The organism is Flavobacterium antarcticum DSM 19726 (assembly GCF_000419685.1).
Classification (GTDB): domain Bacteria; phylum Bacteroidota; class Bacteroidia; order Flavobacteriales; family Flavobacteriaceae; genus Flavobacterium; species Flavobacterium antarcticum.
The window spans coordinates 173,015-288,357 of record NZ_ATTM01000006.1; the positions used below are offsets into that span (position 1 = coordinate 173,015).

115 protein-coding genes and 1 tRNA gene (2 of these 116 running past the window's edge) are annotated in these 115,343 nt (G+C 34.5%); 63 read left to right on the plus strand and 53 right to left on the minus strand.

Features of this window, described 5'->3' with window-relative positions; translation table 11 throughout:
- The 5 genes from YWA_RS0111685 to YWA_RS15420 form a co-directional block, all read left to right on the plus strand.
- On the plus strand, positions 1-658 hold the 3' portion of the coding sequence (locus tag YWA_RS0111685) for an MDR family MFS transporter (RefSeq protein WP_022828696.1). The gene continues 572 nt to the left of window position 1, outside the view; 658 of the gene's 1,230 nt are visible here — the last part of the coding sequence; its start codon lies off the left edge, out of view; it ends in the stop codon at positions 656-658.
- A 71-nt stretch (positions 659-729) separates the two neighbouring features.
- Complete coding sequence (locus YWA_RS0111690; RefSeq protein WP_022828697.1) at positions 730-1,086, plus strand: BlaI/MecI/CopY family transcriptional regulator; 357 nt, start codon at positions 730-732, stop codon at positions 1,084-1,086.
- Between the two features lie 4 nt (positions 1,087-1,090).
- Complete coding sequence (locus YWA_RS15055; protein ID WP_022828698.1) at positions 1,091-2,710, plus strand: M56 family metallopeptidase; 1,620 nt, start codon at positions 1,091-1,093, stop codon at positions 2,708-2,710.
- Between the two features lie 125 nt (positions 2,711-2,835).
- Positions 2,836-3,738 carry a retropepsin-like aspartic protease gene (locus YWA_RS0111700; RefSeq protein ID WP_022828699.1) on the plus strand — a complete coding sequence of 301 codons (903 nt, stop codon included), beginning with the start codon at positions 2,836-2,838 and terminating at the stop codon, positions 3,736-3,738.
- A 245-nt stretch (positions 3,739-3,983) separates the two neighbouring features.
- Positions 3,984-6,839, plus strand: coding sequence for a PAS domain S-box protein (locus YWA_RS15420; protein ID WP_157505343.1), 2,856 nt, complete (start codon positions 3,984-3,986; stop codon positions 6,837-6,839).
- Here YWA_RS15420 and YWA_RS0111710 read toward each other — a convergent pair.
- Both YWA_RS0111710 and YWA_RS0111715 read right to left on the minus strand, forming a co-directional pair.
- Positions 6,836-7,291 carry a DUF1801 domain-containing protein gene (locus YWA_RS0111710; RefSeq protein WP_022828701.1) on the minus strand — a complete coding sequence of 152 codons (456 nt, stop codon included), beginning with the start codon at positions 7,289-7,291 and terminating at the stop codon, positions 6,836-6,838. The genes YWA_RS15420 and YWA_RS0111710 overlap by 4 nt on opposite strands.
- A 10-nt stretch (positions 7,292-7,301) precedes the next feature.
- Positions 7,302-7,739 (minus strand): DUF6526 family protein, encoded by a 438-nt coding sequence (locus YWA_RS0111715; RefSeq protein WP_022828702.1) that lies wholly within the window; start codon positions 7,737-7,739, stop codon positions 7,302-7,304.
- Between the two features lie 225 nt (positions 7,740-7,964).
- Here YWA_RS0111715 and YWA_RS0111720 point away from each other — a divergent pair, with 225 nt between their 5' ends.
- From YWA_RS0111720 to YWA_RS0111730, 3 genes are all read left to right on the plus strand, one after another.
- Positions 7,965-8,732 (plus strand): dienelactone hydrolase family protein, encoded by a 768-nt coding sequence (locus YWA_RS0111720; RefSeq protein WP_026718773.1) that lies wholly within the window; start codon positions 7,965-7,967, stop codon positions 8,730-8,732.
- 61 nt (positions 8,733-8,793) lie between these two features.
- Positions 8,794-9,855, plus strand: a complete 1,062-nt coding sequence (locus tag YWA_RS0111725; RefSeq protein ID WP_022828704.1) for a DUF3667 domain-containing protein — start codon at positions 8,794-8,796, stop codon at positions 9,853-9,855.
- A 1-nt stretch (position 9,856) separates the two neighbouring features.
- Entirely contained in the window at positions 9,857-10,891 is a 1,035-nt protein-coding gene (locus YWA_RS0111730) for a M28 family metallopeptidase (protein WP_022828705.1), read from the plus strand.
- Between the two features lie 133 nt (positions 10,892-11,024).
- Here YWA_RS0111730 and YWA_RS0111735 read toward each other — a convergent pair.
- From YWA_RS0111735 to YWA_RS0111750, 4 genes are all read right to left on the minus strand, one after another.
- Positions 11,025-11,100, minus strand: a tRNA-His gene (locus YWA_RS0111735).
- Between the two features lie 62 nt (positions 11,101-11,162).
- Positions 11,163-11,879, minus strand: coding sequence for a bacillithiol biosynthesis deacetylase BshB1 (gene bshB1 / locus YWA_RS0111740; protein ID WP_022828706.1), 717 nt, complete (start codon positions 11,877-11,879; stop codon positions 11,163-11,165).
- A gap of 144 nt (positions 11,880-12,023) precedes the next feature.
- Entirely contained in the window at positions 12,024-13,085 is a 1,062-nt protein-coding gene (locus YWA_RS0111745) for an isochorismate synthase (RefSeq protein WP_022828707.1), read from the minus strand.
- On the minus strand, positions 13,078-13,512 hold the full coding sequence (locus tag YWA_RS0111750) for a PaaI family thioesterase (RefSeq protein WP_026718774.1): 435 nt from the start codon (positions 13,510-13,512) through the stop codon (positions 13,078-13,080). Before YWA_RS0111750 ends, YWA_RS0111745 begins: the two co-directional genes overlap by 8 nt.
- 153 nt (positions 13,513-13,665) lie before the next feature.
- Here YWA_RS0111750 and YWA_RS0111755 point away from each other — a divergent pair, with 153 nt between their 5' ends.
- The 3 genes from YWA_RS0111755 (at position 13,666) to YWA_RS15425 (ending at position 19,947) form a co-directional block, all read left to right on the plus strand.
- Positions 13,666-15,237 carry a hypothetical protein gene (locus YWA_RS0111755; protein ID WP_022828709.1) on the plus strand — a complete coding sequence of 524 codons (1,572 nt, stop codon included), beginning with the start codon at positions 13,666-13,668 and terminating at the stop codon, positions 15,235-15,237.
- Between the two features lie 186 nt (positions 15,238-15,423).
- Positions 15,424-19,083 carry a phosphoribosylformylglycinamidine synthase gene (gene purL, locus YWA_RS0111760; RefSeq protein ID WP_022828710.1) on the plus strand — a complete coding sequence of 1,220 codons (3,660 nt, stop codon included), beginning with the start codon at positions 15,424-15,426 and terminating at the stop codon, positions 19,081-19,083.
- An 87-nt stretch (positions 19,084-19,170) separates the two neighbouring features.
- Positions 19,171-19,947 (plus strand): DUF3667 domain-containing protein, encoded by a 777-nt coding sequence (locus tag YWA_RS15425; protein ID WP_022828711.1) that lies wholly within the window; start codon positions 19,171-19,173, stop codon positions 19,945-19,947.
- Between the two features lie 2 nt (positions 19,948-19,949).
- Here the strand turns inward: YWA_RS15425 and YWA_RS0111770 are convergent, their stop codons facing one another.
- The 4 genes from YWA_RS0111770 to YWA_RS0111785 form a co-directional block, all read right to left on the minus strand.
- Positions 19,950-20,606: an alpha/beta hydrolase gene (locus YWA_RS0111770; protein ID WP_022828712.1), complete on the minus strand. Its 657-nt coding sequence runs from the start codon at positions 20,604-20,606 to the stop codon at positions 19,950-19,952.
- Positions 20,607-20,608: 2 nt separating this feature from the next.
- The gene (locus YWA_RS0111775) at positions 20,609-21,058 is read right to left on the minus strand and encodes a hypothetical protein (protein ID WP_022828713.1); all 450 of its coding nucleotides are present in this window, start codon (positions 21,056-21,058) and stop codon (positions 20,609-20,611) included.
- A gap of 66 nt (positions 21,059-21,124) precedes the next feature.
- Positions 21,125-22,921, minus strand: coding sequence for a TonB-dependent receptor (locus YWA_RS0111780; protein WP_022828714.1), 1,797 nt, complete (start codon positions 22,919-22,921; stop codon positions 21,125-21,127).
- Positions 22,922-22,955: 34 nt separating this feature from the next.
- On the minus strand, positions 22,956-25,973 hold the full coding sequence (locus tag YWA_RS0111785; RefSeq protein WP_022828715.1) for a tetratricopeptide repeat protein: 3,018 nt from the start codon (positions 25,971-25,973) through the stop codon (positions 22,956-22,958).
- Positions 25,974-26,177: 204 nt separating this feature from the next.
- Here YWA_RS0111785 and YWA_RS0111790 point away from each other — a divergent pair, with 204 nt between their 5' ends.
- The 3 genes from YWA_RS0111790 to YWA_RS0111800 are packed head-to-tail and all read left to right on the plus strand — an operon-like array spanning position 26,178 to position 28,917.
- Positions 26,178-26,861, plus strand: coding sequence for a cell division ATP-binding protein FtsE (locus YWA_RS0111790; protein ID WP_022828716.1), 684 nt, complete (start codon positions 26,178-26,180; stop codon positions 26,859-26,861).
- 2 nt (positions 26,862-26,863) lie between these two features.
- Positions 26,864-27,766: a glycosyltransferase family 2 protein gene (locus YWA_RS0111795; RefSeq protein WP_022828717.1), complete on the plus strand. Its 903-nt coding sequence runs from the start codon at positions 26,864-26,866 to the stop codon at positions 27,764-27,766.
- Positions 27,763-28,917: a glycosyltransferase family 4 protein gene (locus YWA_RS0111800; protein WP_022828718.1), complete on the plus strand. Its 1,155-nt coding sequence runs from the start codon at positions 27,763-27,765 to the stop codon at positions 28,915-28,917. Before YWA_RS0111795 ends, YWA_RS0111800 begins: the two co-directional genes overlap by 4 nt.
- Here YWA_RS0111800 and YWA_RS0111805 read toward each other — a convergent pair.
- Positions 28,914-29,309 (minus strand): sugar 3,4-ketoisomerase, encoded by a 396-nt coding sequence (locus tag YWA_RS0111805; protein WP_026718776.1) that lies wholly within the window; start codon positions 29,307-29,309, stop codon positions 28,914-28,916. The genes YWA_RS0111800 and YWA_RS0111805 overlap by 4 nt on opposite strands.
- The gene (locus YWA_RS0111810) at positions 29,306-30,388 is read right to left on the minus strand and encodes a glycosyltransferase (RefSeq protein ID WP_022828720.1); all 1,083 of its coding nucleotides are present in this window, start codon (positions 30,386-30,388) and stop codon (positions 29,306-29,308) included. Before YWA_RS0111810 ends, YWA_RS0111805 begins: the two co-directional genes overlap by 4 nt.
- Before the next feature lie 49 nt (positions 30,389-30,437).
- Here YWA_RS0111810 and YWA_RS0111815 point away from each other — a divergent pair, with 49 nt between their 5' ends.
- Positions 30,438-31,337 (plus strand): glycosyltransferase family 2 protein, encoded by a 900-nt coding sequence (locus YWA_RS0111815; protein WP_022828721.1) that lies wholly within the window; start codon positions 30,438-30,440, stop codon positions 31,335-31,337.
- On the opposite strand, the gene YWA_RS0111820 is transcribed toward YWA_RS0111815, so the two are convergent.
- The 4 genes from YWA_RS0111820 to YWA_RS0111835 are packed head-to-tail and all read right to left on the minus strand — an operon-like array spanning position 31,334 to position 35,971.
- Positions 31,334-32,824 (minus strand): oligosaccharide flippase family protein, encoded by a 1,491-nt coding sequence (locus YWA_RS0111820; RefSeq protein ID WP_084683065.1) that lies wholly within the window; start codon positions 32,822-32,824, stop codon positions 31,334-31,336. The genes YWA_RS0111815 and YWA_RS0111820 overlap by 4 nt on opposite strands.
- A gap of 11 nt (positions 32,825-32,835) precedes the next feature.
- Complete coding sequence (locus tag YWA_RS0111825) at positions 32,836-33,840, minus strand: glycosyltransferase family 2 protein (protein WP_022828723.1); 1,005 nt, start codon at positions 33,838-33,840, stop codon at positions 32,836-32,838.
- Positions 33,828-34,997, minus strand: coding sequence for a DegT/DnrJ/EryC1/StrS family aminotransferase (locus YWA_RS0111830; protein WP_022828724.1), 1,170 nt, complete (start codon positions 34,995-34,997; stop codon positions 33,828-33,830). The genes YWA_RS0111825 and YWA_RS0111830 overlap by 13 nt, the downstream gene beginning before the upstream one ends.
- Positions 34,994-35,971, minus strand: coding sequence for a GNAT family N-acetyltransferase (locus tag YWA_RS0111835; RefSeq protein ID WP_022828725.1), 978 nt, complete (start codon positions 35,969-35,971; stop codon positions 34,994-34,996). Before YWA_RS0111835 ends, YWA_RS0111830 begins: the two co-directional genes overlap by 4 nt.
- Before the next feature lie 137 nt (positions 35,972-36,108).
- On the opposite strand from YWA_RS0111835, the gene YWA_RS0111840 reads away from it, so the two are divergent.
- The gene (locus YWA_RS0111840) at positions 36,109-37,908 is read left to right on the plus strand and encodes a T9SS type B sorting domain-containing protein (protein WP_022828726.1); all 1,800 of its coding nucleotides are present in this window, start codon (positions 36,109-36,111) and stop codon (positions 37,906-37,908) included.
- Here the strand turns inward: YWA_RS0111840 and YWA_RS0111845 are convergent.
- Together YWA_RS0111845 and YWA_RS0111850 are read right to left on the minus strand one after the other, a co-directional pair.
- Positions 37,905-38,507: a trimeric intracellular cation channel family protein gene (locus YWA_RS0111845; protein WP_026718778.1), complete on the minus strand. Its 603-nt coding sequence runs from the start codon at positions 38,505-38,507 to the stop codon at positions 37,905-37,907. The genes YWA_RS0111840 and YWA_RS0111845 overlap by 4 nt on opposite strands.
- 30 nt (positions 38,508-38,537) lie before the next feature.
- Positions 38,538-39,278 (minus strand): RDD family protein, encoded by a 741-nt coding sequence (locus YWA_RS0111850; RefSeq protein WP_022828728.1) that lies wholly within the window; start codon positions 39,276-39,278, stop codon positions 38,538-38,540.
- Positions 39,279-39,298: 20 nt separating this feature from the next.
- Between YWA_RS0111850 and YWA_RS0111855 the strand changes: the two genes are divergently transcribed.
- The 8 genes from YWA_RS0111855 (at position 39,299) to hemN (ending at position 47,969) form a co-directional block, all read left to right on the plus strand.
- On the plus strand, positions 39,299-40,276 hold the full coding sequence (locus tag YWA_RS0111855) for a stage II sporulation protein M (protein ID WP_022828729.1): 978 nt from the start codon (positions 39,299-39,301) through the stop codon (positions 40,274-40,276).
- 6 nt (positions 40,277-40,282) lie between these two features.
- Positions 40,283-41,038: a DUF4129 domain-containing protein gene (locus tag YWA_RS15070; protein ID WP_211214223.1), complete on the plus strand. Its 756-nt coding sequence runs from the start codon at positions 40,283-40,285 to the stop codon at positions 41,036-41,038.
- The gene (locus YWA_RS0111865; RefSeq protein WP_022828731.1) at positions 41,038-42,237 is read left to right on the plus strand and encodes a hypothetical protein; all 1,200 of its coding nucleotides are present in this window, start codon (positions 41,038-41,040) and stop codon (positions 42,235-42,237) included. The genes YWA_RS15070 and YWA_RS0111865 overlap by 1 nt, the downstream gene beginning before the upstream one ends.
- A gap of 1 nt (position 42,238) precedes the next feature.
- Complete coding sequence (locus tag YWA_RS0111870; RefSeq protein ID WP_022828732.1) at positions 42,239-43,246, plus strand: AAA family ATPase; 1,008 nt, start codon at positions 42,239-42,241, stop codon at positions 43,244-43,246.
- 26 nt (positions 43,247-43,272) lie between these two features.
- Positions 43,273-44,604 carry a DUF58 domain-containing protein gene (locus YWA_RS0111875; RefSeq protein WP_026718779.1) on the plus strand — a complete coding sequence of 444 codons (1,332 nt, stop codon included), beginning with the start codon at positions 43,273-43,275 and terminating at the stop codon, positions 44,602-44,604.
- 127 nt (positions 44,605-44,731) lie between these two features.
- The gene (locus YWA_RS0111885; protein WP_022828735.1) at positions 44,732-45,520 is read left to right on the plus strand and encodes a TrmH family RNA methyltransferase; all 789 of its coding nucleotides are present in this window, start codon (positions 44,732-44,734) and stop codon (positions 45,518-45,520) included.
- 92 nt (positions 45,521-45,612) lie between these two features.
- The gene (locus tag YWA_RS0111890; RefSeq protein ID WP_022828736.1) at positions 45,613-46,470 is read left to right on the plus strand and encodes an alpha/beta hydrolase; all 858 of its coding nucleotides are present in this window, start codon (positions 45,613-45,615) and stop codon (positions 46,468-46,470) included.
- A gap of 134 nt (positions 46,471-46,604) precedes the next feature.
- Positions 46,605-47,969, plus strand: coding sequence for an oxygen-independent coproporphyrinogen III oxidase (gene hemN, locus YWA_RS0111895; RefSeq protein ID WP_022828737.1), 1,365 nt, complete (start codon positions 46,605-46,607; stop codon positions 47,967-47,969).
- A 52-nt stretch (positions 47,970-48,021) separates the two neighbouring features.
- Here hemN and YWA_RS0111900 read toward each other — a convergent pair whose 3' ends face one another.
- From YWA_RS0111900 to YWA_RS0111945, 11 genes are all read right to left on the minus strand, one after another.
- Complete coding sequence (locus YWA_RS0111900; RefSeq protein WP_022828738.1) at positions 48,022-49,014, minus strand: PDDEXK nuclease domain-containing protein; 993 nt, start codon at positions 49,012-49,014, stop codon at positions 48,022-48,024.
- 160 nt (positions 49,015-49,174) lie between these two features.
- Positions 49,175-50,479 carry a DUF819 family protein gene (locus tag YWA_RS0111905; RefSeq protein WP_022828739.1) on the minus strand — a complete coding sequence of 435 codons (1,305 nt, stop codon included), beginning with the start codon at positions 50,477-50,479 and terminating at the stop codon, positions 49,175-49,177.
- 139 nt (positions 50,480-50,618) lie between these two features.
- On the minus strand, positions 50,619-51,380 hold the full coding sequence (locus YWA_RS0111910) for a hypothetical protein (RefSeq protein WP_022828740.1): 762 nt from the start codon (positions 51,378-51,380) through the stop codon (positions 50,619-50,621).
- A 180-nt stretch (positions 51,381-51,560) separates the two neighbouring features.
- Entirely contained in the window at positions 51,561-52,262 is a 702-nt protein-coding gene (locus YWA_RS0111915; protein WP_026718781.1) for a sulfite exporter TauE/SafE family protein, read from the minus strand.
- A gap of 10 nt (positions 52,263-52,272) precedes the next feature.
- Positions 52,273-52,728 carry a FixH family protein gene (locus YWA_RS0111920; protein WP_022828742.1) on the minus strand — a complete coding sequence of 152 codons (456 nt, stop codon included), beginning with the start codon at positions 52,726-52,728 and terminating at the stop codon, positions 52,273-52,275.
- A gap of 5 nt (positions 52,729-52,733) precedes the next feature.
- Positions 52,734-54,155 (minus strand): cytochrome c oxidase accessory protein CcoG, encoded by a 1,422-nt coding sequence (gene ccoG, locus YWA_RS0111925; RefSeq protein ID WP_022828743.1) that lies wholly within the window; start codon positions 54,153-54,155, stop codon positions 52,734-52,736.
- Positions 54,156-54,172: 17 nt separating this feature from the next.
- On the minus strand, positions 54,173-55,090 hold the full coding sequence (locus YWA_RS0111930; RefSeq protein WP_022828744.1) for a cbb3-type cytochrome c oxidase N-terminal domain-containing protein: 918 nt from the start codon (positions 55,088-55,090) through the stop codon (positions 54,173-54,175).
- A 22-nt stretch (positions 55,091-55,112) separates the two neighbouring features.
- Positions 55,113-55,280 (minus strand): CcoQ/FixQ family Cbb3-type cytochrome c oxidase assembly chaperone, encoded by a 168-nt coding sequence (locus tag YWA_RS15575; RefSeq protein WP_084683068.1) that lies wholly within the window; start codon positions 55,278-55,280, stop codon positions 55,113-55,115.
- Between the two features lie 4 nt (positions 55,281-55,284).
- Entirely contained in the window at positions 55,285-57,474 is a 2,190-nt protein-coding gene (ccoN, locus tag YWA_RS0111935) for a cytochrome-c oxidase, cbb3-type subunit I (protein ID WP_022828745.1), read from the minus strand.
- A gap of 1 nt (position 57,475) precedes the next feature.
- Positions 57,476-57,664, minus strand: a complete 189-nt coding sequence (gene ccoS / locus YWA_RS0111940; RefSeq protein WP_022828746.1) for a cbb3-type cytochrome oxidase assembly protein CcoS — start codon at positions 57,662-57,664, stop codon at positions 57,476-57,478.
- Between the two features lie 73 nt (positions 57,665-57,737).
- Entirely contained in the window at positions 57,738-60,122 is a 2,385-nt protein-coding gene (locus YWA_RS0111945; protein WP_022828747.1) for a heavy metal translocating P-type ATPase metal-binding domain-containing protein, read from the minus strand.
- A 104-nt stretch (positions 60,123-60,226) separates the two neighbouring features.
- Here YWA_RS0111945 and YWA_RS0111950 point away from each other — a divergent pair, with 104 nt between their 5' ends.
- Entirely contained in the window at positions 60,227-60,907 is a 681-nt protein-coding gene (locus YWA_RS0111950) for a Crp/Fnr family transcriptional regulator (RefSeq protein ID WP_022828748.1), read from the plus strand.
- A gap of 1 nt (position 60,908) precedes the next feature.
- On the opposite strand, the gene mazG is transcribed toward YWA_RS0111950, so the two are convergent.
- The 3 genes from mazG to def form a co-directional block, all read right to left on the minus strand.
- On the minus strand, positions 60,909-61,682 hold the full coding sequence (gene mazG / locus YWA_RS0111955; protein WP_022828749.1) for a nucleoside triphosphate pyrophosphohydrolase: 774 nt from the start codon (positions 61,680-61,682) through the stop codon (positions 60,909-60,911).
- A gap of 78 nt (positions 61,683-61,760) precedes the next feature.
- Entirely contained in the window at positions 61,761-62,204 is a 444-nt protein-coding gene (locus YWA_RS0111960) for a DUF5606 family protein (protein WP_022828750.1), read from the minus strand.
- 48 nt (positions 62,205-62,252) lie between these two features.
- The gene (def, locus tag YWA_RS0111965; protein ID WP_022828751.1) at positions 62,253-62,843 is read right to left on the minus strand and encodes a peptide deformylase; all 591 of its coding nucleotides are present in this window, start codon (positions 62,841-62,843) and stop codon (positions 62,253-62,255) included.
- Positions 62,844-63,018: 175 nt separating this feature from the next.
- Here def and YWA_RS0111970 point away from each other — a divergent pair, with 175 nt between their 5' ends.
- Positions 63,019-65,232 (plus strand): FUSC family protein, encoded by a 2,214-nt coding sequence (locus YWA_RS0111970; RefSeq protein ID WP_022828752.1) that lies wholly within the window; start codon positions 63,019-63,021, stop codon positions 65,230-65,232.
- Between the two features lie 30 nt (positions 65,233-65,262).
- Here YWA_RS0111970 and YWA_RS0111975 read toward each other — a convergent pair whose 3' ends face one another.
- The 4 genes from YWA_RS0111975 to YWA_RS0111990 all read right to left on the minus strand — a co-directional run bounded on the left by YWA_RS0111975 (position 65,263) and on the right by YWA_RS0111990 (position 67,530).
- Entirely contained in the window at positions 65,263-65,562 is a 300-nt protein-coding gene (locus YWA_RS0111975; RefSeq protein ID WP_022828753.1) for a helix-turn-helix domain-containing protein, read from the minus strand.
- A gap of 5 nt (positions 65,563-65,567) precedes the next feature.
- On the minus strand, positions 65,568-65,903 hold the full coding sequence (locus YWA_RS0111980) for a type II toxin-antitoxin system RelE/ParE family toxin (protein WP_022828754.1): 336 nt from the start codon (positions 65,901-65,903) through the stop codon (positions 65,568-65,570).
- 68 nt (positions 65,904-65,971) lie between these two features.
- A complete protein-coding gene (ruvX, locus tag YWA_RS0111985; protein ID WP_022828755.1) occupies positions 65,972-66,385 on the minus strand; it encodes a Holliday junction resolvase RuvX in 414 nt (137 codons plus the stop codon).
- A 17-nt stretch (positions 66,386-66,402) separates the two neighbouring features.
- Positions 66,403-67,530 carry a cysteine desulfurase family protein gene (locus YWA_RS0111990; RefSeq protein ID WP_022828756.1) on the minus strand — a complete coding sequence of 376 codons (1,128 nt, stop codon included), beginning with the start codon at positions 67,528-67,530 and terminating at the stop codon, positions 66,403-66,405.
- A gap of 99 nt (positions 67,531-67,629) precedes the next feature.
- Between YWA_RS0111990 and YWA_RS0111995 the strand changes: the two genes are divergently transcribed.
- The gene (locus tag YWA_RS0111995; RefSeq protein ID WP_022828757.1) at positions 67,630-68,622 is read left to right on the plus strand and encodes a hypothetical protein; all 993 of its coding nucleotides are present in this window, start codon (positions 67,630-67,632) and stop codon (positions 68,620-68,622) included.
- A gap of 93 nt (positions 68,623-68,715) precedes the next feature.
- Here YWA_RS0111995 and YWA_RS0112000 read toward each other — a convergent pair whose 3' ends face one another.
- Positions 68,716-69,261, minus strand: coding sequence for a Smr/MutS family protein (locus tag YWA_RS0112000; protein WP_022828758.1), 546 nt, complete (start codon positions 69,259-69,261; stop codon positions 68,716-68,718).
- Complete coding sequence (locus tag YWA_RS0112005) at positions 69,251-69,439, minus strand: hypothetical protein (protein ID WP_026718782.1); 189 nt, start codon at positions 69,437-69,439, stop codon at positions 69,251-69,253. Before YWA_RS0112005 ends, YWA_RS0112000 begins: the two co-directional genes overlap by 11 nt.
- A gap of 153 nt (positions 69,440-69,592) precedes the next feature.
- Here YWA_RS0112005 and YWA_RS0112010 point away from each other — a divergent pair, with 153 nt between their 5' ends.
- Both YWA_RS0112010 and YWA_RS0112015 read left to right on the plus strand, forming a co-directional pair.
- Positions 69,593-69,877: a DUF2752 domain-containing protein gene (locus tag YWA_RS0112010; RefSeq protein WP_022828760.1), complete on the plus strand. Its 285-nt coding sequence runs from the start codon at positions 69,593-69,595 to the stop codon at positions 69,875-69,877.
- A gap of 17 nt (positions 69,878-69,894) precedes the next feature.
- Positions 69,895-70,224, plus strand: coding sequence for a CCC motif membrane protein (locus tag YWA_RS0112015; protein WP_022828761.1), 330 nt, complete (start codon positions 69,895-69,897; stop codon positions 70,222-70,224).
- An 82-nt stretch (positions 70,225-70,306) separates the two neighbouring features.
- Here YWA_RS0112015 and rocD read toward each other — a convergent pair whose 3' ends face one another.
- Complete coding sequence (gene rocD, locus YWA_RS0112020) at positions 70,307-71,587, minus strand: ornithine--oxo-acid transaminase (protein WP_022828762.1); 1,281 nt, start codon at positions 71,585-71,587, stop codon at positions 70,307-70,309.
- A gap of 173 nt (positions 71,588-71,760) precedes the next feature.
- Positions 71,761-72,171 carry an OsmC family peroxiredoxin gene (locus YWA_RS0112025; RefSeq protein ID WP_022828763.1) on the minus strand — a complete coding sequence of 137 codons (411 nt, stop codon included), beginning with the start codon at positions 72,169-72,171 and terminating at the stop codon, positions 71,761-71,763.
- Positions 72,172-72,424: 253 nt separating this feature from the next.
- Here YWA_RS0112025 and YWA_RS0112030 point away from each other — a divergent pair, with 253 nt between their 5' ends.
- From YWA_RS0112030 to YWA_RS0112045, 3 genes are all read left to right on the plus strand, one after another.
- Positions 72,425-72,871, plus strand: a complete 447-nt coding sequence (locus YWA_RS0112030; protein WP_022828764.1) for a hypothetical protein — start codon at positions 72,425-72,427, stop codon at positions 72,869-72,871.
- 566 nt (positions 72,872-73,437) lie between these two features.
- Entirely contained in the window at positions 73,438-74,826 is a 1,389-nt protein-coding gene (locus tag YWA_RS15430; protein WP_022828766.1) for an ATP-binding protein, read from the plus strand.
- Positions 74,827-75,464: 638 nt separating this feature from the next.
- Positions 75,465-75,803, plus strand: a complete 339-nt coding sequence (locus YWA_RS0112045; protein ID WP_022828767.1) for a cupin domain-containing protein — start codon at positions 75,465-75,467, stop codon at positions 75,801-75,803.
- Between the two features lie 126 nt (positions 75,804-75,929).
- Here the strand turns inward: YWA_RS0112045 and YWA_RS0112050 are convergent, their stop codons facing one another.
- The 4 genes from YWA_RS0112050 to YWA_RS0112065 all read right to left on the minus strand — a co-directional run bounded on the left by YWA_RS0112050 (position 75,930) and on the right by YWA_RS0112065 (position 77,809).
- A complete protein-coding gene (locus YWA_RS0112050; protein WP_022828768.1) occupies positions 75,930-76,319 on the minus strand; it encodes a GreA/GreB family elongation factor in 390 nt (129 codons plus the stop codon).
- A gap of 441 nt (positions 76,320-76,760) precedes the next feature.
- Positions 76,761-77,099: a sensor histidine kinase gene (locus YWA_RS0112055; RefSeq protein WP_022828769.1), complete on the minus strand. Its 339-nt coding sequence runs from the start codon at positions 77,097-77,099 to the stop codon at positions 76,761-76,763.
- A 15-nt stretch (positions 77,100-77,114) separates the two neighbouring features.
- Positions 77,115-77,414 (minus strand): hypothetical protein, encoded by a 300-nt coding sequence (locus YWA_RS0112060; RefSeq protein WP_022828770.1) that lies wholly within the window; start codon positions 77,412-77,414, stop codon positions 77,115-77,117.
- Positions 77,411-77,809: a hypothetical protein gene (locus YWA_RS0112065; RefSeq protein ID WP_022828771.1), complete on the minus strand. Its 399-nt coding sequence runs from the start codon at positions 77,807-77,809 to the stop codon at positions 77,411-77,413. The genes YWA_RS0112060 and YWA_RS0112065 overlap by 4 nt, the downstream gene beginning before the upstream one ends.
- A gap of 143 nt (positions 77,810-77,952) precedes the next feature.
- Between YWA_RS0112065 and rlmD the strand changes: the two genes are divergently transcribed.
- The 3 genes from rlmD (at position 77,953) to YWA_RS0112080 (ending at position 80,672) form a co-directional block, all read left to right on the plus strand.
- Positions 77,953-79,368: a 23S rRNA (uracil(1939)-C(5))-methyltransferase RlmD gene (gene rlmD, locus YWA_RS0112070; RefSeq protein WP_022828772.1), complete on the plus strand. Its 1,416-nt coding sequence runs from the start codon at positions 77,953-77,955 to the stop codon at positions 79,366-79,368.
- Between the two features lie 70 nt (positions 79,369-79,438).
- Positions 79,439-79,981 (plus strand): DUF6452 family protein, encoded by a 543-nt coding sequence (locus YWA_RS0112075; protein ID WP_026718783.1) that lies wholly within the window; start codon positions 79,439-79,441, stop codon positions 79,979-79,981.
- A complete protein-coding gene (locus YWA_RS0112080; RefSeq protein WP_084683085.1) occupies positions 79,953-80,672 on the plus strand; it encodes a DUF6048 family protein in 720 nt (239 codons plus the stop codon). The genes YWA_RS0112075 and YWA_RS0112080 overlap by 29 nt, the downstream gene beginning before the upstream one ends.
- A 117-nt stretch (positions 80,673-80,789) precedes the next feature.
- On the opposite strand, the gene YWA_RS0112085 is transcribed toward YWA_RS0112080, so the two are convergent.
- Positions 80,790-81,023, minus strand: coding sequence for a hypothetical protein (locus YWA_RS0112085; RefSeq protein WP_022828775.1), 234 nt, complete (start codon positions 81,021-81,023; stop codon positions 80,790-80,792).
- A 14-nt stretch (positions 81,024-81,037) separates the two neighbouring features.
- A complete protein-coding gene (locus YWA_RS0112090; RefSeq protein ID WP_040472206.1) occupies positions 81,038-82,189 on the minus strand; it encodes a THUMP domain-containing class I SAM-dependent RNA methyltransferase in 1,152 nt (383 codons plus the stop codon).
- A gap of 103 nt (positions 82,190-82,292) precedes the next feature.
- Between YWA_RS0112090 and YWA_RS0112095 the strand changes: the two genes are divergently transcribed.
- From YWA_RS0112095 to YWA_RS0112125, 7 genes are all read left to right on the plus strand, one after another.
- Positions 82,293-83,057, plus strand: coding sequence for an SAM-dependent methyltransferase (locus YWA_RS0112095; protein WP_022828777.1), 765 nt, complete (start codon positions 82,293-82,295; stop codon positions 83,055-83,057).
- 104 nt (positions 83,058-83,161) lie between these two features.
- Positions 83,162-83,869, plus strand: coding sequence for a ZIP family metal transporter (locus tag YWA_RS0112100; RefSeq protein ID WP_022828778.1), 708 nt, complete (start codon positions 83,162-83,164; stop codon positions 83,867-83,869).
- A gap of 53 nt (positions 83,870-83,922) precedes the next feature.
- Positions 83,923-84,738 carry an N-acetylmuramic acid 6-phosphate etherase gene (gene murQ, locus YWA_RS0112105; protein WP_022828779.1) on the plus strand — a complete coding sequence of 272 codons (816 nt, stop codon included), beginning with the start codon at positions 83,923-83,925 and terminating at the stop codon, positions 84,736-84,738.
- A gap of 3 nt (positions 84,739-84,741) precedes the next feature.
- Positions 84,742-84,966, plus strand: a complete 225-nt coding sequence (locus tag YWA_RS0112110) for a DUF6095 family protein (RefSeq protein WP_022828780.1) — start codon at positions 84,742-84,744, stop codon at positions 84,964-84,966.
- Positions 84,963-85,535, plus strand: coding sequence for a pentapeptide repeat-containing protein (locus YWA_RS0112115; protein ID WP_022828781.1), 573 nt, complete (start codon positions 84,963-84,965; stop codon positions 85,533-85,535). Before YWA_RS0112110 ends, YWA_RS0112115 begins: the two co-directional genes overlap by 4 nt.
- Before the next feature lie 7 nt (positions 85,536-85,542).
- A complete protein-coding gene (locus YWA_RS0112120; RefSeq protein ID WP_022828782.1) occupies positions 85,543-85,920 on the plus strand; it encodes a hypothetical protein in 378 nt (125 codons plus the stop codon).
- Between the two features lie 366 nt (positions 85,921-86,286).
- Positions 86,287-87,066, plus strand: a complete 780-nt coding sequence (locus tag YWA_RS0112125; RefSeq protein WP_022828783.1) for a TerC family protein — start codon at positions 86,287-86,289, stop codon at positions 87,064-87,066.
- Between the two features lie 335 nt (positions 87,067-87,401).
- On the opposite strand, the gene YWA_RS0112130 is transcribed toward YWA_RS0112125, so the two are convergent.
- Together YWA_RS0112130 and YWA_RS0112135 are read right to left on the minus strand one after the other, a co-directional pair.
- Positions 87,402-88,310, minus strand: a complete 909-nt coding sequence (locus YWA_RS0112130) for a hypothetical protein (protein WP_022828784.1) — start codon at positions 88,308-88,310, stop codon at positions 87,402-87,404.
- 157 nt (positions 88,311-88,467) lie between these two features.
- Positions 88,468-89,691: a porin gene (locus tag YWA_RS0112135; protein ID WP_022828785.1), complete on the minus strand. Its 1,224-nt coding sequence runs from the start codon at positions 89,689-89,691 to the stop codon at positions 88,468-88,470.
- 89 nt (positions 89,692-89,780) lie between these two features.
- Between YWA_RS0112135 and prmA the strand changes: the two genes are divergently transcribed.
- Positions 89,781-90,614 carry a 50S ribosomal protein L11 methyltransferase gene (prmA, locus tag YWA_RS0112140; RefSeq protein WP_022828786.1) on the plus strand — a complete coding sequence of 278 codons (834 nt, stop codon included), beginning with the start codon at positions 89,781-89,783 and terminating at the stop codon, positions 90,612-90,614.
- 23 nt (positions 90,615-90,637) lie between these two features.
- Positions 90,638-90,913 (plus strand): ATP-dependent Clp protease adaptor ClpS, encoded by a 276-nt coding sequence (locus YWA_RS0112145; RefSeq protein ID WP_022828787.1) that lies wholly within the window; start codon positions 90,638-90,640, stop codon positions 90,911-90,913.
- A gap of 58 nt (positions 90,914-90,971) precedes the next feature.
- On the opposite strand, the gene YWA_RS0112150 is transcribed toward YWA_RS0112145, so the two are convergent.
- From YWA_RS0112150 to YWA_RS0112160, 3 genes are all read right to left on the minus strand, one after another.
- Positions 90,972-91,421, minus strand: coding sequence for a lipocalin-like domain-containing protein (locus YWA_RS0112150; protein WP_022828788.1), 450 nt, complete (start codon positions 91,419-91,421; stop codon positions 90,972-90,974).
- 163 nt (positions 91,422-91,584) lie between these two features.
- Positions 91,585-91,998 carry a DUF6691 family protein gene (locus tag YWA_RS0112155; protein WP_022828789.1) on the minus strand — a complete coding sequence of 138 codons (414 nt, stop codon included), beginning with the start codon at positions 91,996-91,998 and terminating at the stop codon, positions 91,585-91,587.
- Between the two features lie 80 nt (positions 91,999-92,078).
- Positions 92,079-92,636, minus strand: coding sequence for a YeeE/YedE family protein (locus YWA_RS0112160; RefSeq protein WP_026718785.1), 558 nt, complete (start codon positions 92,634-92,636; stop codon positions 92,079-92,081).
- 107 nt (positions 92,637-92,743) lie between these two features.
- Between YWA_RS0112160 and YWA_RS0112165 the strand changes: the two genes are divergently transcribed.
- Together YWA_RS0112165 and YWA_RS0112170 are read left to right on the plus strand one after the other, a co-directional pair.
- The gene (locus YWA_RS0112165) at positions 92,744-93,226 is read left to right on the plus strand and encodes a DUF4199 domain-containing protein (protein ID WP_022828791.1); all 483 of its coding nucleotides are present in this window, start codon (positions 92,744-92,746) and stop codon (positions 93,224-93,226) included.
- Between the two features lie 4 nt (positions 93,227-93,230).
- Positions 93,231-93,686, plus strand: coding sequence for a hypothetical protein (locus YWA_RS0112170; protein ID WP_022828792.1), 456 nt, complete (start codon positions 93,231-93,233; stop codon positions 93,684-93,686).
- A 167-nt stretch (positions 93,687-93,853) separates the two neighbouring features.
- On the opposite strand, the gene YWA_RS0112175 is transcribed toward YWA_RS0112170, so the two are convergent.
- Positions 93,854-94,477: a T9SS type A sorting domain-containing protein gene (locus YWA_RS0112175; protein ID WP_084683070.1), complete on the minus strand. Its 624-nt coding sequence runs from the start codon at positions 94,475-94,477 to the stop codon at positions 93,854-93,856.
- Between the two features lie 204 nt (positions 94,478-94,681).
- Here YWA_RS0112175 and kdsA point away from each other — a divergent pair, with 204 nt between their 5' ends.
- The 7 genes from kdsA to YWA_RS0112210 all read left to right on the plus strand — a co-directional run bounded on the left by kdsA (position 94,682) and on the right by YWA_RS0112210 (position 101,525).
- Positions 94,682-95,500 carry a 3-deoxy-8-phosphooctulonate synthase gene (gene kdsA, locus YWA_RS0112180; RefSeq protein WP_022828794.1) on the plus strand — a complete coding sequence of 273 codons (819 nt, stop codon included), beginning with the start codon at positions 94,682-94,684 and terminating at the stop codon, positions 95,498-95,500.
- 18 nt (positions 95,501-95,518) lie between these two features.
- The gene (locus YWA_RS0112185; RefSeq protein WP_051126946.1) at positions 95,519-96,364 is read left to right on the plus strand and encodes a hypothetical protein; all 846 of its coding nucleotides are present in this window, start codon (positions 95,519-95,521) and stop codon (positions 96,362-96,364) included.
- 192 nt (positions 96,365-96,556) lie between these two features.
- Positions 96,557-97,180 (plus strand): hypothetical protein, encoded by a 624-nt coding sequence (locus YWA_RS0112190; protein WP_022828796.1) that lies wholly within the window; start codon positions 96,557-96,559, stop codon positions 97,178-97,180.
- Entirely contained in the window at positions 97,180-97,476 is a 297-nt protein-coding gene (locus YWA_RS0112195) for a winged helix-turn-helix domain-containing protein (protein WP_022828797.1), read from the plus strand. Before YWA_RS0112190 ends, YWA_RS0112195 begins: the two co-directional genes overlap by 1 nt.
- Positions 97,477-97,529: 53 nt before the next feature.
- On the plus strand, positions 97,530-97,847 hold the full coding sequence (locus YWA_RS0112200; RefSeq protein WP_022828798.1) for a hypothetical protein: 318 nt from the start codon (positions 97,530-97,532) through the stop codon (positions 97,845-97,847).
- Between the two features lie 14 nt (positions 97,848-97,861).
- Entirely contained in the window at positions 97,862-99,199 is a 1,338-nt protein-coding gene (creD, locus tag YWA_RS0112205; RefSeq protein ID WP_022828799.1) for a cell envelope integrity protein CreD, read from the plus strand.
- A 109-nt stretch (positions 99,200-99,308) separates the two neighbouring features.
- On the plus strand, positions 99,309-101,525 hold the full coding sequence (locus YWA_RS0112210; RefSeq protein WP_022828800.1) for a RelA/SpoT family protein: 2,217 nt from the start codon (positions 99,309-99,311) through the stop codon (positions 101,523-101,525).
- 40 nt (positions 101,526-101,565) lie between these two features.
- On the opposite strand, the gene YWA_RS0112215 is transcribed toward YWA_RS0112210, so the two are convergent.
- On the minus strand, positions 101,566-102,903 hold the full coding sequence (locus tag YWA_RS0112215) for a TIGR00341 family protein (protein WP_026718787.1): 1,338 nt from the start codon (positions 102,901-102,903) through the stop codon (positions 101,566-101,568).
- Between the two features lie 228 nt (positions 102,904-103,131).
- Here YWA_RS0112215 and YWA_RS0112220 point away from each other — a divergent pair, with 228 nt between their 5' ends.
- The 10 genes from YWA_RS0112220 to YWA_RS0112270 form a co-directional block, all read left to right on the plus strand.
- Positions 103,132-103,947, plus strand: a complete 816-nt coding sequence (locus tag YWA_RS0112220) for a 2,3,4,5-tetrahydropyridine-2,6-dicarboxylate N-succinyltransferase (RefSeq protein WP_022828802.1) — start codon at positions 103,132-103,134, stop codon at positions 103,945-103,947.
- Positions 103,948-103,961: 14 nt separating this feature from the next.
- Positions 103,962-105,830 (plus strand): LTA synthase family protein, encoded by a 1,869-nt coding sequence (locus YWA_RS0112225; protein WP_022828803.1) that lies wholly within the window; start codon positions 103,962-103,964, stop codon positions 105,828-105,830.
- The gene (locus tag YWA_RS0112230; protein ID WP_022828804.1) at positions 105,827-106,906 is read left to right on the plus strand and encodes a glycosyltransferase family 9 protein; all 1,080 of its coding nucleotides are present in this window, start codon (positions 105,827-105,829) and stop codon (positions 106,904-106,906) included. The genes YWA_RS0112225 and YWA_RS0112230 overlap by 4 nt, the downstream gene beginning before the upstream one ends.
- A gap of 131 nt (positions 106,907-107,037) precedes the next feature.
- Positions 107,038-108,108 carry a CDP-glycerol glycerophosphotransferase family protein gene (locus YWA_RS0112235; RefSeq protein WP_022828805.1) on the plus strand — a complete coding sequence of 357 codons (1,071 nt, stop codon included), beginning with the start codon at positions 107,038-107,040 and terminating at the stop codon, positions 108,106-108,108.
- Positions 108,109-108,407: 299 nt separating this feature from the next.
- The gene (locus YWA_RS0112240) at positions 108,408-109,193 is read left to right on the plus strand and encodes a glycosyltransferase family 2 protein (RefSeq protein WP_022828806.1); all 786 of its coding nucleotides are present in this window, start codon (positions 108,408-108,410) and stop codon (positions 109,191-109,193) included.
- Positions 109,194-109,475: 282 nt separating this feature from the next.
- Positions 109,476-110,429, plus strand: a complete 954-nt coding sequence (locus tag YWA_RS0112245; protein WP_022828807.1) for a hypothetical protein — start codon at positions 109,476-109,478, stop codon at positions 110,427-110,429.
- Between the two features lie 9 nt (positions 110,430-110,438).
- A complete protein-coding gene (locus tag YWA_RS0112250; RefSeq protein WP_022828808.1) occupies positions 110,439-111,584 on the plus strand; it encodes an acyltransferase family protein in 1,146 nt (381 codons plus the stop codon).
- Positions 111,585-111,596: 12 nt separating this feature from the next.
- A complete protein-coding gene (locus tag YWA_RS0112255) occupies positions 111,597-113,447 on the plus strand; it encodes a DUF3413 domain-containing protein (RefSeq protein WP_022828809.1) in 1,851 nt (616 codons plus the stop codon).
- A 3-nt stretch (positions 113,448-113,450) separates the two neighbouring features.
- Complete coding sequence (locus YWA_RS0112260; protein WP_022828810.1) at positions 113,451-114,017, plus strand: L-threonylcarbamoyladenylate synthase; 567 nt, start codon at positions 113,451-113,453, stop codon at positions 114,015-114,017.
- A gap of 458 nt (positions 114,018-114,475) precedes the next feature.
- On the plus strand, positions 114,476-115,343 hold the 5' portion of the coding sequence (locus YWA_RS0112270; RefSeq protein ID WP_022828811.1) for a CCA tRNA nucleotidyltransferase. 548 nt of this gene lie beyond the right edge of the window; the window shows 868 of its 1,416 coding nt (coding positions 1-868); the start codon lies at positions 114,476-114,478; its stop codon lies off the right edge, out of view.

Sequence of the window (115,343 nt, forward strand, 5' to 3'; positions counted from 1 at the left end):
ATTGGTGAAAGAAAAGAAAAAACCTGCTTTCGAACAAATTGATTTTGATGAAGCTGTTGTTGTAAAATCAGTTTACAAAGACACCATTTTCTGGATATTCCTATTTGTAAGTTTTGTTTCTGCTTTGTTGTTTTTCCAAATTTTCACAACACTTCCACTTTATCATACGGAGAAATACGGCTTGACTGAATTTCAAACTGGACTTTTAATGACCATGAATGGTTTGCTTATTTTCTTTTTGGAAATGCCAATAGTAAGTACGTTTGAAAGTAAAAACACCTCTAAATTAAAACTGATATTAGTGGGCTGTCTCTTAATGTCATTCAGCTTTTTTGTACTACTGTTTGATACTTTTGCAGGAATTTTAGTCATCAGCATGATATTGATGACTTTTGGCGAAATGTTGATTTTTCCATTTTCCAACTCATTTGCACTTTCAAGAGCGCCAAAAGGGCAAGAAGGCCGATACATGGCATTATTTACGATGAGTTTTAGTTTGGCACATATTGGAAGTTCTAAATCAGGATTAGAACTTATTGAATATTTTGGGTACCGAACCAACTGGGTTGTAATGGGTATTTTGGGACTTCTTGCTACATTGGCTTGCTATTATTTGATACAGCTTTATCAAAAAGAAAAATTAAAACTACATAAATAGTTTAATAACTATAAAAATAGTTTGTAAACTAGAAATATAGTTGTAAGTTTGAATTATCAAATTTTACAACTATGCAAAAGTTAACCAATAAGGAAGAAGAAATCATGCACATTTTATGGACGCTCGAAAAAGCGTTTGTAAAAGAAATTGCTGCAGAAATTACTACAGATAAACCACATTACAATACACTTTCGACGATTGTTCGGAATCTAGAAGAGAAAGGTTATGTATCGCATCATGCCTTTGGAAATACCCATCAGTATTTCCCAATCATTACAAAAGAAGCGTACCGCAAGCCTTTTATGAATACGGCTATTGAGAGTTATTTTAATAATTCCTACAAGAACATGGTTTCTTTTTTTGCCAAAGAAGAGAAAATTACTGCTGAAGAACTCCGCGAAATTATTGACATGATAGAAAAAAAATAATGCTATGGAAAATTTAGTCATCTATTTAATAAAGTCAAGCACACTACTACTCTTCTTTTTTACCACCTATTATTTTCTGTTGAAAAAAGAAACGTTTTTTACGGCGAATCGGTGGTTTTTAATCGTGGGAATCTTTTGTTCGGCACTTTTACCGTTACTTACTTTTCAGAAAATCGTTTGGGTAGAACCGGTAGTTTCAACTGTTCAGCTAATTAATACTGGAACGACATCGAATACAATAACGAATGTAGCGACTCTTGAAGAAAATGCATTTTCATGGGAATTAGTTTTAATCGTGCTTTACGGTTTAGGCGTACTTATTTTTCTTTCAAAATTAATAATCGAGTTTTATTCGCTGAAAAAAGTAATCAGTACAAATAACAAAAGACAATCCGATGGCTTTGAATTTATTGAAGTCAATCATCTGATTACTCCATTTTCATTCTTCAAAAAAATCGTTTACAATCCAAATTTATTTCAAGCCGAAGAATTAGAAAACATCATTGAACACGAAAAGATTCACGCAAAGCAATTGCATAGTGTAGACGTACTAATTGCCAGAATGAATTGTATTTTATTTTGGTGGAATCCATTAGTTTGGCTCTATAAAAAAGCTATGGTTCAGAATTTAGAATTCATAGCCGACCAAAATGCTTTGGCGAAAGCCGTAGATAAAAAATCCTATTTATTGACCTTACTAAAAATAACTACAGCCGAAAATCCTGTAGCCATTACCAATCATTTTTATCAATCATTAATCAAAAAACGAATCGTTATGTTACACAAAAATCAATCAAAAAAGCACCATTCTTGGAAATACTTATTAGTAATTCCTGCATTAGTTTTCTTCATGTTAACGTATCAAATAGAAGTTGTGGCGCAAGAGAAAAAGTCTACTGAAACTATCATTGAGAAAACAACCACAAAGGCTCAAATGACTGTAAGCTCGTCTTCTACAGACGAAGTGATTTATAAAGAAGCTGATTATTTCAAGAAAGAATTTGGAATTCTAATGAAATTTAAAAAGATTTCCCGTAATAAAAAAGGAGAAATAACAAGCCTTTCAGTTACTCTATCCGACAAAAAGGGAAATACGAAAGTGTATGACGTTTCAGAATCAGAAGCAATTAAACCTTTTACCATCTTCGTAAATACAGATGAGAATGGGCAACAGACCTTCGGCTTTGGCGGTACAAAAGAAAATCAGCATTTGAAACAACACTTTGAAGCTGTGGAAAAAAATCAAAAAAATACGGAAAAAGAATCTCAAACATTTAATGAATATCCTGAACTTCCAACGCTTCCAACTCATCCGGTTCCTCCAAATTACCCAACGCCGCCATCGATGCTAAAATTTCCAACTCCACCTGTAGCGCCAACAGTTCCTAACACTGGAAACAATAAAAAAGTGTGGAATAAATTTAACAACGAGATGAAAATCTTTAAAAAAGAAATGGATTCTGAAGCTATTCGGTTATTTGATGAGGAAACAAAGCAGTATATTTTAGAGATTTCAGCATTAAAACCAGAATCTAAAGAATTTTTAGAAAAAATGAAAGAATTCAATGTAGCGATGACAAAATTTAATAAACTCGTAAAAGCAGTACCTGAAAACTCAAATTAACAAAAGAGAATTGACCATTTTACGTAAAAGTCAAAAAAAATATTTATTTGTAAAAATGTCTGATTCGAGAACGTCTTTACACAATTCATAGTTGAATTATCCTTTCAAAATAAAATTACAAAACAATGAAAAACACATATCTATTGCTACTGACTCTTTTTTCAATAAGTCAGTATGCCCAAACCGTCATTTCTATACCTTTCACAGTAGAAAAAAACACGATTTACATCTATGCAAAAATAAATGAGTCCGATAGTTTAAAATTTATTTTTGATACTGGTGCTGATGGAAGTGTAATTAATCAGCTTTCACTTCACAAAGTAAAACTTCACATCGACGGCAAGAGTACAAATATTGGTTCAAACGGTTCCAATGAAGTGGACCACAGTTCTACGAATGAATTGAAGCTTGGAAATCTTACGCAGAAAGAATTATTTTTAACCATCATTCCTTATGAAACCGATTCATTTGACGGCGTTCTTGGAACTGATATTATGCAAAATCACATTATTGAGATTGATTACCACAAACAAATGCTACATTTTTATCCACAAAACGATAAATCCATCAATTACAAAGGTTTTACAAAAATGAAAATGCATTCTGCTAGTTTTTATCCCACTTATGTAAAAAGTGCGTTAGTCATCGACGGTAAAAAATACGCAGGACTTTTTGGGCTTGATACGGGTGCTGATGATGCATTGATAATTACCATACCATTTGCAAAAAAAAATAAATTTGTAAGTAAAATGATAAAGATTGGTGCTGCTAGTTATCAAGGTTCTGATGGTGCTGTAGTAGAATTGCCAATAGTGCTTTGTCCTGAAATTCAATTTGCAAACAAATCATTTTACCGAATTGATACCGCTCTTTCAACTGCGACTGAAGGAATTGACGCGACTGATAAATTGGCTGGTTTTTATGGAAATGCGTTCTTGAAAAAGTTCAATATCATTCTTGATTATAAAAATCAGTTCATTTATTTCAAAGTAAACAAAAACTTATACACGGGATTTTACGAGAAGTAGAAGTCTGTTTTTAATTTCAAGAAAACCATAAGAAATACATGAAATTCATTTTTAGCGAAATACAAATAATACTCAAGCTATTTAAAACCGGATTTATTCCGGTTTTTTTTTATTATCTTTCCTAAATTAAGATAATATTAACAGCCAAAAAACTACAATAACACCATGAGATTATTGTTGTATCTTTATTACTTTTGCAAACCCACTTCGCGATAATAAAAATTACAATTTAATATATTTTCGCTTTGAATAATACCCAATTATCTCGTTCAAGAGTGCTCTCAAAATCAATAACAAGCCCAACGGTTACTGCCGTTTCTTTGGCTATTGTGTTAATTGGCTTATCCGCGTTTTTTATTAATTTGAGGTATGAGTATGCAAAACAACGACACGAATTAGAAATGTCGAATTTGCTAAATTCAGTTCATAAAAATTTAGAGCAAACCCTCAAAGCTTCGTACAACAGTAATCTGGCATTGGGAATGACCATAAACGACAATGGAATTCCAGAAAACTTTGAAAGTGTGGCCGCTGATATCATTCAATTAAATCCCATAATTGACATCATTGAGCTCGTACCAAATGGCGTAATCAAATATGTCTATCCCACGAAGAACAACGAAAAAGCGATTGATTATGATATTCTAAAAAATCCCGCGATTGCATCTGAAGCCAAACGAGCTATTGAAAGAAAGGCAGTATACTTTGCTGGTCCTTTTGAATTAAAGCAAGGCGGATTAGCGGTTGCTGGAAGATATCCCATTTACATCAAGGGAAAATTTTGGGGTTTTTCTGCGGTACTGATTCACTTTGATAATTTGATTGCCACAACCGGTATTTACGATTCGACAAACCCCAATTACTACTTTCAATTTTCTAAAGTTAACCAAGAAACCAATGAAGAGCAATTTTTCTTAAGTCAGTCAAGCGATTTAACGGATAAAGTGTATCAAAAAGTATTTATTCCCGATGGCGACTGGAATTTATATGTTGTTGAAAAGCAAAGTAGTAAATATTATATTTCTGAATTATTTCCCTACCTCATACTTTGTTTATTGATTTGCTTACTCTTTCCGTTTTTTATATTTCTTATTTTAAAGAAACCGCGGGATTTGGCAGTTTTAAATTCAATTCAAGCAGAACGAATTCAGCAATCTGATGCAAAATTTCAGGTGATTTTTAACAAGACTTCCATTGCAATTGCACAAATAAATCACAGTGATCAGCGGTTTGTAGAAGTTAATCCACAGTTATGTTCATTGCTTTCCGCCTCAACTTCCAAACTAATCGGAAGGTCTTTTTATGAATTTGTTCATCCGGACGACTTAACGAAATTCAGTACGTATTTAAACACTACAAATTCAATTGTTGTCAAAAATATTTCCATTAGTGTACGATTGAAAACTAGTATGGGCAACTACATTTGGGCACAAATTGTTCCTTCTCATTTGCAAGACGAAGTTGGAGGTAGTAAGACCATTCTACTTGCTATCGAAAATATTTCAGAACGAAAAGAAGCACAAGAGCAGCTAATTCAAAGCGAATTGCAATTTAAAAGTTTATTTCAGGAGTCGCCAATTCCCTTGTGGGAAGAAGATGGGTCTGTTGTAAAAGAGTACTTTTTGAAATTAGATTTAATGCATAAAGACCGAAATTATGTGAAGCAATTTCTCGAAACAAATTCGGAAATTTTGTTTGAAATAATTTCAAAAATCAAAGTGCTTAGTGTGAATGAAGAGTGTTTGAACCTCTATCAGGCTAAAGATAAAAATGAGCTCATTGAGATTTACAATAGTACTATGAAAATATCTCCAACAAAAGCCATTATAGAAATGCTTGTTGATATTAGTCAAGGACTTAAAAAAGGAAATGCACAAGGAATTGTTATTTTTCCAACTGGTAGAGAAATAACGATCGCAATAACCTGGAACATTGTCGCAGGTTATGAAGAAAGTTTTAGTCGTTTTATCATTTCTACGGAGGACATTACTAATGCCATAAAAACACAAAAAATAATCGTTGAATCTGAAAAAAAATTACAATCGATAATCAACTCAATTGAAGGAATTGTTTGGGAATATGACGATGCAACAAAGCGATATCAATTTGTCAGTGCACAAGCAGAACATCTTTTAGGTTATAAGGCAGAGGAATGGTTGACTGTTAATCATTTTTGGGAAAGCCACATTCACCCCGATGATTTTAAATGGGTGACAGAATATTGCGAAGAAAAAAGCAAACAAGAAAATTCATTCAGTGTTGAATACCGAATGGTTGCGAAAAATGGCACAATCGTTTGGTTTAGAGATATTATAAATGTTTATTTTGAGGAAGGTGGTAAAATTGTTTTAAGAGGTATTATGATCGACATCTCCTTGATCAAAGAAAACGAAAGCGACTTAAAGCAATCGTTAGGAATGGTGACAGAACAGAATAAGCGTCTAATGAACTTTTCATATATCGTGTCACATAATTTACGTTCGCACACAAGTAACATTCAATCCTTAGCGACCTTAATTAAAGAATCAGACGACGACGAAGAACGGCAAAAATTAATTCAACTTGTTGGGACTGTTTCTAACGACTTGAATGAAACCATCATTAATCTAAATGAGGTCATAAACATTCGCAAAAATGTGAACCTCAATATTGAAAGCTTAGTATTAGTTGACTTCGTCTTGAAAACGTTAGACGTTATTAGCGAAGAAATTAGACAAAAAAACATTAAAATAATTGGAGTCATTTCACCAAAAGTAACGGTTCTCTACAACAGAGCCTATTTGCAAAGTATCTTAATCAACATTATTTCTAATGCGGTCCGATACAGCAATAATCGAAATGAAAACCGGTACATAAAATTTAAATTCTACGAAGAAAATGAATTTTCTGTTCTAGAAATTGAGGACAACGGAATTGGAATTAACATGAACCGCCACCGAGATAAAGTTTTTGGCTTATATAAAACGTTCAGCAACAATAAAGATGCAAAAGGAATTGGGCTATTTATAACTAAAAATCAAGTGGAAGCTATGGGTGGCAAAATTGAAATGAGTAGCGAATTACACAAAGGAACCGCTGTTAGAATCTATTTTAAAAATTAATTCTTATACGCTTTTTCGTACGTCGAAATCCATTCTGAAGCGGACATTTTCGAACACAATTCTCCTATTAATAAATAAGGTATTTGATCAAGTTTCTTAAATCGAATGCAACTTTTACCCATATCCAACTTTGCTTTACAATGTTTTGGATATTCATTTTGAAACCATTCTTGAAGAGAAGGATTTGCATAAATTCCCATGTGGTATAAATTGATGGAATTTTTCTGTGCAGCAATACTCATAAATGGCAACGGAAGCTTGGGATTACAATGGTAACCCGAAGGATAAATAGAATGCGGCACCACAAATCCGACCATTCCATAAGACATTTCTTCACTGAAACCGGAAGGCAAACTTTTTAAAATTACACTTCGCAATTGCATAAAATGTTCTTTTTTTTCTGTTGAAATTGCCTCGATATAATTTTGAATTTCTTTTTCTTTTGCTAACATACTCTGATAGTTAAACGCGGCTGTGATCAGGAAACCAATTTACAATACTTTTTTTAATGGCAGTTCCATTTAGTTTTTCAGCAACAGCTTTTTGAACTAATAATGGCAATTCTTCATCAGGTGCAAATCGAAGTGCAAAAATCTGACCGTCATTTAACAAGTTCTCCATAGGTTCAAAACGAGTTCCCGTGATCACGAAATAACGGTATCTCAATTCTAAACGCACAATTCTATTTTGCAAAACCAAGGCATAATGTTGGCGAAGCATAAAAGCTAACCAACCGATTACAAAAACGATTATACTCATAAAAATCCACAACGATCGATTCAGTTCGTCCATTACGGCACTGCGAATTGCAAACGCCAAAAGGAACATAATCACCGGATAAAAAACAAAATGATGTGGTGGATAAAAGCGAATGTGATTTTTATAATTTTGAATAGCCATACTTATTTGATTTTGAATTGAAATTTCTACTGTAAAAATAGCTTTATTTTTTTGCTTTGAATTCCATGCTGCAAAAAATAATAGAAATTCTAAAAACAGTGGCAGAAAATAAATATTCGCTACGCTTAAAAATTTACAAATTGTTAAACGTTTTTATTTATTACTTTTAAAGTCTTACTAAGCAATTTCTCAAAATCTTAAATTGGACCTTTAAATTAAAACAGTATGAAAGTAACAATCATCTTAGTCCTTACACTTTTCACAATGCAATTTACCCAAGCTCAATTAAATCCAGTCTCTTACTCAGATGGAAATCAAAAATTAAATGGTTTTGGAATTCAACCAAAAGTATCTTCAACAAACAAACCAGGAATTTTAATTCTACCCGCTTGGAAAGGAATTGATTCCCATTCAAAAGACGTGGCTCAACAATTATCCGACTTAAATTACACGGCTTTCATTGCCGATATTTATGGTGAAGGCAATTATCCTACGAACACGCAAGAAGCAGGAAAACAAGCAGGGTACTATAAAACCAACTTTTTAGAGTACCAAAAAAGAATCAGTTTGGCACTGGCCCAATTAATAAAATTAGGCGCGAATCCCGATAACATAGTAGTTATAGGTTATTGTTTCGGCGGAACTGGCGTTTTAGAAGCAGCACGTTCTAACATGAATTTTAAAGGAGTCGTTTCTTTCCACGGCGGTTTAGAAAAAGACGTGACGCGATTTATAACTCCCATAAATACTAAAGTTTTAGTCCTTCACGGTGCCGATGATCCATATGTTTCTCAGCAATCAATTATTGATTTTCAAAATGAAATGCGTAATGCAAAAGCAGATTGGCAAATGATTTATTACGCAAATGCAGTGCACGCTTTTACCGAAATTGGCGCTGGAACCGATAATTCAAAAGGTGCGGCTTACAATGAAAAAGCAGACAAGCGTTCTTGGGAACACATGAAATTATTTTTAAATGCTGTTTTGAACTAATGTGTTAATTGATTAATAATTTTTGTAGTTTTAAGCACTTTATATTAATGATTAACATTTCATGGGAAAAAGCCACATCAGAAAAGATAAAACGTGTTTAAATTGCCATCATGTTGTTGAAAAACGATTTTGTGGAAATTGTGGCCAAGAAAATATTGAAACGCGAAAAACATTTCACCACTTATTTGTGCACTTTTTTGAGGATTTGACCCATTATGAAAATGCATTTTGGAAAACGATTCGCAACCTATTATTTAAACCATCTTCACTCTCCACGGAATATTTATCCGGAAAGAGGATGTCTTACTTGGCTCCCGTTCGACTGTATATTTTTATAAGTTTTATAACTTTTCTTTTAATAGCGATTCTTCCGTCAAAACCTGAAATAGTCAAAGCAAATGTTTCCGATAAAGTAATCGACACAATTGTAATTTCAGATCAAACACTGAAAGATCAAGAACAACTCAAAAAATTATTACAAAAAAGTGGTTTAAGTAAAACCGAAAAAAAAGTAATTGAAGCTAAAATTTTTAAAAATTTTGGCACCACAAAATCCACTTTAACGATTGGATTTAAATCGGTGGAAGAGTTTGATTCTATTCATAAGTACGGGAACGAAAAGGATAAAGTGCCTGTTATTTTTCGCAAATATTTACGAAAATCCATAGAGAACAGTGAGAAATTCACACTTGAAGAAATGAAAGAAAAATTAAGCGAGTCCATCTTGCATAATTTTCCAAAAGTTCTACTTATTTACATGCCTATTTTCGCATTTTTTCTGTGGCTGCTGCACAATAAGAAAAAGTGGTATTATTTTGATCACGGTATTTTTACTTTGCATTATTTTTCCTTTCTGCTATTAATTTCACTGCTTCTATTCTTACTAAGAACAATTTTTGATGTTTTTGGCTCAAATGAGGTACTGTCATTTATTCATTCGGCAATTACCGTTCTTGCGGTAGGTTGGATGATTTACTATTTTTTTCCCGCACACCATCGGTTTTATGGTAACTCTCGATTCGTGTCATTTGTTAAAAGCATCGTGCTGCTTTTCATAAATTTAATAATAATGACCGTTTTATTTCTATCCTTATTTATATACAGCTATATAACTTTACATTAAAATGAAGAAAATTATATTTTTAATTGGTACTACACTACTGTTTGCTTGTGGCCAACCAAAATCACAGCCCACACAAGTTAAAACGAGTACAACCGTCGACTTGACAAAATACCTCAATACCATTACTTCAGCAGAATTAGAAAAACACCTTTATATTGTCGCTGCAGATTCGATGCAAGGCCGCGATACAGGAAGCGAAGGTCAGAAAAAAGCAGGTCGCTATTTAATTGCCGAATATGAAAAAATGGAGATTTCTTTTCCAAAAGGAGCTTCTTCTTTTTACCAAAAAGTCCCTGCTGCATTTATGAAACGAAGTTACAGCCCAACACCTAGTGACTCTGAAAACATTTGGACCTTTATTGAAGGAAGTGAAAAGCCGGAAGAAATTTTGGTCATTTCAGCCCATTATGACCACGTGGGAACAAAAAACGGCGAAATCTATAATGGTGCGGACGACGACGGTTCAGGAACGGTTGCTTTACTGGAAATCGCTCAAGCATTTAAGAAAGCAAAAGACGATGGCTTTGGGCCAAAACGTTCCATCTTGTTTTTACACGTTACCGCTGAAGAAAAGGGTTTGCACGGTTCGCGGTATTATTCTGAGAATCCTTTGTTTCCCTTAAAAAATACGATTGCTAATATAAATATTGACATGATCGGACGCCGTGATTTGTTGCATAAAGAAACAAACAACTATGTTTATGTAATTGGCTCAGATCGATTATCCAGTGATTTACACAAAATTAACGAAGAGGCTAACGCCAAGTTTACTAAATTAGACCTTGATTATAAATACAACGACAAGAACGATCCAGAGCGAATTTACTACCGTTCCGATCATTACAATTTTGCGAAAAATGGAATTCCTTCCATTTTCTATTTCAACGGAACGCACGATGATTACCACTTACCAGGCGATACGCCAGATAAAATTGAGTACGATGCTTTAGCAAAAAGAGCACAACTTGCTTTTGCGACCGCGTGGGAATTAGCCAATAGAGTAGAACGACCTGTGGTCGATAAAGATGGAAAATAAATGCAATTGCATTCAAAGTGAAAACCAGTAAGCGATTACTGGTTTTTTTTATGGTTTAATTCAAAACCTATATTAATTTAAATAAAGAGCAGGCATAAAAAAAGCCTTAGATTTCTCTAAGGCTTCAAAAAATGGGTGAAAGACGGGGCTCGAACCCGCGACCCTCGGTACCACAAACCGATGCTCTAACCAACTGAGCTACAATCACCATGTTTATTCGAGTGCAAATATACTGCAAAACTTCATTCTTGCAAATCTTTTTTTCAAAAAATTAGATCAAATCTGTTAAACTGTTGACCGCCAAATATCTTTCAACCGTAAATCCTTCGCCAAAATCAGTTCCAATCAATCTTCCGAGGTCTTGAGCCCGATAATTGACGCTTTCCAAGAAGTTTTTAGTAGCAATCGGTGTCACCGGTTCATTAGTATCGGGATTAAAAAACTGCGAATCATAAGCCATAATCGCCTCCACTTTCTTGTTCTCAAAACCAGTAATATCGACTACAAAATCAGGTTTTAAATCCTTCCATTGAATGTAATGGTAAACCACTTTTGGTCGCCAAGCTTCTTGTGCTTGATCGTTGTGTTTGGTTTCAATTCTGCGTAAGCCTGATAAAAAGCAAGCATCAGAAACCAAGCTGCTTCCTTTTCCGTGGTCAATATGCCGGTCGTCAATAGCGTTACACAGAACGATTTCGGGTTGGTATTTCCGAATCATTTCAATAATTTGCAATTGATGTGCTTCATCATTCTTGAAAAAACCATCGCGCATTCTTAAATTTTCCCGAACGGAAACGCCGAGGATCTTAGCCGCTTTTTCTGCTTCTTTATCTCGAATTTCAGCAGAACCACGTGTTCCTAATTCACCACGCGTTAAATCGACAATTCCTACTTTCTTTCCCAATTGTATTTCTTTGGCAATCGTTCCGCCACAACCTAATTCTACATCGTCTGGATGTGCACCAAAGGCTAAAATATCTAATTTCATAATATGTGTTTTATATAATGTCTAAAAGAGTAAAAAAACAATAAACAATCAAAAAAAGGTTTAGTTTTAAATTTATATCTATCGAATTTAAGTCGTATAACCACTCAATATTTTTATCTCTATGTCTCTATGTCTTTACGTCTTTCAATCTAAAATCCTCTTCATCGTCATTGCTTTATTCGCGGTTTCGAAATATTCTTTTTCCGGATTGCTCTCTTTCGTGATTCCGCAACCTATGTATAAATGGATTTTACTTTGCTGTATTTCCATGCAACGCAAATTCACAAATAAATTCGAATCTTTATTTTCATTCTTCAATAAATTGCCATTTAATTCACCTAAAAAACCAGCGTAAAACTTCCGTTCGTATCCTTCATTTTTCAAAATAAAATCCTTCGCTACTTCTTTTGGAAGTCCGCAAACTGCTGGTGTTGGATGCAAGACTTTTAAAACTTTTTTCAAATCAAAATCCGATTTAAAAATGCCATTTATAGTTGTTTTTAAATGAACCACGTTTCCTGCTTGAAACGTAAAAGGCTGTGTTTGACGCAAAGATTGAGCTTCTGCTGCAAGTTTACCCAAAATAAAATCAGTCACAAATTGCTGTTCCTGCTTTTCCTTTTGTTGCCAAACCGCTTCCGAATTCGCATCGTATTTTTGTGTACCAGCTAAAGCAACCGTTTCAAATTTTGAATTTTCAACTTTCAACAATTGTTCTGGAGTCGCACCGAACCACATTCCGACTTCAGGATGAAACCAGCAATACCGAAACGCGTTTGGATACGTTGAAAGCATATTTTGATACACTTCTAAAAATGAAAAATTCTTTTGTTTTAAAGTTTCCTGCCGGGAAAGAACTACTTTTTCTAACACTTGTTCTTCAATTGCTTTGATTCCTTTTTGAACTAAGTTTTCAAAAGCTTCTTTTCCATCTTCTGAAATTTTTAATTCTTCTGTGTGAAATAAATTATCGCTTACTTCATACTTCTGATTCAAAATCTCGGATTCATTGTAAGGAAATATAATCGCTTGACTTCCCTTAAAATCGGCAAAGACAAATCCTTTTTCAGATAAATCGGTACTTTCGTACAAATTAATATTCTGCTGAAATATACCAATTACTTGAGTAGAATTTGGCTTTGCATAAAGTACAAAAGGCAAATTTTCTTTAAAATGACCGGCCGCTTTTTGAAAAATATTAAGCATTTCGCTCGCGTTTTGGCAAAATCATGTTGGTCAATTTACAGATTGAAATCAAATTATCGTTCTCATCTGTGATTCTAATTTCCCACAAGTGAATGCTTCTGCCTTCGTGAATTATTTTAGCGGTTGCATAAACAATTCCATTTCGTTTGCTTTTTACATGATTCGCAGAAATTTCAATTCCACGAACTTCTTGCTTTTCAGGATTTATAAAAATCATTGAAGCCGCACTTCCAACGCTTTCTGCTAGCGCCACTGTCGCACCACCATGCAACAATCCCATCGGTTGATGCACTCTTGAATTCACAGGCATTTTAGCTTTTAGAAAATCAGGTCCTGCGTCAATATATTCAATTTCTAACGTTTCCATCAACGTGTTTTTGGAGAAATCCCGACACAATTTTAAAATTTGTTCTTTATCAAAACTCATAGTTAAATCTATTTTCCACAAAAATAAGGTTTTTGCTTCCGCCAAAATTTAAAAAAAACCTAAAATCAACAATAATTGAGTACTTTCTGCGATATAATTGAATTCCGATTTTAATACCACAAATTTTATTATTTTTACCAAAATTCCACTTTTATGCGCTATCTAGTTTTATTGGGTTTCTTAGGATTATTATTGGGAATGAGTTCTTGTAGAACCGATTTCGATTTCGCAGAAAGTACGGGTGAACTACGTTTTTCAAGAGATACGGTTTACCTCGACACCGTTTTTACAAATATTGGCTCGAGCACCTATATGCTGAAAGTCTACAATAAAAGTGTTTCTAATATCAGCATTCCATCCATTGGTTTTGCAAAAGGAGCTGCTTCAAAATACCGCATGACAGTTGATGGAATGGCTGAAAATGCTACTAAATCTTTCAGTAACGTTGAACTTTTAGCAAAAGACAGTTTGTTTATTTTCATAGAAACAACTGTGAATGTCGCTGATGCCAATCCAACCGATTTCCTTTATACCGACCAAATTCTTTTTGGAGCGGGAAGCAACCAACAAACAGTGGAATTAGTAACCTTAATTCAAGATGCGTATTTTATTTTCCCTAACAAAGTGGATGGTGTGAAAGAAGTGGTAGATTTTGGTTTCGACGTTGAAGGAAATACTACACAAGTTATTGGTCGGAATTTACAAGAAAACCATCCAGACAATGGCAATGAATATATTTGGAACAGCACAAAGCCTTACGTAGTTTATGGTTACGCAGCAGTTCCTGAGGGGAAAATTTTAACCGTCAATCCCGGTGCTCGAATTCATTTTCACAAAGATTCTGGAATTATTGTGCAGGAAGGCGGTACATTAAATATTGCGGGAGAAACTTCATTGACAGAAGCACTCGAAAAAGAAGTGGTTTTTGAAGGCGACCGCTTAGAACCTAATTTTGCTGAAACGCCGGGACAATGGGGATTCATCTATTTGCGTCAAGGAAGTAAAAACCACTCGATTAATCATTTGACTTTGAAAAATGCGACAATCGGAATTTATGCTGAAAATAATTTTGGAACACCACTTTCGATTGAAAATACGCAAATTTACAATTCTTCAGTCGTAGGAATTTTAGGCAGATTTGCTAGAATTGATGGTTTCAACGTGGTGATTAACTCAAGAACACGTGGCGTCGGAGCTTTAGCTTGTACGTTTGGTGGTACTTATAATTTCACCCATTGTACGTTTAATAATCAAAGTTCAAGTTCCACTCAATATGCAGTTATTATTGACAATTACTATTTGGATTCCAATAACGTACCGGTTGCTTTCGACCTGACAGCTGCTAATTTCACCAACTGTATTATTTATGGTTCGAATAGTCGACAATTTGTATTGAGTAAAAACGACAGCAAAACCTTTAATTATAAGTTTACCAATTGTCTCTTAAAATTCAACAATTCAGATCCGATATTCAACGGCAATGAACTCTATAATTTTGAAAATTCGGCGTTGTATTCAAATTGCATCATTGCAAAGAATAGCTTCGATTTTAAAGCTGATTTCTTAAATGCTGCTGAAAATAAATTACAAATTGGAGCGGATTCTGCTGCAAAAGGAACGGCTGATTTTACTTTTTCAAACGGAACAAACGATATTTTAGGATTACTACGAAGCAATCCATCTGATATGGGAGCTTATAATTTTATTGTTTTTCCAACAGAATAAAAATCGGAATCAATATACTTTAATTATTTGATTAAAAGTTAATTACAAGCATTATGCAATTTAAAATTTAAGATCTAACATAAGGGATTTACATCTCAAATTATTTAGATAACTTTACATTTATCTCTTTGCAAATTCTGCTTTTTTAAACTATTTTTGCAAAACACAACACAATAACTACATACAATGATTCATTTCTTCGGAAACCAGACGAATACGGTTTTTGCAGTGCAAACGCAAAACGACTTATCGACAGAAGACATCAACAAATTAAACTGGCTTTTTGGCGACGCAAATAAAATAGAAAAATCCGTACTTGCGGATTTTTTTGTTGGACCTCGTGCCGCTATGATTACGCCTTGGAGTACGAATGCTGTTGAGATTACTCAAAATATGGCTATTTCAGGAATTATTCGAATTGAAGAATTTGAAAAAGTAGCTCCTGATTTTTCAGAATTTGACCCGATGCTTTCGCAAAAATACAACGACCTAAATCAAGATATCTTCAATATTCACATTCAGCCGGAAGCTATTATTGACATTGAAGATATCGAAGGATATAATCAATCGGAAGGTTTGGCTTTAAGTCCAGAAGAGGTAAATTATTTAGCTGATCTATCGGTTAAATTAGAACGAAAACTAACTGATTCTGAAATTTTTGCTTTCTCACAAGCCAATTCAGAACACTGCCGTCACAAAATATTCAATGGAACTTTCGTGATTGACGGAGAAGAGAAAAAAACTTCTTTGTTTAAAATGATTAAGCAAACTTCTGCTGAAAATCCAAACGAAATTGTTTCAGCGTATAAAGATAATGTGGCTTTTGTAAAAGGGCCAACTTTGGTTCAGTTTGCTCCAAAAAGCGCTGACAAACCTGATTTTTACGCAGAAAAAGAATTTGAATCGGTTCTTTCTTTGAAAGCAGAAACGCATAATTTCCCAACAACTGTTGAACCTTTTAATGGTGCAGCAACTGGTTCTGGAGGAGAAATTCGCGACCGTTTAGCAGGTGGACAAGGTTCGTTGCCATTGGCTGGAACTGCAGTTTACATGACTTCATATTCTCGATTGGAAGACGATAGAGATTGGGAACAAGCGATGCCAGAACGTCCTTGGTTGTATCAAACGCCAATGGATATTTTGATAAAAGCATCAAATGGAGCTTCTGATTTTGGAAATAAATTCGGACAACCATTAATTACGGGTTCGGTTTTAACTTTCGAACACAATGAAAACGACCGCAAGATTGGTTACGATAAAGTAATCATGCAAGCGGGTGGAATTGGTTATGGAAAATTAGACCAAGCAATTAAGAAAAAACCAACTGCCGGAGACAAAATTGTCATTCTTGGTGGTGAAAATTATAGAATCGGAATGGGTGGAGCTGCGGTTTCATCAGCTGATACAGGTGCTTTTGGAACTGGAATTGAATTAAATGCAATCCAACGTTCAAACCCTGAAATGCAAAAACGCGCTGCAAATGCCATTCGTGGTTTAGTGGAAAGCGACCACAACCCTATCGTTTCCATTCACGATCACGGTGCAGGTGGACATTTAAATTGTCTTTCTGAATTAGTGGAAGAAACGGGTGGATTGATTGATTTAGACAAATTACCTGTTGGAGACCCAACGCTTTCTGCAAAAGAAATCATTGGTAACGAGTCGCAAGAGAGAATGGGATTAGTGATTGGCGAGAAAGATATGGGAATTCTGCAAAGAATTGCTGATCGTGAACGTTCGCCGATGTATGAAGTTGGAGAAGTTACAAATGACAATCGTTTTACATTCGAATCTAAATCTACTGGTGCAAAACCAATGGATTATGCGTTAGAAGATTTCTTTGGCAGTTCACCAAAAACAATCATGAATGATACTACAATTCCATCGAATTATTCGGACTTGAATTACGTTACTGCTGAAATTCCAAACTACTTAAACGAATTATTACAGCTAGAAGCAGTTGGTTCTAAAGACTGGTTGACGAATAAAGTGGACCGTTGTGTTGGAGGAAAAGTGGCGAAACAACAATGTGTTGGACCATTGCAATTGCCTTTGAACAACGTTGGTGTTATGGCATTAGATTTCAAAGGAAAAGAAGGATTGGCAACTTCAATTGGCCACTCGCCTATCGCTGCATTGATTGATGCTGCTGCAGGTTCGAGAACGGCAATTGGTGAATCATTATCTAATTTAGTTTGGGCTCCGTTGAAAGAAGGAATGAAATCGGTTTCGCTTTCTGCCAACTGGATGTGGGCTTGTAAAAATGTCGGTGAAGACGCAAGATTGTACGAAGCGGTTGAAAGTTGTGCTAATTTTGCTATCGAATTGGGAATCAATATTCCAACGGGAAAAGATTCGCTTTCGATGAAACAAAAATATCCAGGTGACGAAGTAATCGCGCCAGGAACGGTAATTATTTCGGCTGCTGGAAACTGTAGTAATATTACGAAAGTGGTCGAACCTGTTCTTCAACGAAATGGCGGAAACATTTACTACTTGAATTTATCTCAAGATACGTTCAAATTAGGTGGAAGTTCTTTTGCTCAAATTCTGAACAAAATTGGAACGGAAGTTCCTACCATTAAAGACGCTTCTTTCTTCAAAAATGCGTTCAATACTTTGCAAGATTTGATCAAGGAACGAAAAATTAAAGCGGGTCACGACATCGGAAGTGGTGGATTAATTACGACTTTATTAGAAATGAGTTTTGCTGATGTGAATTTGGGAGCAACTTATGACTTAAGTATTTTAGGCGAAAATGATTCAGTAAAAACACTTTTCAACGAAAATATCGCAGTTGTTTTTCAAGCAGATGCTTCAGTTGAAGAAGCGTTTAAAAATAACGGAATTGAAATTTTTAAAATTGGAAATGTAGTTGAAGGAAATACGATTTCAATTGAAAATTACAATGATAACTTCAATTTTAATGTTTCTGAATTAAGAGATACTTGGTTTAAAACTTCCTATTTATTAGACCAAAAACAGTCTAAAAACGGAATGGCGAAAGCGCGTTTTGAGAATTATAAAAATCAAGTTTTATCATATAATTTCCCAGCTCATTTTGATGGAAAATTACCGCAGTTGCCAACAACAGCTCGTCCAAAAGCTGCGATTATTCGTGAAAAAGGAAGTAATTCTGAACGAGAAATGGCGAATGCAATGTTCTTGGCTGGCTTTGATGTGAAAGACGTTCACATGACGGATTTGATTTCTGGTCGTGAGAATTTAGAAGATATTCAATTTATTGGAGCGGTTGGTGGATTTTCAAATTCTGATGTTTTAGGTTCAGCGAAAGGTTGGGCTGGAGCATTTTTATACAACGAAAAAGCGAATACCGTTTTGAAAAACTTCTTTAAAAGAGAAGATACACTTTCTGTTGGAATTTGCAACGGTTGTCAATTGTTCATGGAATTAGAACTGATAAATCCAGAACATCAAACACACGGAAAAATGACTTATAACACTTCGCAAAAACACGAAAGTGGATTTACATCTGTGAAAATTCAGAAGAATAATTCGGTGATGTTGTCTTCATTAGAGGGAACAACTTTAGGTGTTTGGATTTCACATGGCGAAGGAAAATTCAAATTACCAAATGCAGAAAGTGATTATAACATTGTGGCAAAATATACTTACGAAGGTTATCCTGCAAATCCAAATGGTTCGGATTATAACACGGCCATGATGACGGATGCAACTGGTCGTCACTTGGTAACAATGCCGCATATTGAGCGTTCTACTTTTCCTTGGAACTGGGCAAACTACCCAGAACGCGGACAGAAAGACGAAGTTTCGCCTTGGCTAGAAGCTTTTGTGAATGCAAGAAAATGGATTGAAAAGAAATAACTAATATTTATTTTTTAAATAATTAAGAAAAGGCTTTCAGTAAATGAAAGCCTTTTTCTATTTTAGCCAAACCAAATCCAGTAATTTATGAAAAGCCTTGAGTGTTTAAATTGTAATCAAATTACTGAAGGCAACTTTTGCTCTAACTGTGGTCAGAAAACGGATACGCACAGAATTACTGCAAAACATTTCTTGATGCATGATTTGCTTCACGGCGTTTGGCATATTGAAAAAGGAATATTATTTACTATTAAGCAAGCATTATTACGTCCTGGAACTGCAGCTTTAGAATATATTAGTGGTAAGAGAATCAAGTATTATAATGTATTTTACTTGATACTACTAATGATTGGTTTTACAATTTTAGCAAAATCTACATACGATAAAATGGCTGTAAAATATTTTGGAACCATTATTCTACCAAGGGAAGAGCATTCAGGTAAAACTCTTGACCAATTTATATCTGACTATGACAAACTATTAATTTTCGCATTTGTTCCTCTATTTGCTTTAAATAGTTTTATACTCTTTAGACGTAAAAAGTTAAACTTCAGTGAACATTCAATCATAGCAGGAATGATGTTTTTAGGAGTAATAACAATTACTCTAATTGGCGAAATACTCTATCTAACTGAATTTATAAAAAATCTAGATATCTTGTCGCGTTTTGTAGATTTCGGCATACCAATAATTGTTTTTATTTACGTAATCATAAATTACTTTCAGACTTTTAAGCAAGAACAATCTATTTTCTCTATGCTTTTTAAAATGATTTCATTTTTGACATTGCTATTAATCGAGATATTAATTATTACTATTCTCATAACAGGCTACGTTTCAAATTGGACTTTTAATATAAGTTGATTTTATTGTTTTACATTGAATAAAATTTCCATTCGCACGATTTCACTCAATTCTTCGGCTTTGTTTAAAGTCATAAAATGACCGCCATTTTCAATTTTTACATCAACTTTCGCAAATGCAATCGGTAAAATTCGGTCGGAAGTTCCGTGAATATGAATGACATTTATAGGTTGTGTTTTGTTGTCCCAAGTTACGATAGCATTAATCGCCCATTTTAAAAACACAGCATCAGTGTCTTTCAGAATTTCCTTCAATAATTTTTTATCGCTATTACTTTCAATTCCAAAAAACCAATAACTAAAAGCGGTTGGAGTTTTCAGCAACTTTGTGGGCAACAATTTATGAAGATTAAGTTTTCCAGACATTCTATAATACCAAGGAATTTCCAACCTTTTTTTGGCAGAAGCGATAAGTATTACTTTTTCGGTTTTAATTAATTTAGCCACTTCCACCGCCATAATTCCTCCAAATGAAAGTCCGATTAGAATTGGGTTTTCATGTTTAATCTGACTGCAGATCCGACCTGCATAATCTGAAATACTTTCGTTTTTATTTGGTAAAATCCACTCTATAAAAATAGCGTTGCAATAATTGAAATCCATGTTTTGAAAAACTCTTTTATCAGCTCCTAAACCGCTAAAAACATAAACGTTCTTCATTACTAAACAATTTCATTAATCAAATAAGCGACATTATTTATCTTAAAAGAATGCCCAACTTCATGTCCAATTAATTCTTGAGCTAACGGCGATTGTGGTGAAATTCCATATACAGTTTGTCCTTGAATGGTAATCTTTGGCAAAGCTACACTGATCAAAAAATAATTCGCATTGGCTTGAACTAAACTTCCTGAAACAACTTTGTTACTCGTTTTCGTGAAATCAATTTTAGAAAATTGTTGGCTGTCGTTCAAGTATTCTTTCAGTTTGTAATTGAGCTTTTCTTGTTCAATATGCATCATCGATAAAGCGGTTTCGTGTTTATCTCCTGCAGAACCTTTAGCGTCGTTCTTCGAATCTTCCGACAAAGCCGAAATCATGTCTTGAAAAGCGTCAATTTTATCTTGAATACGCTGTTCATATTGTGTAACTATTTGTTCTTTAAATGTCATCCTTAGTAGTATTAAAAAACCCACAAAACAATTCGCTTTGTGGGTCAGTGAAAAGTTTATATTGGTCTAGAAATCGAATTTATAACTCGCTCCTAAAAGTACTTGGAATTGTTGAACTGGATAATTCAACCATTTTTCATACGCTTGATTTGCAATATTATTTGCTTTCACAAAAGCAGTCAAACGTTCGTTGTACTTATAACCTACGTTTAAGTTGGCGTCAAAATAAGCTTCTAAAGTTCTTTTTCCAGCACCTATCTCCGTGAATGATTGATCTACTTGAAAATCCATTCGTTCTCCTACGAAATATACATTTGCACCTGCAAACCATTTTTTAGTGATGTTAACGTTTAAGTTAGAGCCCACTTTTATCTGAGGTAAATTCCAAGCTTCTTGCTGCAAATCTACATTGTAAGAACTGAACGACGCATTTATTCCAAAAGCTACGTTTTTAGAAAAATCGGCTTTTAATTCCCCAAAGAAGTTCATCGTTTTCATATTATCATACACCACAGAAAATGAGTTTCCATATCCATAAAATTCATTTGCAGCATCCTGAGAATATTCGTTAGATAAGAATAACGCTTTATTTTTCTCGTTTAAATACGATCCACGAACGTTATAACTTACCGCATTGGTCAATTTCCCTTTCAATCCCACATAGATATCATACTGGCTATCTGTTGGCGTAATCATTTGCGTAGGCGATAAAAATGGGTTGACATTTGTAAAATCACGGTAGCTATTTTGTTGCAATCCACCTTCTGCACCTGCATAAGCAATCATCAAATCACCAACCACTTTATAAGATGCAGTAACTTTAGGATAGAAGAACAATTTACCTTCCGTTCCACCATCCACGCCATCGTATTTATTTGCTAAAACCGATAAATAAGTTACTTCAGCTCCGACGTTTACAGACAAATCGTCTTTCAACAATTGAAAATTAGGATTAGCACTCAAAATTACATTTGAATTTTCTCCTGGAAAAGTGGTTGCAGGATTTAAAGGTTGATCCGAATAGGCTTGGTCAAATTTTGCATTCAAATAATCTACAGTGAAGTTTAATTTGAAGAAATAATCAGCAACTCCTAAGTTAATCGAGGGTTTGAATAACACATGATTTTCTTCAGAACCTGTTGCGTCCCAAAAGCGGTTGTATTTTATAGTCGCTTTATCGAAGAAACTATCTGTCGCTCCAATGCTTCCACCAATGTAAAAATTGTGATAGGTTTGTTGCGGATCGATTGAATTAATTAAAGCATTCTGGTCTACTTCTGATAAATTATCTCCGAAATATTTAGGCAAACCGTACCAATTGTACACTTGGTTTTGATACCCCAAATCAAGATTCCAATTGTACGAATCGTGTTTACTTCCGTACGTCAAATCCAATCCCGTATCATAGAATTTATCGTCTAATTTAACGCCTTTTATATTTCCTTGAGACGATTGATGACGTAACATTCCCGCTACAAAATCAGTATCATTGACGTCTTCGGTAATGAACAATTCCGCATTTGCAGAAGCATAACTCCCAAATCCTAAAGTCGCATAATTTTTATACAAACGTTCTTGAGCCGTTTTGTCAACCGCTGCCGCACGACCTTTAGCAGGTGCGAATGTGGAAGCTACTGGAAAAGAAAAAATATTGTAATTAATCACTTCTTTTTTTGCCGTTTCCTCGTCGTCAAGCGTTGGCGTTTCCTTTACCTTAAAAGCATCCGAAACCGTTGGCGTGTAGGACTTCACTACATTCACCACTTCAGTTCCTATATTTTCGTCTTTTTTCTGTGCAAAAGTGGTTTGTAAACCTGCAAAAAGAAGTACGATTGAAATTTTATAATTGATTTTGTGAATCATCTTTTTTGTTTTGAAAATTTAAAATAAAGCCGATTTAGTTTTGAATCGATGAGTTGGTTTTAGCTTCCTCTGCTTTCAATAAAGCCAAGTTTTCTTGTGCTTCTGCAATTACATCTGGATATTCAGAGAAGTTTTTCACAACTGCTTCTAAAATTACGTTCGCTTGGTAACTGTCTTTTAAAGCGTAGAAATTTTTCGCCATTAAAACCAATCCTTTGGCTCCAAAGTATTTGTAACCGGAATAATCTTTGGCTAATTTCTGAACCGTTTTATTCGACTCTTCATATTTACCGTCTTTATTTTTAAAATAAGCATCGTAGTACAAAGCTTCTGCGGCAACTTCTCCTTTGGCAATCGTCAATAATTTGGCGTAAGCCGAACGAATTTTTGCTTCATCTTTCGTCTTCACTGCTGAACGTGCTACTATAATTTGAGCGTCACTTCTTATTTTATCATCTGTTTTTGGGTTTGCCAGAACTTTATCTGCCGAAGCCACTGCATTCGCATAATCTTCCTTATCGTAATACGCCTTCATCAAGTTCGCTTGCGCAAAAGTGACGTTTTGTGGAAAATCAGCTTCTGCTTCTAAACGTCTCAAAACAGGAATCGCTTTATCGTAATTCTTAGCTTTCAAATAAATAGAAGAAAGTCTTGCCAATGCTTGTTCTGTATATTCACTACGTGGTTTTGCAATCACAAATTCATAATTCGGAATTGCGTTATTTTCTAAATTATCTGCAAAATACAATTGACCTAAATAGAAATTCGCTTTTAACGAGTGAATGCCGTTTGGAAATTTCGCTACATAAGTATTAAATCCTGAAATTGCTTGTTTCGTATTGTTTTGCAAATACTGTTTTTCAGCCGATTCATAGGTGTCGTTGTCCAATTCAGCATCTGAAATTTCGATGTAATCCAACGTTTTAACCCAATTTGCATATTCGTCCACCTTTCCGCTGTCCACATAAATCAATCGCGCTGTTGAAACCGCTTGCAATGCTTCTTGTGTGTTTGGAAATTCACCCGCAACTTTCTTAAATTTAACCAATGCTTGTTGCGATTGGTCGCCGTTGTAATAAATTAATCCTTGACGCAAAATCGATTTTCCGGTGTAAGAACCGTTTTTATATTCTGCAATTAATTTGTCGTACGTCTTTAAAGCGTCTGCTGTTTTATTTTCCGCGGTGTATGTATTTGCTAGTTCATATAAAGCATCATCACGGTATTTTGATTTGGTAAATTTGGTAATAAAGTTGTTTAAATCCTCAATTTTCTTCTCATTTCGCTGCACAAATCCGTAACTAATCGCTTTTTGAAAAGCCGCATAATCCGAATCAATACCATTCATTTCGATGGATTTATTGTACGCTTCCATCGCTGGCCAATATTTTCCAGTAACGAAATTACTATCTCCCGAACGTAAAAGTGCATCGTTCAATCGCACCTTGTCGGCTTTGTTGCTTTTAATATAAGCATCAAAACTAGCAACCGCTTGTTCGTAATTTTTCAATTTGAAATAGGTGTAACCAATATTGTAATCGATGTTTTTAAATTCCGGCGTATTTTTCGCTTCTGCATTCCCTTCAAATTGCTTGAAACTGATTAAAGCTTCGCTAAAATTATCCAATACATATTCTGTTTCCGCTTTCCAAAAAGTAGCACGAGCCACAAATTTAGCATCGCGTGGTTCTGCAATTGATTTTTTAAACATTGCTAACGCATCACTGTAATTTCCGTCCGTGTACAATTCAATTCCACGATAGAATGTTACTTTTTGATACGCTTGTTTGTTTTCAAAACTTTTATTTTTCTCTAATAAAACCAATGCTTCCTTATAGTTCTTTGACGTAATGTATGAGTTAATCAATAACGTTTCCACTACAGGATTGTTAGCGTTCGTTGGATATTTCTGAATAAAAGAAGCCAAAACACTTGGAATACTTTGGTATGGATTTCCAATTTCATAACTCAATTTAGCGTAATTCAAATAAGCATCTTCTTGGATTTTTAAGTCAAATTCCATTTCAGAAGCACTTTTAAACGCATTTAATGCTTGTTGCTTCTTATCTGTTTTCAAATAACTTTCTCCTAAATGGTAATACGCATTTTGAGCTACAGCATCTTTCCCGTCAATAATTTTATTGAATTGCGCAATTGCATTTTCGTACTCTTTTTGTTGGTAATAGGCATAACCCAACATGTAATAATCGGTGTTATTCCACTTGCCTTTTTTACCACGGTAGTCTTTCAAATAAGGAATTGCTTGGTCGTATTGCTTTAAGTTGAAATAACTTTCCCCAATAATTTTACTCAATTCTGATTTTTCAGCAGCATTCGATTTGGCCATTGCTTTTTTACCCAAATCAATCGCATCTTGAAACTTCCCACCTTTGAAACTCATGTCGGCTTTAAAATAAGACATTTTATCATCGTATTTTTGTTCTCCGGCTACTTGTTCAAATTGCTTCGTAGCTTCTACATAATCGTCCGCTTCATAAGCCATGAAACCAAGATAATACTTCGCTTGTGAACCGTATTCTTTCGAATTTGAAACTTTATTAAAGTAAGTGGTCGCTTCTTTTTTATTCTTAGAATTATAAAAAACGTATCCTTTCTGGAAATTGAATTTATCACGTTCGTCATTCGTTAACGTGCTTTCATCAACTTTGTCAAACCACTCCATCGCTTGCTGATATTGACCTTGCTCGAAATAAAATTGAGCAACTTCTGTATACGCTTGATTTGTTTTTGAACTTGTAGGATAGTTTTGAATGAACTTTTCCATCAATTCATCGGCTCCATTTTGGTTCAGTCGAATGGCACAAATAGCAACATAATAAGCACAATCCGCCTGAATATCCATTTGGCTGTTTTGCTGCTGCACATCGATAAAAAGAAGTTGAGCTGACAAGTATTGTTTGTCTTTGTAAAGTTCGACCGCTCGATTAAAATCTTTCAAGTGGTGCGTATAAATTTCTGATTGTTGAGCAGAAACGGTGGTGGTAACTCCCGCACTTAATAACGGGAACAATAGCCAAGAATATTTATGCATTAGGTTTGGTTTTTAAAAGTCAAATATATCAAATTCCTTTGGGTATAACGCACTAAAATCAGGATTTAGTATATTCGTTTTAACACTTTTTTCCTAAAATAACAAAACTTTAGGGAAATGCTATTTTATCGCAATTGAAAGTACATTTTATTTTGAATACCACTTGAAAGGTACTACTTTTACGACTCTAAAATTATTTTTACCATGTCGCAAAACATACTTTTTTTAAGAAATGTAAACATCTATCAAGAAAAAAACATGATCCTTTCCAATGTGAATTTGGAAGTGAATCACGGTGAATTTATTTACATCATTGGTAAAACCGGTTCTGGGAAAAGTAGTTTAATGAAAACACTTTATGCCGATTTACCTTTGCAAGAAGGTCAAGCAAGTATTGTGGATTATGATTTAGCGACCTTAAAAGAAAGTGACATTCCTTATTTGCGAAGAAAAATTGGAATCGTATTTCAAGATTTCAAACTACTTCCCGACCGTAGCATCAATGAAAACATGCTTTTTGTTTTGAAAGCAACGGGCTGGAAAGATAAAGTGGAAATGCAACATAAAATCGATGAAGTTTTAGAAAAAGTAGACATGAAAGCGTCTTCTTACAAAATGCCACACCAACTTTCAGGTGGGGAACAACAACGCGTTGCCATTGCAAGAGCTTTGTTAAACGACCCGGAATTAATTTTGGCAGATGAGCCTACTGGAAATTTAGATCCACAAACGAGTGTAGAAGTGATGTCGGTTTTGCGAAAAATCAACGAAAATGGAAAAACCGTAATTATGGCGACGCACGATTACGCTTTAATTATGAAGTTTCCAGGAAAAACACTAAAATGTGAAGGCGGAACTATTTTTGAAGTAGTGCAACGAGCCGTATAATAATGATTTCCTTATTAATTCCAACGTATAATTACAATGTTCATCCGCTCGTTTTAGAGTTGAATCAACAATGCAAACAATGTGGAATTGATTTTCAAATTATAGTTTTAGATGACGCCGGAACTCTATTCTTCGACGAAAACCAAGCAATTAACAGCATTGAAAACTGTACTTTTACATCAAACGATCACAATATCGGTCGAAGTAAAATGCGAAATCTTTTGGCAAAAAAAGCAACGTATAATTGGTTGCTTTTCTTAGATGCTGATACAATACCACTGCATTCTAATTTCATTTCAAACTACGTTGCATTTACTTCAAAAGTAGATCAAATTATTTATGGAGGAATAAAGTACAGTGTTGAATTTCCCACAAAAAACAGTACTTTACGGTGGTTTTACGGAAAAAAAAGAGAAGCAATTGAAGCGGAACAAAGAAATTTAAATCCTTACATTTCGTTTCTTACTTTGAATTTTATGATTCCAAAAGCTTTTTTTAAAGTTGTACAATTCAACGAAGACATTCCTAATCTCCGGCATGAAGACACGTTGTTTTCATTTGAGTTATCAAAGAAAAAGATTCCGATTTTGCATATTGACAATCCGATCATTCATTTGGGTTTAGATACGAACGAAGCATTTTTAAACAAAACAAGATTATCTGTTATTGCTTTAAAAAATTTGGTTGACACAAATCTGATCGACGCTAATTACGTTCGGTTAGCTACGGTTGCAAAAACAATACACAAATTAAAATTAAATTTATTTTCTGCTTGGTTCTTTACTACTTTCAAGTCTAAAATGGAACAACAACTCTGTTCAAAAAACCCTAGCATGTTCCTATTTGACATTTACCGTCTTTTCTACTATTCTACTCTATTTGAGAAAAAAAATCAAGAGAAATGAAAGTATTAATTGTCAACAATTATCTACAAAGTTCGATTGGTGGAGTAGAAAATTACCTGCAATCACTGGTTTCCTATTCGGAAGGAAATTCTCCAGAAATTACTTTTAGATGGTTTGGCGTTGAAAACAAAAAGACTAAAATTTATCAAAAATTTTATAATGCGGCAACAACCAAAGCGATCATTGCAGAAATTGATACTTTTAAGCCTGATTTGATTCATTGTTTCAGCATTGGAGCCACTGTAACTCCTCATTTCATGCGGTATGCAAAGGAACAATCAATTCCCATAATTTACTCTTTTCACGATTATTATTACATTTGTCCGAAAGGATTCATGCTCAACAACCAAGAAAATGAGCTATACAAAAAACACCGTATTCTAGATTGTGTGTTGCATCATCGACCTAAAATAAACGTTTTTTATGATGGTTTACTGAATTTAAAACAAAGCTACCACAAATCAATAATCAAAAAACATATTGATTACTATCTAGCACCTTCAGAACAACTTACTGAGATTATTGCTTGTGAGTTTAATAAACCCGGCGAACTACTTGCAAATCCTGTTGTTTTCTCGAATCCAAATTTGAATACCCAAAATTCCGATTACCTACTTTTTGTAGGTCGATTAATAGAGGAAAAAGGTGTTTTAACACTTTTGAAAGCGTTCCAACAAGTCCTAAAAAACCATCCCAACGAACAATTAAAAATAGTAGGTTCAGGCAATTTTCAAGATGAATTAGAACAGTATGTTTCAATTCATAAAATCAAAAATGTTGCTTTTTTAGGATCCAAAAATCGCGACGAATTAATGCTTTTGTACGCTTCCGCCAAATTTACTATCGTTCCCAGCGAAATTTTAGAATCCTATGGAAACGTTGTTTTAGAAAGTTTTGCCTTTGATAAAACGGTAATCAGCAGCAATCTTATCGGTTTTCAAAAGGAGATTACGGAAACCAATAGCGGATTAATTTTCCCGTACGGAAACGTTCAAAAATTAGCAGAAGCGATTGAAAAACTCCTTACTAATACTGAGTTGAGAAAAGAATTAGAACAAAATGGAATGCGATATGTCAAAAATTTATCGATTGAAAACCATTTGCAGCACTTACAAATGATCTACAATAAAGTTTTGAAAAGGGAACTTTAAGCTTTTATTTCTTTTAAAAATTCGTCAAAATCCCGCACATAATCACTTTCATCAAAAACTGCTGAGGCAATAACTAAGCAAACACTTCCTGAAGAGAAATTATTGAGTTCGCGCCAAATTCCGGCATTAATGAGTAAACCTTCAAATGGTTTATTTAGTGTAACCGTTTTTTGCTCGAAACCGTCGTTCAAAACAACATCAAAGCTACCACTTAAAGCAATTAAGAATTCTTTTTGTTCAATATGCGAATGTCCGCCACGTTCAGCACCACTTGGCACATCATATAAATAGTACACCCTTTTAAATTCAAATGGTAGAACATCGTTTTCGATGACCGATAAATTTCCTCGATTGTCTTCAATTTTCGGAATTGAAATTAGTGCTATATTCATTTTACAAGTTTGTTTAAATGCAGTAAATCTAACCATTTTTCCTGAATCGCATCCGCTGAAAATTGATCCACAGATGATTTTGCGTTCATTTTACAAAAAGCAAGTAGCTGAACGTCATTTGCCAGTCGATTAATTGCTTCTTCTAAAGCGGTGAAATTTTGATTTTCAACCAATAACCCGTTGTATTCATTAACAATCATTTCACTCGGACCCGTTTCACAATCAAAAGAAACCACGGGAATTCCTGTGTGTAACGTTTCTAAAATCACCATCGGAAAACCTTCATATTGACTTGTCAAAACTAAAAATTCGGCGTTTTTTGTGTAACAAGTCGGATCTGCTTTAAAACCTAAAAGATGAATGAAATCTTTTCTGTCCAGATTTTCAATCAGTTGTTCCAAATTAGCTTGTTCTTCACCTTCTCCTAAAATTACTAAATGAATTTCTTGATCCGGTAAATCTGATGAACTGTACGTTTCAATCAATTTATCGAGCTGTTTCATCTTTACCATTCTACCAATAGCGATGATGTATTTAAAAGGAAGTACATTTTCTAAACAAGGCAAATCTATTTTCTTTGCAATACAATTCGAGATCACAACTCCTTGGTCAAACTGATATTCGGTATTGATCTTCTCATTCATCTTGCTTGAAACCGCAACTATTTTATAAATCTTATTGAACATTTGCTGTGCGACCCAACTATTATTGGTAAAATGAATCGGCAAAACGCTTGTATGAACGGTATAAATGGTTTTAAATCCTGAGTAAATATAATGCAGAAAGACCAATTCCATCAACGGATTGTTACGGTTTCGAAAATCGATGATGTAATCAAATTGATGTGTTTCAAGGTATTTTCTTAACTTGAAATATTTCTGATATTTAGAATATTTACCCAAATTCAGCAAAGTTCCAAAATAGGGATATTCAACGTCGTCTTCTAAAACAATGATGTGAACGTCGCATTCGGCATTGTGCAATAATTGTGATGCGGTACTCAAAGCGCGTTCCATTCCACCTTTTGCTAGAAGGTAACCAATAAGTGCTATTTTAGTGTTTTTGTTTTGGTTTGCCAATGCTGAATTGTTATTTTCGTAACAAATATAAAACTCTTATCTCAACTTTATGCACAACACGCCGTTAGTTACCGTAATTTGTTTGTGCTACAACCATGCTGCATTTGTAGTTGCCTCTTTAGAATCAGCTCTCAAGCAATCGCACCCCAATGTAGAATTGATTATTGCCGACGATTGTTCCACAGACAATTCGGTAGAAGTGATTGAGCGTTGGTTGAAAAATCATCCGGAAATTCCGTTTATATCAAATTTAGAAAATGTAGGCAATACAAAAACATTTAATAAATGTTTGAAATTAGCCAAAGGCGCTTACATTATTGACCTTGCCGCGGACGATGTTTTGAAAGTTGATTGCATTGTCAAACAGCTAAAAGGCTTTGCAGAAAGCACATATGAAAACGTAGGAATTGTGTACGGAAATGCCCAGTGGATTGATGAAAATGGCATTCACATACAAAATTATTTCCCTACAGATTCAAGCGGAAAAGGATTGGTTTCTCAACCGACAGGCGATATTTACCTCAGTCTATTAAATGGAAAAACGAAACTTTGTTCTATTTCTGCTTTAACTAAAAAAACGGTTTTTGACACACTCAATGGCTACGACGAACACCTGGCGTATGAAGATTACGACTTGTGGATTCGTGCAGCTCGAAGTTTCCATGTTGATTATGTGGATGACATTTTGGTCCAGAAAAGAATGTTGGATACTTCAATGTTTGCTTTATCCACAAAGCGAAACGACGTTAAAACAAGACGCTTTAATTATTCCACTTATTTAATTTTACAGAAAGTTTTTGTGCTCAATAAAAGCAAAGCCGAATTTAAAGCCATGTTACTAAAAATAAAATTAGAAATGCAAGTCGCAATTCATACTAGAGATTTTGGCTTACTTTTAAAATACATACGCTTAGATCTAAAAGTGAGAAAGAAGATAATGCTGTATTAATTTCTGCTGAATTTATTTTTAATTTTCATTAAAAAACCCGCAAGATCTACTCTTTTATTCAGTTCTACATACGAGAAGTAAACAGAAAGTAGTAGTAAAATTGCAAGAATCCAATACCCGTTCGGATAATCAATTACGGCAACTGTAAGTGCTGCTAAACTTCCCAAGATTAAAGATTTAATGATAATAGCAATCGTATTTTCTCGAAAATTAAATTGAAAATTATTCTTAACAACGTTAAAAACGTAAACACCGTAAACCGCATAATTCAACAACATTGCAATTCCAATTCCGATCAAACCAACATATTGGTAGAGTAAAATTGTAAAGCCAATATTCATTGCATCACTAAAAATTTCTTGTTTAAAATAAAGTTTCTTTTCTCCTTTGGCCAAAATGATAAACGAAAGAGGCCAAATAATCGCCTTTATAATTATGGCTAATAAGGCAAATTTTAGAATCAAAACTACGTCAATAAAATCCTTTGAATACAAAACCCGAATCACGATTGGCGCTAAAAAATAGAAGCCTAAAATTAAAGGTGTAATCAGCAACAAGCCAATTTCAATCTGATCGTTCACCATTTCTTTAACTTGTGAATTATCCTTTTGAACCGCAGTTAACCTAGGATAAAAATCCGTTGACATGGCGTTAAAAATCATTCCAACATACGTAATTAACAACGTAGAAGCCACAACATACAAACCCAAAACAGATGTGGATTCAGTTTGAAAATTAAAATATAACTTGAGTAAATACGACATAATGTGTCCAAAAATCACATTGATCGAAAGCAGAAAACCCAACTGAATCATTTCTTTTCCGCGAGAAAAAGTTTCTTTAATGCTAACTTGAACCGGCAGTATTTCAATCTTTCTTGCAAAAAACCAATTCACTACATAATTCAAAACAGAAGTTATAACCAAAACAGGGATTATACCGTCCATTCTGAAAAAATAATAAATCGGAATCGTAGTCAAAGTCACTAAAACTGCATAAACAACGGTTGAAACTGCAATCGCTTTCATGGATCGAGTTCCTTGTAAAAGCACCATTTTATTAACGGCTAATCCTGAAAAAATAAAATTGATCGATAAAACTAAAAACCAATTGACATATTCTGTTGACCCAAAGGTCCAAATACTTAAGGGTTTTGCTAATATAAAAGTCACTAAAACCCCCAATAAACCAGTCGCAATTGACCATCTCTTGAGTACAACAACTGTTTTAGAAAACAAGGCTCGATCCTGTTCAGCATCGGCTAAAGCGACCATTCTGACACCACTTATATTGATTCCAAATCCGGTTATGGAGGAGATGATGGCAAGAGTGTTTTGCAAAAGTCCAACAGTTCCAATTCCCGCTGTTCCCAAAAATAAAGCGACAAATTTAGAACCCACTAAACCCACAAGAATTTTTAATGCATGCGAAAAGCCGAAAACACCCGTAGCTTTTAAAATCGTTTTATGTGAATCAGTGGTTTTTATTAGTACGTGTTTTAAATATTACATCCTATTTCTTGAAACTGCCTTTTAAAACAATTTACCCATTTTTCCCAATCTTCCACTCGCGCTTTTGGATCATTCGCTTTCGCTAAAATTGTTGCAATTTCAGAACTATTTAAGTCGTTTGAAAAGTCTTTCATACTATTAAGTTGATCTCCCAACCACGCTTCATTTAGAATTTTATTAAAGGTAAAAATGTCAAAATCTCCAGTGTCGTACTTTTTATTTGTTGCCGAAGAGGAAAATCCCGTTGCCGCAACTTCTTCCTCAGCTCTTGCGAATGCAATGTTTGGGTTTTTATGCCAAAATTGAACGGCATTTTTCAATTGTACATTTTCATCCACTTCGTTATAGTGATTCTGCCATAAACTTAAAAAGTATTCTTTATGAAAAATTGCTCCCGCAACTCCATAAATCGAATAGTATTGCAAGGCTTTTTCTTCAGAATATAAATTTAAAAACGCCATCAAATTTGGAATAGTATACCTTTTCATGCCGAAAATAATTCGATGCAATACTGGATTTTTAGTAAAAACTATTGGGTCATAAATAGTTATATTCTTTAAGGTTTCAATGGTTTTCGCGTGAATTAATTTTGGGTTTTTCAACCAAAACAACTTGACAAGAGCGACATTTTTCTCTTTCAACACAACTTTCGTTTCTTCTAAATTAACGTCTTTCGTAAACCAAATATCATCTTCCAATAACACAAAATAATCAGAAGCATTTTTGGCAGCTTCAATCCACATCTTAATTGGAATTTTCTTGTTATCTAGTGATAAATTTTGTTCAATATTTAACGATTTCTCATCATATGCATCCGAAGTGACAATTTTAATTTCAGGAAATTTGTCTTGCAGTTTTTTTAAATATTTTGAAGGTGTTCCGTCGTCTAGAACCGTTATGGAAATCTCAGAATCCACAACATTTTTATAAATGCTTTGGATGCAACGATCCAAGTAATACGGCCGATTGAATGATTTTATTAAAATGTCCATTCGTTCATCATTTTAACTACAAAATCAACTTCGGCATCAGTCAGAACTGGACTTATTGGCAAACTCAGGATTTCTTTATGAATTTTCTCAGTAATAGGAAAAGACAGATTATTAAAATCCTTCAGTGCCTTCTGTTTATGAGGCGGAATTGGATAATGAATTTGCGTCTGTATTCCATTTTCAGTTAAATAATGCTGTAAATCCATTCTGTTTTCAGTCTGAATTACAAATAAATGAAATACGTGATTACTAGAATGATCATAAAAAGGCAAAGCAATTTTATCGTTTTTTATTTCCGCTAAATAACGTTTGGCAATCGCAACTCGTCGTTGATTATCTCGATCCAGATTGGGCAATTTTACATTCAAAAAAGACGCTTGAACTTCATCTAAGCGTGAGTTAATTCCTATAAAATCATTATGGTATTTTACTTCTGAACCGTAATTCCGCAATGAAAAAAGCACTTTAGCCAATTCCGAATCGTTCGTTGTAATTGCTCCACCATCGCCAAGCGCTCCTAAATTTTTGGAAGGATAAAAACTAAAACCCGCTGCATTTCCTAAATTTCCCGCTTTAAAGATCGGTTCAGATTTAGGTAATTTTGTGTCACTATTGGAAAATTTAGAGTGATTACTAACTACTGAATGCTGACTAAGAGCCCCATGAGCTTGAGCTGCATCTTCAACTACCAATAAATTATTTGCATTTGCAAAATCATTTATCTTTTCCATATCAGCCAATTGACCATACAAATGCACCGCTAAAATTGCTTTGGTTTTCAACGTTAAATTTTCGTGTAATAAATCAGTATTTAAATTGAACGTTTTAGAATCGGGTTCGATCAAAACAGGCACTAAATCAGCATGTAAAATCGCTAAAATACTTGCAATATACGTATTGGCAGGAACGAGGACTTCATCGCCTTTTTTAAGCTTTCCCAATTCAATATATCCTTTAAAAATCAGCGTCAATGCATCAAGCCCATTCCCTACTCCAATGCAGAATTTCGTGCCACAATACTGCGCGAAATTTTCCTCAAATTGTGTTACCTCAGTTCCTAAAATATACCAACCTTTATCAAGAATCGTTTTTAATTTTTCTTGAAATTGGGTTTCGTAAGCCGCGTTAATCTTATGTAAATCTAAAAAGTGAATCATATCAAAACGTTTTCTAAAAGATGGGAATTAGCCGTTGGAACTTCATAAAAATCTTGTACTACGGTATTCGCACCAAAACTTTCTTTCCAATACGACAAGCCTTTATTTAAGTTTTTACCTTGATTTTCATTTGAAATTCCGAAATCAAAATATCTTTTATCTTTAAAAACGGAAGTCAATAAATAATGGTATAAAAAATCGACACTTCCTAAACTTCCTTTATCTGCATCTCCCGCAATATATTGAGCATGTGCTACATTTTTAGTTTCAAAAATCGTCGTGCCTGCGACAATTTTATTTTCATGGTACACATTGAATTGTCTGATGTCATTTGGGAACTTACACTGCAATTTTTGTATTTCTTCCAAAGAGTGAACCGGTTTTGCGTCGTGATTTTCGGCGAGATTGGGAATTAAAATCTGATTCCAAAACAGTTCAAAATCGTGCTCTTCCCTAACAACTAGGTTTAACTTTCGCGCTTTCAAAACACCTTGCATTCGTCCTTTCGCAATTGTAAAATTTTGTTGTAAATCAATAACCGCATTTGTATCGCGGCGAATCAATTTGGCTTCTGCCAAAAATAAAGCGTAATTCACTTCTTCAGATGCAAAATTGCTGTAAAAACTTGGCACTAATTTAAGCTGCAGTGTTGCAATATTTTTATTTTTTAATAAAATTAGAATCCTTCTGAAAATTTCTAAAACAGAATCTAATTTCACTTTTTCATCATAAACCAAACCTCCATAAGTCAAGCCCTGATGCGAAAAAACGGTTTCAGCAACAACATTAGCCGGCAAGACAGCGATCCATTTTTGATCTTGTTCTACTACCAACGAGAAATCAGAAAATCGGTCGTTGTGGTATTCCATAAAATCACGATTGAATAGAAAAGTGGCGTTCTTTGCTTTTTCAATAAAAGCATTCCACTTCTCAAAATCACTCTCTCGGTACAACCGTACATTATAGTTTTTCACGATACTCTTTTATAATGGGGAAAATTACTCATTTTTTTAAGAATAAGAGCGAAAGCCGATTCAAATTTCAGTGAAATTGACACTTTTGGGTTGGCAAATTAATAGTATCTTTAGATTTTTAAAAGAATGTTTATTTCGTGAAAACTACTCAAGCGCTGCTTTATTCTATTTTATTTTGGCTCGCAAGTCTTACTTGTTTGGGTCAAAATGTGGCGTTATTTCAACAGTTTAACGGCAGGTATGATTTTACAGTAGTTGGAAACACATTAAATCCACAAGAGAATAATCCGTATTCGTTCTGTACTATTTTTAATACTTCTTCCGAAAGTTTAAATTTACTACCTACCGATCAAGTTGAAAAAGCATTTATCTATTGGGCTGGATCTGGAACAGGCGATTTCGAAATTAAACTAAATGGTGAAATTGTAAATTCAGAACGAGATTTCCCGGTTTTTCAAAACGAACTCGACTATTTTTCGGCGTATGCAGATGTCACTTCAATTGTTCAAGCCAATGGAAACGGACTTTACACGGTTTCTGAATTGGACTTACAAACTTCTATTACCGGTTCGCAATATTGTGTCAATCGAACAAATTTTGGTGGTTGGGCAATTTTAATAATTTTCAAAAACGAAAATTTACCTTTAAATCAATTAAATATTTACGACGGCTTGCAAGCAGTTTCGATCAACCAAAATACGTTAACACTGACCTTGAATGATTTAAATGTATTGGACAATTTAGGTGCGAAGTTGGGTTTTATTGCATGGGAAGGTGACGCCACTTTGGCTAACCAAGAAACTTTTAAATTCAACGGATTTGATTTAACGAACGATTTAAATCCTTTAAATAATGCGTTTAATAGTACGAATAGTTTTACGGGTTCCAATCAATTATACAACATGGATTTAGATGTATACGACATTGAAAGTTTTATTCAGGTTGGAAATCCTACCGCCACAATTGAACTCAAATCAATCCAAGATTTTGTAATGATTAGTACCGTTATTTCAAAATTAAATAACCAACTCCCTGATGCCACAATCGCTTTTGAAAGTCCTGAAATTGAATGCAATTCGGGAAATATTTCCGTTAATTATACCGTTTTTAATGTTAACAGTACAGATGTTTTACCAGCGGGAATTCCTGTGAGCGTTTTTGCAAATGACATTTACATCACGTCGTTTTTCACTCAAAATGTACTCGCCATTGGAGAAAGCGAAAGTGGTTCAATTGGAATTCAAATTCCAAATACCATTCCTGCCGATTTTGAGCTAAAATTCATTGTAGATCAAAATGAAAATGGCATTGGCATTCAAAAAGAATTGAACGAAAACAACAATAGTTTTTCAGCATTAATTTCACTTTACTTTTTTGAAACACCTGTTTTAAACAATGTAAAATCTTGTAATTTAGGCTTTACAAAAGCGCTATTTGATTTTTCAGGCTATGAAAATTTAGCTAAAATAAATCCTGAAGATGAAGTACTATTTTACGAAAGTGAAACCGATGCTGCATTGGAACAGAATCCGATAACAAATTTTTCTCAGTACGAAATAAATGAAAAAATGAAAGAAATTTTCGTGCGAGTGAACAACGAACGCTGTTACCAAATTTATTCATTTTTTCTCGTAACAAAAAATTGTCCACCAACAATCTATAATTTAGTTACCGCAAATAACGATGGCGCAAACGACACTTTTTACATTGAAGGTTTACGTGAAATTTTCGTGAATTTTAAGCTTGAAATTTACAACCGGTGGGGAAATTTAATTTGGGAAGGCGACAATCAAACAGAAGATTGGAATGGATTTGCTACAAAAGGTCCGCGAATTATGGGTGATAAAGTCACACCAGGAACGTATTATTATATTTTAAATTTGAACGATTCGGATTACTCAAAACCACTGACGGGATTCATACACTTAACAAATTAATTACGTTGTAAAGTGGGTAAACACCACTGGTACCGTACTGCTAATAATCGAAAAGCAATCATGAATGCCGAAGTTATAATGTATAAAATATCTTGTTCTAAATTAATTTGTTTGAGCACGAAAAACACAATTCCACCAGCAATACAAACCGTTGCATAAATTTCTTTTCTAAAAATCACAGGTATTTCCGTACATAAAATGTCGCGAATCACGCCTCCAAAGCAAGCCGTCATTGTTCCCAAAGCAATACAAATAACAGGATGTAAACCCCAAATCATACCACGTTCAAGACCAATTAATGTAAAAACACTTAATCCAACCGTGTCAAATAATGAAAGTGAAGTTCGCAAACGATCTAGTTTTTTACGAAAAATAACAGCCAAAGCAAATCCAAAAACAATTAAATAAACATAACGTAAATCAAGCATCCAACTCACCGGCGTTCGTCCAATCATAATGTCACGCAAGGTTCCACCTCCAACGGCAGTTACGAACGCGATGATAAAAACGCCAAAAGGATCTAGTTTTTTATTAATAGCTGTTAAGGCACCTGACATTGCAAAAGCCGTGGTTCCGATGAAATCTAGAAGAGTAAAAATGGTCATGTTTTGTTTGGTTTTGAAAAAAAATTACATGCTTTGTGTGTAGAAATTGTAGTCTTTCATTATCGTATTGATGAAATCGACATGATTGCCACTTTGGTTTTTTATTCCCGTCACCGATTCGATTTTTTCGGTTAGTTTTGCGAGTAATTCCAAATCAGCACTTGCTTTCGCTTTAATAAAATTTTCCTTAATAATCCGAACGTCGTTGTCTGAAAGTTTGATTACTAATGGATAAATCGGTTTATAATCGTTGTTGATTTCTTCGAGAATTGTGCTTGAAATGTTGACATTATTTCGCAACGTAATCACAGAAGTTCCGGCCGCCATATCGCCTAATCGTTGGGCTTTTTTATTCATGATTATTGAAATAAACCCAACCACACCACTACTAATGACAATATCAATCATTCTGAACAACCACCGAATTAAGTAATCGCCAAAACTCGCTTGATACCCTTCAATTTTCACCACTTTAATGCGAACTAATTTTTTTCCTAAACTCTGACCTTCAAAAAAAGTTTCAAAAATCAAACTGTAAAACATCACCGGTAAAAAAATTATAGATTGAACTGCGGCTTGAGACCAATTGTCCATTCCAGACAAAACTTTCATGAAACCAATAAAATTCAAAAACAGATATATGCTAATAATATAGGCAATCATAATCAATAAATCAACCCCAAAAGCAAGGATTCGGTGACCTATTGAAGCCGCCGTAAAATTAATAGTTACATTTTGTGTCGTATTGATTGATAATTCTGACATATTTTATATTTTAGCCTACGATGAGAGAAGTTGCCTTCATAAAACAAAACAAAGAAAAATGGCTTGATTTTGAAGCCGTTATTTTCGGTAAAGCTAAAAAAAATCCTGATGAAATTGCAGGATTGTATATACATTTAATCAATGATTTGTCGTATGCCCAAACTTATTACCCTAAAAGTAAGACCGTTGTCTACTTAAATTATTTAGCTTCACAAATTTACCAACGCATTTACAAAACCAAAAGACACGAGAAAAATCGGTTGCTTTACTTTTTCTCTGAAGAAGTGCCGTTGTTGGTTTATCAATATAGAAGGTACGTTCTCTATGCTTTTCTACTCTTTTTTATGTTTGTGGGTATCGGAGTTTTGTCGGCAATGTACGACGACGACTTGTCGAGATTGATTTTAGGCGACGCTTATGTCAATAAAACCTTGGAAAATATTAAAGATGGTGATGCCGTTGCTATTTATAAATCAGGTTCGAATTGGGGTGGATTTTTCGCAATTACGATCAACAATCTGCGAGTGGGTGCGATGTGTTTTATCATGGGAATATTTGGTGGAATAGGCACCTTTTATGTGATGTTTAAAAACTGCTTGATGTTGGGCTCTTTTCAATATTTCTTTTACGAACAAGGCGTTTTTTGGGAAAGTGTTCGCGGTATTTGGATTCACGGTTCAATGGAAATTTTTGCAATCGTTATTGAATCAGCTGCAGGATTTATTTTAGGAGCTTCCATTTTATTTCCACAGACATTTTCGCGCATCAATTCACTAAAAATCGGATTTCGAAATAGCTTTAAAATTTTTTTGAGCACGGTTCCATTTACCATTGCAGCAGGAATTTTAGAAGGATTTGTAACCCGATATTCACTTGAAATGCCCAATTGGTTAAACGTAGTTATTATCCTAAGTACGTTATTTGCAATTTCATTTTACTACTTGATCTTTCCTTTTATTGTTGCCAAAAAACTCAAATCAATCCCTCAAATTGCTTAATCTGTGTTGAAAAAATCAGTATTCATTTTATTACTTCTTTTCATTATTCCAGTGTGGAGTCAGAATGCGATGGATTCCACGGAAGTGAATAAAAGTGATGTAGTTCAATCCGTAATTATCATCGATACAACTGTCATTGAATCTATTCACTTTAAAGAAAATCTGAAAGAAAAATACAATGACAAAGCGTTCGTTTATGAAGAAAAGGCGCCTATAAAATCCGTTTGGGATCGTTTTGTAGAGTGGTTTACCCAATGGATGAGTCGCAACTTTGACATGCAAGACGGTGAAAATGCGAAAAATATTGTCAGTTACATCATCAACACGATTGCCATAATTTTAATTCTATTAGTCGTTTTTCTAATCGCAAAAGCACTTTTAAACAAAGAAGGAACTTGGATTTTCGGTTCAAAATCTGATGCTAATTTGATTCGCTACGACGAAATTGAGAAAAATTTGCACCTTGTAGATTTTGAAAAATTAATTAAACAAAGCATTCAATCGGGCGAACATCGATTGAGTATTCGCTACTATTATTTGTTTTTATTGAAAAAAATGTCGGAGAAGGAACTTATCGAATGGGATGTTGAAAAAACGAATTCCGATTATATTTATGAAATAAAATTACCACAATTAAAAGCTGATTTTGAATACCTCTCTTATTTATACAATTACATTTGGTACGGCGAATTTGACTTAAGCACCCAAGAGTTTGAAAAAGCTAAAAAAGCATTCGACACCACCATTAAATCCATCTACTAATGAATAAATCTGTAATCATATACTTGGTTTTATTTCTAGTCGTAAGTATTGGAATTATCGCATTGGATTCAAACACGCCAAAACCTATCAATTGGACACCCACTTATTCCATAAATGACAAAATTCCTTTTGGATTGTACATTTTCAACAACGAATTGCATTCACTTTTAAAACCGGATACCTTAAATACCATCAACGTTACGGCTTATGAATATTTTGATGGCTTTTATAATTATGACACTTTAGTAAACAAGTACGAAACATCGGGAACATTCATCGCCATTAATGATTTCGCTGACATAGATGAAGAATCGGTCAAAGAATTGCTTTATTTTTCAGGACATGGAAACAGCGTTTTTTTAAGTATGAAATCGCTGCCGCAAATGTTGGTTGACAGTTTAAAATTCGATTTTAGCTCTGATTTTGAAATCAGCAACAATACAGCAGTTTGGTTTGCCAATGAAAAATTAGGTGCTGAAAAGTATAATTTAGTAGAAGGTTTAGGAAGCAACTACTTTTCAAAAATTGACACCATTAATACAACAGTGTTAGGTTATCAGGGAACGAACAAGGCTTTCGCCAATTTTATAAAAGTTCCGTACAAACAAGGAACTTTTTACTTGCATTTGCAGCCTGCCGCATTTACAAATTTTCATTTATTGAAAAACAACCATTCGGAATATGCCGAAAAAGTGCTTTCTTATGTTCCAAAAGGAAACATTTATTGGTACACGAAAGGTTTAACGGACGGTCATATTTCCCAAAATCCAATGCGATTTCTTTTTAGTCAACCAGCCTTAAAAGCTGCTTGGTATTTGTTTTTATTTGGGATGCTTGTTTTTATTTTTTTCAATGTAAAACGAAAACAACGTATTGTTCCAATTGTGGAGCCATTAGAAAATACAACTATTGAGTTTACAAAAACCATTGGTAATTTGTATTTTCAAGAAGGAAATCACCATACGATAATTGACAAAAAAATTATTTATTTGTTGGATAAAATCAGACGTGATTATTTATTAGACACGACGGTTTTAGATGATAAGTTTGTTCAAAAACTCCAACATAAAACAGGTAAAAACCTGGAAGACCTCAAACAATTATGCTACAAAATCAATCAGCACCGTAAAGGAAATTACGAAAGTGTGGAAAATGATTTGGTAGAAATCAATACCTTAATAGAAAAAATATTCAGTTAATATGGAAGAAATAAATCACATCAATACCGAAAACGAAAATGTAAATTTCCAATCTCGTCTTGACTTAACCGCTTTGCAACAAAGCATTGCCGCAATGAAAGCAGAGTTAAATACCGTAATTGTAGGTCAAGAGAAAATGATTGACCAACTTCTTGTGGCGTTTTTATCCAACGGACATATATTATTAGAAGGCGTTCCTGGAGTTGCTAAAACAATTACAGCAAAACTATTGGCACAAACAATGGATATTGGCTTCAGCCGAATTCAGTTTACACCTGATTTGATGCCATCTGATATTTTAGGAACAAGTATTTTTGACTTGAAAACTTCTGAATTTCAGTTTAAAAAAGGACCGATTTTTTCTAACCTAATTTTGATTGACGAGATCAACCGAGCTCCAGCCAAAACCCAAGCCGCTCTGTTTGAAGTAATGGAAGAACGCCAAATTACAATGGACGGAACGACTTACATTCTTGACCGACCGTTTTTAGTAATCGCTACTCAAAACCCAATTGAGCAAGAAGGAACCTATCGCTTGCCAGAAGCTCAGTTGGACCGTTTTCTATTCAAAATTGTAATTGATTATCCGAAATTAGACGAAGAAGTGATCATTTTGCAACGCGAACATTCCTTACAAAATCACAATAAATTACGGAATATAAAGAAAATTATCACGGCACAAATTATTGAAAACTACCAAACCTTGGTAAAGCAAATTGTGGTTGAGCAAAATTTACTAGAATACATTGCCAAAATCGTGGTCAGTACGCGTGAAAATGCCTTTTTGTATTTGGGTGCTTCGCCTCGAGCATCGATTGCTATTCTGAATGCTGCGAAAGGTTTTGCGGCTTTACGTGGTCGTGATTTTGTCACTCCAGAAGATATTAAAGAAGCGGCGATTCCAGTGTTGCAACACCGCGTTATGGTTACTCCAGAACGTGAAATGGAAGGTCTTTCAAGTGTTGAAATCATCAAGCAAATCATTGAAACGGTAGAAATTCCGAGATAAATTATCCATCATTTAGCGTTGAAAATTTGAATTTTTTAAAAAAACTATACCTCAATAATTTATTCTTCTATTTGCTTTTGGGCAACATAGTCCTTTTTGTTGTTGCGTTCTTTTTTCCGAGAATGTACAAAATATCTTGGATTGTGTTTTTAATCATAATCTCTTTTTTACTGATCGACGTATTGATTTTGTTTTTTGCAAAAAAAGGTGTTGAAGGAACAAGAGTAATGGCAGAAAAATTGTCGAATGGTGATGAAAATGCAATAAACATAAGTATTAAAAATTATTATACTTTTCCGGTTTTTGCAAAGATTATCGACGAAATTCCCTTTCAATTTCAAGTTCGAAATTTTGAAATAAAGCGCAAAATTAAAGCTTCGTCGCAAGATGAAATCAGTTATTACCTTCGTCCGACGGAACGTGGTGAATATGAGTTTGGAAATTTAAACGTATATATTAGTTCACCTTTATTATTAGTTTCAAGACGGTTTTCGTTTGACAATAATCAGATGGTTCCGGTTTATCCGTCGTATATCCAACTGCGGAAGTATGATTTAATGGCCTTTTCTAATTCGCTTTTTCAATATGGTTTCAAGAAAATCCGACGAATTGGTCATACGATGGAATTTGAACAAATCAAGGAATACATTCCCGGCGACGACATCAGAACTTTAAATTGGAAAGCCACGGCGAAGAAAAATTCATTAATGGTGAATCAATTTCAAGACGAAAAATCGCAGTCGGTTTATATGGTCATTGACAAAGGCCGTTTGATGAAAATGCCATTCAACAAATTGAGTTTATTGGACTATGCCATTAATGCAACATTGGTTTTATCAAATGTAATTTTGAAGAAACACGACAAAGCGGGAATGTTTGCTTTCTCTAAAAAAGTCGAAAATCGTGTAGTTGCTGAAAAGCGTTCGTCACAAATGCAATTGATTTTAGAAAATTTATACAACATCAAGACCGATTTCTTCGAAAGTGATTTTTCTAGATTATATGTTGATATTAAAAAGAATCTGAATCAGCGAAGTTTGGTGGTTTTATATACGAATTTTGATACAGTTGATGGATTACACCGTCAATTGCCTTATTTGAAAGGAATTGCTAAAAACCATTTATTAGTCGTTGTGTTTTTCAACAACACCGAATTACAAGATTTGATTCAAAAGAAAGCCGAGAATATTCATGAGATTTACGACAAAGTTATTGCTGAAAAGTTTGCTTTTGAAAAGCGATTGATTGTTAGTGAATTGAAGAAATACGGCATTTACTCCGTTTTGACCGACCCAGAAAATTTAACTTTGGATACGATTAATAAGTATTTGGAGATTAAGGCGAGAGGAATTCTTTAGATTTGTGAAATAATTCCCCCTGTTTTGTCATCCTGAACTCGTTTCAGGATCTCATCCACACTTATTTTAGATGCTGAACTAAATTCAGCATGACAAAGCAACCTATTAGTAAACATATAATTCCACAATGAAACAAATAACTTCCTCTCAAAACCCCTACATAAAATCACTCGTTCAACTGCAAGACAAAGCCAAAATGCGTAAGCAAACCGGTACGTTTATCATTGAAGGAAAACGCGAAATTGAACTTGCGTTAAAAGGCGGTTATGAATTGGAAACCATTTTATTTGTCGCAGATTTAATTTCAGAAAAAGAACTTTCTGCGTTGAAAATTGCTTCGGCTGAAAAGATTGAAATCAGTAAAGAAGTTTATCAAAAACTAGCTTACAGAGATACGACCGAAGGCATTTTGGCTATAGCCAAAACAAAATCATTATCTTTGAAAGACTTGAAATTATCTGAAAATCCGCTGATTTTAATTGGCGAAAGCCTTGAGAAACCAGGAAATGTTGGAGCGATTTTAAGAACCGCAGATGCTGCAAATGTGGACGCGGTTATTATTGCAAATCCAAAAAGTGATTTGTACAATCCGAATGTGGTTCGTTCGAGCGTGGGTTGTTTGTTCACCAATCAGATCGCGACAGGTTCAACAGAAGAAGTAATTGCTTTTTTGAAAGAAAATAAGATTAACTTTTACAGTGCGACGTTGCAAAACTCGACTTCTTATCATACCCAAGATTATACGAAACCAACGGCACTTGTTGTTGGGACAGAAGCGACAGGATTGACCCAACCATGGCGAGACGGAGCAACTCAAAACATCATTATTCCAATGCAAGGCGAAATTGACTCGATGAACGTTTCGGTTGCCGCTGCAATTTTACTTTTTGAAGCCAAAAGACAAAGGGGGTTTTAGGGATGTAATAATTACTTCATTTCTATTATACTACCACAGCTCTTACAGCGATAATTGTTTATATTGCGTAGATAAATCATACGCTACAAATAATGTTCAGACCAATCTATATCCCGCTCAAAATATTAATAATTGGGTTATTATTATCATCTATTTATTCATGTAATTCGAAAAAAGCAACAATAGAAACTGAATCAAAATTCATTGTTGACTCAATTTACAGTAAGGCTTTAGGTGAATATCGCAAACACAATGTTTATCTCCCCAAAGGATTTAGTACTACTAAAAAATATCCTATTATATATGCCACGGACGGAGGCACAAGCTTAACCGACAAAAAAGCACTATTAGACTCATTAATAACTCAAAAAATAATCAAACCGCTCATTTTTATTGCAAGCTTTTCAAATCCTAAAATTGCCGATAGCACAAGCACAACCTATGGAAATGGAAAGAAGGCATATTTAGACTATCGCAATTTTGAATATGTGGACAGAAAACCCGAAAGAGTTGAGGATTCTCTATTGGTTCATTTATTTAACAATCATAAATCTTACTTTACAGGAGAGTTGATTCCGCAAATGGAAATCAAATACCATCAAAAACTTACAAGGGAAAATCGCTATTTTTATGGTGTTTCAAATGGTGCCGGTTTTGGAGCTAGTATGCTGAATGCAAATCCTGACCTAATAGGAACGTACTTGTGCTTTTCTACCTTTGGCGGCGATATTCAGACGAATACTTGGAAAGAGGAAATTAAGTATCCCAAGTTGTACTTGTATTATGGTACCGAGGAATTCTTTTTGAAGGATGATGCTGATTATTTACAAGCGAAATACACCCAACTTAACTTACCCATTGAAGTAAAAGTATATGAAGGTGGACACGGTGATAAGTTTTGGAGTAAAGAATTTATTTCGGTACTAACAAAGGAGTTTAAACCTTACTAATTTATCGTAAATATATCGGTTGCCGCTGCAATTTTACTTTTTGAAGCCAAAAGACAAAGGGGTTTCTAAATATGACAAATGTCATTTGTCAATAAAGGATATACTTGTATTTTTGAGGACTTAAAACCAAGTCTATGAAAACCTCATTGATTCAAAAATATAACGTTCCTGGTCCAAGATATACGAGTTATCCAACGGTTCCGTATTGGGAAGAAGATACTTTTTCGCACGAATTGTGGCTTGAAAGTGTCCGAAAATCATTCATTCAAAGTAATTCTGCCGAAGGAGTTAGTTTATACATTCACTTGCCATTTTGTGAAAGCTTGTGTACTTTTTGTGGTTGTTTCAAACGAATTACAAAAAATCACACGGTTGAAGATCCGTACATTAAAGCGGTTCTGAAAGAATGGCGTTTGTATTCGGAGCTTTTCGATGAGAAACCTGTCATTAAGGAAATTCATTTAGGTGGAGGAACTCCTACGTTTTTTTCAAGCAATAATTTGCAAGATTTAATCAATGGTATTTTTGGCTTTGCCACGAAACATGCTGAATGCGAAATGAGTTTTGAAGGACACCCAAATAATACCACACGCGACCATTTGCAAAGTTTGTATGATTTAGGATTTCGACGCGTAAGTTTTGGCGTTCAATCGTATTCGGAAACAGTACAGAAAGCGATCAACAGAATTCAGCCCTTTGAAAACGTCGCTAAAGTGACTTATTTGGCACGAGAAATTGGTTATACTTCCATCAGTCATGATTTAATTTACGGATTGCCTTTTCAAACTTTAGAAGACATTTACGACACGATTGAGAAAACAAAATCACTATTTCCGGATCGTTTAGCTTTTTACAGTTATGCTCATGTGCCTTGGATTAAAGGAAATGGACAGCGTGGTTTTAAAGATGAAGATGTACCAAAAGACGAAGCAAAACGTGAAATGTATGAAGAAGGAAAACGAAAATTGGACGAAAGTGGCTATCTTGAAATTGGGATGGATCATTTTGCAGTACCGCAGGATGCTATGACGATCGCCTTCCAAGAAGGAAATTTACACCGAAACTTTATGGGTTACAGCGCTTCAAAAACGCAGCTGATGATTGGTTTAGGCGTTTCTGCGATAAGCGATAGTTGGTTTGGTTTTGGTCAAAACTCTAAAAGCTTTGACGATTATTACCAAATGTTAGAATGGGATAAGATTCCCGTAAACAAAGGTCATATTTTGACTGAAGAGGATTTAAAAGTCCGGAAACATATTTTGAATATCATGTGTAAGTTTCACACCACGTGGAGTACAGATGACACTTATTTTGATGGAATTCCAACAGTTTTACCGCAGCTAAAAGAATTTGAACAAGACGGATTGCTTGAGTTTATCATTGATGGTATTCAAGTTACTGAAAAAGGAAAAGCGTTTGTGCGAAACATTTGTATGGCTTTTGACATGCAATTGCAGAGAAAAGCACCTGAACGACAATTGTTTTCGCTTACTATATAAAAGTAAAAAAGTCTGAATTTCTCAATTCAGACTTTTTTTTCTAAATAAGACATTACTCCAATTCCTTCTTAATCAAGTCTTCTAACTGATTTATTGGTAATAATAATTTATAGTCGGCTACACCTATAGGTTTACCTACGTCTTGTAATGCAATTTCTACATCTAAATGATTTTTATCCGCACAAAGAATGATTCCAATAGGATGATTCTCACCTTCTTTCCGCTCAAATTTTTCTAATAAGGTTAAGTAAAAATTCATTTTGCCAACGTATTCTGGTTTAAATTCGCCAATTTTTAATTCTATTGCTATCAGCGACTTCAAATCACGATGAAAAAATAGCATGTCTACATAATATTCTTTTTCATTATATTCCAAACGATATTGATTGCCAATAAACGAAAATCCCTTGCCTAATTCCAAAATAAAATGTTTGATTTTTTCGACCAAACGTTTTTCTAACTCTCGTTCTTTAATGGATTGCGTTACGCCCAAAAAACCCAAATTATAACTACTTTTTAGTACCTCGTTGGCATAGCTAGAAATATTTTCTGGCAATGTTGTAGTGAAATTATTGCTTTTTTGAATAGCGATCTCTTGTGAATACGCATTTGCTTTTATGTAATTAAGTAAAATATCTCTAGTCCAAGCCAGTTCCACAGTTTTAGTTGCATAGAATAAAGCCTCTTCATCTGAATTTGTTTTACTCATAATCAACAATATATGACGCCAAGGCAAAACTGCGACGCAGCGTCGCAGTTTTTCATTTGAATCCTTATATCTTTCAAAGAATTTCTTCATATCCCACAAATTACGTGGCGAAAGTCCCATATCGGGGAACTGCATTTTTAAATCGGAAGATAGTTTCAAAATAATACTGTTACCATACGAAGCTGCTTGTACTTTCTGGGACAGTAACTGTCCCAAATTCCAATAGACCGAAATTGTCCCTTGATTTATCTTTATAGCAATTTGCTGTCTTGCCGTTTGTATCTCGCTAATACAACTGCTCAATATTTCATCGTAAACTATAATTTTATCTTCCATAATTTTCTTTCGTAATTAGTAAATTCAAGATAAAGCAATCCAAATCTTAACTCCATTTTCTATTCTTTGTTACAAATATCTGTAACGTTGTTCTTGGATTAAATCAAGCTACTTTCTACATTAACAATATCAGTTTTCTCTTTTTATGAGAAGATGGATCCTATACTGGTGCTGCAATTTCCATTAAAAAAGCAGCAAGTAAGGCGCCGTAAGTTCCGGCAACATATCCAAAAACTGCAAGTAAGACGCCAACGCTTGCTAACGAAGGATGAAATGCAGCTGCAATAATTGGTGCAGAAGCTGCTCCACCAATATTCGCTTTACTTCCTACAGCAAGAAAGAAAAATGGTGCTTTGATGAGTTTGGCAACGATCACCAAAAGCAACACGTGGATTGCCATCCAAATCAATCCTACAACCAACAATCCCGGATTGCTCATCACAGAACCCAAATCCATTTTCATTCCGATAGAAGCGACTAAAACGTAAATGAAAACACTTCCTATTTTACTTGCTCCAGCACCTTCGTACCTTTTAAGTTTGGTATAGGACAATGCAATTCCCAATGCGGTTGCAATTGTTACCATCCAGAAGAAGCGGTCGCCAAAAGTAGATGCAAAACTAGTTGGATCATTTACAACTTCAAAATTGGCTTTCAATACATCAGAAATCGAGTTGCTTCCCCAGTGTGAAAGTCCAACAGCTGTAAAGGCAATTCCGAGAATAATCATCAAATCCGTTAGTGTAGGATTTCGAGTTACATTATCGGCATATTTGGTCATTTTATCTTTCAATTCATCAATAGAACTGTTGTCTGCTTTTAACCATTTGTCGATTTTTTCTTTTCTGCCAATTCCGAACAACAAAACCGCCATCCAAATATTCGCCACAACAATATCTACCAAAACCATTGCACCGTATTTTTCCTGGTTGTATTTGAAAACTTCAAGCATTGCCGCTTGATTCGCTCCTCCTCCAATCCAACTTCCCGCTACCGTAGAAAGTCCACGCCAAACCGCATCAAATCCTGCACCTCCAACTGTTTCAGGAGAAAAGATGGACATAATTAAAACAGCAATGGGACCGCCGATAATTACGCCAATTGTTCCTGTAAAAAACATAATTAACGCTTTTGGCCCCAACTTGAACATTGCTTTCAAGTCAATACTCAACGTCATTAAAACCAATGCGGCAGGAAGCAAATACCGACTTGCGATAAAGTATATAGATGATTTCTTGGTAACAATTTCGCCATTCTCTCCTATTTCACTCCATTCCGGAGCAATAATATTAAGCGAACTGAATATAGAAGGAAGTAAATAACACATTAATAAGGAAGGAAAAATAACGTAGAATTTTTTCAAATAGCCTTCTTTAATAGAGGAAGTGTAAAACACAAACGCCAACAAAAACATTAGTAATCCATAAACGATGGTGTCGTCTGTAATAAAAGGTGCGGTTTTCATATTTTACAATTTGGTCGCAAAATAGGAATTTTTTATTTAAAATTAGAAAGCTGTTGAGAAGGAAGAATCTTCAATATGTTTTCAGTTTTATCGCGAGAAGGGATTCGATCGAGAGCGGGGCATTAAATTGTAATTTATTTTATTTGTACATTAAATTAATTACTTCTGAAGTATTATCGATATATTTTCTAGGATAGCCAGAAGTTCTTCTTCTTTGCTTTAACATTAAACTCAAAGCTTTCTCTTTCTCATTGATATCTATGTCATTTTGCAAATTTAAAGAACTAATCCAATTTAAATTAAGATGATTTATCTTACCTGACTTTAAAGGTGTCAAACAGTCAATATAAAGTTTTTGAATATTTTTATTTACATTATATTCATCAAAATATCGCTCAACAGTGTCGTGAACTACTATACCATAGTAATTTACTTCCTCTTCCAAAAGATATGCATCTATTAAAGGTTGTCCAAAAAATATTTGGCTGCTAATATTTACACTCATTTCTCCAAAAGCTATCGCTCCTTTCATTGGAATTCCATCGATTAAAGATTGAGAAAATAACCAACCAACAGCAAAAGTTAATACTTCAAAACATTCTGGTCGATCATCCTTTGTGAAAATAACGATTGAATCAGAAAAGCTGACTGTTTTAAGAGTATCAGAGTCATATTGTTCTGGTAGACTACTCGTGTTTTCCAAATCATCCCTATGTTTAGATAGCTTATTTAATAATTCATAAATATCTTTATGAGAATTACGCATTACTAAATCTTTAAATCCCATAATATCCAAAAAGCAAACAAATCTTTTAGAAGTTGGTGACCAAGACTTTTTGTATTTCGAGGATTGCTTATTCCTTGAAGCCTCGGCTACTATTGCTGATGTTTTTGGTCCCATTTTTATAAATTACTTAAAAATACAATTTTTATAGTTTTCAATTTTGACGACTCAACTAGTATTGCAAATAATACAACTTTTACCATCAGTTCAAATGTAGTATAATTGTTGATAAAACGAAAAAAAATATACAAAAGAGGTTAACTATTATTGCGATAATGCAGTCTAAACTATTGTAATCTAAAAACAATTCGGACTTTCACTCACAAACAAACTCATTGTAGAAGGAGAAACAAAAGGAATTCCCAAGCCCAAACCTCTTAAAATAAAAAGGCAACCGATTAATACGGCAACGTAAGGAATGAATTTTTGAATTTTGTTGCGGAAATTTGGCGTAATAAATGAATTTACGTAAATCACAAGACTCATTAAGGGTATTGTTCCGAGTCCGAAAAGTGCCATGTAAAAAACGCCGTAAGTAATGCTTTGCATGGCAATGGCTCCAAAAAGTGCTACATAAACCATTCCGCACGGAAGGAAACCATTTAATAATCCGATGGTAAATAATGATTTGTAACTTTTATTTTTGAATTGTTTTCCAAGTGAAGATTTTACTTTGGAGATGATTTTATAAACGGGTTTTGAGAAATTGTATTGGGCTAATTTGCGTTCGGGAACGAGGATAAACACAATCATTAAAACGCCTACAGCAATGGAGAGTTGTTGTTGCATTCCAGCTAGGAAGAATCCTTTTCCAAGTGCACCAAAAATGAATCCAATACTCGAATAAGCAGTTAGTCTTCCTAAATGATAAGTAGCTACTTGAAGACCTTTTCGCATGGAATTATTACGGTCCACCGGCAACATCATGGCGATAGGTCCACACATTCCCACACAGTGAAAACTACTGATGAGTCCAAAAATAAAAGCTGTATACAGCATTTCTTAGTACTTATTTGATGTAGATGACTTCTTTCATCTGATAACTTTTTGACTGGTATTCCCACTCAATAGTAATGTCCCAACGACCGCCTACCAAATTAGTTTTAGGTATGAGTAAAGATGGTTTTGACAATGAAATTGGAATTTGAAAATCCAATTTTTTGTTAGACGGTCGGTAAAGGGACACTGTTCCTTTAATGTCTTTTGGCACAAATACTGTTGGAAATTTAATTTCCATGGAGTCGGTCGTTTGTATCACTTGCGGTTTTTCAGTTAAATCTTCCGCATTTTGCATTCTAATATAATCCTCGCCGTACTTTGAGTCTTTCTTGTAGTATTCTTCCACAACCAACTCGTTATCGTACTTCGAATTAGATTGTACTTTAATTACAAAATACAGTATGAATGACATGAATAATGCAATCGCAATTACAATCGATGTTCCCCAACCTATTTTAAATTTCATATTGTTTAATTAAATGTTCGTGGTCCTAAAAAGTTAGTGGTGGTCGTTTCTAACAGCACGTCGCCATTATAAACCCCAATTTTCACTTTCGTTTTATTGCCATCCAACAACGCTTGATTGATTTCGATGAAAAAAGTTCCTTGCGAAACTCCCTCACGCTTCAATGTTAAATCTGATTTACCTACATTTTTGATCGTTCCTTTTGGTTCTAAAATTTCAAAATGCACATCCGTATAGTCTTTCGTAGTCTTATTTATGACTTTATAAGTAAATACATTACTAATGTTTTCGCCTTTATGCTCAAACAATTGACCAGGTAATCTCAATATGGTAGCTTGAACGTCGTTTCTTAAAAACAACAATCCAACAAATATTCCAATTAGAATGACTAGTAAAGCGGTATAGCCTTTCATTCTAGCCGTAAATACAAACGGTGCTTTTTTTACAATTTCATCTTCAGAAGCATAACGAATCAATCCTTTAGGCAAGTTTACACTTTCCATAATGGTATCACATTCGTCGATACAAGCGGTACAGTTTGTACATTCTAATTGCGTTCCGTTTCTGATGTCAATACCCATTGGGCAAACATTCACACATTGGTTACAGTCGATGCAATCTCCTTTACCTGTGGAAGCTCTGTCTTCTTTTTTGTTGAATTTAGCGCGACCTTCTTCCTTTTCTCCACGAACAAAATCGTATGCTACATTAATGGATTTATTATCCAAAAGTACGCCTTGCAATCGACCGTAAGGACAAGCGATAATACAAACTTGCTCTCTAAACCAGACAAATACAAAGTAGAACACTCCTGTAAAAATCAACAGCGAAATAAAGTTGCTTGATTGTGCTAATGGACCTTCTTCCATCATTTGGAACAATTTGTCGCTACCTACTAAGTAAGCGAGAAACACATTGGCAATCAAGAACGAAATCACAAAGAATATGAACCACTTGGTTACTCGTTTCCTGATTTTTTCGGCATCCCATTTTTGTTTATTCAAACGCATTTGAGAACCGCGATCGCCATCAATCCAATATTCAATTCGGCGGAAAACCAATTCTAAAAATATGGTCTGTGGACAAATCCATCCACAAAATATCCGACCGAAAACAACCGTAAATAGGAGTAAAAACGCAACTCCAATTAGCATTGCAATTACAAATAAGTAAAAATCTTGTGGCCAGAATGGGAATCCAAAAATGTTAAATCTTCTTTCGAGAATATTAAACATCATGAACTGGTTACCATTTACCTTTATAAAAGGTTGTACAACTAGAATGGTTAACAGGAGGTAACTTACGTATTGCCTGTATTTATAAAATCGGCCGTGCGGTTTTTTTGGAAAAATATATTTCCGATTCCCATCTTTATCTAACGTTCCTATCGTATCTCTAAACGATTCATCATCATAAGGCTCCGACATGATATTTAATTTTGTGTTTAATTAGTTGCCACTGGGCTTTCTGCTGTTTCTGCTATACTATCATCCTTCCAGATTTCACCCTCTGCTTCTTTTGCGTCCGCAGGATTTGATCCTTGTAAAGACAAGACATAACTTGCTACTTGCTGAATCTCTGTTGGTTTCAACATTGCTTTCCACGCTACCATACCTTTTCCAGAGCGACCTCCCTCCATCAATGTGTGATAAACATTTTTAATTCCACCTCCTAAAATCCAGTGTTCATCAGTTAAGTTTGGACCAATTTGACCACCACCATCAACCTTATGACAAGCTGCACAATTCATTTCATAAATTGCTTTACCTTTTGACAGGGACGCTGCATCAGTAAGAACAGTCGCATTATCAGCATTCATTAAATCTGGAGCCGTTTTTTTGTATTCTTCTAATGCAATTTGAGCTTCAGCAATTTCTTTTTGCAATTCCATTTCTTGGTTGTCTCCACCAAGCATTTCAAAATGAATAAAATAAGCAATACCCCAAATTACTGTACCAATAAAAAGGTATTTCCACCATGGTGGCAAATCGTTATCTAACTCCTTGATACCATCGTAATCGTGGTCTAATAAAAGTGCACCTTCAGACTCCATTGGCGATGATTTGGTTAACATGCCCATCATCTTTTTGTACCATTGGCTGTCGGTAAAGCTTACTTCTTCTTCCGCTTCTAAACTTTGTTTTTCTTCTTCGGAAAGCAGTTGATACGTAACGCGATCAACAGCACTAATCGTAACTTCAACTGCAATTAGTATAAACAGGAAGAATATTAAAAAGAGTGCAACCATCGGGTATTCTATAAAAGCCGGTTTACTGCCGGAGTCTATAAAAAATTCCATTGTTAACGCCACTATAAAAAACAGCACGGGAACTCTTACATAAGCTGGAATAAGTTTTTTCATGGTTCTGTGTTTTAAAATTTAATTAATCGTTTAATGGAATTTGACTCATATCCTCAATCGCTTCTTTCTTGTAACCGTAAACCCATATTCCCAACCCTACGAAGAAGAAAAAGAAAATAAGCAGGGATATAATCGGATAGATTTCTATCCCTACTATTGTGTTAACATTGTGTTTTATTGCTTCAAACATATCTTTATTTTTTAGCGTTATCTTTTACCTTAATATCTGTACCTAAACGTTGTAAGTAAGCAATAACTGCTACGATTTCACGATCGCTCATTGGTACAAATTTTTCTCCTTTTGCCGCAGCTACTTTCTTGCTGTTTTCGTAACTTTTTACAAAGTCAGGGTCTCCATGTAAGTTAGCTTCAATTCCTTTTGCTTGCTTAGCGATAATTGCCATTGCATTTTTAACTTCAGCATCTGTATAAGGAACACCTAAAGTTTGCATCACTTCCATTTTTTTCTGGATCGTAGAATTATCTAAAGGCTCATTGTCAAACAACCATTTATAACCTGGCATGATTGAACCTGCCGAAGTACTCTGTGGATCCCACATGTGGTTAAAGTGCCAGTTGTCGTTGTATTTCTGACCCACACGCATTAAATCTGGACCGGTACGTTTAGAACCCCAAAGGAATGGGTGATCGTATACATATTCTCCTGCCTTAGATTGTGGTCCGTAACGTTCTACTTCACTTCTAAAAGGACGTACTTGTTGCGAGTGACATCCCACACAACCTTCACGGATGTAAATATCACGACCTTGTAATTCCAGTGGTGTGTAAGGCTTAACTGCTGCAATTGTTGGGATATTCGATTTTACCATTAAAGTAGGTACAATCTGAATAATTCCTCCAATTAAAATAGCAATTGTAGCCAAAATTGTCAACTGAATAGGCTTACGTTCCAACCAAGGGTGGAATTTCTCACCTTTTAATCTTCCTTTACTTATTGCCACTAAAGCAGGTGCTTCTGCAAAATCATCTTCAATAGGATCATTCGCACGAAGTGTTCTGTAAATGTTATAAACTAAAATAAGCATTCCTGAAATATACAGCACTCCACCAAACATTCTCATCCAATACATTGGCATGATCTGAGTTACCGTTTCAAGGAAGTTACCGTACATTAATGTTCCATCTGGATTAAATTGTTTCCACATAGATGCTTGCAAGAATCCTGCAACGTACATTGGCAACGCATATAATATAATCCCTAAAGTCCCTAACCAAAAGTGTAAGTTGGCTAATTTCGTAGAGAATAATTTTCCTTTTGTCATTCTAGGAACCAACCAATAAATCATACCGAATGCCATGAATCCGTTCCAAGCTAAAGCTCCCACGTGAACGTGTGCAACGATCCAGTCGGTAAAGTGTGCAATTGCGTTAACGTTTTTAAGTGACAACATTGGTCCTTCAAACGTAGCCATACCGTAACCAGTAATCGCTACAACGAAGAATTTCAATACTGGCTCTTCACGTACTTTATCCCAAACACCTCTCAATGTCAATAATCCGTTAATCATACCTCCCCAAGATGGAGCTAGTAACATTAATGAGAACACAACACCCAAATTCTGAGCCCAGTTAGGCAATGCAGAATACAATAAGTGGTGAGGTCCAGCCCAGATGTAGATAAAAATCAACGACCAGAAGTGAATAATAGAAAGTCTATACGAATAAACAGGACGATTTGCTGCTTTAGGAACGAAGTAATACATCAATCCCAAGAACGGTGTAGTCAAGAAAAAAGCTACCGCATTATGACCGTACCACCATTGTACCAAGGCATCTTGAACTCCTGCGTAAACAGAATAACTTTTCATAAAAGATACTGGCAAAGCTAAACTGTTGAAAATGTGTAAAACGGCAACTGTTACAAACGTAGCAAGATAAAACCAAATCGCTACATATAAGTGACGCTCACGACGTTTCAACATCGTTCCAATCATATTTATCCCCATAACCACCCAGAACAATGCAATCGCAATGTCTATCGGCCATTCTAATTCAGCATATTCCTTTGAACTTGTATAACCTAAAGGCAAAGAAATTGCTGCAGCAACAATTACTAATTGCCATCCCCAGAAATGCAAATTACTTAAAAAGTCGCTGAACATTCTTGCTTTCAATAATCGCTGCATGGAATAATACATTCCGGCGAAAAAAGCATTTCCTACAAACGCAAAAATAACTGCATTTGTGTGTAAAGGTCGTAGTCGTCCGTAACTCAACCAGGAAATTCCATCGGTTAAATTAGGAAATAAATACATTGTGGCTAATAATAGCCCGACACTCATTCCTACTACTCCAAAGATGATAGTAGCATAAATGAATTTCTTTACAATTTTGTTGTCGTAGTAAAATTGTTCCATCTCCATATTACACTTGTTTTTCAGGGGTTGTTTTAATTTGTTTTGGTTTTGTTTTTAATTCATCGTCAAAAAGCATTCTGACTGATGGTGTGTAATCGTCATCAAATTGTCCACTTTTTACTGCCGTAATAAATGCAATAAAAAACACAATAGCGATAACAATACTAGCGGATATTAATAAATAAATGACACTCATACCTCTAATTTGTGAGAGACAAAATTACTTTGCTCAATTTCTAATTTATATGATAAATATCATACGTGACCTTTTATTTTAAATGCAATTTTTTAGCATATATGTTGCTCATTATTGTCACAAAACTCACAATTGTTACCGTACTTAAAGGCATTATGATCGCAGCGACTAAAGGTAATAAATTTCCTGTAACAGCAAAACTTAAACCCACAATATTGTAAAGTAACGATAAAGTGAAACTCATTTTGATCGTGCGAATCGCTTTGTGCGACAACTTCAAGAACTTGCCGATGTTGTGAAATTCGGATGCATCCAAAATCGCGTCGCAAGCGGGTGAAAAAACATTTACGTTTTCTGAAATCGAAATTCCAACGTTACTTTGTGCCAAAGCACCAGCGTCGTTCAGTCCATCACCCACCATCATTACATTTCGCCCACTTTCCTGCAAACTTCTGATGAATTCTAATTTCTGCTCTGGTTTCTGATTAAAAATTAACGTGGTGCCTTTCGGCAAAAACTCCTCTAAAAACACTCGTTCTCCATCGTTGTCGCCTGATAAAACGTTGAGTTGGAAGTTTTGCGAAAGCTCCTTAAACAATTCAGACAATCCTTCTCGATACGCATTTTTGAAAACAAATTTCCCTAAGTATTGACCGTTTATCGAAGCATGAATACTCGTTTCAGCAATCGCAGTCGATTGAACAGTTCCGACGAATTCCGGTGAACCCAAAATGATTTTATTTCCTTCAAAATGCGTTTCAATTCCTTTACCTACAAACTCTTCAAAATAATCCATTTTCAAAAATGCATCGTCAGGCATTTCATTATAAAGCATTCGACTCAAAGGATGATTTGAAGCCCTTAACCCGTTTTTAATCAAACGCTTTTGCATATCAGAAAGTTCAATTCCCTGATAATCAATTGTTGATTTTTCAGTAGTCGTAATTGTTCCCGTTTTGTCAAAAACTAAAGTATCCACTTTTGCTAATTGTTCGATGACCAATGCGTTTTTCAGGTAGATTTTCTTCTTGCCTAAAATCCGCAGAATATTACCAAATGTAAATGGCGCTGTCAATGCCAAAGCACAAGGACAAGCCACAATTAAAACCGCTGTAAAAACATTAAAAGCGGTATCAACATCAAAGAATATCCAATATCCAAATCCACCAAACGCTATTAAAAGTAAAATTGGCGTAAAATAATGACTAATTTGATCGGTAATGGTTTTGAAGTGCTGGTTCACTTTTTTCTGAAAAACATCATTGCTCCACAGTTGCGTTAAATAACTTTGCGAAACACTTTCCAAAACTTGCATTTCTATGAGTTGGCCAATTTGCTTTCCGCCGGCGAAGACTTTATCTCCAGATTTCTTTACAATGGCATTTGCTTCACCCGTTACAAAACTGTAATCCAAAGTCGCTTCTGCAGATAGCAAAATACCGTCAACAGGAATTAATTCTTGGTTTCGAATTAGCAACTTATCCCCTTTCACGATGTCATAAATAGGAACGTTTTCTTCAACTGCACCATTTAGTTTTGTAACCGCAATGGGGAAATAGGATTTAAAATCCCTTTCAAAACTTAAAAAACTGTAGGTTTTGATTTGGAACATTTTCCCTAAAAGCATAAAGAAAATCAATCCCGATAAACTATCGAAAAATCCTTGTCCGTGACCCATGATAATATCCACAGTACTTCGGATGAACATTACGATAATTCCTAAAGCAATTGGAATATCAATATTCAACATTCCAGAACGAATACTTTTATAAGCCGAAACATAATAGCCACTTCCAGAATAAAAAAATGTAGGCAATGCCAAAGCAAATACCAACCAACGGAAAAATTCTTTATAGTGGTCAAGCCAAAACTCATTCGCCTCGAAATATTCAGGAAACGAAAGCAACATGATGTTTCCAAAACAGAAAAAAGCAACACCTAATTTATAGGTTAAACTTCGGTCTTCTTTTTTAACACCTGTTTCGTAATTTTCTAAACTAATATAAGGTTCATATCCAATCGCACTAAGCAAGTTGACAATTTTCTTTAAAGTAACCTCATCGGTATTATAGGTGATTCGAACTGATTTTTCGTTGAAATTAACCATCGAAGTTCGAATACCGGATTCTAATCGTTGTAAGTTTTCCAAAATCCAAATACACGAGCTACAGTGAATGTGCGGAATCGTCAATGAAACCACTGCAGTACTGTCTTCGTGAAATTCTAAAAGTTTTTCGAGAATTTTTTCGTTGTCTAAAAAATCATATTTGCCATCAATGTCCAATGGCGTCGCTCCTGGGGAATTTTCGAAATCATAATAGCAACCCAAATCATTGGTACTAAAAATTTCGTAAACGGTTTGACACCCTTTACAACAGAAATTCTTACTATCAAATTGAATTAATTCAGCCTTTTTAATCTCTAACCCACAATGGAAACAACTTTGCGAAGTGTCCATATCTTTACTCTTTTACCTGGTGCAAATTTCTAATAACTTGTTGGGCTAATATATGACATTTGTCATATAATTTTGTAATTTTGCAGGTCACTAAACAGTGTGAGATGAGTAATTGTGAACAATGTATAGTTAGAGAATTTAGCGCTTTGAAAACTTTAACCAAGGATGAAGTTGTCAGTATGTCAAAATGCAAAACAGCTTCCACTATTAAAAAAGGAGAAGCTCTTTTTGTGGAAGGCGAAAATGTCAACGGCGTTTTTTGTATCAAAGAAGGCGTTTGCAAAATGACCAAATTGAGTGCAAATGGAAAAGACCAGATTGTGAAACTTACACAAAGAGGTGAATTATTAGGTCAACGTTCTCTAATTAGTGATGAACCTGCGAATTTAAGTGCCATTGCTGTAGAAGATATGGAAGTTTGCTTTATTCCAAAAAGTGAAATTTTAGGATTTTTCAACAACAATAATGCTTTTTCAATGAGCGTGATGAAATCCGTTTGTGGCGATTTAAGAGAAGCAGATGATACTTTAGTAAACCTTGCACAGAAAAACGTAAAAGAACGTTTAGCTCAAACCTTGATTTACCTTGAAGATAATTTTGGTGTTTTTGAAGATAAATCACTCAAATTACAACTTTCAAGAGAAGAAATCGCCAGCATCATTGGAACCGCAACCGAAAGCTGTATTCGTTTATTATCTGAATTTAAAAAAGCAGGTTTAATTGAACTTCAAGGAAAGAAGATTACAATTTTAGATAAAGTGAAGTTGAAAAGGATTATTGAATAACCTACATCCTCTTCGCTTCCTCCCAAAAAACATCCATTTCCGCAAGACTCATATCAGATAATGATTTCCCTAAATCATCCGCTTTACTTTCCAAATACTGAAAGCGCTTGATGAATTTTTTATTGGTCCGTTCCAAAGCATCTTCAGGATTTATTTTCAAGAATCGAGCATAATTGATCATCGAAAATAAGACGTCGCCAAATTCAGCCTCCATATTTTCTTGGTCACCAGCTTCAATTTCATCACGAAATTCTCGCAATTCTTCTTGAACTTTCTCCCAAACTTGTTTGGGTTCTTCCCAATCAAAACCAACACCTTTTACTTTATCTTGAATGCGAGAAGCTTTTACCAAAGCCGGTAAACTTTTAGGAACACCTTCAAGAACTGATTTCTTTCCTTCTTTTAATTTAAGTTTTTCCCAGTTTCGCAATACCTCAGCTTCATCTTCCACCACTACATCTCCGTAAATATGTGGATGACGGTGAATCAGTTTTTCGCAAATTGCATTGCAAACGTCGGCGATGTCAAAAGTTTTACTTTCACTTCCTATTTTAGAATAAAATACAATATGAAGCAACACGTCGCCCAACTCTTTTTTTACTTCTTCCAAATCATTATCCAATATTGCATCACCTAATTCGTAGGTTTCCTCGATCGTCAAATGGCGTAAAGATTGCATAGTTTGCTTCATATCCCACGGACATTTGGTACGCAAATCATCCATAATATCTAGTAATCTGCCGAAAGATTGCAGTTGTTGGTCTCTAGTATTCATATAAAAAGGTTTTTGTAAAAATAAGAAATCCTGTCAGGAAAACTTCCCAACAGGATTAAAATATAATACTTCAGAAAATTACTTTTTTTCTTCTTCCTTGGTAACTTCTTCTTTTGCAACTTCTTCCTTCACAGGAACCTCTTTGCTTACCATTCCTTTGGCTTGCAAAATGTTGTACCAGTTGATTACTTTTTTCACATCTGACGGATACACGCGGTCTCTGTCGTATTCTGGCAAAATTTCTTCGAAGTACGCTAATAAAGTCGCATTGTCTTCTTTATGAGAAATGGAAGGACCTTCGTTTTCTTTAATTGCAATGTTTCGCATCACTTCTACTAAAGGTTTCTCTTCTGTATTGGTGTACATTGAAATTTCAGAAAGCAAACTTACATTGGCTCTTAATCCAACCGTGATTTTCTTTCCATCAACTAATGACTCGGCAACAAATCCGGAACGCGTTTGTACTTGCAACAAATATAATCCTGGTTTTCCAGCGATCGCTAATATTTTATCTAACTTCATTTTTTAAATATATGTGGTTATAAATTTTCTAGTACTACGAAAAAGTTTTTATCTTCCTTTTTTAGGAGACGCAAATTTCATTTTATAGTCGGGACGTGTTTTCCCATCCATAATATTTGCAAGCTTTTTCTTAATCAATTGTTTTTTCAAAGAAGAAATTAAATCCGTAAATAAGATTCCTTCAATGTGGTCGTATTCGTGCTGAATTACTCGAGCAATCAAACCATCATACACTTCGGTTTTTTTGTTGAAATCTTCGTCAAAATATTCAATCGTAATCGTTTCATGACGGTACACATCTTCACGTACTTCTGGAATACTCAAGCAACCTTCATTAAACCCCCATTCTTCGCCTTCTTCTTTTAGAATTTTTGCGTTGATGAACGTTTGTTTAAAATTTTTCAAAAGCAATTGCTCTTCCTCTTCTAAATCCTCGTCGTCGCTAAATGGTGTCGTGTCAATTACAAAAAGACGAATAGGCAAACCTACTTGAGGTGCCGCAAGTCCAACACCGTGTGCATTGTACATGGTTTCGTACATATCAACGATGGTTTGCTTTAAGGTAGGATCATTAGCATCAATCTCCACTCCTACTTTTCGCAGTACCGGATCGCCGTATCCTATTATTGGTAAAATCATTTTTAACGTATTAATTTATACTATCTTAGCTTTTCAAAAAGTGATTTGCTATTAATATTGGACGGCAAAAATAGTGAAAAAAGATAATAGATAACAGCCTTTTCGTAATATAGAAGCTATTTAATTTCCGATTTTTGTAAAACTTTAACAGCCATAGATTATATCTTTGCACAACATGTTTAAATCAGTCCAAAAATTTACCGCTCAAACTAATTTTACAAATGCACTAAAAATTACAGTTGCTGCGGTAATTCCCGTTATTGTATTTGCGTATTTGGATTTATTTCAAGTCGGATTTTCATTTGCTTTAGGTGCGATTCTGACTTATCCAAGTGACATTCCCAGTAACTTAAAACATAAAATCAACGGCATTTTAGTAGCTATTTTGATCATTGTAGTTTCGGCTATTTTAGTTAGCATCTTATATCCGTATCCGTATATTTTTTACCCTTTTCTAGCAGTTTCGCTGTTTTTTCTTTCCATGATCTCCGTTTATGGTCAAAGAGCAACAATGGTTTCGTTCTCCGGATTATTATCAATTGCATTGGCTACAGGTCATGTTCAGCAAGGCGTTTCCATATTCATCAATGGTGGTTACATTATAGGTGGTGGATTATTCTACCTACTTGTCTCGCTGATTTTTTATAAAATCAGACCGTATCGTTATGTTGAATTACAAATCGCCGCCTGTCTGAATTTAACTTCTAAATATCTCAAATTAAGAGGAGATTTGTGGGACACGGAAGCTTCCCGCGAGTCCATTATCAAAGAAAAGTTGCTTTTGCAAGTACAATTAAATGAAACACACGAAAATTTGCGTGAGATTTTAATTCGAAATCGGTCTACATCAGGAAGCTCAAATCAGAACCGGAAAATGCTCATTGTTTTTGACTCTTTGCTGGAAATTTTGGAATTGGGATTGTCCACATCCTTCAACCATCAAAAATTCAACGAGCAATTTAGTGCGTATCCACAAGTACTGAAAAATTATCAAAACTTGGCTTACAATTTAGCGTTCACTTTAAAAAGTATTTCTATTTCCATTGAAGACAATAAGAAGTACGTTTCAAAACACCAACTTTTTAATGATTTAGAAATTTTAGAAAATGCCATTTTAGAATATCAAAATAGTGTTGGCGGAGTGGAAGGACACGAAGGCGTTTTAATGCTTTCAAACATGCGGGATTACGTAGAACGGCAAATTGAAAAAGTCAAAATATTAGAACGTGCCTTTACAAAACCAGTTGAAAAACAAGATACAAAGCGAATTGAAAAGGATTTAGAAAAGTTCTTGACGCCGCTTTATTATCCGTGGAGTACGCTACAAAATAATTTGAGTTTCTCTTCTACTATTTTCAGACATTCCTTGCGATTAACACTCACTATATTGGTTGGAATCGTCATTGGACATTTAATCTCAGTCGAAAAAGTCTACTGGATTTTACTAACCATCGTAGTGATTTTACGACCAGGTTATGGCCTGACCAAACAGCGGTCCTACGAGCGGATTTTCGGAACCGTACTAGGCGGATTCATTGCTTTTGGAATCATTTCAGTAGTTCAAGATCCGTATATTATCAGTGGTTTTGCAATCGTTTCCATGTTGTTGGGATTCACTTTTACACAGACTAATTATAAAGTTGGCGCTACATTCGTCACCATTTACGTTGTTTTCATCTACGCGATGTTAACGCCAAATGTGCGAGACGTGGTTCAGTTTAGAATAATGGATACGTTAGTTGGTGCAATTTTAGCCTTTACGGCAAATTACATCTTGTGGCCTTCATGGGAATTTTTAAACGTACGGGTTTTTCTAAAAAAGTCGATTAAAGCGAATTACCATTATCTAAAAGAAATATCGCTATTTTACAACGAAAAAGGCGAAGTGACGACTTCTTATAAAATTGCCCGAAAGTTTGCTTTTATTGAAATAGGAAACTTGATGAATTCCTTTCAACGGATGACGCAAGAACCAAAATCAAAGCAAAAGCAATTGCCACAATTGTATAAACTAGTTGAATTAAATTATTCATTGGTATCTTCCTCTGCTTCGTTGGGAACGTACATTCAAACCCATAAAACAACCAAGGCATCCGAAGCATTTAACGTAGTTGTTGATACGGTTTTAAAAAATTTAAATGCCGCAATGGATGTTTTGAACGCTTCCGCAAAAAAGCCGATGCAACCGTATAAAAAGATTGATTTGGAAGTTCGTTTTATTGAACTTAAAAACATTCGTTCAAAGGAAATCCGCGAAAATAGTGCTACAGAAGAAGAATTTCAGTTGAAAATGCAAGAAGCACAGTTGGTTATTGAACAACTAATTTGGTTGAGTAATCTTTCAGAAAGTATTTTGAAAGCTTCGCAGAAATTGGTGGTGACGGATTAATTAGATAATATGTAATTTGAAGTTTTTAAGTTATAAAAAAGTCAATCCTACTTTTCTATTCAAGCCTTGTTCAAAAATTCTAATTAAGGTTGAAAGTTGAATGTTACCCTTACCATTCTCAAGTTTTGAAATATAACTTTTTTTTGTTCCCGCCTTATCAGCAAGTTGTTCTTGCGTTAAATTTGCTTCTTTTCGTGCAGATTTTAGCATTTGACTCACAATAAACATTTGTGCACTTTCTTCGTATTTAATTCTACTTTCTGTACCTATTTTCCCATGTTCTAATTCAATTAATTGATCAAAATTGGTAATATCTTTATATGTATTCATACTAATTATATTTTATTATTAAAGTACTCCTTCATTAATAGTTCCGCTTTATGAATTTCATTCTTGGGCGTTTTTTCTGTCTTTTTCTGAAAGGCATTAAAAAGAACGATCAATTTCCCGTCATCAAAACAGCAGAATATCCGATAAATATTTGATTGACACTTCACACGTATTTCATAAAGACCTTCATTTCCTGTTAAATGTTTTAAGAATTTTTCAGGAACACGCTCAACTTGTTTGATCAGCTCGAAAACATATTGAATCTTACCTTTTACATTCTGATGCTGTAATTGGTAGAAATCAATAAAATAATTTTCATAGAAGATAATTTCTCTATTCATTCTTCAAAGTTATCTCAAAAGATAACAATAAGCTAGTTTTTATATCTTTTTTTTTTGAATAAAATATACTAAAATTTTCTCCCCAAATAATCTTGCAACATAATCGTAGCCGAGATCTCATCAATCAATGCTTTATTCTGCCGCTGCTTTTTCTTTAAGCCACTGTCAATCATGGACTGAAACGCCATTTTTGAAGTAAACCGTTCGTCCACACGAACTAACATCATTTCAGGAAAATTTTTGATAAATTCCAAGACAAATTTCTCAATCAATGGAGCACTTTCTGACGGCAAACCATTCATTTGTTTGGGTTCGCCGATGAGTACTTTCTCTACCTTTTCTTTGCTAAAATAGGTTTTCAAAAATAAAATCAAGGTCGGCGATTCTACCGTCGTTAATCCAGAAGCAATCAGTTGCATTTCGTCCGTAACCGCAATTCCGGTGCGTTTTAATCCGTAATCAATAGCGAGAATTCGTGGCATATTATCTTGAGTTAAATTTATACGGCAAGCAAAGCTGTTATTAAAGTATCAATTTCTTTTTTTGTTGATAAATGACTGAACGAAACCCGAATCGAAGGGTGCAACACTTCTTCTTGATTTAAAAATTCCGCTAAAACATGTGATGGTCTTGCACTACCCGACTGACAAGCACTTCCGCGAGAAACAGCAATTCCTTTCATGTCTAAACTAAACAATAGCATTCCACTTTTTGAATCGTCAATAGGAAGTCGAATACTTAAAATCGTATACAACGTATTTTCTGTAGTTCCGTTGAAAGCAACATCAGGAAAATGGTGTTGAAACTGTTCAATTGTGTACTTTTTCAAATCTTGAATATGCGTTCGATCGGCGTTCAAATGTTCAAAAGACAACTGCAACGCTTTGGCCATTCCTACGATATTATGCAAGGATTCCGTTCCGGGACGAATTCCTTTTTCTTGTTCACCACCATGAAAAATCGAATGAACAGGTAGTCCTTTTCTAATAAAAGCAAAACCAATTCCTTTTGGTCCGTGAAATTTATGGGCACTTGCTACCATAAAATCAACGGGGATTTTCTGCAAATCTAATTCCATTTTACCAACAGATTGAACCGTGTCTGAATGAAAACAGACCCCGTGCTGCTTGCAAATCTTTGCGATTTCTTCTAAATCTAAAACCGTTCCTATTTCGTTATTCACGTGCATTAGTGAAACTAAAGTCGTTATTTCTTGACTCAATAATTCCATCAAATGATTGATATCAACCGTTCCATCTTTTTTAATTTTGACGAAATCAACTTGAATGTTGTGCTCTTTTTGCAAAAATTCAACGGCATGCAAAACGGCATGGTGCTCAATTTTAGAAGTAATAACTCGCTTGACTTTCAAATTCGTAATTGCATTTTGCAAAATCCAATTGTTCGCTTCCGTGGCACCTGATGTAAATATAATTTCTTGAGCCGAAACATTAAGCAATTGCGCAATGGTCTTTCGCGCAAGTTCTAATTTGCTTTTAGCAGTTCTTCCAAAGCTGTGTGACGACGATGGATTTCCGTACTCATTTTGTAAAACAGAAACCATTTCAGCTATAACTTCTGGACGTAAAGCCGTAGTTGCGGCATTGTCCAAATATATTTTTTCCATGTTGCAAAGTTATAAATTTTACCTTTAACAAGGGATTACCGTCTGGACAATCTTATTTGTATATTTTTTGTTTATTTTTGCTTGAAATAATAGATACGAATGAAACGATTTTTAGCTTTTTTACTTTTTACAGTGGTGTTTTCAAGTTGCGACGACGGCGATTTGACACAAGTATCGTTTGAATTTGACGACACAATTGCAAAATCGTGTAATGCCGACACCGATAAGTTTTTCATTTACAAAATGCAAGACAATCGGGCACTGATTATTCAATTGCCAGAATCGAATTTCCCCAATCGGATTTCTGCTGATTTAACAACACAGCCATTACCATTAGCTATCAACGGAACGACAATCCGTTTGATTTATCGCGAATATTCAGGCAAAGTCACTGAAAAAACGATGTGTTCCGCAGTACCAGTTTCAAATCCTACGGTCGTTGAAGAACGTGAAGCTTCAGAAGGAAAAATCACAATTACCACCACTGCCATAAAAAGCGAGCCAGATGCAAATGGAGCCACCAAAATCATCGCTTATTCGCATGCACTTGTATTTACCGATTTAAAATTTAATTTAGGCGACAACACCAATCAAATAAATGAAGCGTTCAGTCAAGTGATTTATGAGACCAACGCCATTCCGTTTACTAATTTCGCAGGATTAACAAGTTTATTTTCTTGTGAAAATGACAACACGTTTTTATTTAAGTATGACCCAACTCAAGCATTGGTTTTAGATTTAAAACCGGAAGATGCTGCATTTTTATTTTCAGGAGAAGCAGGTCCAAAAACACGGTTAATTTCAACAGACACCAAGTTGACTCATTTCTTTTTTGATACGACGATTGCTTTTTTAACAAACGACTATTTCTGTACGGTTCCTACTCCAGACACGCCGCCAATAACGGACGCATATCGTGCTGAAAATGGTATTGAAAATCAAAGTGGAATTATTGAAGTTACTTCTTTAGCGTCTGACAACGGATTTAAACACAAGATTGTATTGAAAAACGTACGTTTGACTAAAGGAAGTCTAAAAGTACAAATGGGTAATGAATTCATCTTTGGAGAAATCAACATTCCAACGAATTAGAAACCGCAGCATCCTAAACTAGTTTTAAAAAATAAAGCCATTAAGAAATCACATTTTCTTAATGGCTTTATTTTTATTGTTTAATGAAGCGAACTAAGCGTTTTGCTTAAAATAGACTTCGGTCGCTCCAGAACCGTATTTTTGATAATTACCGTCTTTAAAAGAAATTTGATCGTAACGACCCAATAAAAAGTCAAGTTCTGCTTTCAGAATACCTTCACCTACTCCATGGATAAAAACAATTTTAGGAATTCGGTTGGTGATGGCAAATTCAATATGGCGTTTTGCCGTATCGGTTTGCAAAGTAAGAATGTCGTAATTATTCATACCTCTAAAGTTTTTGACCAACTTCTCAATGTGCAAGTCGAATTCAGGAACAGGAATTTCTTTTTTAGATTTTTTTTCCTTGACAAAAGAGCGTGCTTTTGGTTCTTCTTTGTCTTTCAAAACTTGAGAAATATTTTGACTTGCAAAACCCATTTTTAATTCGTCGCCGCTCATTTTGAGTAATTCCTTGCTCGAAAAGTTTAATTCAAATCCATCTGTAGTCAATACCGTAATTTGATCGCCATTTGTAGCGGTAACGGTTCCATCCATAGCATCGTCCAGCACGGTCACTTTATCTCCTTTATTGAACATCGTCTGTGTCTTTATTATTGTTGTTTTTATGCGGAATTCGGGCGTTTAGTTTGTACAACAAAAACATAAAAACCACGATTGAGCCGGCACTTATATAAACGTTAGGGACCGCTTGGCTTTGTTCATACAACAAAACGATTGCGGCTACAATTACAGCGGGAATTAATAATTTCTTCATAGCATACAGTGAAAATTCTCGCCTTGTACTTTTGGCGAAAAATTGAATTTTATTATACATTTATGCTTCAAAAGTAATTAACTTAAAAATAATAACCCGTAAAAAAACGAAAGTTTACAAATATTTTGTAAAATTGCAGTAAAAGAAACGAAAGTGAGTTTAGAAGACTTTATGATTCCTTGCTTGAGCAAGAAACTATTTGGTTTAGATTGTCCCGGTTGCGGAATGCAACGTGCTTTGTCTTTGCTTTTACATGGAGACTTCACGGAGGCATTTCGGATGTTTCCGGCAATTTACACAACACTATTGCTGTTTTTTTTCATCGGATTGCATTTTGTAGACAAGAGTCGGAGTTACTCTAAACTCATCATTCCTTTCGCCATTTTGAATGCTGCAATAATGCTTATTGCTTATTTTTATAAATTAACCCATTATTAACCCAACCTAAATTACTTATGGAAAAACAAAAATTACCCAATGCAACCGCTGTTCTCGTACTCGGAATTTTATCAATTATCGGCTGTTGTTTTTATGCTGTTGGAATTGTATTCAGTATTGTCGCTTTAGTGATGGCTAAAAAAGACATGGCACTTTACGCGATCAATCCCGATGCTTACGACAATTACGGCAATCTAAAAACAGGTCGTCTCTTAGCAATTATTGGTTTAATTCTTAATATTATTTCAATCATTACTGCGATTGCTTTTATTGCATTTTTTGGTTGGGCTGTTTTGCAAGATCCAGTTTTAATGCAGGAAAAAATGAGAGAATTACAAGGAATGTAATCGTTAGATTTTCATAAAAAAAATCCGCTTTACAAGTTGTAAAGCGGATTTTCTATTTTATAGTTTGTTGTACGACGCCTCCTTATTTTTCAAATTCTTTTAAGGTGTCAATAATAATTCGCGTACAATCTAACAATTGTTCTTCGTTCATTACTAAGGGTGGTGCAAAACGAATGATGTTACCGTGTGTTGGCTTAGCCAAAAGACCGTTGTCTCTCAATCGCATGCAAATGTTCCAAGCGGTATCGCTGTCCTCTGAATCGTTTATTACAACGGCGTTCAACAATCCTTTTCCACGTACCAAAGTAGCAATAGAAGACGTATTGATGTATTCTTGCATTTTTTCACGGAAAATTTTCCCTAAACGGCGTGCATTTTGCGCTAAGTTTTCATCATTCGTTACATCTAAAGCAGCCATGGCTACTGCAGCAGCAACGGGATTTCCACCAAATGTAGATCCGTGTTGTCCGGGTTTAATCACATTCATAATTGCATTATCTGCTAAAACAGCCGAAACCGGATATACACCGCCAGAAATCGCTTTTCCTAAAATCAGCATGTCAGGTCGTGCATAGGTTTCTTGACGTTCACAAGCATTCTCACAATCACAATTTCCACAAACCGCTAAAAGCGAACCTGTTCTTGCAATTCCTGTTTGAATTTCATCCGCAAGAAAAAGTACATTGTACTTGTTGCATAAATTTTTAACCTGCATCATGTAGTCGTCACTTGGCGTATAAACACCCGCTTCCCCTTGAATAGGTTCCACTAAATAACCTGCTACATTTGAATTATTTTTCAATACTTCTTCTAAAGCATCGATGTTGTCGTACGGAATTGCGATGAATCCTTCTGTGTAAGGACCAAAGTTTTTACGTGCGTTTTGATCGTTTGAAAAGGAAATAATCGTGGTGGTACGTCCGTGGAAATTTCCATCAGCCACAATAATCACCGCTTGATTTTCAGGAATGCCTTTCACTTCGTAAGCCCATTTACGACAGATTTTTAAAGCCGTTTCCACTGCTTCAGCACCCGTATTCATCGGAAGTACTTTATCATAACCAAAGTATTTTGTCAAATATTCTTCGTAAGGTCCCAATTGGTCGTTGAAAAAAGCACGAGAAGTAAGTGTCAGCGTTTCCGCCTGTTTGGTCATGGCTCCAACAATTTTTGGATGGCAATGTCCTTGATTTACGGCAGAATAAGCAGATAAAAAATCGTAGTATTTCTTACCCTCTACGTCCCATACATAAACGCCTTCCCCTTTACTCAACACCACAGGAAGTGGGTGATAATTGTGAGCGCCATACTTGTTTTCTAAATTGATAATTTCTTGCGAAGTGCGATTGTCCAAAACTTCCATCTGATTCTATTTTTTTCTTAATATGCCTTTATTCCTACTTATGGGAGAGAAATCATCCTTATTTGTGCCAAATTTAGTGAAAATTTCACGATTTTATGCGAATGTACTACCTATAAAAATGGCATTGTGTCTCTTTAAAACACAATGCCATTTTTAAATTTGAAGAGCGTACTTTATAAAAGTGTCGCTTCTGAGGTAATTTTAGTATCTAATAATCGTGAAATCGGACACGTAGTTTCAGCTTCCGTTACCCACTTTTGAAATTCCTCTTTCGAAATGTCTTTTACTTTTCCTTTTACGGTTAAGTGCGACCCTACCACTGATTTGTCTTGAAAGTCAATGGAACATTCTGTTTCTAAACTCTCAATTTCAAATCCCGCTTGCGTAATGTAAGCCGATAATTGCATCGTAAAGCAACCTGAATGTGCTGCCGCGATAAGTTCTTCGGGATTTGTTCCGATACCGTCTTCAAAACGAGTGCTGAATGAATATTGCGTATCCTGTAATACCTTGCTATCTGTAGTTAAAACTCCATTTCCTTCTTTGAGTGTGCCTTTCCATACGGCTGTTGCATTTCTTTTCATAATAGTTTTTTTTTTATTGATTGACTCAAAGTTACTGTTTTGAACCGCTCAAAAAAAGTGGATTATAGCAAGTTTAACATCTAAAATTGCTTTTTAAAGGTCCAAAATGCGTCTCAATCTTCAGAAGATTTGATTCAAGTACTTTTTTATACTTCAAAGGACACGAAAAATACAACAACGGAAAAAAAAGAGTTATATTTGATTGAGTAGAAAACAAATGTCCTGCGAAAAGAACAACTATTAAATCATTGGTATGCAAACAATTTTTTCAAATTTAGTATGGATTATCCTACTTCTGATCATCGTATTTGTATTTTTATATAAGAAAATTAGTGGAAATCCGGATGCCGTGACGAGTAAATTCAAGACAAAATTACTCGTTAATACTGGTTTTGAAGATGCTAGAACAGCAATAGAAGAGGCACTGATTCGTACAAATTTTAAAAACGTACGATTTGACGATGTCAACCACAAATTTTCCGCATCCACAGGATTTTCTATGTGGTCGTGGTCTGAACTGATAGAAGTTAAATTAAAACCAGCGGGATTGCATACAGAAATTGAATTCAAATCCATCTGTGCATTTCCTACCCAATTGTATGATTGGGGGAAAAACAAGCGGAATTTTAAACGATTTTCCACAGAATTGTATAAATTAACCGGAGAGGTTCAATACCAAAGTGGTCTAATCCAAATTTAAGATATAGCTTGCTATTGTGATTCAAGTACAACCGACTGCAGAAACTAAATTTATTTCGTAATTGGGCAATGTTCGCTCCACATATTTTTACAAATATTTAGTTGTAAAAGTTATGGAATAGATCCGTTTGGATAAAAACAGGCGAAGTTTTTTTGTGAACTGCAAAGCACTCACGAAATCCAAAAACAATAATAAAACGAGTACTGTCTGCATCAACTAATAACGTTGGAATAATCAAACGCTCGTCTAACTGAATAGTCATCGTTCTTAAACATTTTTAGGTTATTATTTTAGAGAGACGATTGGTGGAATTTCGAAATACTTAACAAAATCAAGTTTATCTCTTGCAAGGAATTTCACTGTTACCTAAAAATCTCCAGTCCAAATTTCAAAATAGCTTTTAGAATCAATAATAATATTCCAGATCATTTTAAAAACTCAAAAATCTGACTTATTTCCGAAGTAAATGTTTAATTCCTAAAAGGTTGGCTTTTTATATTCAACTAAAGCGTACATTTGTCCTGCACTTGATATAAATAATTTTTTGATCAATAAACGCCAAACACATGCATCAAGAATTAGAAAATCAAATAGCACAACTTAAGAAACAAAATGAAATTCTTCGTTTGAATTTTTCAATTCAAAACTTAGAAAAGGAAAAACGAGCGGCAGAATTTAAGATTGCTGCGACAGAACTTGAATACCAAAATTTAGAAAAGGAAAAACGCGCTGCAGAATTAAAAATTGCAAATATTGAACTTGATCATCAAAACAGAGAAAAGGAAAAAAGATCTGCCGAATTAAAAATTGCAAACATCGAGCTTGAACATCAAAGCGAAGAAAAGGAAAAACGTGCAGCAGAATTAATCATTGCAAGTATAGAACTTGAATTTCAAAGCAGAGAAAAGGAAAAACGTGCAGATGAATTAAGGATTGCAAATATTGAGCTTAAATATCAAAGCGAAGAAAAGAAAAAACGAGCTGCCGAATTAAAAATAGCAAAAAGAGAACTCGAATATCAAAATGAAGCAAAGGAAGAGCGTGCCGCAGAATTAATTATTGCTAATCTTGAACTGGTGTTCCAGAATGAAGAGAAAGCAAAACGTGCAGCCGAGCTCTTGATTTCTAAAATAAAGGTTGCACAACAAAGCAAAGAAAACGAAAAATTAGCGGAAGAATTAACGATAGCTAACTTCGCTGTTGCTCTTCAATCAGAGCTAATTATTGCAAAAGAAAAAGCAGAAAAAAACGAAATCCAATTAAGAGAACTCAATGCTACTAAAGACAAAATGTTTTCTATAATTGCCCATGATTTACGAAGTCCGCTAAATAGTATTTTGGGTTTTTCAGAATTGTTATTAGAAAACCAAAAAAACCAGGAATTTGAAGAAAATCAACAGTTTTTAGAGATCGTTCGTTTGTCCGCAAAAAACACAATAACTTTACTCGACAATTTGTTAAATTGGGCTAAATCACAAGTAGGACAGATTAACTTTACGCCCGAAAGATTAGTTTTATCTGCTATCATTGCAGATGTTTTTGCACTTTCAAATTCAACATCAAATAATAAAAATATTTCACTAAATTATATTGAATCAGAGCCAATCACCATTTTTGCCGACCAAAATATCATTAATGTAGTTTTAAGAAATCTTCTTTCAAACGCCTTAAAATTCACAAATGAGAACGGCAATATAACGGTTGCCGCGGTACATCATGACAAATATGTTGAAATTACAGTTTCAGATAATGGCGTGGGTATTGATGCAGCAACTCAAAATAATTTATTCAAACTTGAAACAAATATTGGTTCAGCTAAGTACACAAATTCTGGATTAGGCTTGATTCTCTGCAAGGAATTTGTTGAAAGACATGGTGGAACAATTTGGGTAGAAAGCGAATTAGGTAAGGGTAGTCATTTTAAATTTACTTTGCCTTCTGAGACATCAGCATAAAAAAACTTGTTCCCGTGGACTATTTGGCTACTAAGAACGAAGTCTATCTTTTACTTTAAAATAATTACTTGCAATTTATCTCCGATGTTGTTGCACCAACATAAATCAACTGGCGTAATAATTAATTAACGCTGATTCTTTTGAGTCCTTTTTAAATGCACTTTAAATGTTAAAAAAAATACGTGAATTTGATGATGAAAGTGATAAAATCAAACTTCAAAGGTTTTAAACATCCTATTCTCTACTAAAATATGTTACAGTTTAATTTCTCAATAACTATATATTTAGAACGGAAAAAATTTCAGAATTATAAAATTCTAATGATTACTATTTAAGAATAAATTATAAGTATTTTATAAAACAACTTTTCCTACCAAGCTGTACAATTAGATTGGAATATTAGTGGAACTAAAGCCTCTTATCCTATTTCTTAATTGTAAAAAATAGGTTTCTGTAATGTGGAATAGCTGCTTACCATCGAAAACATTAAATTAAAGACGTGTATCAATATCATCGGAACTGCAATAACAAGCTTCAAATTCTATTGATTCATTTGTACTATTTCTAAATAGTCCTCCGACAAAGCCCATTATTCAATAATTTTTAGTAAATTGAAACATAAACTAAAATTTGACAGCATGAAAACAGCATCTCTAAGATCAGAGCTCAATTATAACGAAGATAAAGTAGCCGTTACGGTATTGATGGAAACTGAAACATCAAAGGAAATCCGTATTCTATTCCGAAAAGGGCAAACAATGAAAGAGCACAAAGCAGGCTTTCCAATCACAGTAGAAATCCATGAAGGTGCTATAGAATTTGGAGCACATGGCGAGAAAATGAAATTAAAAACGGGAGATTTAATCTCTTTAGATGCAAACGTGCCACATGATTTATTGGCTCAAGAAGACAGCATCGTCCGATTAACGTTATCAAAATTAGACACTGTAGAACGTGTCAAAAAAGTAATTGAATAGTTCAAAAGCCAACTTTATTTGAATAAATACAATTGGAAATCCCGTTCAATTTAAATACTTTTTACATAAAAAAAGTCGGTAGTTTCTAACGAACTACCGACTTTTTTTGAATTTAAAAGAAAAGGATTAAGCTAAACGCTCTACACTCATAATTTCAAGTGTCTTCTGCTCGTTATTGAAATTCCAATTGATGATGTCACCAATTTTACATCCCACAAGTGCAAGACCCATCGTACTTAAAATAGATTCTGTATTATTACGACGTTTTGCCCGATCTGGTGCAACAAACGTATACACCTCTTCTTCGTTCGTTTCCGTGTTTTTAACTACTACTTTAGCGTCAACAGTAACAATATCCATTGGCAGGTTTTTTCTTGTAACTTGTTTTGCCTTTTTCAATTGGATTTTTAAAGCTTCTTCTTCTTCAACAGTCGCTTTTTTTCTTCGGATATGGTCTTTAATTAAATCGTAAATACCTGTAGTCAATAAAATTTCTTGTTCAGTTTCTTGTAACATGTTCTAATTTTTTTGTACCAATACTTTTGAAGCTTTTTTAACAAACACCCAAACATTCTTGTTCCCAAATCTTTAAATCGGGACAGAACGCTAAAATTTGGCTTCGGTAAGCTATTGATGGTTTAAATAATATAAAGGAATCGGAAGGATCTCCCTGTCTTGGGTACGACAGGGCTTACTTTATAAACTCTTTAGAACTTTTTAGAAATGAGTCGTCGTGTAAGTGGGACAATGAAATTAAAAGTCCAAATACAACCGGGTTTAAAGTAGCATAAAAATAGTGATTCATTGCTTTCTTAAATGACCACGCAAGATACGACAATATTATGTAGAACAAAGGGTTTTAACAATTTGATAGCATCTCCAAGAAGTCAAAAAGCGGCGTTTAAATGCACTTGCAAATAACTAGTGAAATCAAAATTCGAAAAATACAAGTGCAGTTTAACGGTACAATTTTAGTTCAACGGTAAAGGTAACTCCACGATTCAAACCAGCACTTTCAGCAATAATCGTTCCTCCAAACCGTTCTATAATTTGACGTGTAAGGTATAAGCCAATTCCGGGAGCATAATCTTCTTCATTCGCACTAACTGAATTAAAAGTGGTAAAGATCTGTTCAGCTTGTCCAGATTCAAAACCAAGACCTGCATCTTTTACATGAACCATCAATCGGTTGTTTACTTTCTCAACCGTCACTTCTACTTCTGAATTAAGAGGTGCATATTTTAGTGCAATATCAAATAGATAATGGAAAATTTTCTGAAGTAATTTTACATTCACTTTTAATACCGCTTCTTAAGTATGAATGTTGAATTTTAAAACGATACTTTTAGCTTCTAGTTTGCTTTTAAAACTGCTTCTGACTTCATTTAAAACTACTTCTAAATTCACTTTCCGCACTTTAACTTGTTCCAAATTTATTGCCGCTTCTTCGTCCATCATTTCCGAAAATGCTTCAACAGATTTGAGTTGCTTTTGAATGGCAATAACCGCTGCGGAAGCTAAATCCCTAACTGCAGGTTTTTCAGTTTCATTATAAACGCTCGTTAGCAGACGTTCTGTATTTTCAGATTGAATTTTTAAATCATGCGTCAACAGTTGAAATAACTCTTTTTTTCTACTAATAATTTCTGATTCATCTGAATGGTAGCTTGAATGTTTTGAAGCATCACTCCTGCTTCATCCGTATATTCAAGCGGCAGTCTCGGAACCGTCCGGTTGGTGCGATACGCAATCAGTGCTTTCGAACCCAGAGGAACCGGCGTCATTAATTTTTTTAAAATTAAAAGCGTGACTAAAGTAGCTAAAAGCGTTAACCCTAATGCAATTAGAAAAACATTCAGAGGTGAAAGATCGTGTTGAAAATATACTACAAAAAAAACAAGACCAATCAATGGAATGTGAATTCCAAGGAAGGCGACCAAAAGAAATTTGGCTACATACCTGTTTTTTAAAAAACCGATTTTTGACAATTGAGAGTAGAGCTTCATAGCAGAGTGTATTTGGTACTTTTGACTTTGAAAATTTACGAAATATATTACAATATAGTTTTTTGAAAAATGAAATAAAATTGATTTACGCAAATTCTTTCATTTTATGATTTTAAAATCTAATAAAAACTTATTTTTGCCCCATGTCTAGAAAAATTACCAATAAAATAGTTTTCAACCACATTAAAGTTTTAGATGCGGGAGCCAAAGGTGTTTCTGTTGCCAAAGCTCCTGATGGAAAAGTGGTTTTTATTCCCAATGTAGTTCCCGGCGATGTTGTGGACGTGCAAACCTTCAAAAAACGAAAATCGTACTACGAAGGAAAAGCAGTGCGTTTTCATGAGTTTTCAGTACATAGAACGGAACCAGTTTGCCAACATTTTGGCGTTTGTGGTGGCTGTAAATGGCAAAACATGAAGTACGACCAACAGTTGTACTACAAGCAAAATGAGGTTAAAAATCATTTGCAACGGATCGGGAAAATTGAAATTCCCGAATTTGAACCTATATTAGGTTCGAAAGAACAATTCTTTTACCGCAACAAAATGGAGTTTGGTTTTTCAAACGCGCGTTGGATGACGGAACAAGAATTGGACAGCGAAGAAGTAATTGAAAATAAAAATGCATTGGGTTTCCACATTCCAAAAATGTGGGATAAGATTTTAGATATTGAAAAATGCCATTTGCAACAAGATCCTTCCAATTCGATTCGCAATGAAATTCGTGCGTTTGCATTACAACATCATTTAGAATTTTTCAATCCAAGAAACCACGAAGGTTTTTTAAGAACATTGATGATCAGAACTTCTTCAACTGGAGAAATCATGGTTTTGATTCAGTTTTTTGAAGAGCAAAAAGAAAATCGCGAGTTGTTGTTGAACTTCCTTGCCGAACGTTTTCCGGAAATTACCTCGTTACAATACGTAATTAACGGTAAAGCAAACGATACGATTTACGATCAAGACGTTAAGTTATTTAAAGGTCGTGATTATATCTTGGAAGAAATGGAAGGACTTCATTTCAGCATTAATGCGAAATCCTTTTATCAAACTAATTCTGAACAAGCTTACGAATTGTACAAAATTACGCGTGATTTCGCCGGGTTAACTGGGAACGAAATCGTTTACGATCTATATACAGGAACAGGAACTATTGCACAATTTGTTTCGAAAAACGCGAAGAAAGTTGTGGGTGTCGAAGCCGTTCCAGAAGCAATTCACGATGCAAAAGCGAATGCAGTTCGTAATAACATTACAAATTGCGATTTCTTTGTAGGTGACATGAAGGTTGTTTTCAACGAAGCCTTTATTGCACAAAACGGAACGCCGGATGTTATTATTACAGATCCACCACGCGACGGAATGCACAAAGATGTAATTGAACAAATCCTAAAAATCGCTCCTGAAAAAGTGGTTTATGTAAGTTGTAATTCAGCTACTCAAGCGCGTGATTTGGCTTTGATGGATGAAAAATATAAAGTAACTCGTGTTCGTCCTGTAGATATGTTTCCGCAAACGCATCACGTTGAAAATGTGGTTCTTTTGGAAAAGAGAAAATAAATTATTTGTACGTTAAACGTGTTTTTTTTTGAAAACACGTGGATGTACAAATTATCAAAATAGAGTTGAAATGAAAAAAATAGTTGCCGTTCTACTTTTACTAAGTTTCTTTTTTGCGTCCTGCGAAAAGGATGACATTTGCGATCCCTCAACGGTGACAACGCCGCGATTGAAAATTCAATTTTTTGATAAAAATAATATTTCACTGACACGAAAAACCACAAATTTAAAAATTGTAGGCGATGGCATGACGGTTCCGTCACCACTTCTGAACGAATCGGGTCGAGAGACGTGGAACGACAGCGTGGTTTATCTGCCGTTGCGGGTAAATCAAGATGCAACCAAATTCGAGTTGATTTTAAATTTTGACGAAGATCCAACTACAGTTGAAGTGACCGACCTATTAGAAATCAACTACACGCGAAATGATATTTATATTTCTAGAGCGTGCGGTTTTAAAACGTCCTTTAATTTGTTTGGCAATCCGTTGCAAAATCCATTTGTTCTAAACAATACGCCAACTGCTACAACAGGAAACTGGATTAAAAACATTCAGGTCGTACAATCTCAAATCAATGATGAAAATGAAGCACATATCAAAATATTCTTTTAGTTTACTCTGGATTTTGTGCAGCGTTTCAGTTCATGCACAAGAAAAGGATTCGATCGTTGTACCTCCTAAAATAGAGCGTTACGGCATTCGAGTTGGTGCTGATTTATCAAAAATTGCACGTTCAATTTACGACAGCGACTATCAAGGTTTAGAGCTTGTGGCTGATTATCGTTTAACGAAAAAATACTTCTTAGCGGGAGAATTGGGTAACGAGAATAAAACGACGGACGACGACCAAGTAAATTTCACCACAAAGGGAACCTATTTTAAAGTTGGTTTTGATTACAATGCTCACGAAAACTGGCTTGATTTAGAAAACATCATCAGCATTGGCTTGCGTTATGGTGTCAGTGCTTTTAGCCAACAACTAAACAGTTACGAAATTTACAATCCAAATCCTTATTTTGGTGAAGTTCCAGATACTCAAGCGGGACAAAAATACGACGGTTTATCAGCCCAATGGATTGAAGTGGTTGCTGGTGTAAAAACCCGCGTCTTTAATAACTTCTTTGTTGGTTTTTCACTTCGTGCCAATAGATTAGTAAGTAATCAAAAACCGGGAGGTTTTGATAATTTATACATTCCTGGTTTTAATAGAACGTATGATGGCGATTTTGGAGTGGGTTTTAATTACACGTTGACGTACTTTATTCCTATTTATAAAAAGAAGATTGTATCTGAAAAGTTGTAAGTTGTATGTTCTAGGTTGTACGTCATTGAACGTAGAACTGACAACCGTCAACTGACGACACTTATAAATATACCTTACTATCGAGCAGTTGAAAACTGACAACCGTCAACTGATGACTTATTTTATCTCTTTCACATCCTTCATGAAAATCCATTTCATAAACAACTTCTCTCCTTCGTTTGATTTTACGGCTTGAAATTGAGGCGCTGCAATTGTGCCTATAACAAATGCGGTTATTGAAATCCACATGCCTTCTAAGTTGGTGTAACTATCTAATAAATAGCGAACAATAATAAATAAAGTCGCAAAACTGATTAATTGTAAGATGAATGCTTTTACTTTTAAACTCATGATGATTCTTTTAATTATTCTTCTATTTGTTGTTGAAATTTGGTTCGTTTACTTCCTTCGTAAATCTCATATTTCACTAATCTTGCTTCAAGACTTCCGTTGAATAATTTGATTTTTCTAGAAGGTTTCAAACCTACAAATTTCAATGCTTCTAAATTTGCCGTAATAAACCAAGCTTCAGTTCCAGGATAATTTTGTTTGAACGTATCTCCAATTTCTCTGTAGAAACGTTCCATTTCAATATCTAATCGTTCGCCGTATGGTGGATTGAAAACCATGTGAAGCGGACCTTTTGTTTCCTTTTCAGTGTCGAAAAAATTGCGTTCTGAGATTTTTACATATTCGTCTAAATTCGCATTTGCAATATTGTCTTTCGCTTTCAAAACAGCTGAAGGTGCTTTGTCGTAACCAATCATGCTGTAATTAAATTCGCGTACTCTTTTCAAAAGTGAATCTACAATTTGGTCAAATAAATCATTGTCCCAATCGTTCCATTTTTCAAAAGCAAACTCTTTTCGGTTGATGTTTGCTGGAATATTACAAGCAATCATCGCGGCTTCTGCCAAAATTGTTCCTGAACCACACATTGGGTCGATGAAATCACTCTTACCTTCCCAACCTGAAAGCATCAACATTCCTGCTGCTAAAACTTCGTTGATTGGTGCAATATTCGTCGCCGTTCTGTATCCTCTTTGATGCAATGAATTACCCGAAGTGTCTAAAGCGACAGAAACTTGCTCTTTATCAATGTGAATATTAATTCTCAAATCGGGATATTGCTTGTCAATACTTGGACGTTGACCTGTTCGCGTACGAAATTGGTCCACAATGGCATCTTTACATTTTTGCGCCACAAATTCGGTATGATTGAAACGGTCTGAATGCACGGTCGCGTCGATTACAAAAGTCTGATTTGCATTGATATATTTCGACCAGTTTACACCTTGAATTCCTTTATATAAGGTTTCCTCGTTTGTAGCACGGAAAAAATAAATAGGTTTTAGAATTTTCAAAGCTGTTCTCAAGGCAAAATTCGCTTTATACATAAAGCCTTTATCTCCTTTGAAAGTCACCACGCGAACACCTTGTTCTACATCTTGAGCTCCTAATTGTTGGAGTTCTTTTGCTAATATATCTTCAAAGCCAAAAAAGGTCTTGGCCACCATTCTAAAATTTTCCATACTCAAATTGCCCAAAAGGGAAACTGTTTTAATTATATTCTGCAAAAATAGACTAAATTTGCAGACTTGAATTAATTGAAATCGATAAATGTCTAAATTACCCCATTCAGAATCTATAAATACGAATTCTACTGCCGAAAGTTGGTTCGCATCTTGGTTTGACACTCCTTATTACCACATTTTATACAAAGATAGAGACGATAAGGAAGCGCAAATGTTTATGGAAAATATTGTGCACTACTTAAATTTGCCTGAAGAAGCTAAAATTTTGGATTTGGCCTGCGGAAAAGGAAGACATTCCATCTACTTAAACGAAATGGGTTTTGATGTTACGGGTGCTGATTTATCTGAAAACAGCATTGCCGAAGCAAAAAGATTCGAAAACGATAAATTGCATTTTGAAGTGCACGACATGCGTGAAAAATGCAACGAGAAGTACGATGCGATTTTAAATCTATTCACTAGTTTTGGTTATTTCGAAAATGAGGAAGACAACTTTAAAACTTTGAAATCAATTCACGATAGTCTGACCGAATACGGTTTTGCCGTTATTGACTTTATGAATGTGCACACGGTGATTGAAAACCTTGTTGCTTCGGAAGTAAAAACTGTGGACGGAATTGACTTTCACATTAAAAGAAAAGTTGTGGACGGTTATATTTTGAAAGAAATTGACTTTGAAGATAAAGGCGAAACTTATCATTTTACAGAAAAAGTTCGGGCGTTAACCTTGGAAGATTTCGAAAAAATGATGGAAGAAGCAGGTATTTATTTGTTGGATACTTTTGGAGATTACAAGTTGAAAAAGTTTTACAAAAGTCAAAGTGAACGATTAATTATGCTTTTTAAATAGAGTAAAGAGAATAGAGTAAAGAATTAAGAATATAGAGAATAGATTTTAGAGGACTTTTAAATCTAGAAGCTAACCCTTCATTTAAATACTATTTTGCAGACTAAATGAGTTACATACTTCCCTTATTATCGGTTTTAATTGGTTACGGAATTGCCTTTTTTTTAAAACCAAAAAAGAAGAACAACTTAAAGCTTTTGATGGCTTTTAGTGGTTCGTTTTTACTTTCACTTACCGTAATGCATTTGCTTCCTGAAGTGTATCATACCGCTGAACATGCTCATGAGCAAACTTCTGTTGGAATTTTCATCATGCTGGGAATTCTGTTCCAGATCATTTTAGAATTTTTCTCAAAAGGTGCGGAACACGGTCACGTTCACACGCATGATACTTTTGAAAAAACACCTTGGTTGCTGTTCATAAGTTTGTGTATTCACGCTTATTTAGAAGGATTTCCTGTTAGCAATTTACCTGATTTAGCTTGGGGAATTGCGATTCACCACTTGCCTATTGCAGTTATTTTAACTTCTTTTTTCTTGAACACCAAGTTAAGCAAAACTACCATTTTCCTTTTCATGATTGTGTTTGCATTGATGACACCTTTAGGAACTTTGACAGCTTCTTATGCAACATTTTTGGAACCCTATCACGCTCAAATTACTGCTGTTGTAATTGGAATTTTATTTCACATATCATCAACAATTATCTTTGAAAGCAGCGAAAACCACAAGTTTAATTTGGCCAAATTGTCAATGATTGCTATTGGAATTGTATTTGCGTACTTTTTAGGAATTGAGGTAACACATGTGCACTAAATCGGACAGAATTAAGTAACTTTGATCATTCGAAAATTAATTTTCATAACCGAATGACTTTCATCAAAACGACTGAACAATCCTCTGCTTTCGACCATCTTGAAACGATGTCGGTTGCTGAATTGCTTTCCAATATTAACAAAGAAGATCAATCTGTACCTTTTGCAGTTGAAAAAGCATTGCCTCAAATTGAACTTTTGGTTACCCAAATTGTTTTCAAATTACAAAATGGCGGAAGGTTATTCTACATTGGAGCAGGAACTTCTGGTCGCATGGGAATTTTAGATGCTTCGGAATGTCCGCCTACTTTTGGTGTGCCTTTTGACTTGGTCAACGGAATTATTGCAGGAGGCGATTTGGCCATTCGAAAAGCAGTAGAACGTGCAGAAGACAATACAAATCAGGCTTGGATTGATTTGCAACAGCACAATATTTCAAATAAAGATATCGTTATTGGAATTGCCGCATCGGGAACAACTCCTTATGTGATTGGCGGTTTGCAGAAATGCAATGAAAACCAAATTACCACCGGAAGTATTTCGTGTAATGCGAGAAGTCCGCTTTCTCTAACCGCACAATTTCCAATTGAAGTAATTGTAGGTCCTGAATTTGTCACAGGAAGTTCTCGAATGAAAGCCGGAACAGCTCAAAAATTAGTATTGAACATGATTTCAACTGCAACGATGATTCGTCTGGGAAAAGTCAAAGGAAATAAAATGGTCGACATGCAATTGAGCAACGACAAACTTGTGGAACGCGGCATTCAAATGATTATAGCAGAAATAAACGTTTCTCACGCAGCAGCAAAAACACTTTTATTAGAAAACGGTAGCGTACGAAATGCAGTAAACGCTTACCTTAAATTATAAATTATGGCAACAGATAAACAAACCTTAAATCGCGGAATCGTCTTTATGGCGTGTGCTTTACCACTGATGTTTATTGGTCCAGCAGTGATTCACTTTGCTTTTATCAATAAAATGCAATCTACATACTTGCTTATTTTAGCACTCGGGATTATAATGTGCATCGGCGGCGTTGTTTTGGCTTTTAAAGGTTTACTTAAAATTATGAATAGTTTATTTAAGTCCGAATGAAAGAACTACTTCACTTGCACAAAACCTTTGAAAAGGTCGTTTACACCGGACAAAAAGTCGCGTCACGGGAATTTGAAAATTGCGTATTTAAAGATTGTGATTTTTCGAATACCACATTTCTATCAAGCTCTTTTATGGATTGCGAATTCATCGATTGCAACTTATCTATGTTGGAATTACCTGGCTCTAGTTTAAAAAATGTTACGTTTAAAAACTGTAAGTTATTGGGTATTAATTTTGAAAATTGCGACGACTTTCTTTTTCAGGTTTACTTTGAAAACTGCTTTTTAGATTTCGCTTCGTTCAACAATAAAAAGATGCCTAAAACGAAGTTTGTAAATTGTTCGCTTCGGGAAACGTCTTTTGTGGGATCGCACTTAAAGCAATCGACTTTTGAAAAATGTGACTTACAAGGAGCGATTTTCAACGAAAGTGATTTAACCGAATGCAATTTCACAACCGCAAACAATTACCAAATCGATCCGCAATTTAATTTATTGAAAAAAGCACGCTTTAGTTTGCAAGGCATTCCGGGTTTATTAGAAAAATACGATATTAAAATTATTTAGCATACTCATGAAAAAAATCATTCCTTTCTTCTTACTTCTTGGACTTGTTTCTTGTTTTGAAACTCCAGCTCGCGAATGCAAAGATTTCAAAACCGGTAAATTCAAGTTTGAACACGAAATTGACGGTGTCGTAAAAAGCACGACTTTCACCCGAACGGAGAATCAAGAAATCGATTTTTACGAAGGAAAATCGGATACGTCATCGATTCGCTGGATTAACGATTGCGAATACATTATTCAAAAAATTAATCCGAAAAATATGGCCGAAAAGAAAGCAGTTTCGATTAAGATTTTGAGTACGACCAAAGACAGCTACATGTTTGAATTTAACGTCGTGGGAAGTCCAGAAAAACAAACTGGAACGGTCACTAAAATAAATGATTAAAGAAAATGTTCGCTAGTAGCGGACATTTTTTTTTGGTACTTCATGTCGCCGCGGTTGCAACCGCAGCCAATGTTCTGCTAATTTTGTGGTTGAATGCATAGTATTGCAGTGACTCTTGTCTTGCTGATTTCTATTTCAGCATCTGACTTTTATAGGTGAGATTTTGAAATAAAATCCTTCATACATGCTAAATTAAATCTGACGAATTTCCTTTCTAATAATCCGTGTGAATTATTGCAATCTGTGTGAAAAATAAACACTATACGTAACTAAAACATTCTGATTTCATTAACAATCTATTTCCAAGTTAAATGTATTTTTACACAAAAATTCGAAATTTCAAACCACTAATTACATTTTACTTTTATGGAAGTATTTTTACAGCCGGACGCTTGGATTGCCCTATTAACATTGACATTCTTGGAAATAATTCTTGGAATTGACAACATTATTTTCATCTCGATTGTTACGGGAAAATTACCCGTGGAACAAAGAAAACGCGCGACTCGTATTGGATTATTTTTAGCGATGTTTATGCGAATTGCATTGCTCTTTGGAATCACGTTGTTAATTGCTATGAAAGAACCTTGGTTTTCTTTTGATTGGGGTTGGTTCAGCGGTAACATTACCGGTCAAGCGATGATTTTATTAGCTGGAGGATTATTTCTGATTTACAAAAGTACCAACGAAATACGCGAAAAAGTGGACCACAAAGGACATGAGGAAGCGACCTTAAAAAGTTCAGCGACAAAGTCTTTTGGAAATGTGATTTTTCAAATCTTATTAATTGACTTAATATTCTCGGTTGACTCTATTTTAACGGCAGTTGGAATGACAAATGGCGTTCAAGGCGCTTTATATATCATGATTACGGCTGTAGTAATTTCAGTTGCTGTAATGATGTTGTTTGCAGTTCCTGTAGGGAATTTTGTAAATGCTAATCCATCAATTCAAATATTAGGTTTGGCTTTCTTAATTTTAATTGGATTTATGCTAATTACCGAAAGCATGCATTTATCAGACGCAGAATTAATAGGCGAAAAAGTGGGAGCGGTTCCAAAAGGCTATCTCTACTTTGCTATAGCATTTTCGCTAGCGGTTGAAATGTTGAATATGCGAATGAATAAAAAGAAAGTAGCTTCATAACAACATTTAAGCTAATTCATAAATAGATAAAGCCACTTTAGAGTGGCTTTTTTTATGCTTAAATGGATTACAATTTGTCAATCATAAGGTTTCAGACTGAACTCAATATTGCAAGAATATAGTAAAGAAATCAAAGTCTTTCTTACCTCTAGAAATCATTTACGATAACCGCATCACGGATCATACACCACAATAATTGATCAGTACCGCAAGTCTTATTTTATCTGTACCATAATTTAGAAAAGTATTTATAACCTAATACTTCCGTTCACTTTACGCCAAAAAAAAACCCGATTGCTTTCACAAATCGGGTTTTAAATTTTAATTGCTTAAAATTATTTTTTGCTGTTCATTACTTTGATCAAGTTTGCTTTGATCTGAGCATTTGAAACTTTGTTAACTGCATTAACATTTGCTTTTCCTGCACCTTGAGAAGCATTTGCAAAACCATAATCTCCGTGGAATTCACCTTTAGCAGTAGTATTGTCAGCCATAAGAACTGAATAAGTAAATGCCCAAGTTCTAGCTGTTTCAGTATTCACAATGTTAGAAATATTCAGTGTAACGTTTGTAGTAACTTCTGTTGCTAAAACTTCTTCGTCGTTAAGAATAAGGTTTGCATCAAAAGCTTTCATTCCTGCGGCAGTATCAGCACTGTAAGCATAAGCTCCAGCAACTGGCCAATCAATGAACTCTGTATCAACTTGAGCTGAAGTGAAATAAACGTAGGTATCATTTGGATATTCAGCAGCTTCGCCTTCACCAACTTCTTTGTAAGCATTTGCAACGAATACATTAATACTACCTGCTGTAGTACCTAAATAGTATAACATTGAGCCACTAGCTGTCTCGTAAGAAGTACCTCCTAAAACAAGTGAATTACTTGGAGCTGGAACAGCTTTAACGATAATTTCATTACTTGCTAATTCTAAACCATTAGTGTTTTTGTAAGTAGCTCTAATTGTAAAAGAACCTGGTGCCGTTGGCGTAAAAGTAGGAGAAGTTAATACTACGTTGTCCGCATAAAATTTAGTGTCTGCAGATGCAGTTACAATGTTGTTTTTATTGTCTGTCAAAACAAATGTAAACATTTCACCAACTTGAACAGTTTCAACGTTCGATGATAAAATAACACTTGTTGCAGCATTTGGATCAGTAGCTGGTCCACTAGAATCATCATCACTTGAGCAAGAAGTGAACGCTGTCATACTTGCTACGGCAAGAAATAAAAATAATTTTTTCATAATAAGGATTTAAGGTTTTTAATTAATCCTGTAAAAATATCTTTTAAAAGCAATACTGCAAAGAATTTAGTAAATATTTACCCCTATTTAACAAATCAGTCGTTTTTTGTACGTTTTTTTTGCGATATATACTGTTAGGGAAATAATTGATATTTTACTATATTCCAATTTCAACTTGAAAACGCAAATACCAATCATTTATAGACTTCGCATTCAAGTATTGTGAAGTTTCATAACTTACCTCTGTTTGTAATTTAAAGGTATGTTCCCAAATATATTTAGTTAAACCCAAACTGTATTGTTTTACATGTGGCGTAAATTCGTGGATTTCTTTGTTGACGTGTTGCAACGAATACCTTCCAATTACCTCATAATCTTTGTTGAAAATATAGCTCAACTGGTAGTCAAAACCATTTCCCACATACACATAATTAAAATCAGTAACATCTATAGGATTAAAAGTCAAAGGATCCTCAGCTGCTGAACGCGACATAAAGCTCGACATGAACGACCAACCTTTGTATTTCAACATTGCGTCAAGAAAAACAGATTGCGTGGTTTTCTTTTCAAACAAATACGAACCTAACTGTCCTTGTGTTCGTTGTGAATTATTATTTTGATGAAAAGCACCTGAAAGCATCAATTTCGGTTTCTGTTCCCGAACGATATCACCTTCAAAGTAGCTGCCATTGTTTGTAAAAGCACCAAAAGGAAATAACTCCACTTTACCCGTTACAGCCACTCCGTCATCTGACTTTCCTGTAATATTTCGGCCTTCACCAGACGAAACTGCTGCTTTAAAATTATATGAGAATTTTTCTTTAAATTCATTTGTGTTGTGTATTTGAAATCCAAAATCCCGATCAATCGTAAACTTGGCATTATTAATACTTCGATCTGTAAGTTGCAATGCTCCAGAGGAATTAACGCGTTGTCTGTTTCCTGGTAATTTAGTCTGACCAAAGCTGAAGTTCCAATGTTTATTAGGTCGGTAAAACACAACGGCATCCCGAATAATGTTGATATTTTCGCCGTCTTTTAACTCACCCACATCACCTGGAGCAAATGATAATTGAATGGCATACAGGAATTTAGGATTTCCCACGTAACCGTCAAAACGCAAACGCAAACGCTTGATTTGGCCGTCATACCGTGGCTTTTGATCTTCAATGTCGTAATATGTAACACGGTTTTGCATTCGAAAACGAATATTCAATTGAAACAAACTGTCTGGTGACGTTAATCCCAAACCTTTACCATAACTGTAGTACGGTAGCGTAGATAATTTTAAATCATTGTGCTCTTTTGACTGCAAGATGTCAACTTGAGCCTGATTATTCCAGTAAGAAAATAACACGAGTAACAAAAATATTCTTTTCATATATGTAAAATGTAAAGTTGTGGCAAACTTACTATTAATTTTATTTTCGATGTGTTACGATAGTGTTACCTTTGCAAAAATTTAAAGTTATGTCAAACATCTATATCGGTTATCATTTTACGATTGAGCCCAAGGAAATGGGTTCTGAAATACTAATCGCAGAATTGGGCGAAAAAGCATTTGAGAGTTTCATCGAAAGTGATTTTGGCGTTGTAGCCTACGTTCAAAAGGAATTGTGGACGGAAGATATTTTGGATGAAATTCAAATATTGACTTCACCTGAATTTACAATCTCTTACGTTAAGGAAGAAATTGCGCAAGTAAATTGGAATGAAGAGTGGGAGAAAAATTTTGAACCAATTGATGTTGATCATATTTGTCATGTCCGAGCGCCTTTTCATCCAAAAACAAAAGCAGAATACGACATCATCATTGAACCAAAAATGAGTTTTGGAACCGGACATCATGAAACGACGCACATGATGATCCAGCATTTGTTAGAAACAGACGTTCGTGGACTGAAGACTTTAGATATGGGTTGTGGTACTGCAATTTTAGCAATTTTAGCTGAAATGAAAGGAGCGGAACCTATTGATGCCATTGATATTGACAACTGGTGTTATTTGAATTCGATTGAAAATGCGGAAAGAAATAAGTGCACAAAAATCACTGTTTATGAAGGTGATGCATCGTTATTAAAAGATAAAAAGTATGATGTAATCATTGCCAATATCAACCGAAATATTTTACTGAACGATATGCAGCAGTATGTAGATTGCTTAAATTCCGATGGGATATTATTTTTAAGTGGTTTCTACAACGAAGACTTTGAAGCGATAAACGAATGTTGCGTAGAAAAAGGTTTGCTATTTGTTAAAAAAATAGAAAGAAACAACTGGATATCATTGAAATACGTAAATTAGCCTATTATTACAAAAGAGTAGAAATGAGTACAATAGAAAAGATACAAGAAGAGGTTTCCGTTTCGGAAGCTGTGGATCAAAACAATCAAATTGTATTATACAACGACGACGTCAATACGTTTGATCACGTAATTGAAACTTTGATTAGCGTTTGCGAACATTCAGCCATTCAAGCGGAACAATGTGCGATTTTAGTACATTATAAAGGGAAATGCACCGTAAAAACAGGATCATTTGATGAACTCAAACCCCAATGTTCACTCCTTTTAGAAGCAGGATTAAGTGCTGAATTAGTTTAAAAAAAAACCTTGACCGTTAAAAGTCAAGGTTTTTTTTGTCATTTATAGCGAACGCTTTTTATAATTTTGTCATAAATATAGTCGTCACTGTTTTGACACCACCTTCATTATTTGTAACTGAAATTTGAAGTCCTTTGTTTGATAATGAAGTAATCTCATATACTCCAGAAACATTTCCAGCACCAGATATGGTAAGTGTATTATTGTTTTTTGCCCAAGTACCAGGTGTTGCTACACTCTGCTGACAATCGCCTCCTTGCTTGAAATACACAACATCTTTAAAAACGGCTCCTGCTGCAAATTCGTAATAATTTTTATCGCAACCTACCGTATTTTCATCGTAAATAAATTTTTGAGGTGCAGCATTATTTACTGTAACCGTTGTTTGTGTTTGAGTCCACTTTCCATCAATTGTTGGAGCTGGTCCAGAATCGTCGTCGCTGCTGCAAGATACTACAGTCATTCCAGCCAATACGAATGCAAACATTAATGCTTTAATCTTTTTCATTTTTTTTTATTTTAAGGTTTGTTATTTAAGTTGCAAAGTAAACGTTCTAATGCACAGTTATATTGTAATTAAACCGTAATTTGTTATCAGTTTTAAAGGTACAAAAGAACATAAAGCGATTTTAAAGGACTATTTTTTTAGTAATTTATGGAAGCCCAATCAGTTAATGAGGCAACTTATCTTTTAAAACGCCGTAAATAAATGTTCCTAGTAAAGCGCCAATTAAAGTAAAAATGACCGGCAAAATTCCAGCTCCTAAAAGAATAAAAATAGGTCCCGGACAAGCTCCTACTAAAGCCCAACCTAAACCAAAAAAAAGTCCACCAATCCAATAACGGGCCGAACCAGGTTCCTTTTCGGCAATTGTAATTGGACTTCCATCAATATCCTTTATTTTTAAGCGTTTGATGATTTGGATGCCAATGACTCCAGTAACTACCGCAACTCCAATGATTCCATACATATGGAACGATTGAAACTGAAACATCTCATAGATGCGGTACCAAGAAACGGCTTCCGACTTCGTTAAAACGATTCCGAAGATAAAACCGACAACTATATATTTTAAAAATTTCATTTCTGTATTATTAGTGATGATAAATTATTCCAACGAAAAGAGGGAAAATAGTTTGCTAAAAAAGCACTATCTATTTGCTCTTAAAAAATTAAAGGCATTAAAAAATGTGCCATAATTAATCCGCCCACAAAAAAACCTATAACCGCTTTAAGAGACGGCAATTGCAAGTTACTTAATCCTGAAATGGCATGACCTGAAGTACAACCTCCCGCATATCTAGAGCCAAATCCAATAAGAATTCCTCCAATCAATAGGATAATAATAAGTTTTGGCGATTGAAAAACTTGCGTACCAAAAAGGGCATCTGGAGCAATCTTTCCGTTTGGTGCTTCAATATGCATCGCAGCCAGTTGAGCAACTGTATCTGGATTCAAGGTCACGTTTGAAGCGTCGTGCATAAAATGAACCGCAACAAATCCGCCAATCATGGCACCAAGAACAACCATCAAACTCCACGTTTGTGCTTTCCAATCAAATTTAAAAAAATCGGCGTATTTATCCGCTCCTGCGATAGTGCAAAGCGTGCGAAGATTTGAAGACATTCCGAAAACTTTTCCGAAATAATTAAGACAAAGCATGATCATCCCAATCAAAAAGCCGGAAATGTACCAAGGCCATGTGGCGTTTAAGTGTTCCATTTTTAAAAAATTTGATGCAAAAGTAAGAATATTAATCATTTTTAGTGTCAAAAGCAGTAGGATTAAAATAATCTTCTAATTTTGTGTGACTAAAATAGTTTTATATAATGAAAAAATTTGCGATTGAAATTAAGTGGGGAATCCGATATGCCTTTTTATGGATTCTGTGGCTTTTCATCGAAAAAAGTAGTGGTTATTATGAAGCAAAAATCAGCGATTACGCTTTGTATTCCTTGCTGTTTGGCTTCATAACGCTTTTCGTCTATTACGTTGCCATTAAGGAAAAGAAGAATGATTTTTTCAAAGGTGCCATGAGTTGGAAACAAGGGTGCGTCACAGGAATTTTTCTAACCATTGTAATGGCAATTTTGACACCGATATGCCAAATTATATTTCACAAAGCAATTGCTCCAGAGTTTTTTCCCAATATGATTGAATATTCAATTTCAAAAGGAAATTCACGAGCAATGGCCGAAAATTATTTTAACCTCACAAGTTATATTTTACAAAGTGTTTTTGCTACGCTTTCTACGGGAGTGGTTATTTCTGCTGTTGTGGCTTTATTTTTGCAAACGAAATCTAAAAAATAATTTTATGAAAGCACGTATATTAGTATTGGTTGGCTTTATGTTCCTGTTTGTTTCGTGCATCAGTACAAAGTCTACGCTACGGAATGTTGATGATTCGGCTCCAAAATTAATTGTAAATAAATACAACGCTTTCATCATCAGCGAATTTGCTTCTGATGAAAAATACGGATACGATAAGGATTATCCCATTAACATCTATTACCGAAGCACCACAAACGATTCGATCAACCAATACCGTTTTTTCAACGCACTAACGGGTCCAAATGGCGAGAAGCTTTTCTACGAAAAAGTAGGCGTTTGTTGCCCTTTTCCCTCAAAAAACTCGGTTTCTGGAGCAGCATTATTGGATATTTATGAATTAAAATGGTTGGGACAAAAAACGCCTATTACTTTGTACCTCAACATTTATGAGAAAAGTCCAATTCAAGTTCCAAAGGGTTTTGGGTTAAAAACTTTTTAATTTTTTTTTAGGATCATATCTTTTCGAATTTTATAATTCATAAACCTGCCATCCTTCCACATATGCCGAGAAAAACGGCATGATGTTCCCTCCTGTCAGGGATAATTAAACCCTCTTTTGGTCTCTTTTTATTTTTCGGCTTTATTAAAATTTGCTTCAAGAGAAAATTATTTTTTTAAGATTATTTTCCTTTGTATAGAACCCTTTTCTGAATCAATTTTTAAAAAATAAATTCCATTTTGAAGTGCTGATAAATCTAATTTCTCTCCCACAAAGGTATGCGGAATAACGATTTGTTTTCCTGAAATATCATATACCGATACCCGATTTTCTTTGGCATTAAGGCCATAAAAATAAAGAATTCCTGCCGTAGGATTTGGATAGATCTTTAAGGTTTCATTATTTAAATTAGTATTGACAGACATAAAGTTGTACTGCAAACTTGTGTTAGCTGGATTGGCATAATTGTCACACACAGCTATGGATTGTGACATCATAATATGTATATTAATGGTATATTCGCCCACTTCAGAAACAGGAATAAAGAAGTCGTGTGTGAATTCTAAAATAGGTAAAGTGAAGTCAAACCAATAACAGACACTTAAATCAATTACATTTCCAGTAACCGTGTAAGAATTACTGATAAATCCTGCTCCATGCCCGGTTATAGTTTGTAAATTAACATTTATTCCACCTTCAACTGTGGTTGCTTCAGTGCTTAAAATTTGCATGGTTTGGCTTCTAGCCTGTAAACCAAATAATAGTAAAAATAGAAGTAGCGTTTTTTTCATGATGTTTATCTTTAAAATTTATTTATGTACTGAAACTATATAATAAAATAGTTCCGTTCTTAAGGATTTGTTTATCAAATATTTAAACGTTAAATGTACTGAAAAATACATTAACAATTTGAAAATTATGATGCTAAACATTAGCACAATCTTCAGAATATGTTTGCCAATTCTTAACTATCTTTGCACCACTAAATTTCAACAATGAACTTACAACACATCCCAAAAATAAAACATTTAGAAAGCGATAACTTTTTTCTTTTAGCAGGTCCTTGCGCGATTGAAAATGAAGAAATGGCATTGCGAATTGCAGAGAAACTTATTGGAATCACTGATAATCTTCAGATTCCCTTTGTTTTTAAAGGTTCGTTCAAAAAAGCAAATCGCTCTAGAATTGACAGCTTTTCAGGAATTGGAGATGAAAAAGCATTGAAGATTTTACGTAAAGTTTCGGAAACTTTTGATGTTCCAACGGTGACGGATATCCATACAAATGAAGATGCGGCAATGGCTGCTGAGTATGTAGACGTGTTGCAAATTCCTGCTTTTTTAGTGCGTCAAACGGATTTGGTAGTTGCTGCAGCAAATACAGGAAAGGTGGTCAACTTGAAAAAAGGACAATTCATGAGTCCTGAAAGTATGAAACATGCCGTTCAGAAAGTATTGGATTGCAACAACCTGAATGTGATGGTTACGGACCGTGGAACTATGTTTGGATACCAAGATATGATCGTGGATTACCGCGGAATTCCTACGATGCAACAATATGCAACTACGGTTTTAGACGTAACGCATTCTTTGCAACAACCCAATCAAACAGTTGGCGTCACTGGTGGTCGTCCGGACATGATCGAGACGGTTGCTAAAGCGGGAATTGCTGTTGGTGTAGATGGAATTTTCATCGAAACTCATTTTGATCCCGCAAATGCAAAAAGTGATGGTGCCAATATGTTGCACTTAGATTACTTTGAAGATTTAATGAAGAAATTAGTGGCCATCCGAAAAACTGTTCGTAGTTTTTAATAAAATTAGATTCTCGTTTTGAAAACAAAATTAATACTCTTAGCACTTACTTTGTGTGGTTTTTCAACAATCACTTCTGCACAAGATTTAGGAATAAATCCGGAAAAATATACGGCTCATAACAAAGGTAAATTCTTTGTTTCTTGGGGTGGAAACCGCGAAAGCTATTCAAAATCCGACATCCATTTCAAAGGAAATGATTATGATTTCACGTTGTATGATGTAGAAGCTCGTGACAAACCAAAAGGCTGGCACGTTGATTACATCAATCCCGCTAGAATGACGATTCCACAGACGAATTTTCGTTTGGGTTATTTCATTTCAGATCATTACAGCGTGACTTTAGGCGTAGATCACATGAAATACGTAATGTATCAAAACAAAGCAGTCGACTTCTCAGGCAATTATCCAAACGTCGGAAGTTACGGCGAAACGTTGCCAAACGGACAAGTACTTCTTACAGAAGAATTTTTGACTTTTGAACATACTGACGGCTTAAATTATGTGCATACGGAAGTTTCACGTTTTGATGATATTTCAAAATTATTTCGCATAACGGACACTGATAAAATTCAAATAAACATTACTGAAGGTTTAGGTGTCGGCGTTTTATATCCAAAAACGAATACCCAATTATTGGGACGCGATCGTCATGATGATTTTCATATTTCAGGATATGGTCTTTCAGCAAAAGCAGGTTTGAATATTACGTTCTTTAAACATTTTTATATTCAAGGCGAATTAAAAGGTGGTTACATCAATATGCCGGACATGCGAACTACTAAAAACTCAGATGACTCAGCGTCGCAACATTTTACATTCTTCCAACGAATTATTGCTGTTGGTGGAATATTTAGACTTTAAATAATTTAAAATAAATAGATTTAAATCGCTTTTCAGTTTTGGAAAGCGATTTTTTTTTGTTTTGAAAATGGAGTAAAACCAATATATTTCAAGTATCAACTCCACTCCTACTTTCTTTTACATAAAATAGTTCCGATTTAATTAGTTTGTTTGAATGCTATTTATTTACTTTGCATTTCAAAGTACTTTAAAATGGAAGCGAACAAATATTTAGATGACATCTCCGAAATCAAGAACATGATGAACCGTTCGTCGCGTTTTATTTCATTAAGTGGTTTATCCGGAATTCTAGCAGGAATTTATGCTCTAATTGGAGCCTATTTCGCTTACGAAACTATTTACTTTGATGGAGCGGAATTGGGTTCGTATAAAACTTTAGTAATTTCAGAACATGCAGTTTATAAACTTTTAGCAATTGCAGCGGTTGTTATTATGGGTTCCATAATTACCGGGATTTTCTTAACCGTTAGAAAAGCCAAGAAAGAGGGTGAAAAAATCATGGATAAAGCATCACAACGATTGGTGCTCAACTTCTTGATTCCACTTGTGACTGGTGGAATTCTAATCTTGTTTCTAATTGAAAAAGAACAATTTTCACTCATTGCTCCACTGACGCTTATTTTCTACGGCTTAGCTTGTGTAAATGCCAGTAAATATACCGTTGGCGATATTCGTTATTTAGGACTTACGCTTTTAGGACTTGCTTTTCTTTCCCTTTGGTTTATTGGATATGGTTTGCTATTTTGGGCGTTGGGATTTGGCATATGCCACATCTTTTATGGTGCCATGATGTATTTTAAATACGAAAGAAAGTAATGAAAAACATCATTCAAAATATCAATAAAGCGTTTGATCATCGGATTCGGCTCGGCATTATGTCGGTGTTGATGGTGAATGAATTTGCCGACTTTAATATGCTCAAAGAACTTTTAGGAGCTACAGATGGCAATCTCGCGAGCCATACAAAAGCGTTAGAAGCTGAGGAATATATCGCCATTGAAAAACAATTTATAGGCAAAAAGCCCAATACGAGATATATGACTACAAAATTGGGCCGAAAAGCGTTTCAAGAACACATTGAAGCACTTGAAAAATTAATACAAAAGAAATAAACTAAAAAAATTTACCTATTTACTTTGAATTTCAAAGTACTTTAAAAAACACTATGAAAGAATTATACCGATTAAAATCAGCATCGATTCCCATAAAAATAGCAGTTTTATCATTTATTGGAGGAACATTGTTATTCATCACCTCGTTTCTATTAACCATTAAAACTGATTTCATTTTTTTAGGTTTTTTTTACGTTCTTACTTCGATATTGGTAAATTTCGGACTACTTGCTTTTCTACTTTACAGATTGATTATGCATTCTAAACTTCGACAAAAAGCATTTTCAGAATTATTATTTGTTGTGGCTAATATTCCTGTAGCACTTCTATACATGTACATTCTTTATAATTATAATAACTTTTTTAACTAAAAAAATCATTCATTATGGAAACTCCTGAAAACCAAATTCCGTTCTATCAAACCATTACTGCAAAAATCATTATGGTAGGTTTACTGGCTTTATTTTTATTAATTCCCCTTTCTTATGTGCAAAGTTTAATTGGTGAACGAGCCGAACGGAAAAAAGACGTAGTGCAAGAAGTCACAAAATCATGGGGAACAGATGTGCATATTTATGGGCCAATGCTTCGTGTTCCTTACCGGGTTTACGACAAAACTTCTATTTTAAATACAACTACAAACAAACAAGAAATCAGTACTACACAATCTGTGGCTTATGCTTACTTTTTCCCGGAAAAATTAGATCTGAAAACTAAAATTCAAAAAGACAATTCCTTAAAAAGAGGCTTGTATAATGTCGTAGTTTTCTCCGCAGATATAAAATCGGAAGGCTCTTTTTTAAATCCAAATTTTAAAAAACTCCAAATTGACGAAGCCAATGTGATTTGGGATCAAGCAACTATTCTGATAAAAACTACTAATTTAAAAAGCAGTAAAAGTGATTTAAAACTCAAATTAAATGACAGTACGTTAACGTTTGAATCGAAAGCAAATTCGGACAAGTATTATGACGATCTAGAATCCGAAGTATTTGATTTGAAAGATAAAAAAAATATTGCGTTCCAGTTTCAGATGAAATACAACGGTAGCAATTCGGTTAAATTTATTCCAGTTGCAAAAAACACGACCGTATCTATTGATTCAGATTGGCAAAATCCAAGTTTCGAAGGCATCTTCTCAGCTAATACAACTTCAAAATCAATTACTAAAAATGGATTTCATGCCGACTGGACTGTTTCACAAGTCAACCGACCGTTTGCACAAGAATATGCCGAATTTGTACCGCAACTGAATGAGTATTTATTTGGCGTGAAGCTCATTGAAACCGTAGATCAATACCAACAAAACGAACGCGCTTCAAAATATGGCTTTTTGATGATTGGACTTACCTTCTTGATTTTCTTTCTAATCCAAACCATTAGTAAAATAAGCATTCATATTTTTCAATACGGAATGATTGGACTGGCTTTGGTACTGTTTTATACCTTATTAATTTCAATTACAGAACATTCAACATTTTCTATCGCTTACGGAATCGCCTCTTCTGCAGTAATTGTAATGTTATTTTTGTATACGTTATCTATTTTGAAAAGCAAGAAATTTTCAATTTTCATAGCAGTAGCATTGGCGGCACTTTACAGTTTCATATACGTAATCATCCAACTTGAAAATTATGCTTTATTAGTAGGAAGTATTGGATTGTTTCTGATTTTAGGAATTGTGATGTACTTCTCCCGCAAGATTGATTGGGACCTTAAATAAACAATTAAAAATTGCTTTAAAAACCTTTAATATCGCGACGTATTAAAGGTTTTTTTGTTTGCACAATCCAAATTTTAATTCTAATTTTAACTAAACTAGAAAACGGTTTATGACAGAAGTTGATATTGAATTAGAGAATAAAGCAATTGCGAAAGAATACAAAGAATTATTACGCATCAGTTATCAAACACTGTCTGACGATGATAAAAAGTTGATTCGAAAAGCATTTGATTTGGCCGTTGAAGCCCATAAAGATGTGCGAAGAAAATCTGGTGAAGCGTATATTTTTCACCCTATTGCTGTTGCTAAAATTGTAGCTTCTGAGATTGGTTTAGGTGCGAGTTCCATTGCAGCCGCTTTAATGCATGATGTGGTTGAAGATACGGATATCACGGTTGAAGATATTGAAAAACAATTCAACAGCAAGATTGCACAACTAGTGGAGGGATTGACTAAAATTTCTCAAGTGCAAAAAGACATGAATATTTCGCTTCAAGCGGAAAATTTCAGAAAAATGTTATTGACTTTAAACGATGATGTTCGGGTAATTCTAATCAAACTTGCTGATCGCTTGCACAATATGCAAACCATGGAATCCATGGCGGATTACAAACAGATGAAAATTGCTTCTGAAACGTTATACATTTATGCACCACTCGCCCACAGATTGGGACTCTACAATATTAAAATGCAGTTGGAAGATTTAGGCTTGAAATATACGGAGCCCGAAGTTTTCAACGACATTACTAGTAAAATAAAAGAAACGAAGGAAGAACAAGACGAATACATTAAGACAATTTCAGATGTAATTCGGGAATCTTTAGAAGCGGAAGGAATTGATTGTGTTATAAAAGGACGACCAAAATCCATTTATTCCATTCGCCGAAAAATGAAAGCGCAAAATGTAAGTTACGACGAAGTCTACGATAAATTTGCACTTCGAATTGTGTACAAATGCGATCCAAGTCAGGAAAAATTTATTGCTTGGAAAATATATTCGATTGTAACCGATCATTACCGTCCGAGTCCGAGTCGACTGCGTGATTGGATTTCATCACCAAAGTCCACAGGTTACGAAGCGTTGCACATTACTGTAATGGGTCCGAAAGGCCGATGGGTTGAAGTGCAAGTGCGAAGTGAACGAATGGATGAAATCGCGGAGAAAGGATATGCCGCACATTATAAATACAAACAAGGCGCTACTGAAGAAAGTGGTTTGGATGTTTGGTTGAACTTATTGAAAGAAGCATTAGAGAATCAAGAATCCAATGCGGTCGATTTTGTAGAAGATTTCAAGATGAATTTATATTCAAAGGAAATCTTCGTTTTTACGCCTAAAGGGGAAATTAAATCGCTTCCAAAAGGAGCTACTTCGCTTGATTTTGCATTCAGTATTCACTCCGAAATTGGCGTAAAAACAAGAGGAACAAAGGTGAATGGAAAGTTAGTGCCCTTAAATTATGAACTTAAAAGTGGTGATCAAGTTGAAATTATCACTTCTGTTAATCAAAAACCAACTTCCCACTGGCTGGATTATGTAACTACTTCTCGCGCCAAAACAAAAATTAAAAATGTCTTAAATGAAAATACTAAGAAAATTGCAGAGGAAGGAAAAGAGCTCTTAACCCGTAAACTGCGTCATTTAAAAATTGCCATAAGCGAAGAGGTAATCAATGAACTTGTCAGCTTTTTCAAACTAAAAACAAGTTTAGACTTATTTTTTAGAGCTGGAGTCGGCTCTATTGAAAATGCACAATTGAAAGAATTTGCTTCTTTAAAAAGTAATTCTTTTATGAATTTTTTCAAAAATCGCATCAAGCGTGCTCCTTCTCAACCAACTGAATTTGTTCAAAAGGACGAGATCACCCACAATTACGACATGTTGGTTTTCGGGAAAGAACAAGATAAGTTGGATTATAAACTTTCAGCGTGTTGCAACCCTATTCCAGGAGACAATGTTTTTGGGTTCATTACCATAAACGAAGGAATTAAAGTACATAAAAAGGATTGTCCAAATGCGATTAGTATGCAATCTAATTATGCGTATCGAATTATTCAAGCCAAATGGATTGACTCTTCTCAACAGGAATTTAAAGCCATGTTGGACATTACAGGAATGGACAGTTTAGGATTGACAAATGAGTTGACCAAAGTCATTTCAAGCAACATGCACGTCAATATTCAGAGTATTTCTTTGAGTAGTGATGCAGGTATTTTCAAAGGTCAAGTAGTCGTTATCGTTCAGAACAATACAATTTTAAAGAAATTAACGGATAACATCAAGAAAATTGATGGAATTGATAAGGTAACTCGGGTGTACAAATAAAATTAAAACCTGTTAAAAAATAAACTAAAACGCAAGTCAATTACTTGCGTTTTTTTGTTTCTATCGTTTCCTGGTTCTCTTGCAGTACCTGAATCCGTTTCAGTTTCAACTTAGCTTTAAGCCAATTTTCAAATTTAACTCGATCGTTTTCATCAAGTAATTTTTCGCTTGAAATGACAACAACAGTTTCTTTAAAAACACTATCCTTCTGAACTAACACATTGTGATTTGCAATTGAAAACTTTGTAATCGTCGGGAATAAGATCTTTGCCTCGTTGTAAATGCTTTTATCGTCAAACCGATTCAATGCAATTTGATTTTCGAGTTTTGCAATTTTGATATCCCGATCGTCTATTTTTTGACTGTCTTTAATTTCGTTTAGAATATCCCCTTTTAAAGTAAGTAAACGGTCCGTACTGTCTTGAAGAATAACCAATTTAGTATTTGTGATGGAATATTTTTTTAATTTTTTATTAAAGGAATTGATTTCGTTTTTATCAAATCGTTTGGACAAAAAGCCTAATTCTATTTTTCTGTTTAACGTATTCAAATCGGTTTTTTTATAAACAATTGTATAGCCATTTTCAACAAATTCTTCTTTAATAAAGAGTTCGATATTTTTCTTTAACTGTTGTTCCACATACAACGAATATGCGAAATATGCACTTGGAACGATCATCACTAAAATAAGTGCTGTAATTGTGTAGCGAACTTGCTTCTGCTGTTTTTCATCCACTTGCTTTTTTGGCGGATATTTTAAATACTTGATAATTAAAAATGTGGCGAGGCCAATGAAAACACAATTGATGCTGTATAAATAAATCGCTCCTAAGAAAAAACTCCAATTTGCGGTTGCTAATCCATAACCAGCGGTACATAATGGTGGCATCAAAGCCGTTGCGATGGCTACTCCCGGAATAGGATTGCCTTTTTCAACTCTTGTTACTGCAATAACGCCCACGATTCCTCCAAAGAATGCAATTAAAATATCATAAATATTGGGACTCGTTCGCGATAAAATTTCAGATTGAACATCTTTAAAAGGACTGATGTAAAAATACAACGTAGAAAACACCAATCCAATAATTGTAGATAATGCAAGATTTCGCAACGACTTTTTCAATAAATCGAAATCATATATTCCTAACGAAAATCCTGCTCCAACAATCGGACCCATTAAAGGTGAAATCAACATCGCACCTATAACTACGGCAGTTGAATTTACATTCAGTCCTACAGAAGCAACTATAATTGCACAGGCTAAAATCCATAAATTGGCACCATTAAAAGCAATATTGTTTTTAATGATCTCAAGCGTCTTTGTGCGATCATCTTCCCCTTCGTGCAGGTTGAATAATTTAATAAAAGTTCTAAGCATGACTAATCTCTCTTCGGTAATTAATTTCACTAAAGATATAATTATTCCGATGCAAATAAACTATTTTTAGATTTTTTAGAATTTGAAGCACATGAAAACACAGTATACAAATGCTATTCTTGTGAAAATCTAGTAATTACTACCTTTGCAAAAAACTTTTTTACACCGCTATTAAAAAGTATATTCGTGAACTGAACAAAAAACTATCTTTGCATAAAATTCACATACATGAAAATCTTACAAACCATTATAGAAACAGCTTGGGACAACCGAGAATTGTTACAACAATCTGAAACTACAACCGCAATTCGCGAAGTAGTAAATTTACTGGATCAAGGTAAATTACGCGTCGCTGAACCTACTGAAAACGGCTGGCAAGTAAACGAATGGGTAAAAAAAGCTGTTGTTTTATATTTTCCGATTCAAAAAATGGAAACTTTAGAAGCAGGAATTTTTGAATACCACGATAAAATTCCGTTGAAACGCGGTTATGCAGAAAAAGGAATTCGTGTAGTTCCCAATGCAGTCGCACGACATGGAGCTTATATTTCAAAAGGTGTTATTTTAATGCCAAGTTACGTAAACATTGGAGCTTACGTAGATGAAGGGACAATGGTAGACACATGGGCAACCGTAGGAAGTTGTGCACAAATTGGTAAAAACGTGCATCTTTCTGGAGGCGTAGGAATTGGTGGGGTTTTAGAACCGCTTCAAGCTGCACCAGTAATTATTGAAGACGGCGCTTTCATTGGTTCCCGTTGCATCGTGGTTGAAGGTGTTCGCGTAGAAAAAGAAGCTGTTTTAGGTGCTAATGTTTGCTTGACTGCTTCTACAAAAATCATTGACGTAACCGGTGATACTCCAGTTGAAATGAAAGGAATTGTTCCAGCTCGTTCCGTGGTGATTCCTGGTAGTTATACCAAAACGTTTGCCGCTGGTTCTTACCAAGTTCCGTGTGCTTTAATTATTGGAAAACGGAAAGCTTCAACGGATTTAAAAACGAGTTTAAACGACGCTTTACGCGAATACGACGTAGCCGTTTAGTCCTTTTTCAACATATGAATAACTACAATAAAATTGTAAAATTATTTTATAAGCGAATTGCAATTCTATTTGTAATTTACCAAATCTGTCGTTTACTATTTTTAGTTTACAACAAAGGAGCTTTTACGAATGTCACCTTTTCAGTGTTTGTTGGCGGAGTTATTTACGATTTAGCAGCGATTGGATTTATAAATTTACTATTCGTACCGCTGCATTTGTTACCAGGAAATTTTAAGTATTCACATGCGTATCAAAAAGCACTTAAACTATTTTTCTATGTAGTTAATTTGATATTTATTGCCACTAATTTCGTGGATTTTGAATACTATAAGTTCACAGGCCGTCGGAGTTCAATAGACTTGTTAATGGCAAAAGGAATGGAAAACGAAATTATGGGGTTGATTCCCTCTTTCTTTCGTGAATTTTGGTATTTACCCATTGGATTTGTTGTTTTTGCCCTCGTATTTTGGATCGTTTTAGGAAAAGTAAAAACATTTGGCACCGATATATTAAATGTAAAATCAGTCGCTACACAACTCGTTGTATTGCTTTTGAGTTTGTCGCTCCTGATGCTAATGGGTCGTGGTGGTTTTAGAAATAAACCAATTCGCGTTGTCGATGCCATTAATTATTCATCGCTGGGAAATGCCGCAGTTGTTTTAAACACACCGTTTAGTGTTCTAAAAACAATTGGTAAAAATGAAACATTGGCCGATCCAAAATTTTTTCCAAAAGACCAACTGGATCAACTATTTAATCCCGTTTTTACTACAGATTATAACGAAGAACCGATAAAGAAAAACGTAGTAATTATTATACTGGAAAGCTTTGGCGATGAAAATTTGCAGCAAGGATTCACACCATTTCTAGACTCCTTAATTACCCAATCGTACTATTTCAAAAATGGATTTGCGAATGGCAAAGTTTCCATTGATGCCGTCCCTTCCACGCTTTCAAGTATTCCCAGTTTGATGAATACTTCTTTGATTTCGTCTAATTACTCATTAAATGAAGTCTACGGTTTGCCTAAAATTATGAAAAACCAAGGTTACGGAACTTCCTTCTTTCATGGCGCATTTAATGGCAGTCAAAACTTTGATCAATATTGCAAAGTGGCGGGATTTGACGAATACTTTGGTAAAGACGAATACGTAGGACCTGAAGCTTTCGATGGAAAATGGGGTGTTTTTGATGAAGAATTTCTACAGTTTTACAACCAAAAACTAAATACTTTTAAGCAACCTTTTTTTTCCACCATTTTTACTATTTCATCGCATACGCCATTTATTGTTCCCGAAAAATACAAAGGCAAGTTTAAAAAAGGAACGACAAAAATCCACGAAACAGTTGGCTACAGCGATTTTGCCCTTCGGAAATTTTTTGACGTTGCTAAAAAAGAAGCGTGGTACAACAATACGCTCTTTGTATTTACTGCTGATCATACTTCTCCCTTCGGAAAAGGATTTTACAGCAATAATGTAGGCAAATTTAGAATTCCGATTCTTTTTTTCGATCCAAGTAACCCGGAATTGAAAGGCGTCAGCGAACAGAACTTTCAGCAAATTGATATTTTACCGAGTATTTTAGACTATTTAAAAATCAACGACAAAGTCATCACTTACGGAAAGTCATACACGTCAAAAGAAGATTTTGTAGTGACTTATATTGACAATATTTACAACTATTTCAATGGTGACTTCTATTTGGCTTTTGATGGCACGAAAGCAATTGGCTTATACGACTGGAAAAAAGATCCGCTGTTAAAAAACAATTTGCTTACGAAAGAAAAAAGTACAGCGGCTGCAATGGAGGTATTCATAAAAGCTTATATTCAGTCATTTAACGAACGAATAATCAACAACAACTTAACAATCGCCAAATGAAAATCTTAGTCATTCAACATAAAATGATTGGTGATGTTTTGATCAGTAGTCTTATTTGCGAAAATTTGCGCAAAGCATATCCCAGTGCTACAATCCATTATTTAGTCAATGACAATACGACACCAGTTTTAGAAGGAAATAAAAGTATTGATAAAATCGTTTTATTCAAACCCAAGGAACAAAAAACACTTGTATCACTGCTCAAGTTTGCATTTAAAATTAGAGCAGAAAAATACGATTTAGTGATTGATGCGTATTCAAAATTACAAAGTTGGATCGTCACTTTTCTATCGGGTGCTTCTCGCAAAATTTCCTATCAAAAAGCGGGACGCACATTTATTTATACTGATAATGTTCCAAAATTAGAATTTCCTGCAACAAATTTAGGTCTTGCCATAGAACGCAGGTTGTCTCTTTTAGAACCATTAAACTTACCTATTGAAACGATTGTAACTCCTCGCCTATTTGTTTCTGAAACTGAAAAAGAATTTGCTAAAACCCTATTCGAAAGATATAAAAACGATAGCAACAGAAAAACGGTGATGATCAGCCTCTTGGGAAGTGATGCTTATAAAACATATCCATTGGATTACATGGCAAAGATTGTTGATTTTATCGGCCTGAATTACGACGTCAACCTACTTTTTAATTATTTCCCAAAGCAAATTGAGGATGCAAAAACCGTTTACGAGTTGTGTTCCGCGGAAACAAAATCAAAGATTACTTTTGATTTATTGGGAAATGATTTACGGGAATTTATCGCCATCATGAATCAGTGCGATTTAATCGTTGGCAACGACGGTGGAGCAATTAACATGGCAAAAGCTTTAGAAAAGCCGTCCTTTATCCTATTTTCATCGTGGATTGAAAAGAAAAGTTGGGCGACATTCGAAGATGGAATTTCACACACATCCGTTCACCTCAAAGATTTTAAACCCGAATTATTTGAAAATAAATCTACAGCAGAATTAAAAAAGAGCAGCCAAGAATTATATGTACAATTTGAGCCCGAACTAGTAATTCCTAAACTTAGTTCTTTTCTGAACAGACATATCAAATTGAATAATCCGCAATAATAATATCTAAATTAAATTGTAATTTCAATTTTTATAACTTCAAATTAGAAAAGCGTGTTAAAAAGCGTGCGTTTTTTTCATTCAGGCATTAAATTTGTAAATTCAGCGAAATACTTGAATTAAAAATTAAAATGTACAAATTTCTTCTTTACATCGTTCACCCCTATAGTATTCCTATTGGAAAACCACTTCAACAAGAAATTGAACGGCAAGGCCATCAAGTATATTGGTTTTCTGAATTAGAATACACAAAAAAGTATTTTACGGATAATGAACCCATTTTAAATACTGTCGAGGAAGTATTGGCCTACGAACCCCATATTGTTTTAACGTCAACGGATACGGTTGCTGATTTCTTTCCCGGAATTAAAGTCCAAATTTTCCATGGCTTTTCAGCAAATAAAAGGCCGGTGATGAACGACCATTTCAACATTAGAGGTTTTTTTGATTTATATACCACTCAAGGACCTTCCACAACAAAAACGTTTAAAGAACAAGCGAAAAAGTACGGCTTTTTTGAAGTTGTAGAAACGGGCTGGTCAAAAGTTGATCCACTTTTTCCGCTGGTACAAAAGGAAGCGTCTCAAAAGCCGGTGATTTTAATCTCTTCTACTTTTACTACCAAGTTAAGCTTAGCTAAAAACGACGCTGTTTTTGCAGAAATTAAACGACTATCAGAAACGGGAAATTACCACTTTATGTGTGTGCTTCATCCTGTACTTGACGAAGAAACCAAGACAAAATTCAAATCCTTAGAAAGTAAAGATTTTTCTTATTACGATACTACAGATTTGATTCCGCTATTCAAGCAAGCCGATATCATGTTTTCCGACACTACATCAGCGATAACAGAGTTTTTATTGCAAGAAAAACCAGTGGTCACTTTTAGAAATAGAAAACCAAGTGATCATTTAATTAATATTACAGAAGTTTCAGAAATTGAGACTGCGATTAAATTGGCATTAAGTAAGCCAGAGCAAACCATGGATGCTATTCGGAACTACATTAAGGTCACGCATCCGTACGCTGACGGAAAATCAAGTCAACGCGTTATTGATGCGACAATTGCATTCTTAAATAAAGACAAATCACATTTAAAGTCAAAACCTTTAAATTTGATTAGAAAATGGAAAGTACGAAACAGACTCCATCATTTCACTTTAAAGTCCTACGACAAAGCAATTACTGTAAATTTAAAGTAGTACTAAACCTGTTTTGTAAACTATTGTTCTAGATAAAAGATTCTGTATTTTCATTTCTGAATTAATTTATTTAGGAATTACAGCATCATATTGAATTGTTACAGCTTCTTTACCGCGCAAATTGCAGCTGGATAAATACAAAATATTGAGTTTTTACTTCTTAAAAATTACAAAATAGATCATATTCCAGCCTAAAAAATTCAAAAGCTAAATTATTGTGTCACTTTTATCGTTTTTTTTCAGAATATCTTACCTCTAAAATGCTAAATAATTTATATTTGTTGAATATATAGTTATAAATGCATCCCCAACCCAGTACGAAAATATCGGTTTTGATCATTACTTTAAACGAGGAAATTCATATGTATGAGTTGCTGAGCGACTTAGGTTTTGCTGATGAAGTTATTATCATTGATTCTTTCAGTACTGATCGAACAAAAGCCATTTCTGAATCTTTTGAAAATGTCCGGTTTTTAGAAAATAAATTTGAAAATTATACCACACAGCGAAATTTTGCCATCGATCAAGCTCGAAACAATTGGATTTTATTTATTGATGCCGACGAACGTTTGACTCCTTCGTTAAAAGCAGAAATTTTAGAAACGGTACAACGAGATGATGACGTTAGTGCGTATTTATTTTTTAGAAAATTCTACTTCAAGAATAAAGTTTTACGATTTAGTGGATGGCAAACAGATCGAATCTACCGCTTATTCAAAAAAGACAAATGCCGTTATACACACAGACGCTTGGTGCATGAAAAGTTAGATGTAGACGGAAAGATTGCATATTTCAAAAACAGACTTGTTCACTATTCGTATGCTGATTACAATTCCTATAAAGGTAAAATGATCGCCTATGGAAAATTGAAAGCCATGGAGAAATACCAAATTGGCTTCAAACCAACTGTTTTTCATACGTACGGACATTCTGCCTATAATTTTCTTTATCAATATCTAATTCGACTTGGGATTTTAGACGGCCGAAAAGGAATTATTATTTGTTACCTGAACGCGCTAAGTGTGAATGCACGATATACTGAGTTGAAACGATTGTATCAAAAAAGCGACAGCAACGTGCAATAGTGTTTTCTTTGCCGCCAAATGCTTCTAATTCTCCTACCTTATTTTCTGAAAATTAGAGTACAGAGTATTTTTTTTCTTCCCGAACTTACCACTATTGACTGCTAATTTCAAAGTTAAGTAACCATTTTCCCGGCAATTACTTCTACAATTAATATAGTGAATTTTAAAGATTTGAATTCAAATCTATGGATTCAAATTTATTATTGTATTTATTAGTAAAGTACAAATAGACTCCTGTAATAATAAATTATATTTGCACACAAACTATTAATCATTTTTCAAATGAGAATCACACTTATTAGCTTTGACAATTGGGGATTTAACGAATGTGTTGCTGCACAATTAGCCGCGAATGGACACATCGTAAACCACATCGATTTTCATAGTTTTAAGTATGAATATGCAAATTTTGGAACTAAAATCTACAATTTCTTCTATAAAATCGTAAGTGGAAGAAATCTAAAAAATATTTTTTACGGTTCTGAAATTATCAGAAAATTAGAAGAATTCGGCGAAAAACAGGATGTGATTTTGACTTTGAAAGGCGATTTTATAGATCCCAAATCGCTGTTAGCATTTAAAAAATATACCCAGAAATCAATTGGCTTTTTTAATGACAATGTAAAACGCTATCCAAAAATAAAAACCGTATTGCATTGTTTTGACGTCGTGTATTCTTTTGAAAAAGAAGATTGTGCCAAGTTTAATCTGCCTTTTGCCACAAATTGGATTTACAACGAACAGAACGATATTCAGAAAATCGAATATAATGTTTTCAACATTACTTCAAAAGACAAGCGTTTGCCGTTGTTGGAAAAAATTGCAACTGCTTTGAAATCAAATGGGATTTCATATAAAATAATGGTTTTTGACAAAAAAAGTAAAGTTCAGGAAAGCAATCTTACGTTTATTAAAACAAAATATTCGTTAGACAAAGTTTCACAACTCATTGCTAAATCGCAAACCCTTTTAGACATTAATCGGCCAGGTCAAAGTGGATTGTCGTTTCGAATTTTTGAAAGTTTAGGATTAGAAAAAAAGTTGATTACTACGAATAAAGACGTTCGTAATTATGATTTTTACAATCCAAAAAATATTTTAATCATTGACGAAACAAATCCGCAAATTTCGAAAGATTTTTTTGAAAGCGATTATGAAAAAATTCCCGAAAATATCTATTATAAATACACAATGGACGGTTGGATTGATCACGTAATTTTTGATAAAAAACACTAGATTCGCATTATGTCATTAGAAACCAATCTACCTTTTTTATTTATTATTCCTTTATTATTGGTGCTTTTTGCGACCGTATTCGTTACCAATAAAGTAATAAAACTAGAAATTTCAAGCGTTAAATATCCTGAAATTGATGGCGTTCGTGGCTATCTTGCGTTTTTTGTTTTTCTGCACCACAGTTATATTTGGAATTATTTCCTCAAAACAAATATCTGGCAGGAACCCGATTCAAATTTGTTCAATCATTTTGGTCAAACGAGTGTTGTGTTTTTCTTTATTATTACCGCATTTCTATTTGTAACCAAATTGATGGAGACCCGAAATAAGCCGTTTGATTGGAACCGCTACATCATTTCCCGATTTTATAGAATGTTTCCTATGTACATCTTGTCGGTACTTGCCGTTTTCTTGATGGTCGCAATTTTTACAAAATTCATATTGCAGTCTTCTTTCTTAGAATTAATCAAAAATAGTGGGTCGTGGCTGTTTTTTAGTATTAATGGAACAAAAGACATCAATAATTTTGAAGACACATTTCTGATGAATGCGGGAGTAACATGGACTTTGCCCTATGAATGGATGTTTTATTTCTTGCTTCCGTTTGTAGCTTTACTTTTTAAAATTAAAGTTCCCACAAAAATACTTTTACTTTTTGGACTGGGATTTTTAGTTTTTGCTGTTATAAATCAGGCTTCCATTAGACATTTTCTACCTTTTCTAGGAGGCGGATTAGTGGTGTATTACATTCAAAGAAACAAACTTGCCATTGATTTTACAAAAAGTAAATTCACGCTTTTAGCAATTATTTTATTGATTATTGCAGTTGTTTTTTTTCACAGCGGTAGAAAACCAATTCCTGTTTTAATTTCTTCCCTTTTATTTTTATTTATTGCAAAAGGAAATTCATTTTTCGGTTTGTTTTCAAATACGCTTTCGCGAAAATTTGGGCAAATTACTTATAGTTTATACCTCATCCATGGAATTGTCCTGTTTATCATTTTTTACGGAATAATTGGTTTAGAAAATGCGAAAAACTTGACACAAATGGAATATTGGTCTATCATTGCACTTTCAATTGTCCCAATTATTATAATTAGTCAGCTTACTTATTTGTATGTTGAAAAACCATTTATGAATATTTTAAAAAAATAAAGATTTTTACTAATGGCTTTACCTCAAAAAAATAATGGTTTAGTTAAACAATTTTATATCGTTTTACTACTTAATTTTCTTGCAACACTTTTTATCGCTAAAAGGTATTTGTCGTTTTTAGAAGACACGGATGGTTTTTTAACCAAGATCTATCTTGTGTTAGCAACGACCAGTCATTTTTTAATCATCAGCACTTTACCCTTTTTACTTACATTGTTACTCTATTTCTGTTGTAAGAAAAAATATCTCAGTATCGTTTTCAATATTTTATTTTCGGTATTGGGGTTACTTTATATCCAGATCGACACAATTGTTTTTGGTCAATTTCGCTATCATATTTCACCGATGGTTTTAAAAATGGCCTTTGGAACAAGAGCTTCTGATATCTTTCAATTTTCAACGCAAAACATACTGATGGCGATTGCTTTTGTTATTGGCTTGGTAACGCTTCAATTGCTATTTCATTTTACGGCTGGAAAAATTCAATCGAAAAATTATAATTTAAGAATAAAACAGAGTGTGCTTTTATTTTTAATGTTCACCCTTTTTAGTAACAGTATTTATGCGTGGTCAGATGCCAATTATTACGGATCTATAACACAAACAAAGGAAGTGTTTCCGGTCTACTTTCCGCTAACGGCCGATAGTTTGCTGCTTAAATTAGGTCTTGTCGACTTAGAACGATCGAAAAACAAATCAGTCGCTACCGAAAATACGAGTAACACGATTGCCTATCCGTCTCAACCGATCCGAAGCGATAACCCAGTTCAAAAAAACATTATCTACATTGTCATCGACACATGGCGTTGGGATTGTATGACGGCAGAAATTACACCTAATATTTACGCGTTCGCCAAGAAATCGATTGTTTTTGACAACCACATGAGTGGATCCAACATGACTACAGGCGGTATTTTTTCACTTTTTTACGGAATTCCTGCGACTTATTTCCAAAATTTTACCACGCAACAAATAGCACCTGTTTTGATGAATGAGTTGCAAAAGCAAAAATATCAGTTTCATGTTTTTGCAAGTTCAACGCTGGAAAACCCACCTTTTAACAGAAATGTATTTGCTAATATCAGTACGATACCTTTATTTACCGAAGGCAATTCACCAGACGAACGCGATTTAAAAATCAATGAGCTATTTACCGCGGCTATTTCAAAGCAAGATAAAAAGCAACCTTTTTTTAGTTTCCTTTTTTACGATTCTGCACATGGGTTTGACTATCCTGAGAATTACAAAAAGCCATTTTCACCTGATTTAGACCAAGTAAATTATTTAGATCTTGACGACGATTATGATCCCAAATTACTTATCAATCGGTACAAAAATGCCCTGCATTACGTGGACAGTTTAATTGGCAAAACCTTAAAAGAACTAGAAGATAAAAAACTATTAGACAATTCAATAATTGTCATTACCAGCGATCACGGGCAAGAATTTAATGATTTAGAGAAAGGATATTGGCAACATGGAGGAAATTTTTCGGATTATCAAGTAAAAGTTCCCATGCTGATTTTTGATGGATCGAAAAAGCCGCGTGTTGAGAAGAGATTGACGTTGCATTATGATGTTGCACCAACGATTCTATCGAACTACTTAGGCGTTAAAAATAAGATGGACGACTATAGTTTTGGTACGGATTTATTCACTGTTCAAAAAGACAGAAAGTACTTTATATGTGGCTACAACCAAAAGTTTTCTATCATTCAGTCCACTAAAATCACGAATGTTTCGGCTTCTGGAACTTTAAATGCAACGGATAAAAAACTGAACAAATTGGAGGACGAACAAATAGATTATAATATCGTTTTAAACGGAATACAGTCGGTCAATAAGTTTTACAAAAAAAAATAAATTATGGATATAAATACGGAAATTCACAATGCATTTGAAATCATAAAAGAAGGTGGAATCATTCTCTATCCTACTGATACCGTTTGGGGAATTGGTTGCGACGCCACCAATCCAGAAGCTGTAGCAAAAATTTATGCACTAAAAAAACGTGCAGAAAGTCAAAGCATGATTGTTTTGATGAACGGAGATCGAATGTTGCACCATGTTTTCAGAGAAATTCCCGATGTCGCATGGGAAATTATGGATTGTGCCGAAAAGCCAACAACGCTAATATTAGACAATCCTTTAAATGTTGCCGCCAACCTGATTTCTGCTGATAAGAGTTTAGGAGTAAGAGTGGTACAAGATCCTTTTTGTTTTAAATTATTAGAACGCATGAAAAAACCATTGGTTTCTACATCAGCAAATATTTCCGGTCAGCCAACACCTAAAAGTTTCAAAGAAATTAGTCCTGAAATTATAAAAGGCGTCGACTATGTTGTAAATTTGCACCACGAAAAAATCGCAGGAAATCCATCGTCAATCATTAAATTGACTAATGATTTGCAGGTAAAAATCATCAGAAAGTAAGTTTAACCGCAAATTCGCAACTTGTTTTATGACGGAAAATCATTATTTGTATAAGGGTGAAAGTTATGAAATAGTTGGTTTACTATTTGAAGTTCATAAAACTTCGGTAAAGGATTTTCTGAAATCGTTTAAAAAAATATGCTTCGATAAGAGTTTAATGCACTGAAATACGATTTAAAAAGGAAAAATGGAATTTGCTTTTCGTTTTAAGTAAAGAGAATTAAGTGATACGTTTTCTACTGATTTTGCAGTTTTTAATAAAACAATATTCAAAATAAAGTCGTAAACAACTATTTATGAAGCACATGTTGCACAAGAAATAAATGATTTAAAAATTTCTAAATTGAAGTCAGCGATTATTGTAAATTTCAACACTAATTTGCTACAATACAAAAGAATAGTTACATAAAAAATTCGTGAATTCGTAGCGAAAATCTACCGATTTACGGTTAAATAATATGAATTACAGTAAAGATTTACAAAATCCAATTTTTGATGTTATTGCAAAAGCCTCCGAACAACTAAATGTGGAGAGTTATGTAATTGGTGGCTTCGTTCGTGATTTACTTTTGAACCGAACTGCCAAAAAAGACATTGATATCGTTGCCGTAGGAAGTGGAATTGAGTTGGCATTGAAAGTTTCAGAACTCCTTCCAAAAAATCCAAAAGTACAAGTTTTTAAAAATTACGGAACAGCCATGTTGCGTTTTGAAGATACGGATATTGAATTTGTTGGCGCTCGAAAAGAATCCTATAATTTTGACAGTCGGAAACCATTAGTGGAAAACGGCACTTTAGAAGACGACCAAAACCGACGGGATTTTACGATCAACGCTTTGGCTTTGTCATTGAACAAAACTAATTTCGGAGCATTATTAGATCCGTTTAATGGATTGGTTGATTTGGAGCAAAAAACAATTAAAACACCTTTGAATCCGGATGTCACGTATTCGGATGATCCTTTGCGAATGATGCGAGGAATTCGTTTTGCATCGCAATTAGATTTTGAAATAGCAGCCGAATCCTTTGCCTCAATTACTAACAACAAGGATCGAATTTCAATTATTTCAGGTGAAAGAATCGTGGAAGAATTGAATAAAATTCTGATGACGGACAAACCTTCTACTGGATTTTTATTGCTTTATAAATCAGGATTACTTGATTACATTTTACCGGAATTGACGGATTTAAATCAAGTTGAAGAAATTGAAGGCCACACCCATAAAAATAATTTCTACCATACCTTAGAGGTTGTCGATAATATCGCTCCAAACACGAATGACGTTTGGCTTCGTTGGGCAGCTTTATTACACGACATTGGAAAAG

Coding starts and splice junctions, on each gene's coding strand:
- YWA_RS0111690 (WP_022828697.1), top strand. CDS start 730: ATGCAAAAGTTAACCAATAAGGAAGAAGAAATCATGCACATTTTATGG.
- YWA_RS15055 (WP_022828698.1), top strand. CDS start 1,091: ATGGAAAATTTAGTCATCTATTTAATAAAGTCAAGCACACTACTACTC.
- YWA_RS0111700 (WP_022828699.1), top strand. CDS start 2,836: ATGAAAAACACATATCTATTGCTACTGACTCTTTTTTCAATAAGTCAG.
- YWA_RS0111710 (WP_022828701.1), bottom strand. CDS start 7,291: ATGTTAGCAAAAGAAAAAGAAATTCAAAATTATATCGAGGCAATTTCA.
- YWA_RS0111715 (WP_022828702.1), bottom strand. CDS start 7,739: ATGGCTATTCAAAATTATAAAAATCACATTCGCTTTTATCCACCACAT.
- YWA_RS0111720 (WP_026718773.1), top strand. CDS start 7,965: ATGAAAGTAACAATCATCTTAGTCCTTACACTTTTCACAATGCAATTT.
- YWA_RS0111725 (WP_022828704.1), top strand. CDS start 8,794: ATGGGAAAAAGCCACATCAGAAAAGATAAAACGTGTTTAAATTGCCAT.
- YWA_RS0111730 (WP_022828705.1), top strand. CDS start 9,857: ATGAAGAAAATTATATTTTTAATTGGTACTACACTACTGTTTGCTTGT.
- bshB1 (WP_022828706.1), bottom strand. CDS start 11,879: ATGAAATTAGATATTTTAGCCTTTGGTGCACATCCAGACGATGTAGAA.
- YWA_RS0111745 (WP_022828707.1), bottom strand. CDS start 13,085: ATGCTTAATATTTTTCAAAAAGCGGCCGGTCATTTTAAAGAAAATTTG.
- YWA_RS0111750 (WP_026718774.1), bottom strand. CDS start 13,512: ATGAGTTTTGATAAAGAACAAATTTTAAAATTGTGTCGGGATTTCTCC.
- YWA_RS0111755 (WP_022828709.1), top strand. CDS start 13,666: ATGCGCTATCTAGTTTTATTGGGTTTCTTAGGATTATTATTGGGAATG.
- purL (WP_022828710.1), top strand. CDS start 15,424: ATGATTCATTTCTTCGGAAACCAGACGAATACGGTTTTTGCAGTGCAA.
- YWA_RS15425 (WP_022828711.1), top strand. CDS start 19,171: ATGAAAAGCCTTGAGTGTTTAAATTGTAATCAAATTACTGAAGGCAAC.
- YWA_RS0111770 (WP_022828712.1), bottom strand. CDS start 20,606: ATGAAGAACGTTTATGTTTTTAGCGGTTTAGGAGCTGATAAAAGAGTT.
- YWA_RS0111775 (WP_022828713.1), bottom strand. CDS start 21,058: ATGACATTTAAAGAACAAATAGTTACACAATATGAACAGCGTATTCAA.
- YWA_RS0111780 (WP_022828714.1), bottom strand. CDS start 22,921: ATGATTCACAAAATCAATTATAAAATTTCAATCGTACTTCTTTTTGCA.
- YWA_RS0111785 (WP_022828715.1), bottom strand. CDS start 25,973: ATGCATAAATATTCTTGGCTATTGTTCCCGTTATTAAGTGCGGGAGTT.
- YWA_RS0111790 (WP_022828716.1), top strand. CDS start 26,178: ATGTCGCAAAACATACTTTTTTTAAGAAATGTAAACATCTATCAAGAA.
- YWA_RS0111795 (WP_022828717.1), top strand. CDS start 26,864: ATGATTTCCTTATTAATTCCAACGTATAATTACAATGTTCATCCGCTC.
- YWA_RS0111800 (WP_022828718.1), top strand. CDS start 27,763: ATGAAAGTATTAATTGTCAACAATTATCTACAAAGTTCGATTGGTGGA.
- YWA_RS0111805 (WP_026718776.1), bottom strand. CDS start 29,309: ATGAATATAGCACTAATTTCAATTCCGAAAATTGAAGACAATCGAGGA.
- YWA_RS0111815 (WP_022828721.1), top strand. CDS start 30,438: ATGCACAACACGCCGTTAGTTACCGTAATTTGTTTGTGCTACAACCAT.
- YWA_RS0111825 (WP_022828723.1), bottom strand. CDS start 33,840: ATGGACATTTTAATAAAATCATTCAATCGGCCGTATTACTTGGATCGT.
- YWA_RS0111830 (WP_022828724.1), bottom strand. CDS start 34,997: ATGATTCACTTTTTAGATTTACATAAGATTAACGCGGCTTACGAAACC.
- YWA_RS0111850 (WP_022828728.1), bottom strand. CDS start 39,278: ATGTCAGAATTATCAATCAATACGACACAAAATGTAACTATTAATTTT.
- YWA_RS0111855 (WP_022828729.1), top strand. CDS start 39,299: ATGAGAGAAGTTGCCTTCATAAAACAAAACAAAGAAAAATGGCTTGAT.
- YWA_RS0111865 (WP_022828731.1), top strand. CDS start 41,038: ATGAATAAATCTGTAATCATATACTTGGTTTTATTTCTAGTCGTAAGT.
- YWA_RS0111870 (WP_022828732.1), top strand. CDS start 42,239: ATGGAAGAAATAAATCACATCAATACCGAAAACGAAAATGTAAATTTC.
- YWA_RS0111885 (WP_022828735.1), top strand. CDS start 44,732: ATGAAACAAATAACTTCCTCTCAAAACCCCTACATAAAATCACTCGTT.
- YWA_RS0111890 (WP_022828736.1), top strand. CDS start 45,613: ATGTTCAGACCAATCTATATCCCGCTCAAAATATTAATAATTGGGTTA.
- hemN (WP_022828737.1), top strand. CDS start 46,605: ATGAAAACCTCATTGATTCAAAAATATAACGTTCCTGGTCCAAGATAT.
- YWA_RS0111900 (WP_022828738.1), bottom strand. CDS start 49,014: ATGGAAGATAAAATTATAGTTTACGATGAAATATTGAGCAGTTGTATT.
- YWA_RS0111905 (WP_022828739.1), bottom strand. CDS start 50,479: ATGAAAACCGCACCTTTTATTACAGACGACACCATCGTTTATGGATTA.
- YWA_RS0111910 (WP_022828740.1), bottom strand. CDS start 51,380: ATGGGACCAAAAACATCAGCAATAGTAGCCGAGGCTTCAAGGAATAAG.
- YWA_RS0111915 (WP_026718781.1), bottom strand. CDS start 52,262: ATGCTGTATACAGCTTTTATTTTTGGACTCATCAGTAGTTTTCACTGT.
- YWA_RS0111920 (WP_022828742.1), bottom strand. CDS start 52,728: ATGAAATTTAAAATAGGTTGGGGAACATCGATTGTAATTGCGATTGCA.
- ccoG (WP_022828743.1), bottom strand. CDS start 54,155: ATGTCGGAGCCTTATGATGATGAATCGTTTAGAGATACGATAGGAACG.
- YWA_RS0111930 (WP_022828744.1), bottom strand. CDS start 55,090: ATGAAAAAACTTATTCCAGCTTATGTAAGAGTTCCCGTGCTGTTTTTT.
- YWA_RS15575 (WP_084683068.1), bottom strand. CDS start 55,280: ATGTTTGAAGCAATAAAACACAATGTTAACACAATAGTAGGGATAGAA.
- ccoN (WP_022828745.1), bottom strand. CDS start 57,474: ATGGAGATGGAACAATTTTACTACGACAACAAAATTGTAAAGAAATTC.
- ccoS (WP_022828746.1), bottom strand. CDS start 57,664: ATGAGTGTCATTTATTTATTAATATCCGCTAGTATTGTTATCGCTATT.
- YWA_RS0111945 (WP_022828747.1), bottom strand. CDS start 60,122: ATGGACACTTCGCAAAGTTGTTTCCATTGTGGGTTAGAGATTAAAAAG.
- YWA_RS0111950 (WP_022828748.1), top strand. CDS start 60,227: ATGAGTAATTGTGAACAATGTATAGTTAGAGAATTTAGCGCTTTGAAA.
- mazG (WP_022828749.1), bottom strand. CDS start 61,682: ATGAATACTAGAGACCAACAACTGCAATCTTTCGGCAGATTACTAGAT.
- YWA_RS0111960 (WP_022828750.1), bottom strand. CDS start 62,204: ATGAAGTTAGATAAAATATTAGCGATCGCTGGAAAACCAGGATTATAT.
- def (WP_022828751.1), bottom strand. CDS start 62,843: ATGATTTTACCAATAATAGGATACGGCGATCCGGTACTGCGAAAAGTA.
- YWA_RS0111970 (WP_022828752.1), top strand. CDS start 63,019: ATGTTTAAATCAGTCCAAAAATTTACCGCTCAAACTAATTTTACAAAT.
- YWA_RS0111975 (WP_022828753.1), bottom strand. CDS start 65,562: ATGAATACATATAAAGATATTACCAATTTTGATCAATTAATTGAATTA.
- YWA_RS0111980 (WP_022828754.1), bottom strand. CDS start 65,903: ATGAATAGAGAAATTATCTTCTATGAAAATTATTTTATTGATTTCTAC.
- ruvX (WP_022828755.1), bottom strand. CDS start 66,385: ATGCCACGAATTCTCGCTATTGATTACGGATTAAAACGCACCGGAATT.
- YWA_RS0111990 (WP_022828756.1), bottom strand. CDS start 67,530: ATGGAAAAAATATATTTGGACAATGCCGCAACTACGGCTTTACGTCCA.
- YWA_RS0111995 (WP_022828757.1), top strand. CDS start 67,630: ATGAAACGATTTTTAGCTTTTTTACTTTTTACAGTGGTGTTTTCAAGT.
- YWA_RS0112000 (WP_022828758.1), bottom strand. CDS start 69,261: ATGTTCAATAAAGGAGATAAAGTGACCGTGCTGGACGATGCTATGGAT.
- YWA_RS0112005 (WP_026718782.1), bottom strand. CDS start 69,439: ATGAAGAAATTATTAATTCCCGCTGTAATTGTAGCCGCAATCGTTTTG.
- YWA_RS0112015 (WP_022828761.1), top strand. CDS start 69,895: ATGGAAAAACAAAAATTACCCAATGCAACCGCTGTTCTCGTACTCGGA.
- rocD (WP_022828762.1), bottom strand. CDS start 71,587: ATGGAAGTTTTGGACAATCGCACTTCGCAAGAAATTATCAATTTAGAA.
- YWA_RS0112025 (WP_022828763.1), bottom strand. CDS start 72,171: ATGAAAAGAAATGCAACAGCCGTATGGAAAGGCACACTCAAAGAAGGA.
- YWA_RS0112030 (WP_022828764.1), top strand. CDS start 72,425: ATGCAAACAATTTTTTCAAATTTAGTATGGATTATCCTACTTCTGATC.
- YWA_RS15430 (WP_022828766.1), top strand. CDS start 73,438: ATGCATCAAGAATTAGAAAATCAAATAGCACAACTTAAGAAACAAAAT.
- YWA_RS0112045 (WP_022828767.1), top strand. CDS start 75,465: ATGAAAACAGCATCTCTAAGATCAGAGCTCAATTATAACGAAGATAAA.
- YWA_RS0112050 (WP_022828768.1), bottom strand. CDS start 76,319: ATGTTACAAGAAACTGAACAAGAAATTTTATTGACTACAGGTATTTAC.
- YWA_RS0112065 (WP_022828771.1), bottom strand. CDS start 77,809: ATGAAGCTCTACTCTCAATTGTCAAAAATCGGTTTTTTAAAAAACAGG.
- rlmD (WP_022828772.1), top strand. CDS start 77,953: ATGTCTAGAAAAATTACCAATAAAATAGTTTTCAACCACATTAAAGTT.
- YWA_RS0112075 (WP_026718783.1), top strand. CDS start 79,439: ATGAAAAAAATAGTTGCCGTTCTACTTTTACTAAGTTTCTTTTTTGCG.
- YWA_RS0112080 (WP_084683085.1), top strand. CDS start 79,953: ATGAAGCACATATCAAAATATTCTTTTAGTTTACTCTGGATTTTGTGC.
- YWA_RS0112085 (WP_022828775.1), bottom strand. CDS start 81,023: ATGAGTTTAAAAGTAAAAGCATTCATCTTACAATTAATCAGTTTTGCG.
- YWA_RS0112090 (WP_040472206.1), bottom strand. CDS start 82,189: ATGGTGGCCAAGACCTTTTTTGGCTTTGAAGATATATTAGCAAAAGAA.
- YWA_RS0112095 (WP_022828777.1), top strand. CDS start 82,293: ATGTCTAAATTACCCCATTCAGAATCTATAAATACGAATTCTACTGCC.
- YWA_RS0112100 (WP_022828778.1), top strand. CDS start 83,162: ATGAGTTACATACTTCCCTTATTATCGGTTTTAATTGGTTACGGAATT.
- murQ (WP_022828779.1), top strand. CDS start 83,923: ATGACTTTCATCAAAACGACTGAACAATCCTCTGCTTTCGACCATCTT.
- YWA_RS0112110 (WP_022828780.1), top strand. CDS start 84,742: ATGGCAACAGATAAACAAACCTTAAATCGCGGAATCGTCTTTATGGCG.
- YWA_RS0112115 (WP_022828781.1), top strand. CDS start 84,963: ATGAAAGAACTACTTCACTTGCACAAAACCTTTGAAAAGGTCGTTTAC.
- YWA_RS0112120 (WP_022828782.1), top strand. CDS start 85,543: ATGAAAAAAATCATTCCTTTCTTCTTACTTCTTGGACTTGTTTCTTGT.
- YWA_RS0112125 (WP_022828783.1), top strand. CDS start 86,287: ATGGAAGTATTTTTACAGCCGGACGCTTGGATTGCCCTATTAACATTG.
- YWA_RS0112130 (WP_022828784.1), bottom strand. CDS start 88,310: ATGAAAAAATTATTTTTATTTCTTGCCGTAGCAAGTATGACAGCGTTC.
- YWA_RS0112135 (WP_022828785.1), bottom strand. CDS start 89,691: ATGAAAAGAATATTTTTGTTACTCGTGTTATTTTCTTACTGGAATAAT.
- prmA (WP_022828786.1), top strand. CDS start 89,781: ATGTCAAACATCTATATCGGTTATCATTTTACGATTGAGCCCAAGGAA.
- YWA_RS0112145 (WP_022828787.1), top strand. CDS start 90,638: ATGAGTACAATAGAAAAGATACAAGAAGAGGTTTCCGTTTCGGAAGCT.
- YWA_RS0112150 (WP_022828788.1), bottom strand. CDS start 91,421: ATGAAAAAGATTAAAGCATTAATGTTTGCATTCGTATTGGCTGGAATG.
- YWA_RS0112155 (WP_022828789.1), bottom strand. CDS start 91,998: ATGAAATTTTTAAAATATATAGTTGTCGGTTTTATCTTCGGAATCGTT.
- YWA_RS0112160 (WP_026718785.1), bottom strand. CDS start 92,636: ATGGAACACTTAAACGCCACATGGCCTTGGTACATTTCCGGCTTTTTG.
- YWA_RS0112165 (WP_022828791.1), top strand. CDS start 92,744: ATGAAAAAATTTGCGATTGAAATTAAGTGGGGAATCCGATATGCCTTT.
- YWA_RS0112170 (WP_022828792.1), top strand. CDS start 93,231: ATGAAAGCACGTATATTAGTATTGGTTGGCTTTATGTTCCTGTTTGTT.
- YWA_RS0112175 (WP_084683070.1), bottom strand. CDS start 94,477: ATGAAAAAAACGCTACTTCTATTTTTACTATTATTTGGTTTACAGGCT.
- kdsA (WP_022828794.1), top strand. CDS start 94,682: ATGAACTTACAACACATCCCAAAAATAAAACATTTAGAAAGCGATAAC.
- YWA_RS0112190 (WP_022828796.1), top strand. CDS start 96,557: ATGGAAGCGAACAAATATTTAGATGACATCTCCGAAATCAAGAACATG.
- YWA_RS0112195 (WP_022828797.1), top strand. CDS start 97,180: ATGAAAAACATCATTCAAAATATCAATAAAGCGTTTGATCATCGGATT.
- YWA_RS0112200 (WP_022828798.1), top strand. CDS start 97,530: ATGAAAGAATTATACCGATTAAAATCAGCATCGATTCCCATAAAAATA.
- creD (WP_022828799.1), top strand. CDS start 97,862: ATGGAAACTCCTGAAAACCAAATTCCGTTCTATCAAACCATTACTGCA.
- YWA_RS0112210 (WP_022828800.1), top strand. CDS start 99,309: ATGACAGAAGTTGATATTGAATTAGAGAATAAAGCAATTGCGAAAGAA.
- YWA_RS0112215 (WP_026718787.1), bottom strand. CDS start 102,903: ATGCTTAGAACTTTTATTAAATTATTCAACCTGCACGAAGGGGAAGAT.
- YWA_RS0112220 (WP_022828802.1), top strand. CDS start 103,132: ATGAAAATCTTACAAACCATTATAGAAACAGCTTGGGACAACCGAGAA.
- YWA_RS0112225 (WP_022828803.1), top strand. CDS start 103,962: ATGAATAACTACAATAAAATTGTAAAATTATTTTATAAGCGAATTGCA.
- YWA_RS0112230 (WP_022828804.1), top strand. CDS start 105,827: ATGAAAATCTTAGTCATTCAACATAAAATGATTGGTGATGTTTTGATC.
- YWA_RS0112235 (WP_022828805.1), top strand. CDS start 107,038: ATGTACAAATTTCTTCTTTACATCGTTCACCCCTATAGTATTCCTATT.
- YWA_RS0112240 (WP_022828806.1), top strand. CDS start 108,408: ATGCATCCCCAACCCAGTACGAAAATATCGGTTTTGATCATTACTTTA.
- YWA_RS0112245 (WP_022828807.1), top strand. CDS start 109,476: ATGAGAATCACACTTATTAGCTTTGACAATTGGGGATTTAACGAATGT.
- YWA_RS0112250 (WP_022828808.1), top strand. CDS start 110,439: ATGTCATTAGAAACCAATCTACCTTTTTTATTTATTATTCCTTTATTA.
- YWA_RS0112255 (WP_022828809.1), top strand. CDS start 111,597: ATGGCTTTACCTCAAAAAAATAATGGTTTAGTTAAACAATTTTATATC.
- YWA_RS0112260 (WP_022828810.1), top strand. CDS start 113,451: ATGGATATAAATACGGAAATTCACAATGCATTTGAAATCATAAAAGAA.